General features: G+C 63.5%; 80 protein-coding genes, 4 pseudogenes and 1 riboswitch. Of the genes and pseudogenes, 49 read left to right on the top strand and 35 right to left on the bottom strand.

Annotated features, from left to right (window positions below):
• Positions 1 to 395: pseudogene (locus tag C3418_RS02855) on the top strand (L-methionine/branched-chain amino acid transporter); the annotation flags it as partial.
• A 43-nt stretch (positions 396 to 438) separates the two neighbouring features.
• Here the strand turns inward: C3418_RS02855 and C3418_RS02850 are convergent.
• The 4 genes from C3418_RS02850 to C3418_RS02835 all read right to left on the bottom strand — a co-directional run bounded on the left by C3418_RS02850 (position 439) and on the right by C3418_RS02835 (position 5706).
• Positions 439 to 975 carry a GNAT family N-acetyltransferase gene (locus C3418_RS02850; protein WP_103857911.1) on the bottom strand — a complete coding sequence of 179 codons (537 nt, stop codon included), beginning with the start codon at positions 973 to 975 and terminating at the stop codon, positions 439 to 441.
• A gap of 72 nt (positions 976 to 1047) precedes the next feature.
• Positions 1048 to 2775, bottom strand: a complete 1728-nt coding sequence (locus C3418_RS02845) for an ABC-F family ATP-binding cassette domain-containing protein (protein WP_103857910.1) — start codon at positions 2773 to 2775, stop codon at positions 1048 to 1050.
• Positions 2776 to 3125: 350 nt separating this feature from the next.
• Positions 3126 to 3563 (bottom strand): PliI family lysozyme inhibitor of I-type lysozyme, encoded by a 438-nt coding sequence (locus C3418_RS02840; protein WP_042883192.1) that lies wholly within the window; start codon positions 3561 to 3563, stop codon positions 3126 to 3128.
• A gap of 112 nt (positions 3564 to 3675) precedes the next feature.
• Positions 3676 to 5706, bottom strand: a complete 2031-nt coding sequence (locus C3418_RS02835; RefSeq protein ID WP_103857909.1) for a M13 family metallopeptidase — start codon at positions 5704 to 5706, stop codon at positions 3676 to 3678.
• 129 nt (positions 5707 to 5835) lie between these two features.
• On the opposite strand from C3418_RS02835, the gene tilS reads away from it, so the two are divergent.
• Positions 5836 to 7170 (top strand): tRNA lysidine(34) synthetase TilS, encoded by a 1335-nt coding sequence (gene tilS, locus C3418_RS02830; protein WP_103857908.1) that lies wholly within the window; start codon positions 5836 to 5838, stop codon positions 7168 to 7170.
• Positions 7171 to 7212: 42 nt separating this feature from the next.
• Here the strand turns inward: tilS and C3418_RS02825 are convergent, their stop codons facing one another.
• Positions 7213 to 8139, bottom strand: a complete 927-nt coding sequence (locus tag C3418_RS02825) for a GGDEF domain-containing protein (RefSeq protein WP_039039444.1) — start codon at positions 8137 to 8139, stop codon at positions 7213 to 7215.
• Between the two features lie 187 nt (positions 8140 to 8326).
• Between C3418_RS02825 and C3418_RS02820 the strand changes: the two genes are divergently transcribed.
• A complete protein-coding gene (locus tag C3418_RS02820) occupies positions 8327 to 10279 on the top strand; it encodes a monovalent cation:proton antiporter family protein (RefSeq protein ID WP_181023054.1) in 1953 nt (650 codons plus the stop codon).
• 27 nt (positions 10280 to 10306) lie between these two features.
• On the opposite strand, the gene C3418_RS02815 is transcribed toward C3418_RS02820, so the two are convergent.
• The 4 genes from C3418_RS02815 to C3418_RS02800 form a co-directional block, all read right to left on the bottom strand.
• On the bottom strand, positions 10307 to 11467 hold the full coding sequence (locus C3418_RS02815) for a patatin-like phospholipase family protein (RefSeq protein WP_048208164.1): 1161 nt from the start codon (positions 11465 to 11467) through the stop codon (positions 10307 to 10309).
• Positions 11468 to 11584: 117 nt separating this feature from the next.
• Positions 11585 to 12442 carry an alpha/beta hydrolase gene (locus C3418_RS02810; RefSeq protein WP_103857912.1) on the bottom strand — a complete coding sequence of 286 codons (858 nt, stop codon included), beginning with the start codon at positions 12440 to 12442 and terminating at the stop codon, positions 11585 to 11587.
• A gap of 72 nt (positions 12443 to 12514) precedes the next feature.
• A complete protein-coding gene (locus C3418_RS02805) occupies positions 12515 to 13096 on the bottom strand; it encodes a TetR/AcrR family transcriptional regulator (protein WP_103857907.1) in 582 nt (193 codons plus the stop codon).
• Positions 13097 to 13253: 157 nt separating this feature from the next.
• On the bottom strand, positions 13254 to 13898 hold the full coding sequence (locus tag C3418_RS02800; RefSeq protein ID WP_103857906.1) for a response regulator transcription factor: 645 nt from the start codon (positions 13896 to 13898) through the stop codon (positions 13254 to 13256).
• A gap of 158 nt (positions 13899 to 14056) precedes the next feature.
• Here C3418_RS02800 and C3418_RS02795 point away from each other — a divergent pair, with 158 nt between their 5' ends.
• Positions 14057 to 14683 (top strand): glutathione S-transferase, encoded by a 627-nt coding sequence (locus C3418_RS02795; RefSeq protein ID WP_010673436.1) that lies wholly within the window; start codon positions 14057 to 14059, stop codon positions 14681 to 14683.
• Between the two features lie 63 nt (positions 14684 to 14746).
• Here C3418_RS02795 and C3418_RS02790 read toward each other — a convergent pair whose 3' ends face one another.
• The 5 genes from C3418_RS02790 to C3418_RS02770 form a co-directional block, all read right to left on the bottom strand.
• Entirely contained in the window at positions 14747 to 16870 is a 2124-nt protein-coding gene (locus C3418_RS02790; RefSeq protein ID WP_042864249.1) for an alpha-amylase, read from the bottom strand.
• Between the two features lie 207 nt (positions 16871 to 17077).
• On the bottom strand, positions 17078 to 18244 hold the full coding sequence (locus C3418_RS02785; protein WP_029313951.1) for a membrane protein: 1167 nt from the start codon (positions 18242 to 18244) through the stop codon (positions 17078 to 17080).
• On the bottom strand, positions 18244 to 18615 hold the full coding sequence (locus C3418_RS02780; RefSeq protein WP_010673439.1) for a GtrA family protein: 372 nt from the start codon (positions 18613 to 18615) through the stop codon (positions 18244 to 18246). Before C3418_RS02780 ends, C3418_RS02785 begins: the two co-directional genes overlap by 1 nt.
• On the bottom strand, positions 18612 to 19670 hold the full coding sequence (locus C3418_RS02775) for a glycosyltransferase family 2 protein (RefSeq protein ID WP_010673440.1): 1059 nt from the start codon (positions 19668 to 19670) through the stop codon (positions 18612 to 18614). Before C3418_RS02775 ends, C3418_RS02780 begins: the two co-directional genes overlap by 4 nt.
• Before the next feature lie 57 nt (positions 19671 to 19727).
• A complete protein-coding gene (locus C3418_RS02770; RefSeq protein WP_010673441.1) occupies positions 19728 to 20273 on the bottom strand; it encodes a hypothetical protein in 546 nt (181 codons plus the stop codon).
• 309 nt (positions 20274 to 20582) lie between these two features.
• Here C3418_RS02770 and C3418_RS02765 point away from each other — a divergent pair, with 309 nt between their 5' ends.
• From C3418_RS02765 to C3418_RS02750, 4 genes are all read left to right on the top strand, one after another.
• Positions 20583 to 21350 carry an ABC transporter substrate-binding protein gene (locus tag C3418_RS02765; RefSeq protein WP_069651724.1) on the top strand — a complete coding sequence of 256 codons (768 nt, stop codon included), beginning with the start codon at positions 20583 to 20585 and terminating at the stop codon, positions 21348 to 21350.
• 91 nt (positions 21351 to 21441) lie between these two features.
• Positions 21442 to 22923, top strand: coding sequence for a murein L,D-transpeptidase (locus tag C3418_RS02760; protein WP_103857905.1), 1482 nt, complete (start codon positions 21442 to 21444; stop codon positions 22921 to 22923).
• A gap of 148 nt (positions 22924 to 23071) precedes the next feature.
• Positions 23072 to 23617, top strand: coding sequence for a DUF882 domain-containing protein (locus C3418_RS02755; RefSeq protein WP_039039271.1), 546 nt, complete (start codon positions 23072 to 23074; stop codon positions 23615 to 23617).
• A gap of 103 nt (positions 23618 to 23720) precedes the next feature.
• Positions 23721 to 23972: a DUF3862 domain-containing protein gene (locus tag C3418_RS02750; RefSeq protein WP_103857904.1), complete on the top strand. Its 252-nt coding sequence runs from the start codon at positions 23721 to 23723 to the stop codon at positions 23970 to 23972.
• Positions 23973 to 24066: 94 nt separating this feature from the next.
• Here C3418_RS02750 and C3418_RS02745 read toward each other — a convergent pair whose 3' ends face one another.
• Positions 24067 to 24681 (bottom strand): trimeric intracellular cation channel family protein, encoded by a 615-nt coding sequence (locus C3418_RS02745; protein ID WP_103857903.1) that lies wholly within the window; start codon positions 24679 to 24681, stop codon positions 24067 to 24069.
• 134 nt (positions 24682 to 24815) lie between these two features.
• Entirely contained in the window at positions 24816 to 25580 is a 765-nt protein-coding gene (gene cysZ, locus C3418_RS02740; RefSeq protein WP_010673447.1) for a sulfate transporter CysZ, read from the bottom strand.
• Positions 25581 to 25690: 110 nt separating this feature from the next.
• Between cysZ and C3418_RS02735 the strand changes: the two genes are divergently transcribed.
• The 3 genes from C3418_RS02735 to ligA all read left to right on the top strand — a co-directional run bounded on the left by C3418_RS02735 (position 25691) and on the right by ligA (position 32317).
• On the top strand, positions 25691 to 29065 hold the full coding sequence (locus tag C3418_RS02735) for an AAA family ATPase (protein WP_103857902.1): 3375 nt from the start codon (positions 25691 to 25693) through the stop codon (positions 29063 to 29065).
• Between the two features lie 15 nt (positions 29066 to 29080).
• Entirely contained in the window at positions 29081 to 30211 is a 1131-nt protein-coding gene (gene zipA / locus C3418_RS02730; RefSeq protein ID WP_039039273.1) for a cell division protein ZipA, read from the top strand.
• A 99-nt stretch (positions 30212 to 30310) separates the two neighbouring features.
• Complete coding sequence (gene ligA / locus C3418_RS02725) at positions 30311 to 32317, top strand: NAD-dependent DNA ligase LigA (RefSeq protein ID WP_103857901.1); 2007 nt, start codon at positions 30311 to 30313, stop codon at positions 32315 to 32317.
• Positions 32318 to 32374: 57 nt separating this feature from the next.
• Here ligA and C3418_RS02720 read toward each other — a convergent pair whose 3' ends face one another.
• On the bottom strand, positions 32375 to 33343 hold the full coding sequence (locus C3418_RS02720; RefSeq protein ID WP_103857900.1) for an ABC transporter substrate-binding protein: 969 nt from the start codon (positions 33341 to 33343) through the stop codon (positions 32375 to 32377).
• 439 nt (positions 33344 to 33782) lie between these two features.
• Between C3418_RS02720 and nrdD the strand changes: the two genes are divergently transcribed.
• From nrdD to C3418_RS02700, 4 genes are all read left to right on the top strand, one after another.
• On the top strand, positions 33783 to 35900 hold the full coding sequence (nrdD, locus tag C3418_RS02715) for an anaerobic ribonucleoside-triphosphate reductase (RefSeq protein ID WP_103857899.1): 2118 nt from the start codon (positions 33783 to 33785) through the stop codon (positions 35898 to 35900).
• A gap of 113 nt (positions 35901 to 36013) precedes the next feature.
• The gene (gene nrdG, locus C3418_RS02710) at positions 36014 to 36523 is read left to right on the top strand and encodes an anaerobic ribonucleoside-triphosphate reductase-activating protein (protein WP_010673453.1); all 510 of its coding nucleotides are present in this window, start codon (positions 36014 to 36016) and stop codon (positions 36521 to 36523) included.
• 57 nt (positions 36524 to 36580) lie between these two features.
• Positions 36581 to 36751 carry a YqaE/Pmp3 family membrane protein gene (locus tag C3418_RS02705; RefSeq protein WP_010673454.1) on the top strand — a complete coding sequence of 57 codons (171 nt, stop codon included), beginning with the start codon at positions 36581 to 36583 and terminating at the stop codon, positions 36749 to 36751.
• A 133-nt stretch (positions 36752 to 36884) separates the two neighbouring features.
• The gene (locus C3418_RS02700; protein ID WP_103857898.1) at positions 36885 to 37277 is read left to right on the top strand and encodes an energy transducer TonB; all 393 of its coding nucleotides are present in this window, start codon (positions 36885 to 36887) and stop codon (positions 37275 to 37277) included.
• A 58-nt stretch (positions 37278 to 37335) separates the two neighbouring features.
• Here the strand turns inward: C3418_RS02700 and C3418_RS02695 are convergent, their stop codons facing one another.
• From C3418_RS02695 to slyA, 4 genes are all read right to left on the bottom strand, one after another.
• Positions 37336 to 37695, bottom strand: coding sequence for an MliC family protein (locus tag C3418_RS02695; protein WP_010673456.1), 360 nt, complete (start codon positions 37693 to 37695; stop codon positions 37336 to 37338).
• Between the two features lie 183 nt (positions 37696 to 37878).
• Positions 37879 to 38907, bottom strand: a complete 1029-nt coding sequence (locus C3418_RS02690) for a DUF2955 domain-containing protein (protein ID WP_010673457.1) — start codon at positions 38905 to 38907, stop codon at positions 37879 to 37881.
• Positions 38908 to 38917: 10 nt separating this feature from the next.
• Positions 38918 to 39973, bottom strand: coding sequence for an HlyD family secretion protein (locus C3418_RS02685; RefSeq protein ID WP_103857897.1), 1056 nt, complete (start codon positions 39971 to 39973; stop codon positions 38918 to 38920).
• 1 nt (position 39974) lies between these two features.
• Positions 39975 to 40448, bottom strand: coding sequence for a transcriptional regulator SlyA (gene slyA / locus C3418_RS02680; protein WP_103857896.1), 474 nt, complete (start codon positions 40446 to 40448; stop codon positions 39975 to 39977).
• 258 nt (positions 40449 to 40706) lie between these two features.
• Between slyA and C3418_RS02675 the strand changes: the two genes are divergently transcribed.
• Together C3418_RS02675 and C3418_RS02670 are read left to right on the top strand one after the other, a co-directional pair.
• Positions 40707 to 42272 (top strand): sensor histidine kinase, encoded by a 1566-nt coding sequence (locus C3418_RS02675; protein WP_103857895.1) that lies wholly within the window; start codon positions 40707 to 40709, stop codon positions 42270 to 42272.
• Positions 42273 to 42275: 3 nt separating this feature from the next.
• Entirely contained in the window at positions 42276 to 42968 is a 693-nt protein-coding gene (locus C3418_RS02670; RefSeq protein WP_039039279.1) for a response regulator, read from the top strand.
• A 105-nt stretch (positions 42969 to 43073) separates the two neighbouring features.
• Here the strand turns inward: C3418_RS02670 and C3418_RS02665 are convergent, their stop codons facing one another.
• A complete protein-coding gene (locus C3418_RS02665; protein ID WP_103857894.1) occupies positions 43074 to 43982 on the bottom strand; it encodes a LysR family transcriptional regulator in 909 nt (302 codons plus the stop codon).
• Between the two features lie 99 nt (positions 43983 to 44081).
• On the opposite strand from C3418_RS02665, the gene C3418_RS02660 reads away from it, so the two are divergent.
• Positions 44082 to 45065, top strand: coding sequence for an aldo/keto reductase (locus C3418_RS02660; protein WP_103857893.1), 984 nt, complete (start codon positions 44082 to 44084; stop codon positions 45063 to 45065).
• Positions 45062 to 45466, top strand: coding sequence for a carboxymuconolactone decarboxylase family protein (locus C3418_RS02655; RefSeq protein ID WP_010673464.1), 405 nt, complete (start codon positions 45062 to 45064; stop codon positions 45464 to 45466). The genes C3418_RS02660 and C3418_RS02655 overlap by 4 nt, the downstream gene beginning before the upstream one ends.
• Positions 45467 to 45561: 95 nt before the next feature.
• Here C3418_RS02655 and C3418_RS02650 read toward each other — a convergent pair whose 3' ends face one another.
• Positions 45562 to 46449 (bottom strand): DMT family transporter, encoded by an 888-nt coding sequence (locus C3418_RS02650; protein ID WP_103857892.1) that lies wholly within the window; start codon positions 46447 to 46449, stop codon positions 45562 to 45564.
• 96 nt (positions 46450 to 46545) lie between these two features.
• Here C3418_RS02650 and C3418_RS02645 point away from each other — a divergent pair, with 96 nt between their 5' ends.
• Entirely contained in the window at positions 46546 to 47340 is a 795-nt protein-coding gene (locus C3418_RS02645; protein ID WP_103244450.1) for a helix-turn-helix transcriptional regulator, read from the top strand.
• A 51-nt stretch (positions 47341 to 47391) separates the two neighbouring features.
• Here C3418_RS02645 and C3418_RS02640 read toward each other — a convergent pair whose 3' ends face one another.
• The gene (locus C3418_RS02640; RefSeq protein WP_041213364.1) at positions 47392 to 48909 is read right to left on the bottom strand and encodes an aldehyde dehydrogenase family protein; all 1518 of its coding nucleotides are present in this window, start codon (positions 48907 to 48909) and stop codon (positions 47392 to 47394) included.
• A gap of 288 nt (positions 48910 to 49197) precedes the next feature.
• Here C3418_RS02640 and C3418_RS02635 point away from each other — a divergent pair, with 288 nt between their 5' ends.
• The 21 genes and pseudogenes from C3418_RS02635 (at position 49198) to C3418_RS02540 (ending at position 67613) form a co-directional block, all read left to right on the top strand.
• The gene (locus tag C3418_RS02635; protein WP_103857891.1) at positions 49198 to 50874 is read left to right on the top strand and encodes a sigma-54-dependent Fis family transcriptional regulator; all 1677 of its coding nucleotides are present in this window, start codon (positions 49198 to 49200) and stop codon (positions 50872 to 50874) included.
• 283 nt (positions 50875 to 51157) lie between these two features.
• Entirely contained in the window at positions 51158 to 51700 is a 543-nt protein-coding gene (locus tag C3418_RS24645) for a hypothetical protein (RefSeq protein ID WP_258039753.1), read from the top strand.
• A gap of 27 nt (positions 51701 to 51727) precedes the next feature.
• Positions 51728 to 52429 carry a GGDEF domain-containing protein gene (locus C3418_RS24640; protein ID WP_233759712.1) on the top strand — a complete coding sequence of 234 codons (702 nt, stop codon included), beginning with the start codon at positions 51728 to 51730 and terminating at the stop codon, positions 52427 to 52429.
• 68 nt (positions 52430 to 52497) lie between these two features.
• Entirely contained in the window at positions 52498 to 52908 is a 411-nt protein-coding gene (locus tag C3418_RS02625) for a VOC family protein (protein WP_181023053.1), read from the top strand.
• Between the two features lie 102 nt (positions 52909 to 53010).
• Entirely contained in the window at positions 53011 to 53700 is a 690-nt protein-coding gene (phoB, locus tag C3418_RS02620) for a phosphate regulon transcriptional regulator PhoB (RefSeq protein ID WP_010673471.1), read from the top strand.
• A 72-nt stretch (positions 53701 to 53772) separates the two neighbouring features.
• A complete protein-coding gene (gene phoR, locus C3418_RS02615; RefSeq protein WP_010673472.1) occupies positions 53773 to 55068 on the top strand; it encodes a phosphate regulon sensor histidine kinase PhoR in 1296 nt (431 codons plus the stop codon).
• A gap of 273 nt (positions 55069 to 55341) precedes the next feature.
• On the top strand, positions 55342 to 56316 hold the full coding sequence (locus C3418_RS02610; protein ID WP_039039286.1) for a PstS family phosphate ABC transporter substrate-binding protein: 975 nt from the start codon (positions 55342 to 55344) through the stop codon (positions 56314 to 56316).
• A 152-nt stretch (positions 56317 to 56468) separates the two neighbouring features.
• The gene (locus C3418_RS02605) at positions 56469 to 57284 is read left to right on the top strand and encodes a M48 family metallopeptidase (RefSeq protein WP_010673474.1); all 816 of its coding nucleotides are present in this window, start codon (positions 56469 to 56471) and stop codon (positions 57282 to 57284) included.
• On the top strand, positions 57272 to 57778 hold the full coding sequence (locus tag C3418_RS02600) for a GNAT family N-acetyltransferase (RefSeq protein ID WP_103857889.1): 507 nt from the start codon (positions 57272 to 57274) through the stop codon (positions 57776 to 57778). The genes C3418_RS02605 and C3418_RS02600 overlap by 13 nt, the downstream gene beginning before the upstream one ends.
• 109 nt (positions 57779 to 57887) lie before the next feature.
• A complete protein-coding gene (locus tag C3418_RS02595; RefSeq protein WP_010673476.1) occupies positions 57888 to 58790 on the top strand; it encodes an ROK family protein in 903 nt (300 codons plus the stop codon).
• A 41-nt stretch (positions 58791 to 58831) separates the two neighbouring features.
• Positions 58832 to 59557 (top strand): copper homeostasis protein CutC, encoded by a 726-nt coding sequence (locus C3418_RS02590; protein WP_052816142.1) that lies wholly within the window; start codon positions 58832 to 58834, stop codon positions 59555 to 59557.
• Between the two features lie 38 nt (positions 59558 to 59595).
• Positions 59596 to 59685 (top strand): annotated as a pseudogene (locus C3418_RS02585) (copper homeostasis protein CutC); the annotation flags it as partial.
• A gap of 8 nt (positions 59686 to 59693) precedes the next feature.
• On the top strand, positions 59694 to 59813 hold the full coding sequence (locus C3418_RS02580) for a copper homeostasis protein CutC (protein WP_080990052.1): 120 nt from the start codon (positions 59694 to 59696) through the stop codon (positions 59811 to 59813).
• Positions 59814 to 60004: 191 nt separating this feature from the next.
• Complete coding sequence (locus C3418_RS02575) at positions 60005 to 60616, top strand: FKBP-type peptidyl-prolyl cis-trans isomerase (protein ID WP_010673478.1); 612 nt, start codon at positions 60005 to 60007, stop codon at positions 60614 to 60616.
• 137 nt (positions 60617 to 60753) lie between these two features.
• Positions 60754 to 61633 (top strand): annotated as a pseudogene (locus C3418_RS02570) (ABC transporter ATP-binding protein).
• A 79-nt stretch (positions 61634 to 61712) separates the two neighbouring features.
• A complete protein-coding gene (locus tag C3418_RS02565) occupies positions 61713 to 62726 on the top strand; it encodes an ABC transporter permease (protein ID WP_103857888.1) in 1014 nt (337 codons plus the stop codon).
• On the top strand, positions 62711 to 63022 hold the full coding sequence (locus C3418_RS02560; RefSeq protein ID WP_161469726.1) for a DUF2845 domain-containing protein: 312 nt from the start codon (positions 62711 to 62713) through the stop codon (positions 63020 to 63022). The genes C3418_RS02565 and C3418_RS02560 overlap by 16 nt, the downstream gene beginning before the upstream one ends.
• Positions 63023 to 63482: 460 nt before the next feature.
• A complete protein-coding gene (locus tag C3418_RS02555) occupies positions 63483 to 64502 on the top strand; it encodes an amino acid ABC transporter substrate-binding protein (RefSeq protein WP_010673482.1) in 1020 nt (339 codons plus the stop codon).
• Between the two features lie 62 nt (positions 64503 to 64564).
• A complete protein-coding gene (locus C3418_RS02550; RefSeq protein ID WP_223937699.1) occupies positions 64565 to 65752 on the top strand; it encodes an amino acid ABC transporter permease in 1188 nt (395 codons plus the stop codon).
• A 9-nt stretch (positions 65753 to 65761) separates the two neighbouring features.
• Positions 65762 to 66856, top strand: a complete 1095-nt coding sequence (locus C3418_RS02545) for an amino acid ABC transporter permease (protein ID WP_103857885.1) — start codon at positions 65762 to 65764, stop codon at positions 66854 to 66856.
• 13 nt (positions 66857 to 66869) lie between these two features.
• Positions 66870 to 67613, top strand: coding sequence for an amino acid ABC transporter ATP-binding protein (locus C3418_RS02540; RefSeq protein WP_010673485.1), 744 nt, complete (start codon positions 66870 to 66872; stop codon positions 67611 to 67613).
• Positions 67614 to 67708: 95 nt separating this feature from the next.
• Here the strand turns inward: C3418_RS02540 and C3418_RS02535 are convergent, their stop codons facing one another.
• Positions 67709 to 67924: a DUF1107 family protein gene (locus C3418_RS02535; protein WP_010673486.1), complete on the bottom strand. Its 216-nt coding sequence runs from the start codon at positions 67922 to 67924 to the stop codon at positions 67709 to 67711.
• Positions 67925 to 68101: 177 nt separating this feature from the next.
• Between C3418_RS02535 and yfcD the strand changes: the two genes are divergently transcribed.
• From yfcD to C3418_RS02520, 3 genes are all read left to right on the top strand, one after another.
• The gene (yfcD, locus tag C3418_RS02530) at positions 68102 to 68632 is read left to right on the top strand and encodes an NUDIX hydrolase YfcD (RefSeq protein ID WP_080990053.1); all 531 of its coding nucleotides are present in this window, start codon (positions 68102 to 68104) and stop codon (positions 68630 to 68632) included.
• 112 nt (positions 68633 to 68744) lie between these two features.
• Positions 68745 to 69215, top strand: a complete 471-nt coding sequence (locus C3418_RS02525; protein ID WP_052816154.1) for a peroxiredoxin — start codon at positions 68745 to 68747, stop codon at positions 69213 to 69215.
• 124 nt (positions 69216 to 69339) lie between these two features.
• On the top strand, positions 69340 to 70308 hold the full coding sequence (locus C3418_RS02520; RefSeq protein WP_010673489.1) for a calcium/sodium antiporter: 969 nt from the start codon (positions 69340 to 69342) through the stop codon (positions 70306 to 70308).
• 65 nt (positions 70309 to 70373) lie between these two features.
• Here the strand turns inward: C3418_RS02520 and C3418_RS02515 are convergent, their stop codons facing one another.
• Complete coding sequence (locus C3418_RS02515) at positions 70374 to 71522, bottom strand: type III PLP-dependent enzyme (protein WP_010673490.1); 1149 nt, start codon at positions 71520 to 71522, stop codon at positions 70374 to 70376.
• A gap of 506 nt (positions 71523 to 72028) precedes the next feature.
• Positions 72029 to 72139: riboswitch (glycine riboswitch) on the top strand.
• A gap of 264 nt (positions 72140 to 72403) precedes the next feature.
• On the opposite strand from C3418_RS02515, the gene C3418_RS02510 reads away from it, so the two are divergent.
• Positions 72404 to 73780 (top strand): sodium:alanine symporter family protein, encoded by a 1377-nt coding sequence (locus C3418_RS02510; protein ID WP_052816155.1) that lies wholly within the window; start codon positions 72404 to 72406, stop codon positions 73778 to 73780.
• 195 nt (positions 73781 to 73975) lie between these two features.
• Here the strand turns inward: C3418_RS02510 and C3418_RS02505 are convergent, their stop codons facing one another.
• Together C3418_RS02505 and C3418_RS02500 are read right to left on the bottom strand one after the other, a co-directional pair.
• A complete protein-coding gene (locus C3418_RS02505) occupies positions 73976 to 74689 on the bottom strand; it encodes a protein ligase (RefSeq protein WP_052816157.1) in 714 nt (237 codons plus the stop codon).
• Between the two features lie 100 nt (positions 74690 to 74789).
• Positions 74790 to 76186: pseudogene (locus tag C3418_RS02500) on the bottom strand (nucleobase:cation symporter-2 family protein).
• A gap of 243 nt (positions 76187 to 76429) precedes the next feature.
• On the opposite strand from C3418_RS02500, the gene C3418_RS02495 reads away from it, so the two are divergent.
• Entirely contained in the window at positions 76430 to 77569 is a 1140-nt protein-coding gene (locus C3418_RS02495; protein ID WP_010673494.1) for a diguanylate cyclase, read from the top strand.
• 30 nt (positions 77570 to 77599) lie between these two features.
• Here C3418_RS02495 and C3418_RS02490 read toward each other — a convergent pair whose 3' ends face one another.
• Both C3418_RS02490 and C3418_RS02485 read right to left on the bottom strand, forming a co-directional pair.
• Positions 77600 to 77848 carry a YciN family protein gene (locus tag C3418_RS02490; protein WP_010673495.1) on the bottom strand — a complete coding sequence of 83 codons (249 nt, stop codon included), beginning with the start codon at positions 77846 to 77848 and terminating at the stop codon, positions 77600 to 77602.
• Positions 77849 to 77999: 151 nt separating this feature from the next.
• The gene (locus tag C3418_RS02485) at positions 78000 to 79379 is read right to left on the bottom strand and encodes an MATE family efflux transporter (protein WP_052815705.1); all 1380 of its coding nucleotides are present in this window, start codon (positions 79377 to 79379) and stop codon (positions 78000 to 78002) included.
• Between the two features lie 120 nt (positions 79380 to 79499).
• On the opposite strand from C3418_RS02485, the gene C3418_RS02480 reads away from it, so the two are divergent.
• Both C3418_RS02480 and C3418_RS02475 read left to right on the top strand, forming a co-directional pair.
• Positions 79500 to 80357, top strand: coding sequence for an AraC family transcriptional regulator (locus tag C3418_RS02480; RefSeq protein WP_010673497.1), 858 nt, complete (start codon positions 79500 to 79502; stop codon positions 80355 to 80357).
• A 55-nt stretch (positions 80358 to 80412) separates the two neighbouring features.
• Positions 80413 to 82107, top strand: coding sequence for an NAD-dependent malic enzyme (locus C3418_RS02475; protein ID WP_039039301.1), 1695 nt, complete (start codon positions 80413 to 80415; stop codon positions 82105 to 82107).
• 74 nt (positions 82108 to 82181) lie between these two features.
• Here the strand turns inward: C3418_RS02475 and C3418_RS02470 are convergent, their stop codons facing one another.
• The 4 genes from C3418_RS02470 to C3418_RS02455 all read right to left on the bottom strand — a co-directional run bounded on the left by C3418_RS02470 (position 82182) and on the right by C3418_RS02455 (position 86763).
• On the bottom strand, positions 82182 to 83240 hold the full coding sequence (locus C3418_RS02470) for an OmpA family protein (RefSeq protein WP_052815704.1): 1059 nt from the start codon (positions 83238 to 83240) through the stop codon (positions 82182 to 82184).
• Between the two features lie 219 nt (positions 83241 to 83459).
• A complete protein-coding gene (gene ompA / locus C3418_RS02465; protein WP_052815703.1) occupies positions 83460 to 84461 on the bottom strand; it encodes a porin OmpA in 1002 nt (333 codons plus the stop codon).
• Positions 84462 to 84873: 412 nt separating this feature from the next.
• Positions 84874 to 85893, bottom strand: a complete 1020-nt coding sequence (gene ompA, locus C3418_RS02460) for a porin OmpA (protein ID WP_010673501.1) — start codon at positions 85891 to 85893, stop codon at positions 84874 to 84876.
• 282 nt (positions 85894 to 86175) lie between these two features.
• Positions 86176 to 86763, bottom strand: coding sequence for a hypothetical protein (locus C3418_RS02455; RefSeq protein WP_043152400.1), 588 nt, complete (start codon positions 86761 to 86763; stop codon positions 86176 to 86178).
• A 258-nt stretch (positions 86764 to 87021) separates the two neighbouring features.
• On the opposite strand from C3418_RS02455, the gene C3418_RS02450 reads away from it, so the two are divergent.
• A complete protein-coding gene (locus C3418_RS02450) occupies positions 87022 to 87288 on the top strand; it encodes a DNA-binding transcriptional regulator (RefSeq protein WP_010673503.1) in 267 nt (88 codons plus the stop codon).
• A gap of 179 nt (positions 87289 to 87467) precedes the next feature.
• On the opposite strand, the gene C3418_RS02445 is transcribed toward C3418_RS02450, so the two are convergent.
• Positions 87468 to 88555 (bottom strand): IS3-like element ISAs22 family transposase gene (locus tag C3418_RS02445; protein ID WP_088821966.1). Its coding sequence is split into 2 segments (ribosomal slippage): positions 87468 to 88303 and positions 88303 to 88555, totalling 1089 coding nucleotides; the frame shifts between segments, so codons are not numbered across the junction.
• Between the last annotated feature and the right edge of the window lie 296 nt (positions 88556 to 88851).

The raw sequence follows: 88851 nt of genomic DNA, 5'->3' as shown, positions 1-88851 counted from the left end.
GCATGGCGCGGGAGGGCAAACTGCCGGTCTCCCTCTCTCGCCTCTCGGCCCGGGGCGCTCCCCTGCATGCCCTTGCCTGGGTGCTCGCCATCTGTTTCGTCTCCATCACCCTGATCCTCTGGCTGCGCCTGCCCCTCGATGCGCTGATCCGCTACGCCAATGGCAACTTCGTGCTGGTCTATCTGCTCTGCATGGCGGCGGGCTGGCGCTTGTTGTCGGGGACCGGCAAGGGGCTGGCGGGCCTCAGCGTGCTGCTCTGCACCCTGGTGCTGCTGGCCCTCGCTACCCAGGTGCTCTATGCCGTCGTGCTGAGCCTGGGGTATGGCGGCTTCTCCCTGTGGCGGCGCAGACGCCGCCGCTCGGCGTCCGATGAGGGTGTCTGCGCCATCAAGTAACTCCCGAAAAAAAGCCCCGCAGTGCGGGGCTTGTTGTTGCGGGTCACAGGCTGGCGGGCAGGTCGCTGCGCAAGATGGCGTAGTGGTGCAGGGAGATGAAGCCATCCCCCTTGCGCTCGCACTCCCGCGCCGTGCCCTCGTAGTAAAATCCGGCCCGCTCCAGCAGGCGGGCGGAGGGAAGGTTGGGCTCCTCCACCACCGCCATAAGCCGGTGCAGGTCGGTGGTGCGGTAAGTGAGCGGCAGCCAGAGTTGCAGCGCCCCGCTCATCACCCCCTTGCCCCAGTGTTCGGGATAGAGCCAGTAGCCCAGCTCGGCACACCGGTGAGTCGGGTCGGCATCGTTGTAGCCGATGGCCCCCAGCGGTTCGCCCGTGTGCCGGTCGCGAATGAGGTGCCAGGCGCCACGGCCGGTGCGGGTCAGCTCGGCATACCAATCCATCTGTGCCCGGCATGCCGCCAGGCTGTCGTAGCTGACGCCGTAGTAGGCGACGACCCGGGGATCGGAGAGGCCGCGATAGATGTGAGGCAGGTCGGTGTCGGTGACGGGATCCAGCCTGATGTGGGGTGGTGCTGATGTCATGATGACTCCTTGCGGCCAGCCGTGGCTGGCCGCGTGTGTTGCGTAACAAGAGATGGATGATCCGGGCTGGCGTCAGGCAAAGTCGAGGCGCTCGGCAAGGCGCGCCAGCTCGTCACGCCACTGCTGCTGCAGGCGCGGGGTCTGGTGCCTGGGCTTGCGGGCCAGATCGGCGGCGAGCAGGGCATCGAGCTCATACCAGCGCGCCAGCAGCGCCTCTTCGTCATCCCCCGTGGCGGCCGCGGTCTGCGGGTCACCTGATCGAGCCGGGCTGCCCGCCTGCGGCAAGGGGGCATCGCCCAGCAGCTCGGCATAGACCCGCTCGGCACTGTGAGCCTCCTGGATGCGCCCGTCCTGTATCAGCCAGAAGCGGTTGCAACTGCGCTCGATCAGCTCCCGGTCGTGGGAGACCAGCAGCACGCCGCCCGGGAAGGCGGCAATCGCCTCGGCCAGCTCCTCCTTGCCCGCCAGATCCAGGTGGTTGGTGGGTTCGTCGAGCCAGAGCATGTGGTGGCTGCCGAGGGACAGGGCGAGGAACAGCAACCGTGCCCGCTCGCCCCCGCTCAGGGTGTGCACCTGCTGGCCGTGGCGGGCATAGGGGAAGCCCGCCCGGATCAGCGCCTGTCGCCGCGTCACCTCAGGCAGAGGGGCCAGGGGGTAGAGGGCGTCGCTCAGGGTGGCGTCGTCAAAGAGCTGCTGCAGGGACTGATCGTAGTAGGCGATGCTCGCGCCGGGGTGGCAGTACCAGCCCGCCTGCGGACTCTGCATGGTCAGTTCGCGCCAGCACTGGCGCAGCAGGGAGGACTTGCCGGTGCCGTTGGCACCGAGCAGGGCGACCCTGTCCCCCGCTCGCAGCCAGAGCCCCTCGGCACGCAGCAGCGGCGGCAGTACCGGTGCCGGCGATACGTCGAGGGCCTCCAGTCGTAGCAGGGTGTCGGCGGGCAGGCTCACTCCGCGCAGCTCGAGCCGCCAGGGGGCCAGCGCCGCCACCTGGCTCTGCTCCTCCTGCAGGCGGGCGATGCGTTTTTCCATGGACTTGGCCTGGCGCACCAGCTTCTCGTTGTCATGCTCCCGCCCCCAGATGGCGAGGCGCTTGCTGCTGGCGCTCAGGCGGTCTATCTCCTTTTGCTCATCCGCCCGGCGCAGGCGGGTCTGCTCATCCTCGGCAGCCAGCGCCGCCCTGGCCTGGCTGCAGGGCAGGGCGAAGCGGTGCAACTGGCCGTCTCGCAGGATCAGGGTCTGCTCCGTGACGCTGTCCAGCAGGCGAGCGTCGTGGGAGACCAGCACGAAGGCGCCGCGCCAGCCCAGCAGAAACTGCTCGAGCCAGAGCAGGGCGGGCAAGTCCAGGTGGTTGCTGGGCTCATCGAGCAGCAGCAGGTTGGGTTGGCGCAGCAGGGCGCGGCCTATCTGCAGCCGGCTGTGCTGGCCACCGCTCAGTGCACTGACCGGCAACGTGGCCTGGGCCTCCAGCTGCAGTTCGGCCAGCAGCTTGTCCACCTGCCATTCGGCGGCGGGGTCGTTGCCGAGCGCATCCAGCAGCACGGCGCGGGTGCTGAGGGTGGAAAGCCCGGCGGGCAGTTGCTGGGCCACGAACTCGCAGCGGCAGGCGGCGGCCTGCACGACCCGGCCGGCCTGGGGCGTGCGTTCGCCCGCCAGCAGCGCGAGCAATGTGCTCTTGCCGCAGCCGTTGGCGCCGATCAGGCCGAGTCGGTCGCCTGCGCGAATGCCGAGTTCGAGATGGTCAAATAAGGGAAGGTGCCCCGCACTCATCTGCAGGGAATGGGTACTCATCAGGGTTGTCATGCTCTTGCTCTCTTAAATCGCGGGATAGGATATCCCTGTCATCAGGAGCGCTGGCGACAACGGCAGAGTCGAGAAAGGTCTCGGTATGGAAGGGAGTCGGCTTTGCTCGAACCCGCTATCGCAGCGCGATGGTATGCAGGCAAGAGCACTTGAATGTGCCGAACAGGCGAGCCGAGAACATCGGACACGCTTGGATAACCATTTTTTACCTCCTTGTGTTTCGTTATGGCACTGTGCGGCGATTATAGGCACAGAAAAAAACAGTCGTCCATCCGCCCTGTGGGGGGCCGTGGGCACCGCATCGATAGGTGCGGGGTAAAAAAACGCCCCGTGATACGGGGCGTGGGGGGTCAGTCGCGGGGAGTCTTGAGGGCCTCAATCACATCGTCACTGGGGGCCAGTCCCTCCACGTGGTTGAAGCTCTCCAGCCCCTCCTGGGGATTGATGGTGAGGGCGTCGGCGCTCAGGTAGCTGCCGCTGCCGGCGCTCTCCACCACGACGATGACTTCAGGCTGCTTGTCGCCGTTGAGATCCAGCAACTTGAGCTCCTTGATGCTGCCATCGCGCGGCAGCACCTTGCCGTCGATGAACTGATCCAGCGGAAACTGGGGGTTGGCACCGGAGTAGAGGCGCACGTCGTAGCTGCCGGTGGAGGCGGGCTCGCCGCGCCCTTCGCTGACGGTCACCACCTGGCCGGAGGGGAGCGTCAGCTGTTTGAAGAAGCCGTCCGCCGCCTGGCTGGCGAGGGGCAGGGTGAGCAGGCCGAGAGTAAGGAATAAGGCTTTCATGGAGAGGACCCTTGTTGCTGCTTGTGTGTCTGTGACGGGCAGGGGACGCTTCCCTGCCACGTCGGAAGCGGGCAGGGGGCCGCTGGTCGGCCGCCCCCTGCCCGGGTTGTCATCACCATATCTTGACCCGTTTGGCCGGGTCCAGATAGAGCTTGTCGCCGGGCTGGATCTTGAACGCCTCGTAGAAGGCGGGGATGTTCGGTACCACGCCGTTGACCCGGTATTCCGGCGGCGAGTGGGGATCCGAGGCGAGCAGCATCTGCATCAGCTCGGGGCGATACATGCCCTTCCACACCTGGGCCCAGCCGAGGAAGAAGCGCTGCTCGCCGGTAAAACCGTCCAGCACCGGGGCCTCCTTGCCATCCAGGGAGAGCAGGTAGGCCTTGTGGGCGATGGTGAGGCCGCCGAGATCGCCGATGTTCTCCCCCAGGGTAAACTGGCCGTTGACGTACTGGCCCTTGATGGGCTCGAAGCGGTTGTACTGGGCCACCAGCCGGCTGGTGCGAAAGCGAAACTCCTTGAGATCCGCCGGCGTCCACCAGTCGCGCATCACGCCGTCACCGTCGGATTTGGCCCCCTGATCATCAAAACCGTGGCCCATCTCGTGGCCGATCACCCCGCCGATGGCGCCGTAGTTGACTGCATCGTCCGCCGTCATGTCGAAGAAGGGGGGTTGCAAGATGGCGGCCGGGAAGACGATCTCGTTGTTGCTCGGGTTGTAGTAGGCGTTCACCGTCTGGGGCGACATGTGCCACTCGTCCCGATCGACCGGCTTGCCGAGGCGAGCCTGGTTGTCGGCGTATTCGAAGGCGCGGGCCCGCTGCAGGTTGCCCACCAGATCGTCGGGGCGAATGGTGATGGCGCTGTAGTCCTTCCACTTGTCCGGGTAGCCGATCTTGGGTCTGAACTTGGCGAGCTTCTCGAGGGCCTGGGTCTTGGTGGCCGGGGACATCCAGTCCAGCTCCTGGATGCTCTGGCCGTAGGCGGTGCGCAGGTTCTCCACCAGCTGCTCCATACGGGCCTTGGCCGCTGGCGGGAAGTAGCGCTCGACATAGAGCTTGCCCACCGCCTCCCCCAGGTTGTTGTCCAGTACCCCGAGGGCCCGCTCCCAGGGGGCGCGCTGCTTGGGCGTGCCGCTCAGGGCGGTGCCGAAGAAGGCAAAATTCTGGGCATCGGTCTGGCTGTCGAGGTAGGGGGCGTAATCGGTGATGAGCTGCCACTTGAGGTAGGCCTGCCAGTCAGCGACCGGGGTCTGCTGCATCACCTCGTTCAGGGCCGAGAGGTAGGTGGGCTGGCCGATGACCAGGCTCTGCTGTCCCGCAAGGCCGGCCTGGGCCAGGTAGGCGTCCCAGTCGATGGCGGGGGCGAGGCGCCCCAGCTCGCTCACCGGCCCCTTGTTGTAGTTCTTCTCTCTGTCTCGCAGGGCCACGTTGTCCCACTGGATCTGGGCGAGCCTGGTCTCGAGGGCCAGGATGCGTTTCGCCTTGGCCTGGGCATCCGTCTCACCGAAGCGGGCCAGCATGGCGGCGATGTGCTGCTCGTACTTGTGCAGCAGCGCCTGGCTGTTGGGGTCGCGCTTGAGGTAGTAGTCCCGATCCGGCAGGCCGAGGCCGGCCTGGTAGAGGTAGACGGCATAGCTGTCAGGGGATTTGGCGTCGGCGTCTATCCAGAAACCGAAGGGGGAGCCGCCACCGGTGCGGGCGCTCTGGGCGAAGGCGCGGGCGAGATCCTGCGGCGTGCTGATCTGCTCTATCTCGCTCAGCATCGGCAGCAGGGGCGTGGTGCCCTTGGCGTTGCGGGCGGCCTGATCCAGATAGCTCTGGTAGAGGTCGTGGATCTGCTGGGCCGGGGTGCCGGTGGCGGCTTTGCCATCCAGCCCCTCCACCAGCACTCGCACGTCCGCCAGGGATTTGTCCCGCAGCAGGTAGAAGGCGCCATCGGCGGGCCTGTCATCGGGGATCTTGGCCGTGGCGAGCCAGTGGCCGTTCACGTAGCGGAAGAAGTCGTCACCAGGCTTGACGCTGGTGTCCATGTTGGCCAGCGCAAGGCCGGAGTGTTTGTCCGGTTGGCTCGGTGCCTGACTGCAACCGGCCAGCAGGGCCAGCCCGACGAGGGTGGCCAGGATGTGTTTCTTGTTGTTCATTATGGTTTTATTCCAATTCGGGTTATATGGCTTCCTTGCCCACGCAGGGAGCGATTCACTCTAGCAGCCGGGTTAGCGCTTGATAAGCCCGACTCTGCTAAGATCGGCCTGGTCGTATTGGGGAAGCCTATGATTTCTCGTATTTATTCTCGTTTTTGTCAGACTCTGCCTGCGCCGGAAGGTTCCCGCGGTCTGCTGGTGGCTTTCAGCGGCGGGCTCGACTCCACCGTCTTGCTGGTGCTGGCGGCCCGTTTTGCCCGCGCCCACGGCCTCGCCCTGAACGCCCTGCACGTTCATCACGGCCTGAGCCCGCATGCCGACGACTGGGTGACTCACTGCGAAGGGGTGTGCCAGCAACTGGCGGTGCCCCTCATCGTGGAGCGGGTGCAGCTCTGTCGAGGCAACGGGGAGAGCCTGGAGGCCCAGGCGCGGGCGGCGCGTTATGAGCGACTCGCCGCCCACCTGGGGGAAGGGGAGTGGCTGCTCACCGCTCACCATCAGGATGATCAGCTGGAGACCCTGCTGCTGGCGCTCAAGCGGGGTGCCGGTCTGCGCGGACTGGCGGGCATGGTGGCGAGCCAGCCTTTTGCCGCAGGCCATCTGTTGCGCCCCTTGCTCGACATGAGCCGGGCCGAGCTGGCGGAAGCCGCGCAGTCACTTCCTTATGGCTGGGTTGAGGATGAGAGCAACGAGGACCCGAGCTATGACCGCAACTTCCTGCGCCAGCAGATCATCCCCCTGCTCAAGGACCGCTGGCCCGCCATGGCCCGGACGACGGCGCGCACCATGGCCCTGTGCGCCGAGCAGGAGGCGCTCATCGGCGAGCTGGCCGAGGCGGACTGGCAGGCGGTGGGTGAGGGAGAAGGGCTGCGCATTGACGGACTCCTCTCCCTCTCCCCCGTGCGGCGCAACAACCTGCTGCGCCACTGGATCCGCCGTCAGGGGGGAGAGATGCCCTCCCGCGAGCTGCTGGGCCTGCTGTGGCAGGAGGTGGCGCTGGCGCGCGATGACGCCAATCCCAGGCTGAGCCTGCAAGGGTTGGCGTGCCGCCGCTATCAGGGGCGCTTGTACCTGGTGGCGCCGGATCTCGCCCCCCGCGAGGAGGTGCTGCCCATCCGGATGGAAGAGACGCTCACTCTGCCGGACGGGCTTGGGCAGTTCAGGCTCTGGAGAACGGATGGCGAAGGGTTGCGGACACCGAGGGGGGACGAGCCGCTCTCGGTGCGTTTTCAGGTCGCCCCGGGCGTCATGCTGAAACCGGTGGGGCGGGTGGGCAGCCGGCGGCTCAAGAAGCTGCTGCAAGAGTACGGGGTGCCCTCCTGGCAGCGGGGGCGCATTCCCATCCTCTACTACGGTGAACAGGTGGCACTGGTGGCCGGGCTCTTTGTCTGCGACGGATTTCTGGCGCCAGAAAAGGGGGTGGCGTGGGAGTGGCGGCCCCCCGTCACCCCGGATGCGGATTGACATCGCAGAGTGACAGGGGGCCGGGAGGGGAAGGGTGATGCCCTATTCGGGCAGGCCGGAGCCCCCGGCTTTCTTGCGGGCGTAAAGATGAGTATCGGCCGTCTCGTAGAGGCGCTGCACATCCATGCCCGACTGCCAGCTGGCGGCTCCCAGGCTGCACCCCACCGAGAAGGCGCTGAGCTCCTTGTGGCTGTGGAGCACATGTTGCAACCGCAGCCAGACCGGGCGCCAGGCCTCGGGGTCCGCGGGTTGCAGCAGCAGGGCAAACTCGTCCCCGCCGAGGCGAAACGCCTGATCCGTCCCGCGAATGCACCCCTGCAGCAACTGGGCGAAGCGGCTTAGCACCAGGTCGCCCACCGGGTGGCCCCAGGTGTCGTTCACCTGCTTGAATCTGTCGAGATCCAGCAGCACCAGCACCAGGCCGTGGGGTTCCCGGCTGTGTTGCTCCACCGCCCGGCCGATGGCCTCGTCGAAGTAGGCGCGATTGCCAAGCCCGGTCAGGTGGTCGAGCCGCACCTGCTGCTCCAGCCGATCCAGCCGCAGATAGAGGGGCAGGGGGAGGCTGAACAGCTGATGATATTGCTCAAGCAACCGCCTCTGGCCGTCGCTCAGGGGGTGCTCCAGCTCGTAGTGCAACTGGCCGAGCAACTGCTCGTGTCGTCCCCGCAGCTCGAAGCGATAGGCATGCAGGGTCAGCCTGGCCTGGGGCGGGTGCGAGATGAGGGGATGGGGCTGGCCACAGTCGAACTGGAGCGAGTGGATCCGGACAATGTTTGCCACCCGCTCGGCAAAGATTGCCAGCAGGGCGTCAAGATCCCGTTGCCCCAGCAACTGCTCGATCTGCTGATAGCGGTCCTGCCCGGTCAAGGGCGCAAGCCGCTCCATCTGCTGTACCCACTGCTCTATGCCATGTCCGAAGCCGTTCAATGACGATGTGTTTTCCACGTTACAGCCCTTACACCTCTCCATTCATTGCGCAGGCTCTTGCAAGCCCTGTGCCTAAAATATGTCCGATGAAAAACAAGGGGGCTGGCTAGGCTTAACGGGATGAAACGGGAGGGGAAATCCCTGCCGCTGAGCGAGTGGCGTGCCATATGGGGAGCGGGCGCTGTGCTTGCAGGGAAGAGGGTGCCGGGCAGATGAAGGAGAGGGATGGGTGTACACCGATGTGTTGATCCTGCTGATCTTCGCCGTTGTGCTGGTGGCCATTTTCCGGCGCCTCGGCCAGCCGGTGATCCTTGCCTATCTGTTTGCCGGCATGCTGCTCGGCCCCCACGGCGTGGCCATCGTCACGGGTCAGGCCATGATGCAGACCATAGGGGAGCTTGGCATCGTGTTCCTGATGTTCTCCCTCGGGCTCGAGTTCTCCCTGCCGCGTCTGCTCGCCATGCGCAAGCTGGTGCTGGGGGTCGGCAGCCTGCAGGTGCTGCTCACCTCACTGCTGTTTTTCGGGCTCGGCTGGTGGTGGGGGCTGAGCCTGGCCCAGGCGCTGGTGGTGTCAGGCACCCTGGCGCTCTCCTCCACCGCCGTGGTGATCAAGCAGCTCGGCGAGCTCAAGCAGCTCCATACCCGGCGAGCCCAGCTCGGGGTGAGCGTGCTGCTGTTCCAGGATCTTGCCGTGGTGCCCCTGCTGGTGATGATCCCCATACTGGCCCAGCCCGAGGTGCAGGGCAGCGCCCTGCTGGCGGAGGTCGCCTGGGCCTCCCTCAAGGGGTTGTTTGCGCTCTCCGTGCTGCTGGCGGTGGGGAAGTGGCTGCTGCCCATGCTGTTTTTCGAGGTGGCGCGCGCACGTTCAGATGAACTCTTCGTACTGAGTGCCCTGCTGGTGGCATTGCTGGCGGCCTCCCTGACCCAGTGGATGGGGCTCTCCATGGCGCTCGGTGCCTTTCTGGCGGGCATGATGCTGGGGGAGTCCCACTATCGTCATCAGCTCGAAGTGGACATCAAGCCGTTTCGCGACGTGTTGATGGGGCTCTTCTTCATTACCATCGGCATGACCATGGACTGGGCGCTGGTGGCGGGCGCCTGGTGGCAGGTGTTGGCCTGTGTGACGGGGCTCATCCTGTGCAAGTCGCTGCTCATATTGCTGGCGGGCCGCCTGATGGGGGAGCGCAAGCGCGACGCCATGGCCGCCGGCATCATGTTGAGCCAGGTCGGGGAGTTCGGTTTTGTGCTGCTGGCGCTGGCGAGTCATCACGGCTTGCTGGATCACCAGCTGGTCTCTCTGCTGATCGGCATCGGTGTCATCTCCATCGCCCTCACCCCCTGGCTGGTGTTGCGGGCGCTGGGGCTTGCCCACTCCCTCACCGACAGTGCCCTGCTCTCTCGCGCCGAGGCGGCCCAGTCGGGCCTGAGCAAACACCAGCACGTCATCATCGCCGGGTTCGGACGCACCGGCCAAACCTGTGCCCGCTTTCTCAAGCTCGAAGAGATCCCCTTCCTGGCCCTGGATCTCGATCCCGAGCGGGTGAGCGAGGCCAAGCTGGCGGGGGAGCAGGTGGCGTTCGGCGATGCCAGCCGGCGCGACATCCTGCTGGCGGCCGGTCTGTTGCGGGCGCGGCTGGTGATCATCACCTTCGACGATCGCAAGCGGGTTGATGCCATGCTGACGCTGATCCGGGAGCTGGCGGGGGAGATCAAGGTGCTGGTGCGTACCCGGGATGACAGCTTCCTTGAACACTACAAGCAGGCCGGCGCCTTCGAGGTGATCCCCGAATCCCAGGAGGGAGCCCTGATGCTGGTCTCCCACCTGCTGCTCAACTGCGACATTCCCATCGGCCGGGTGATCCGGCGCATGGAGCACGAGCGCAGCAGCCAGTATCGCTTTCTGCACGGTTTCTACTGGGGCGGCAAGAGTGCGGGCAATCTGGAGACGGATCAACTGCTCGAGCGGCTGCATCCCGTGCTGCTGCACGACCAGGCCTGGGCGGTGGGACACAGGGTACGGGATCTCGCCCTGGGAGAGGTGCGCATCAAGGCGATTCATCGCGGGGAGCGCAGCCTGGATCCCAGGCGCGAGCTGGTACTGGCGGCGGGAGATACCCTGGTGCTCTTCGGCACGGCCGTGGCCATGGAACAGGCGGAGCAGCGCCTGCTGGAGGGACGCTAGGATCTCCTTGCCATGGGATAAGGCCCCTCAGGCCTCTTCGCGAAACTGCTCCTGCCTCCCGCTGCCCGGCAGGTCGAGGAAGGCCTCGATGCGCTGGCGGTGATCCAGCGCGTCCTGGTATCCCAGCTTGATGAGCCGCTGGCAATAGCCGGGGTCAAACATCAGGAAGCTGGCCAGGCTGCTGCTCTCTTCGCCGTTGACACCGAGCACCCGCAGCAGACGGCGCAGCTGGGTCGGCAACCGTGGGAGGTATTCGAGGGCGATGAGGTCGAGATCCTGGCTGGGGCGGATCACGCAGGTCTCCACCTGGCGCAGTTTCAGCCGACTGCGCTCCCGTGCCGGAATGAGGGAAAGGGTCTGGTTGATGCGCCCGAGCCGCTCCAGATCCGAATTGAGGGTGTCGGAGAAGACGGTGTTGAGCAGATGGCTCGCGATGTTGGAGCTGGTCAGGTGCCCCTGGCGGGGCGTCGGGTTCTCCCTGTGAGGGGAGTCCAGGGTCACCAGCAGGATCCGCTCCGCCCCCAGGTGGATGGCCGGGCTGAGCGGGCTCAGCTGGTGGATGGAGCCATCTCCGTAGACGCGATCGCCGATGGGGGTGGCGGGAAAGACAAAGGGCAGCGCCGACGAGGCCAGCAGGTGATCCGAGGTGAGCAGGGTTCGCAGGCCACGTCGTCTGGCGCGCTCCCAGGGCTGATGTTCGGCCCGCCCCTGGAAGAAGGTAGTGGAGAGGCCGTCATCGTAGTCGGAGGCCGTGATGGCGATGGCCTCCAGGCTGCCGTAGAGGATGTTGTCATCGATGCGGTGATAGTCGATGAGCTGATCCAGCAGACGGCGCAGGGGGGCGTTGTCAAACAGGTGAAAGGCGCGGTTGCTCTGGGGGGTGATGAGGCCGGCCGAGCCCTGATAGAGGGTGCGCCACAGCAGTTGGCAGGGGTGGAAGTCGAAGATGTGGTGGGTCTCGAAACGTCGCCAGACCCACTCCAGCTTGCGCACCCCCAGATGGAAACAGGAGGCGTAGCACGCCAGCGCCGTGATGTTGAGAGCCCCCGCCGAGGTGCCGCACAAAATGGGGAAGGGGATGCCGATGTTGCGGGGGTAGAGTTCGGCCACCGCCTTGAGTACGCCGACCTGATAGGCGGCGCGGGCACCACCACCAGTCAGCAGAAGAGCAGTATTGGGTCTGGCCATGAGGGTGCGCCTTATCGTGATCGCCAGGGCGGGTTGCCACCGCGCAATTCAACTATAAGACGTTGTATACCGGATAAAAATGGGCCGCACGCTCAATTTTTGCGGCCCGTTTCATTTTCAGTTTGCCAAGGGCGTCTGGCTCAGTTGATCGAAGGCGGCGAAGGCTGGAGGGCTTGCCAGAATACGGCCATGGCCGAGCCCCCGGGTGCTGACCAGTCGGGTTCTGCCATCCTGGGCCGCGCGCAGGGAGTCCCGGTGGGGGGCGAAGCGGTCTTCCTCATCGTGAACGATGAGGGCGGCGCCGCTGCGCCGGGCGAGCCGGCCAATGGGGTCAACCGTGCTGAGCGGGTGCTGGTATTCGTGTTCTATCTCCTTGACCACCGCATCGAACAGCCGGATGGAGTAGCCGGAGCGCGCCACCATGCCGTAGAGCTGGGGCACGTAGTCGAGCACCGGGGAGATGAGCAGCAGCGGCAGCGCATCGATTGCCGGGTGACGGCTGCTGAGGGTGACGGCGCCCCCCATGCTGTGGGTGATGACGCCCTGGACGGGGCCGACCCGCTCGAGGATCTCGTCGAAAGCGCGCACGAAGCGGGGCAGATGACCCCTGTTCCCTTCGCTCCGGCCGTGGGCGGGGTGATCGTAGGCGAGCGCCGTATAGCCCTGGGCGGCGATATGGCTCATCAGCGGATAGAACTGGCTGGCACTGCCTGACCAGCCGTGCATCAGCAGCCAGACCGGCCCCTGCCCGAGCCGGTAGCTCATCAGGGTCCCTTCACTGGTGTGGATGGCCTGCTCGACCAGGCCAGCCGGGGCTGCGACGCCCCGGGTCGCCCGCTGCGGGGTGAGCAGCAGCTTGCTGGCGGTGCGCTTTGCGTGGGTGGGCGCGAGCACGTGATGCAGGCGGGTGCCGAGGCCCAGCAGCAACTTGCTCGGGCTGAAGCGGCGTGTGTTGAAGTAGATCTTGCTGCTCATGGTCATCCTGTGTCTTTTGTGTGCGAACGGTCGTGCTTTTTTGCGGGTTTTTAAAAAGAAGAGCCCGTCGGGTCAGCGCCAGCTGGCCAGCAATTGTTCCACCTCGGGCCAGAAGTGGCGGGCCGGATCCTCGCTGAGCCCCAGGGCATGGAACACCTGATCCCCGAGATAGAGGCCATAAAGGCGATAGACGGCGCGCCAGGGGTCGAGATCGCTGCGCCACTCCCCTCTGGCCTGCCCCTGCACTACCTGGCGTGCCAGGTAGTCGAGCCAGAAACGGACCAGCTCGCGTGCCGCCTGCTGGACCTCACCCTCCTGGGCGGAGGTCCAGGCATCGAGGAACATGCAGCGGCCGGCAAAACTCTGGTTCCAGGCCAGCCAGGCCTGCAACAGGGCGAGCAGTTTCTCCTGCTGGGTGGCGTACCCCTGTTGGCGCACCGGCTGGATCACCCGCTCCCGAAATACCTCGGCGGAATGGGTGAGCACGGCGATTTGAAGGTTGTCGCGGGACTGGAAGTGGGCGAACAGACCGCTTTTTGACATCTCGCAGGCCGTTGCGAGGGAGCCTATGGTGAGGCTCTCAAGCCCCTGCTGGCTCGCCTGCTCGAATGCAGTCTGCAAAATGGTGTCGCGGGTCAGACGTCCCTTGCTCATCCGGCTCTCCTCTCTCTGGGCTGGCAGCATAAAGTACGACCGTGCTAATTGTCGAGCCGCAAATGGTGCAGGGAGGCCGTTTCCGGCTGCTGCGGGGGCCAGAGAGTCTGCTGGGGGCGGTTGTGGCTGGCTTGTTACGAGCCAGCGGGGGACGAGCTCAGTCGTCCTTGATGCCCATTTGCTGGAGGGCGATGACTGCCTGGGTGCGGTTCTTGACCCCGAGTTTGCGGAAAATCGCGGTGATATGGGCCTTGATGGTCGCTTCGGAGACGTTGAGCTCCCAGGCGATCTGTTTGTTGAGGCTGCCATCCCGCAACATGATGAGCACCTTGTATTGCTGGGGGGTGAGGCTGGCCAGCTTGGTGGCGAAATCGGGCCCTTCGCTGGGCTCGGGATGGAGGAAGATGCCTTCCGGCACCCAGTTGTCCCCCCCGATCACCGTATTGAGGGCGCTGACCAGCTCTTTCATGGGGACGGACTTGGGAATGAAGCCGAGCGCGCCCAGGCGCAGCACCTGCTGGATGATGGCGGGATCCTCGGAGGCCGAGACCACGACGATGGGGAGATCCGGGTGATGTCCGCGCAGATAGGCCAGCCCCTCGAAGCCGTTGGCCCCCGGCATCTTGAGATCCAGCAGCAGCAGGTCGACGTCGGGATGTTCATCGAGCAGGTGGCTCAGGCTGTCGATGGAGTCAGCCTCCAGCAATCTGGCGTCGTCGATGGCCATGTGCACCGCTTGATAGAGGGCGCCCCGAAACAGGGGGTGGTCATCTGCGATGACGATGGTAAATTGGCTGTCCATAGCTCACATTGTTGCTAACCGATTGTTTTGAAAAATCAAACTAGCACTGCTACCCAAGTGGGTCAAACCCGCCAGTACGCAAATGTGAGGTGGTCATCGGATGTCGTGCCACGGGGCCGGCGGGATGGCCAGTAAACAACCCATGCAGGAGGCAATCGATGGGATCCCTGGTTTTGACGGTGGGCACGGGCTCCACCTGGGCAATGAGAACGGCGCTGGTGCTGGCCATGAGCGGGCTCAAGTGGCAGGAGCAGGTCTTCGATCTGGAAGATGCCAAGGAGCTGCAACGGCTCAAGCGCACGGCCCCCGCCGGCCTGGTGCCCTGGCTCGACGACGGTGAGCTGCGTATTCACGACTCTCTGGCCATCGCCGAATATCTCCACGAGTGTTGCCCGGAGCGCCACCTTTATCCGGTGGACAAGGCCGAACGGGCCCTGGCCCGCAGCCTGTGCGCCGAGCTGCACGCCGGTTTTCGTCAGATCCGCACCCTGCTGCCCTTCTTCCTGGGGGCGCCCACCCAGAGTGAACCGCCGGTGGAGGTCATCGACGAGCTGGCCCGGTTGCAGACTCTCTGGTCCCAGGCGCGGGGGCCCTTCTATTTCGACGAGGCGAGCATTCTGGATGCCTTCTATGCGGTGATGGCCTATCGACTGGCAAGCTATGGCATTTCGCTGCCCGGTCAGGCTGGCGCCTATCAGCAGGCCTTGCTGGCCTGGCCCCTGTGGCAGGAAACCCTGCTCAGGGCGAGGTTGCAGTGGCCAAAGGCGGCCCGCCAGTCTGATTGATGTGGGCGTCGGCAAGACAAAAAAGGGGAGCCATCGGCTCCCCTTTTTATTCAGGCCAGGTCGCTATTTCTGCCGACCCGCGAAGACCACGACCACTTTGTCTTCTCCTTTCTCCCGCACGAAGCCATAGGGGACATCGGAAATCTTCTTGTGGCTGCCCGCCGCGATGGCAGGGTGGGCGGCACGGAACTGGCCGAGCCGTTGCCAGTGCTTGACCAGCTCCGCCTTCTCGCCACTCGCCAGCTCCTGCCAGTTCATGTCCGAGCGCACGCTCTGATCGAACACGCCGCCATCCTTGGCCAGTCCCCGGCCGGACTCGTCGCCATAGTAGATCTGGATGCCCCCCGGCAGCAGCATGAAGCTGTTGGCCACCCGCCGTTGCAGCGCCACGTCCTGATAGTCGCCGAAGAAGAGCTTGGTGTCGTGGGAGCTGATGTAGCTCAGCACGTTGAACTCGGGATCCTGGTTGATGCGGCTGGCGTAGCTCGCATAGGTGGGCTCTGCCCCCGCCATGCACTGGGCCTGGGGCAGGGCGAATTCACGCTGGTAGTCGAAGTTGATCAGGGAATCGAAGCCGTGCTGGTACCAGAAGTCCTTGGCGACCCCGTGATCCCACACCTCGCCCACCATGTAGAAGGGAAGGTCATCGAGGGCCTTGCCCGGGTTGGCGGCCTTCCACTCCTTGAGCGCGTCGGTGCCCGCCTGCTTGAGCCTGGCCCAGACCGCGGGCTCCAGGTGCTTGACGGTGTCGGCACGGAAGCCGTCGATGCCGAAGCGGCGCACCCAGTCGGTGTGCCAGGCAATGAGGTAATCGGTCACGGTGGCGTTGGGCAGGGCCTTGGCCCTGGTGTCTTTTTTGGCAGCGAGCAGCGGTGGCAGCCCCACCGATCTGGTGGATTCGGTCAGGAAGTCCGGCAATCCGGCCACCGAGCCGGTGACGTCGTCGGTGCCGGGTTGTGGGTAGCCGGGCAGACCTGCGCGCACCCAGTCAGGGCCCCACCACTTGTCCCAGTGGGATGACTGGTAGTCGATGAACTGGTTGTAGCCATGCCAGTTGAGGCCGCCGCTCGGGCGCCATTCGTTCCAGCGACTCGGCAGCTTGCCGGTGTTCTGGGTGAGATCGGTGAGCCCCAGATCCTGCAAGTCGGCGAGGGTGGCGTAGCCTGCGTGGTTCATCACCACGTCGAGGATGATCCGCATGCCGCGCTTGTGGGCCTCGTCCACCAGAGTTTTCAGGCTCTCTTCGTCGCCGTAGTTGGGGTCGATTTTGGTGAAGTCGAGCGCCCAGTAGCCGTGGTAGGCGTAGAAGGGGAAGTTCCCCTGTTCGCCACCGCCGATGAAGCCGTGGACCTGTTCCACCATGGGGGTGATCCAGATGGCGTTGATGCCGAGTTGCTTGATGTAGTCGAGCTTCTCGGTCAGCCCCTTGAAGTCACCGCCATGCCAGGTGGCCACTTCGTCCTGACCATCCTTCTGACGACCGAAGCTGTGATCATTGGCGGGATCGCCGTTGTGGAAGCGGTCGGTCAGCAGAAAATAGACGCTCGCCTGATCCCAGCTGAAGGGAGCAGGCTTGGCGGCCTTGACCGGTTCGAGCAGCAGCAGGCCGCCGCTCTCCTTGCTCGGTGTCAGGGTGATTTTGCCGCCTTTGACCACGGCTTCCTGTCCCGAGTAGGCATCCCGCAACCGGGTGCCGTCGGGCCAGACTCCCTTGAGTGATGTCGTGACCGGGCCGCCATCCCAGCTGATGCAGGGCTCTTCCGGAGGCTGGCGTTTGAACTCGCTCTTTTTGGTTGCCCGCAACACCTTGAGGCTGGGGGTATCGGGGTTGAAGGTGAACTCGTAGTCCCCCGCCAGCATCACCCTCAGATTGAAGTCTGTCCCCTTGCTGCACTTGTCCATGGGCTGGGCGGTGCCGAAGGGAAGGGGCCTGGCCTCGGTTGGCCCGAAGCTGGTGCCGCAGCTGTTGCCCGCATCGCTGATGCGGATCTGGTGGCTCCCCTTGTCCAGTCTGTGGGTCAGGGTGACGGTGCCCTTGTCCAGCGTCAGCGCCTCGGCCACCGGTTTGCCATCCACATGGAGATAGACCTCGGGGGCCGCCATCGCCTGACCGATGAACAGCGGTGTGGCGAGCACGGCCAGCCACAGGGGTGATGGGCGAAGAGCGGGGCGCGAAGAGAGACGCATAAGCCATTCCTTGAGCAGAGTGTGAGGAGCAGGGTCCGTTGAGGCACTCATTCTAGGGCGCGCTGGGGCAGGCTTGGACCGGTAAAATACCGATTTGTGACGTCAGTTCAAATGGTTACGTTTTCAAGAATGGAAAAGTGTGAACTGGGTGTCGCGGCCATGAAAAAAGCCGGTCAGTTGACCGGCTTGTAGGCATTCGGGGTGGCGTCACACGGTGAAGAACTTGAAGTTGACGAAGGCCACCGCAATGAAGGAGGCAACCATGCCGCTGATGCAGAGCACCGCAGGGCGGATGGCAGGCCAGCGATGGGCCAGCAGCACGATGGCCAGCAGGGTCGGATAGAGGCCGAACATGTAGCGGGGCATGGCGTTGAGGCCGGTCATCAGGGGGATGGTGCAGCAGATGAACATCAGGGTCGCTTCGGCCCAGCGTTTCTGGCTGAACAGGTAGCCATTCAGGCACCAGCCGAAGATCACCATGATGGAGAGATAGGCCTTGCGCCCCCCCAGCTCGAAGCCGCTCAGCCACCAGTCCAGGGGGCTGTCCATATAGCGGCCCCAGGCCACCTGGATGTGCTTGAAGGCCAGGGCATCCCCGGTGAGGTGATAGAGATAGACCATGTAGGAGAAGAGGCCGAGGGGAATGAGCCAGAGGGTGAACACCACCTTGAAGGCCCGCTCGGTGAAGCGGAAGAACTCGCGCCAGCCGTAGGCCTGCAGGGCCAGGATCAACACCGGGAATACCATCATCACCCCCAGGTTGCGGGTGGCGGAGATGAAGATGCCGAGGAAGGCGACCATGAGCCACTGTTCGCGGTAGGCGAACAGGAACATTCCCAGCATCAAGGCCATGAACATGGGCTCGGTATAGCCAGAGACGAAATAGGCGGAGAAGGGGGAGAAGGCCAGCAGCCAGACCCCGAAGCGGGCGGTGTCGTCCCCCAGCTTGAGCTGGCGCAGCACCAGCAGCATCAGGGGCAGGCTGATGAAGAAGGCGATGTTGGCCACCAGCATCAGACCGATGAGGCTCTCCATGTCAAACAGGCTGGAGAGACCGCCGGCCAGCATGGGATAGAGGGGCATGAAGGCCCAGTTCGCCGCATTGCCCTTGCTCAACCAGCGTGGATAGAGGTCGTAGCCATTCTCGATGATGCGCTGGAACCAGACGCAGTCGAACTGGCAGTAGGCTTGCAGCGGCCCGATGTCGGTGGCGCCATAGAGCTGGACGCCGAAATAGCCCATGCCATAGAGCGCCACCCGGCTCAGTACGAAGGCGGCGACGATCATCAGCCAGTCGCGGCCGCTGATGCGCAGTGACGGGCGATAGGGGAGTGCAGCCCCGGTTGACGGGGCGGTATTGGTCATATCATTCATCAGGCAAAAACCCAGATACGGGAGAGAACGTAGGTGAGCACGGTGACGGTCAGGGTGGCGATCACCACCGGCAACAGGCCGGAGAGTCCGGCAAACAGCAAACCGCTCAGGATGAGGTTACGCACCGCCAGAGAGAAGAGGGCAACCAGCAGGAACTTGCTGGCGGCACCTTGTTTCTGGAAGGTGATGTAGCGATGGCCGAAGAACGAGAACCAGAACGCCACGGCAAAGGCCAGGGTCGTGACCAGGTGCTCGGAGATGGCCGGCCAGGTATGAAACAGGGCGATGGAGGTACCCAGATCGACGAGGGTGGCCCCCCCGCCGACAAAACCGAAGCGAACCAGCCGCCAGAATTCCTCGCGGGAGATCATTGAGACGCCTGCTCCTGCTGATCATCAGCGGCTTTCGCGGCGGCCTTCTTGCCAGCGCTCTTCTTGCTGGTGGTGGGCACTTCCTGCTTCTGCTCTTCATCCTGCTTGGCGTACTGGCCGTAGACCCCTTCGATGAGGTAGACGGGGCGCTGTTTCACCTCGACGAACATGCGGCCGATGTACTCGCCGATGATGCCCAGCGACAGCAGCTGGATGCCGCCGAGGAACAGCATGACCGACATCAGGGAGGCGTAACCGGGCACGTCGATGCCGAAGAAGAGCACCTGGGTGATGATCTTGAGGATATAGAGGAAGGCGATGAAGGAGACACCGACCCCGATGTAGCTCCACACCCGCAGCGGCCAGCTGGAGAAGCTCATCAGGCCGTCAAGGGCGAAGTTCCACAGCTTCCAGTAGTTGAACTTGGTTTCGCCGGCATGGCGGGCCGGGCGCTCGTAGGGAACGCCGACGGCGCGAAAACCGGCCCAGGCGAACAGCCCCTTCATGAAGCGGTTGCGCTCCGGCAACTGCTTGATGGCCTCGACCACCTTGCGATCGATGAGGCGGAAGTCACCGGCGTTCTCCGGCAGCTTGGTGCTGGTGGAGAGGGCGTTGAAGAAGCGGTAGAAGCCACCGGCGGTGAGGCGTTTCATCGGGGTGTCGGCGCTGCGATCCACCCGGATGCCGTAGACGGTGTCATAGTCGCCGGTCTGCCACAGCTTGACGAACTCCAGAATGAGAGAGGGGGGATCCTGCAGGTCCACGTCCATGGGGACGATGGCGTCGCCCTTGGCCTGGTGCAGGCCGGCGGTCATGGCCGCTTCCTTGCCGAAGTTGCGGGCCAGGTTGACCAGGGTCACACGGGGATCCCGGGCGATGGCCTGCTCGACCACCTCACGGGTGCGGTCACGGCTGCCATCGTTGACGAACACGATTTCAAGCTGGTCTTTGAGCGGGGCCAATTCGGTATCTATCGCGCTGATGAAGGCGTCTATGCTCTCTTCCTCGTTGTAAACGGGAACGACCAGAGAGAGTCGAAAATCGGCACGGGACATGGGAACTTCCTTATTGAAAGAATTATTTTACGGAACAGATACTTGGGGCATTCCGCTTCACTGAGCCACGGTCAGTCGCACGGACTGGACGTTGAGCGGTGTCGGGGCGGAGAGCGCCAGGAAGTTGGGACGCTTGGGATCGGCGGTCAGGGAGTCGCCCGGCAGGCTGAGACGGATCTCGTTGATGCCCGCCTTGGCCAGCTTGACCGTGGTGGTGAAATCATGGCCCAGCGCCACCTTGAGCAGGGCGCCAGCCTGGGGGCTGTTGATCCTGGCCTGGATGGTGAGCTGCTCCGGCTGGGCCTGCTGCTTGGGCAGCACGAAATAGAGACCGCCCTGACCGCTCAGCTCGGTGCCTTGCTCGCTGGGCTTCTTGGCCCAGCCTTCGCTTGAGAGGAAGCGGCTCGGCTTGGTCAGGTTGAGTTCGTTGCCGGGCTGGTAGGTCATGCTGGAGTTGTGCTCCCAGAAACGGGTCTTGCCTTCCAGGTAATAGAGCTTGTAAGCCAGGCTCACGTTGGGGTGAGCGGCCAGATAGAGGGTATAAAGGTAGAAACCGCTCAGTGCCAGGATGGCAGCCAGAAAACCGAACTTTTTGTAGGTCATATTACTCACTCGACGCCCGACAGATTGATAGGCAGATTTCGCGCATATGCTAATCCAATTGCAAAAAAAGCATAGTGGATCACAAAAATATATTTGCTCACATATTAACCCTCAATCACCCTGCTTACCAAGGGGCTTTGGGGTCGTTTGCTTCCTCTTCTTGATTGTGGCTTTTTCGGCGCCAGCCTGTCTGCCGCCACCTGAGGCGCATCAGGCAAACGGCTGATATTGTGCTTTGTTGTGGCAGGATCTGTCGCCATTTCACCCGGGCAGAATTAAGATGGCCTGTCACGTCGTCAAGGATGACCCATGAGACTCTTCTCTCTCTGTGTGCTCTGCTGTCTGCCCCTCCAACCGTTGTGGGCGCAATCGTTCTGCTCCTCCCCCCTTCGCGTCGGTTTCGATGACTGGCCCCCATACCACTATTACCAGCAAGAGGGAGCACGTCGGGAACTGCGTGGATTTGCGGTCGACTACCTCAATGCCGTGTCGAATCGGCTGGGTTGTCGTCTGGTCTATGTGGAGCGTCCCTGGAAGCGGGGGTTGCACGATCTTGAGCGGGGTCGGCTGGACATCGTGATGGAGGCGTATTTTGCTGATGAGAGGGCGCGTTATGCCTGGTTCTCCATCCCCTACAACCCGGGCCGGACATCGCTCTGGGTACGCAAATCCGGTACCGGTGAGGAGTCGGATCTGGCGAGCTGGTTGGCCCACGGGCATCGCCTCGGTGTGACCAGGGACTACTATTACGGCCCGGAAATCACCAAGGTTCTGCAGCGATACCGCAACCAGGTGAGCGAGGTCAACGATGTGCAAAACTATCGCAAGCTGCTGCTTGGGCGGATAGACGGTTTTCTCGGGGATAGTCTTGCCACGCCCTGGGGTCTGAAGAGAGAGGGGCTGTCGGACGCGGTCGTCCCCCACACCATGGCGATCCATGAGACGCCCACCTTTTTCATGTTGAGCAAGAAGACCCTGTCCGGGGAATTCGTAGCGCGGTTCAACGAGGCGATAGTGGCCGTCGGCGACAGCGGGGAGCAGGAACTCATCTGGCGTCGTTACACCTCCGTCCGCTAGCAAAGTCGCCAGCATTCACGCATCATGGGGACCTGACCGTCGCGCCTGACAGGCCGAAATGAACCGATTTGAGGCAAGCGTGGTAAGAAGCATGGGTAAGAAGTATTGGTTGGCATTGGCGAATCTCATCTGGCTGGGCTGCTGGCCGGCCAGCATGGTTCATGCCAGCACGGAACAGGCGGTAGTGGCCAGTCCCAGCATCCAGCATGACTGGTATCAGAACGAGGTGGCCGAGCAGGCTCGTCATGAGCTTGAACAGCAGTTGCAGGAAGCGGTGCTGGCCCAGCTGCATCCGGATTTCTACCGCCTCTGGCAGCAGTTGCAAAAGACCCCGGCGGATCGACGCGGTGCCCTCTACGATGAGGCCTTTGGCAAGCTGGCCCGGTTCCAGCAGGCCTGGCGAGGGATGGATCTGGTCGCGCGCGAACAGATGCAGACCCTCAAGCTGGATCTGAACCGCCCCCTGGCCCATGCCCCCCAGGGAGACAATCTGCTGGAGCAGGTCAGGCAACTCAGGCCACAGGTGGCGGAATACGACGCCGTGCGCGACGAAGTGCGCAAGCTGCTGGCCATGCCCATGGCCAAGCACTGGCCCACCCTCTCCATGCCGACCCTGCGGGCCGGGGAGAGCTCGACAGAGCTCGGCCAGATCCGCTCCATCCTGAACGAACTGGGGGACAGTGCCCCGACTCACCAGGACAGCCTCTACGATCTCGAGACCGAACAGGCCATCAAGCAGTTCCAGCGCCGCCACGGTCTGACGGCCGACGGCATCATCGGCCGTCAGACCCGCAGCTGGCTCAATACCGGCCCCGAGGTGCGCGCCAGCCTGCTGGTACGCAACCTGTGGCGCCGTGATCTGGTGGATCACCTTGCCGGTCGCTATGTGCTGGTCAACATTCCGGACTACCGCCTGAGCGTGGTGGAGTCTGGCAGCGAGGTCTTCACCAGTCGGGTCATCGTCGGCAAGGAGCAGCGAGCCACCCCCATCCTGGCCAGCGAGATCCGCTCCATCGTGCTGAACCCGGCCTGGCACGTGCCGCGCTCCATCCTGAGCAAGGACATTCTGCCCAAGCTCGGGCGCGATCCTGCCTACCTGGATCGCGAACAGTTCGAGGTGATCGACGGCGAGGGCAATCCGGTGCAGTTCAGCGAAGATGGCTGGCACCATGCGCTGGCCTCCGGTTTCCCTTACCGGTTGCGGCAAAAGCCGGGGGATCACAATGCCCTGGGTCGCTACAAGTTCTATCTGCCCAACAACGATGCCATCTATCTCCATTCCACCCCGCGCAAGGCGCTGTTCGAGCAGGGGGCCCGTGCCTTCAGCTCGGGTTGCATCCGGGTGGAACACGCCGACGATCTGGCAGAGTTGCTGCTGGCGGACTCCCGCTATCAGCCGGACAAGGTGGCCAGCATCCTGAAAGAGACCCAGACCAAGTGGCTGCCCCTGAGCAACCCTATCCCGGTATTTACCGTCTACTGGAGCAGCTGGATTGATGAAGAGGGACGTCAGCAACTGCGCAACGATATCTACGGATTCGACAGAGTCAGCTATCAAAGCCGCTTGCTGTGATCCTCGCCACAGAGTGAAAAGCCCGGCCCGTGCCGGGCTTTTTCATGGGTGAATGGGGTTTGACAGCGCTTTTTCTGGCAGGTAGTTTCGGCCCTTGTATCAAATTCATTCACCTGTGTGACTTCACCATGAGATGGACGGACAACGGATGCTGGGACAAGAGATAAGCCGACGCCGTCTGCTGCTGGGGGCGGGTTGCTTGATGGGGACCAGCCTGCTGTCGTTCCCTGCGCTGGCGAGCCGCAGCACTTCGGGACGGGAACTGAGTTTCTTCAACCTCAATACCGGCGAGCGGGTACGCGCCAGTTATTGGGAAGATGGCCACTATCTGAGCGACGGGCTGGCGGAGCTCAACCATATTTTCCGTGACTACCGTCGCAACGAAGTGTTCAACATCGACAGAAAGCTGTTCGATCAGCTCTTTCTGCTACAACACAAGCTGGGACGCCACGGCGAAATCCAGCTCATCTCGGGTTATCGCTCCCCGGCCACCAATCAGCAGAAGCGGCGCAAGAGTCGCGGTGTTGCCAAGCACAGCTACCACACCCTGGGGCAGGCGGTTGACGTGCGCATCCCCGGCGTGCAGCTGGCGCACCTGCGCAAGGCCGCCCTGAACCTCAAGGTGGGCGGTGTGGGTTATTACCCTTCCGACAACTTCGTGCACCTGGACACTGGCCCCGTTCGCAGCTGGTGAGTCGGGATTTCCTCAAGGGTTGAGTGCCGATTGTGTCTTTTTGCCGCTGGCATTGAGGGGGACCAAGCTGCTAGGCTCTGGACTCCAGCCAGAGGAGAGAAAGATGAAGCAGATTATGATCGGGGGGCTCATCGCCCTGTTGTTGACTGGTTGCGGCAAGCTCAACCGCGAGAGCTACGACAAGCTGAAAGTCGGGATGAGCTATGCCGAAGCGAGCGCCATCCTCGGCAAGGCCGAGCGTTGCGACGATGCTCTCGGCACCACGAGCTGTGTCTGGGGAGGGGAAGGCAAGAACATCAAGGTGCGTTTCATCGCCGACAAGGCGACCTTCTTCAGCTCGGAAGGGATCAACTGACCCTTTCCTCTCTTGCCGATGCCCAACAAAAAAGCGCCGTATGGCGCTTTTTTGTTGCTCGTTATCCGTGCGATATGGCCAGGAACTGGCGTGTTCAATGGGTGGCGTACTGATAGTTGAAGGTGGGCAGTCCCCACTTGAAGCGTACCGCCAGGAGGCGCAGCACGAAGCCGATGCCGATGGCACCGAAAGCGGCCCAGTCGTTGGGCAGCCCATGGTGCAGCGCAAAGCAGTAGAGTGCGGCGGTGATCAGCGAGACGGCGGCATAGAGCTCGCGCTTGAACACCAGCGGGATACGCTGGCACAGCAAGTCCCGCAGCACCCCCCCGAACACGCCGGTCACCACGGCCATGATGCAGGCGATGCCGGCCCCGTGGCCCATCTCGAGCGCCCGGGCAGCCCCGAAGATGGAGAAGACCACGAGCCCCAGGGCATCAAGCGCCAGGAACAGCTTGCCAAGGTAGCGCATCAGCGGGGCCGAGATGACCCCGGTCATGGCGGCGCCCGCCACCAGCAGCACGTATTCGGGGTGTTCGACCCAGAGCAGGGGATAGTGGCCCAGCAGCACATCCCGAATGGTACCGCCACCGATGGCCGTCGCCGAGGCGATGATCACGACGCCAAACAGATCCATCCGTCGCCGACCCGCTGCCAGCGCGCCAGTCATCCCTTCGGCCACCAGGCCGAGCAAGAAGAGTGCATGTAACATGAGATATCCCAGGGTGCGAGAAAGCCCCGCATCCTAACAACCCTGCGCTGGGGCGACAAGCTATCTTGGTTATGCATTAGATTAAGTAATGAAAAGGGGGCTTTCGCCCCCTCTTTTGATCATGATGATGCGGTTCAGCGTCCAAGTTGCTCGCTGCGGTATTGGTCCACCCACATGGCGGTGGCGCCACAGATGGCCACCGGCATCACGAAGAGATTCACCACCGGGATGGCGGAGAAGAGGGTCACCAGGGCGCCGAAGCTCAGGCACTTTCCACGACGTTGCTTGAGGGCGTCGCGCATGGTGATGAAGCCGATCTTGTGGTTGTCGAACGGATAATCGACATACTGGATCGCCATCATCCAGGCGCTGAGCAGGAACCAGAGCACGGGTGCCAGGGTCTGGCCCACTACCGGGATCAGGAAGAGGATCAGGCAGCCGATGGCCTTGGGCAGATAGTATTTCAGCTTGGTCCATTCGCGGCCGAAAGTACGGGGCACATCTTTCACCACATCCAGCATGCCGGTGTCATTCATGGCTTCACCGGTGAGGATCTGTTCCACCTTCTCTGCCAGCAGGCCGTTGAAAGGGGCAGCTATCCAGTTGGCCACCGAGCTGAAGATGAAGGAGAAGACCACCAGTATGGTGATGAGGGCGATGGGCCAGAGCAGGTAATCAAGCCAGGAGAGCCAGCTCGGGATCTGCTGGTGCAGCCAGGCGAACAGGCCGTCCAGTTGTAGCAACAGGGCGTAGAAGGCACCGGCAAAGAGCACGAAGTTGACCAGCAGGGGGATCAGCACGAAGGTGCGGATGCCAGGCTGGCGGATGAGCGAGAAGCCGCGCAGGAAGTAGTCTGCACCGCTGACCGAATCTTTGACCATGTGGGGTGATTGGCTCATGTGAGCTCCATCAATGAATGGGGAAAGTGCCAGCATATTACAAACAAGCCTTTGATTTGGTAAAGTCGCCTGCCCGCCTCCTCTTTATTTCGTTACCCACATAGGCCGCCATGCGTCTGAAATTGATCAAACTCGCCGGTTTCAAGTCGTTTGTCGAGCCGACCCGCATCGAACTCAACGCCGACATGACCGCCGTGGTGGGCCCCAACGGCTGCGGCAAATCCAACGTCATCGACGCCGTGCGCTGGGTGCTGGGGGAGAGCTCCGCCCGCCATCTGCGCGGCGAGAACATGACCGACGTCATCTTCAACGGCTCCATCAACCGCAGCGCCCATGGCCGCGCCTCGGTGGAGCTGGTGTTCGACAATCCCCACAACCGGGTACCCGGCGAGTTCGGCCGCTTTACCGAGATCTCGGTGCGCCGCGAAGTGCTGCGCGACGGCTCCAATCACTACCAGATCAACGGCCAGAAGTGCCGCCGCAAGGATGTGACCGACCTCTTCCTCGGCACCGGCCTTGGGCCCCGCAGTTACGCCATCATCGAACAGGGCACCGTCAGCCGGCTGGTGGAGTCTCGCCCCGCCGATCTCAAGCTGTTCATGGAAGAGGCCGCCGGGGTCTCCCGCTACAAGGAGCGGCGCCGGGAGACCGAGCAGCGCATCCGCCATACCCAGGAGAACCTGGAACGCCTTGGCGACATCCGCGGCGAACTGGGCTCACGCCTCGAGCACCTCAAGGCCCAGGCCGAGACCGCCGAGCGCTACAAGCAGCTCAAGAGTCGCAGTCGCGCGGCCCGCAGCGAACTGATCGGCTCGGAACTGTGGGCGCTGGAGACGCGTCTTGGCGAAGCCAAGACCGAACTGGCCCAGACTGAACAGGCGCTGGCGGCCCTCGATGCCAAGCGCACCGCAGACGAAGGGCGCCACGTCACCCTGTCGGTGGCCCGCCAGGAGGCGCAGGCCGAGCAGGCGAGCCGCCAGCAGCAGATTTTCCTCGGCGGGCAAGCCATCGCCCGCCTCGAGCAGCAGCAATTGCACCAGAGCGAGCTTGGCCGCGACTGGCAGACGAGGCGGCAGTCCCTCGGCGAGCGTATCGACGGTCTCAAGGCCCAGTTGGCCGGCCAGCTGGAGCAACTGGGCGACAGCACGTTGCAGGGGGAGGTGGCGTCGGCGCGCCTCGAGCAGTGTGAGCAGTTGCTCACCGACCAGCAGAGCGCGCGTGCGGTAGCGGGCGATCGGCTCGAGCAGGCGCGCCAGCGTCAGCAGCAGTGGCAGCAGCAGCTGGGCCAGTTGCAGGGGCGGCTCAACCAGACCCGCGCCGAGGTGAATGGCCTGCAGGAGCTGCAGGCCAAGACCCGGCTTGCCCGCCTCAAGCTGGAAGACGAACAGGCCGGGCCCCTTGGCGGGGAGGGGGAGAACCTGCAACCGGCCCTCGATGCCCTGGCGGCGGAACTCTCGCTCTCCCGCGCCCGCCATGAGGAAGCCGATGCAGCGTGGCAGGCCGGTGTGTCGCGCCATGAAGAGCTCAAGGCAGAGCAGGGTCGCCAGCAGGGCCTGCTGCGCGAGCTGGAGGCGCGCCTCGCCACCCTGGATCAGATCCTGGGGGAGCAGATGGCGGGTGCGACCCTGGCGGATCGGTTGCAGGTTCCCCCCGAGTGGGCCCGGGGGCTGGACAAGGTGCTCGGCCGCTGGCTCACCGCAATCCCGGCGGACGAGTGCAACCTGGCGCAACCCGGACTCTGGATTGGCCCGGCCCAGCCAGCCAGGGCCGGTACCCTGGCGGCGCAACTGGGGGGCGAGCACATTCCGGCTTTCCTCAATGCCATCTGGCTGGCAGAGAGCAGGGAGGAGGCGCTGTCCCGCCTGCACAGCCTCTCTGCCGGTGAGTCGCTGCTCACTCCCGCCGGCGACTGGTTCGGCCCCAACTGGGCGGATCTGGGGGAGGGCATGGCCCTCGGTACGCTGGCGCTGCTCGGTGAGCGTGAGCGGCTGCACACCGAGCTGGCCGCGGGTCGGGAGGCGCTGCACAGACTCGACGAGCAGCTTGCCGCCGCCGATGCAGCGCGGGCCCAGCTGCACAGTGCCCATGAGCTGGCTCAGCACACCCTGCGCGAGCAGGAGCTGCGGTGGCAGCAACTGCGCGAAGCCTGGAGTCTGCGCGAGGGGCAGCGCCAGGAGCGCTTGCAGCGCCTGGGCCAGCTGGGGGAAGAGCTGGCCCGGCTCGACAAGGAGCAGGCTGAGGAGGCGCAGCGGCTGGCGTCGGCCGGGGAGCGGCTTGAGCAGGATGAAGCGGCCCTTGGCGAGCTGCAGGAGCAGGGGGAGGTACTCGCCGAGGCGCTGCTGCTCGCCCAGGAGCAGGTGAACGGGGCGGAGCGGGCGCTGGAAGAGGTGCGCCTTCGCCGGGAGCAGCAGCAGGCGGCCTGCCAGCGGTTGCAACTGGAGCAGCAGAACCAGCGCCAGCTCATCACGCTGCGCGAGCAGGAGCTGGCCCGTCTCGGCCTGGAGCTGGCGGAACTCAAGGAGCCAGGGGCCGCTCCGAGTCAGGATCTGTCGCCCCTGCTGGTCGAACAGCGCAATCTTGAGGCGCAGCAACTGGCCTGTCACCAGCGGCTCGCGGAGCTGGAGCGTCAGCTGACCGAGCTGGAGCAGGCCAGAAGCGCCGATCACAAGCAGCTGGTGAAAATTCAAGAGAAGCTGGCGACTCTGCGGCTCGAGCGCGAGCGCAACCTGACGCGCCGGCAGGGACTGCACGAGCAGTTCGAAGAGCTGGGCGTGCGCCTGGTGGACCTCGATCAGGCGGTGCTGATTGCCGCTGATCGCGGCAAGCTGCGCCAGGAGATCCAGACGCTGGAGGCGCAGGTGGAGGCGCTTGGCGCCATCAACCTGGCGGCACTGGAAGAGTATGAGGAGGCGAAAACCCGTTCAAGCTACCTGGAAAATCAGTGCCAGGATCTGGAGCAGGCCCTCGATACCTTGAGCCAAGCCATTAAAAGAATTGATAAAGAAACACAAATACGCTTCCGCGACACTTTCGATAAGGTCAATGAAGATTTAAAATCCCTGTTCCCAAAAGTGTTCGGGGGGGGCAGTGCCTGGCTTGAGCTGACCTCGGATGATCTTTTGGAGGCCGGAGTGAGCATCATGGCAAGACCTCCGGGCAAGAAGAATGCTACCATTGCCCTGCTTTCCGGGGGGGAGAAGGCGCTAACCGCCCTTGCGCTGGTTTTTGCCATCTTCAGACTCAATCCAGCACCATTTTGTCTGCTGGATGAGGTGGATGCACCGCTCGATGAAGTGAACGTCGGTCGCTTCTGTTCTCTTGTCAAAGAGATGTCGAGCACAGTACAGTTCGTTTACATCAGTCATAATAAGGTCTCCATGGAGATGGCCGAGCAGCTGGTTGGCGTCACGATGCAAGAGCCCGGGGTTTCGCGCATAGTGTCGGTCGATATCGGTGAAGCCGTCGCTTTGGCTGAGCAAAACTAGAAAGAGAAGCAGCTAATGCAGGAATTGCGTTACATCTTGGTTGCCCTGGGCGGTATTGCCATCGCGGCATTGCTCATTCACGGGTTGTGGAGCAACAGAAAGAATCGTCAGGCACCGATCAAGGAGAAACCCCTGGGTCGGATGGAGTCCAAGTCCCGTGAGCGTGACAACGACGCCTTCGACAGCGATGGCATCGGTCAGGTGCGTGTGGTGAGCGGTGGCCGTCGTGCCGAGCCCAAACTGCGCAGCGACGAGGCCCGTCAGCCCGAACCCCGCCGTGTCGCCCCCGTTCCCGCCTTCGATGATGAAGATGACGACGCCGATCTGCCGCCTCCCGTGGTGCGCAAGCCTGCCGCTCGCCCTGTCCCCCCTCAGCCTGTGTATGAGGAAGAAGAGGACTATGACGAGCCGGTTGCCGCCCCTGTTGAAGAGGCCCCTGCCGCGCCGGTGCGCAAACCTGCCCAGGTGATCCGCCGTACCCCGGTACACCGTTCCCGTCCGCAGCGCGAGCCCATGATGCAGCCGCTGGACGAAGAGCCGCTGGTGGAGCCGGCCTATGCTCAGGCGCCGACCTTCGGTGCACGCGAGCCGGCACCGGTTGCCCAGCAGGCTCCCCGCTACGCCCAGCCGGCTTATGAAGAGCCCGCTTACGATGACGAGCCAGCCTATGAAGAGCCGGTTCACGCAGCCGAGCCAGAACCCGCTCCGGCCCCGGTCGAGAAGATCTGGCAGGATGTCTATGTCATCAACCTGATGGCCCGTCCCGGCCACGATCTGCAAGGTGCGACTCTGCTCTCTTCCCTGCTGGCGCTGGGCTTCAAGTTTGGCGAGATGGACATCTTCCACCGTCACGAAGATCTGGGCGGCAAGGGGGAGGTGCTCTTCTCCATGATCAACATGGTCAAGCCGGGTACCTTCAACCCCTATCGCATGGAGCAGTTCAGCACCCCGGGTGTGTCCCTCTTCATGCAACTGCCCCTTCGCAGCAATGCCGCCTTCGCCTTCGAGCACATGTTGCAGGCCGCGGATCAGCTGGCGAGCGATCTCGATGCCATGCTGACCGACGCCTCGCGCAGTCCCCTCAGCGACGACGACATCGCCCGCTACCGTCACGAGCTGGCGGCCTACGAGGCCAGCCGCGACTGATGCGCCATGGGGCTTGAACAATGAAAAGTGCGGTACCCCGGTGCCGCATTTTTGTTTCTGCCCCAGACTGAATGTTCCATCACACTTCGAGACTTTTTCATGAGCGATATCCTCTCCCGCCACCGTCAACTGTGTGAGCTGCTGACCGAGTACGGCCATCAGTACTATGTGCTGGACAACCCCACGGTGCCGGACGCCGAATACGATCGCCTGATGCGCGAGCTGATTGCGCTGGAGGCCGAGCATCCCGAGTTGAAAACCCCGGCCTCGCCGAGCGTGCGGGTGGGAGGCCAGCCGCTGACCGCCTTCAAGCAGGTACGCCACGAGATCCCCATGCTGAGTCTGGACAACGTCTTCAGCAGCGAGGAGTTGCAGGCGTTCGAGCAACGCATGAGTGATCGCCTCAAGCGGGAGGTGACTTTCACCTTCTGTTGCGAACCCAAGCTCGACGGTCTGGCGGTGAGCCTGCTCTACGTGGATGGCCAGCTGGTGCAGGCCGCCACTCGCGGGGACGGCACCACGGGGGAGGAGATCACCGAGAACGTGCGCACCATCAAGGCCATTCCCCTGACCCTGCGCGGCCAGGGGTGGCCTGCGCGGCTGGAGGTGCGTGGGGAGGTCTTCATGCCCAAGGCGGGGTTCGAGGCGATGAACCGCGATGCGCTGGCGGCGGGGGAGAAGGTGTTCGTCAACCCGCGCAACGCCGCTGCCGGCAGCCTGCGCCAGCTCGATTCACGCATCACCGCCAGCCGCCCCCTCAGCTTCTATGCCTACGGCGTGGGAGTCGGTGGCGACGAGCTGGGGGAGTCCCACTTCGGTCGCCTCAATCAGCTCAAGGCCTGGGGTCTGCCGCTCAGCCCGGAAGTGAAGCTCAAAGAGGGTGCCGCCGGCTGCCAGGCGTTTCACGATGATATCCTGGCGCGTCGCGGGGATCTCCCCTACGAGATCGACGGCGTGGTCTACAAGGTGGATGACATCGCCCTGCAAGGGGAGCTCGGTTTCGTGGCCCGCGCGCCGCGCTGGGCCACTGCCCACAAGTTCCCGGCCGAAGAGGAGATGACGGCGCTTGAGAACGTCGAGTTCCAGGTGGGCCGCACCGGTGCCATCACCCCGGTAGCCAAGCTCAAGCCGGTGTTTGTCGGCGGCGTCACCGTTTCCAACGCTACCCTGCACAATGCGGACGAGATCGCGCGCCTTGGCGTCATGATCGGCGACACCGTGATCGTGCGCCGGGCCGGGGACGTGATCCCCCAGGTCGTGGCTGTGGTGGAGGCGCAGCGCCCGGCGGATGCCCGCGCGATCCTCTTCCCGACCGAGTGCCCGGTGTGCGGCTCGGCGGTGGAGCGGCTGGAAGGGGAGGCCGTGGCCCGCTGTTCCGGCGGTCTCTTCTGCGAGGCCCAGCGGGCGGCCGCCATCAAGCACTTCGCGGCGCGTCGCGCCATGGATGTGGATGGCCTTGGCGACAAGATAGTGGAGCAACTGGTGGACAAGGGGCTGGTGAAGACCCCGGCGGACCTGTTCAGTCTCAACGCCATCCAGCTGGCCGGTCTCGAGCGGATGGGGCAAAAATCGGCCCTCAATCTGGTGGCGGCCATCGATGCCGCCCGCAGCACCACGCTGCCCCGCTTCCTGTTTGCCCTGGGGATCCGCGAAGTAGGGGAGGCGACCGCCTTGAACCTCGCCAACCACTTCCTTACCCTGGATGCCCTGCGCGCCGCCTCGGTGGAGCAGTTGCTGGAAGTGGCCGACGTGGGGGACATAGTGGCCAAGCACGTCTACTACTTCCTGCGTCAGCCCCACAACATCGAGGTGCTCGACGCCCTGTTGGCCGCCGGGATCCACTGGCCGGCCATCGAGAAGAAGGAGGCAAGCGATCAACCTTTTGCCGGCAAGACCTTCGTGCTGACTGGTACCCTCACCGCTTTGTCCCGCAACGACGCCAAGGCGGCGCTGCAGGCCCTGGGGGCCAAGGTGGCGGGCTCGGTGTCGGCCAAGACAGACGTGCTGGTAGCGGGGGAGGCGGCAGGCTCCAAGCTCGCCAAGGCCCAGGAGCTGGGGATCACCATCTGGACCGAGGCCGAGTTGCAGGCGGCCATTCAGCCCTGAGAATGCACGTTTGAGCAGACAAACCCGGCCCACTGGCCGGGTTTGTCGTTGGTGGGCTCACTCGACGTAGCTCACCTTGTCCTGCCAGGCATCGGGAGCCGTCAGGTGCCAGCGTGCCAGTTCGCTCTTGCTGAACAGGTATTCCCCGCGGGATGCGGCGCGGGGGGAGAGGGCGCCGGGCGCCGTGCCCGAGAGGATGGCATTGGCCAGTTCGGCGGCTCTCTCTCCCTGACTGTGTCCGTCGAGCACCAGGCCGCCGATGGCGGCTCCCCTGCCCACCGCAAAGGCCCAGAAGCAGAACAGTGGCACCGGGCTGTTGGCGCTGGTCCATGCCAGCACCTGTTGCTCGCTTACATGCTGGCCCTGAGCGTCGGTGAGAGTGTGGTAGAGGCCGAGGAAGAGCGTCTGATAGCCATTTTCCCGGCTGGCGAGCACTGCCTCCTGCCAGCGTCCGTAGTCGGTGAACTGGCGGCTGCTGACCCGGGTCTGGCCGATCGTCAGCTCGCCTCGCCCCTTAAACTCGTGGGCGACGGCGGTGCGGGACACCTCGCTTTCGTCAAACAGCACCAGGGCGCGCTCCAGTCCTCCCATCAACTGACTCATCTCGCTGATGCTGCGCTTGAGCAGGGGGCGTTCCAGTACGCCGGTGATCAGGGGGTGGCCGACCAGCCCCTTGGGGCGCGGATTCTCGTTCATCCCGAGAAACACCACGGGCGTTCCCCGGGCGGCGATGGGTCGGTCGAGGGCGTTGATGGCGTTGTCATCCCCCAGGATCACCAGCGCCGGCTGGTGGGTCCGGTAGGCGGCCATTCCCTTGGCGAGCAGTTCGTCACGGGTCTGGCCGGGCCGGCGCTTGGTGTCCAGATAGAGATAGCCGAGGTGATGCGCCTGCTCGAGGTGCTGCTCGAGGCCGGCACTGTAGCTCTGATCCCACTGGTTGCTCTGGTGATAGCTGCTGATCACCAGGATCTCGGCGGCCAGCAGCGGGAGGGAGAAGAGGGAGAGCAGGAGCAAGACCTTGGTCACGTGTGTTTTCCGCAAGGGACAGACTGTTCCCCAGTATGTGCTCTCCCGCTCTCTGGCGCTTCGGTCAATTGTTGTCGGAAGGCGTGCCCCTCTCTTTTTATCCCTTGCCGGGCGGGAGCCCGCATCCCGTCTGGGGTGAGCAAAAAGAGCGTCTTTTGGCGCTGGTCGTGAACTGCCCCACTCCTTCCAAAACCTGTTCTGGATCAAGAAACAGGGTACCGCTTTGGTGCCTAATAGACCCCACATATAGGGGTAAGCATAAAAAAAACACCCATATATAGTGTCATAAAGCTGTGCATAAGTGGTCACCCTCTCAGTGTCAGCCCAGGTGTTTCAAGCCTTGGCTGACCTTGTTTGCGCCGGGGACGGGCGTGGAGAAGGGGACTCAACGAGGGTGAGCCGAGGGTGGCCACCAGGTCTTTCAATACGGGGAAAATCGATGAAACCGGTAGTGATCAAACGCGATGGATGTCGTGCACCATTCAATGGCCAACTGATCCGCGATGCGGTCAGCCGAGCGGCGGCAGCGGTCAATCAGGCCAGTCCGGCGCTGGCAGAGCGCATTGCCGCCGCTGTCAGCCAGGAGCTGGAGGGGCGAGGGGAGGTAGACATCCACGAGATCCAGAACCGGGTCGAGAACCACCTGATGGCCTCCGACGACAAGGCCATCGCCCGTGCCTACATCGAATACCGTCACGACCGTGATCAGGCTCGCGAGGCCCGGGGTCGCCTGGCCCAGGAGATCCGCGGCCTGGTGGAGCAGACTAACGCGGCTCTGCTCAACGAGAACGCCAACAAGGACTCCAAGGTGATCCCGACCCAGCGTGACCTGCTGGCGGGCATCGTCGCCAAGCATTACGCCATCAGTCACATGCTGCCCCGTGACGTGGTGCAGGCCCACGAGAGCGGCGACCTGCACTTCCACGATCTCGACTACTCCCCCTTCTTCCCCATGTTCAACTGCATGCTGATCGATCTGCAGGGGATGCTGACCCACGGCTTCAAGATGGGCAACGCGGAGATAGACACTCCCAAATCCATCAGCACCGCCACTGCGGTGACCGCCCAGATCATCGCCCAGGTGGCGAGCCATATCTATGGCGGCACCACCATCAACCGTATCGACGAAGTGCTGGCACCCTATGTGACCATCAGCTGGCACAAGCACCGGGAGGTGGCCGAGGAGTGGGGGATCAGGGACGTGGATGCCTATGCCATGGCCCGCACCGAGAAGGAGTGCCACGACGCCTTCCAGTCACTCGAATACGAGGTCAATACCCTGCACACCGCCAACGGTCAGACGCCGTTCGTCACCTTCGGCTTTGGCCTGGGGGACAGCTGGGAATCGCGCCTCATCCAGCGCGCCATCCTAGGCAACCGCATCGCCGGCCTTGGCAAGAACAGGAAGACCGCCGTCTTCCCGAAACTGGTGTTCGCCATCAAGGATGGCCTCAACCACAAGCAGGGGGATCCCAACTACGACATCAAGCAGCTGGCGCTGGAATGCGCCTCCAAGCGGATGTACCCGGACATCCTCAACCACGACCAGGTGGTCAAGGTCACAGGCTCCTTCAAGACCCCCATGGGGTGCCGTTCCTTCCTCGGTGCCTACGAGGAGAATGGCGAGCTGGTCCACGAGGGGCGCAACAACTTGGGGGTCGTGAGCCTCAACCTGCCGCGCATTGCCCTGAAATCCCGCGATGAAGCGGACTTCTGGGACAAGCTGGACGCCGCCCTGCGGGTGGCCAAGACAGCGCTCATGTACCGCATCAAGCGCCTCGACGGGGTCAAGGCCCGGGTCGCCCCCATCCTCTACATGGAGGGGGCCTGCGGGGTGCGCCTCAAGGCCGATGACAACATCTGCGAGATCTTCAAACATGGCCGCGCCTCCATTTCGCTGGGTTACATCGGGGTACACGAGACCATCAACGCCCTCTATGGCACAGACGTCCACCTGTTCGACAGCGAGACCCTGCGCCAGAAGGCCATCGCCATCATCGCGCGGCTCAAGGCGGCCACCGACGAGTGGAAGGAGGAGACCGGCTACGGCTTCAGCCTCTATTCCACCCCGAGCGAGAACCTCTGCACCCGTTTCTGCCGCATCGACGCCAAGGAGTTTGGCGTGGTGGCCGGGGTGACCGACAAGGGCTACTACACCAACAGCTTCCACCTGGACGTGGAGAAGCAGGTGAACCCCTACGACAAGCTGGACTTCGAGGCGCCCTATCCGCCCATCGCCAGCGGCGGCTTCATCTGCTACGGCGAGTACCCCAACATCCAGCACAACCTGGAGGCGTTGGAGAACGTCTGGGACTACAGCTATGACAAGGTGCCCTACTACGGCACCAACACCCCCATCGACGAGTGCTACGACTGCGGCTTCACCGGCGAGTTCGAGTGCACCTCCAAGGGCTTCACCTGCCCGCGCTGCGGCAACCACGACCCGGCCAAGGTGTCGGTGACCCGCCGGGTGTGCGGCTATCTCGGCAGCCCGGATGCGCGCCCCTTCAACGCGGGCAAGCAGGAAGAGGTCAAACGCCGGGTCAAGCATATGTAAGCGAGCAGACCCCACCCCAGCCCTCCCCTTGGCAGGGAAGGGGGCAAAGAAGCTCCTCTCCCTTTCGAAGGGGGAGGTTGGGAGGGGGTTGGCCGTTAACCCAGAGAACTCGAATGCACTACCACCAGTACTACCCGGTCGATGTGATCAACGGCCCAGGCACCCGCGCCACCTTGTTCGTGTCGGGTTGCGAGCACCAGTGCCCCGGTTGCTACAACCAGAGCACCTGGCGGCTCGATGGGGGCAAGCCGTTCGATGAGGCGATGAGCGATCGCATCATTCACGATCTCAACGACAGCCGCATCAAGCGGCGCGGACTGTCGCTCTCCGGCGGCGATCCGCTCCACCCCGCCAACGTGCCGCATGTGCTGGCGCTGGTGAAGCGGGTGCGGGCCGAGTGCCCCGGCAAGGACATCTGGTGCTGGACCGGCTATCTGCTGGCCGATCTCAGCCCGGCCCAGCGGGAGCTGGTGGCCTTGCTGGACGTGCTGGTGGATGGCAGGTTCGAGAAGGCCCTGGCGGATCCCGGTCTGCTCTGGCGCGGCAGCAGCAACCAGATGGTTCACGACCTCAACGCCTGGCGGAAAGGAGGAGAGCGGATCCCCTGTCTGGTTTGCAGTTGAGGCCTTGGGTGTTTATGGTTAGGCCAACCCCAAGCGCTGTTTACACGAGGAATCCCGATGAACAATCTGCTCAAGATCCTGCTGGCCATCTTTCTCCCCCCGGTCTGCGCCTTTATCCAGGTGGGCTTCAGCCTCCATTTCCTCATCAACATAGTGCTGACCCTGCTGGGCGGTCTGCCCGGCATGGTCCATGCCCTCTGGCTGGTGGTAAGCGACAAGCGCGCCTGAGCCGTGAGAGATCACAAGGCCAGCCCTCCGGGGTTGGCTTTTTTTTGCCTGCCAGATGGGGGCTTCCCGGATGAGCCCCTTTGCCTGACACTGGCGCGTCGCTCATGGAATCGAGCGATACAACGAAGAGGGAATGTCAGTGCGTGTGAAAGGGTTGTTTCTGTGGGCCGCCCTGGCCCTGCTCGGGGGCTGTGCCAGCCCCACCGCCAAGCTGAATCAGCCTCCGGTGGATGTCACCTGGGAAACGCTGCCCGAATACTGGGTGCTGGTGGGGGATGCCATCAGTTTTAACCCGGTCGGGGGGCTGCCGGCGAAGAGGCCGGTCAAGGGGTATGTGACCCTTCGCTACCTCATCGATTCCAATGGCACGCTGTTCAGCCCAGAGGTACTGGAGTCCCAGCCTCCCGGCGTGCTGGATCTCATCGCCATCTCCGGGCTGGCGCAGCTGCGCTACCGGCCATCGGATCAGAATCTGCAAGCCATTCCGGCTCGGGTTGTGGCCCGATTCGAAGTGGAAGTGAAATGACAAACACCCCGGCCAGGCCGGGGTGTTTCGTGTGGGCTGTGTGCCATGACGGCGCGGATCACTGCTCCTTGCAGTCGTTGTAGCGGCTCTGCCACTCCCCGGCGTCATCGCGCATCTCGACGAACCCCTCCTTGCCCTTGTTCCACCAGACCACCTCGTGATCGTCGGTATAGCGGGCGCCGGAGGCGGAAACCGCCTGGGGCAGGGTGTAATCCTTGCCATCGGGGAGGGAGAGCTTGACGAAGTTCAGGCTCTCGTCCGAGAGGGAGAAGTAGCGAACCTGCACTTTCTGGTTCTGTTCACACAGATAGGTGACGGGATCGCCGCCGGTCACTCCCAGCTTGCCGCTGCCCAGATCGCAGCCGCCGAGCAGGGTGATGGCGCCCGCCCCCAGTAGAAAGAGCTTGGCGTGTTTCATGTTTGATCCTCACAACGGTGTCATATGGCCTTGAGCCTAACAGGATGAGGCACAACTGCAACCTCGTGGCAGGAGCCCTGCGTCGGGATGCGTCCGTCTCCCTCTGGTCCGTGGGGCAGGCAAAAAAACGCCCCGGCAGGCAAGCGGGGCGAAAGGGAGCCATCCAATGGCTGCAGAAAAGGGTCAGTGGCCGAACCGTGTCGCCTCGAAGCGATTGAGCAGCCGGTGGATGAGGTAGCAGGCGAGCAGGGTGACCACGATGGCAAAGAGGATGCTGCTCACCCGATAGAGGGCGCTGAAGACCAGGTCGTTGCCCGGGGTCAGGTACTGGCCGAACAGGATGCCGAGGGTGGTGAGGGCACCGAAGCCGACTCCGGAGCCGCTCGCCTCCTTTACATGGGCATAGCTGAACAGCATGGCACCGAGCCAGAGCACCGGGGTCACCAGCAGCAGCAAGCCGGACCAGTCATAGAGCACCAGTTGCCCCAGGATGCCGAAACTCACCCCCAGCAGGGTGCCCATGGCCCGCTTGCGGGCATAGTCCAGGGCGCCGTTCCAGTGCATGGGGAAGAGCAGCAGCAGGGTGGTGGCCTGGGCGGACATGGAGTCGCGCAGATCGAAGATCTGGAACACCAGGAACGAGAGGGTCGCGATGGATGCCCCCAGCAGGGCTTCGTGGCGCATCCGGTGCGGCGCCTTGGGGGAGGGGGCCGGCCTGGGGCGCTCCTCCACGTCCGGAATGAGGGCCGTCATCAGATAGGCGATGAGCACCGACAGGACGCTGGCCCAGAGGTTGCTGAAGATGAGGTCGTTCAGATCAATCCCGGGGTAGCTGGCAAAGTGCAGCATGATGCTGAGGCTGAGTACCCCGTTGGCACCGAACAGGAACAGGCTGCCCCGGGACATGGCGGCGAAACGGTAGAGGAAGAGCAAAAAGACCAGGGGGGTCATGAGCCCCGGGTGGCCGCCGAACAGGCCGCCGAGCAGCCCCACTTCCAGACCGCACATGGCGGCGGAGGCGATGAGCTGGCGGGCGGCGTGACCGTTCATCACCGGCACCAGGCCGAGCAGCAGCACCGGGGTGACGGTGAAGAAGACCCCGTTGCTCCAGCCGAAGATCTTGCACAGCACAAACCCCAGGGTACAGCCAAAGGCGATGCGCAGACACTGGCGCAGTTCGTTGGGGGTGAGGGGTCTGTGCCACAGGTTCATGGTCGTCATCTCAATAGATGTAGTGCAGCAGGCTGAGCAGACGGATCTGGCCGCGGGCCAGCAGCCCGGTCAGGGTGTTGTCCGGCAGCAGCTGCACCGTGGCGCGGGCCCCGGCCGGCAGGTGAGTGGGCAGTTGCTCCAGGGTCAGGTGCAGGCGCAGGCGCTGGGCATCCCGCACCCAGCGATCGGACTCGACAGGGTTCGCAAGCTGGCCGTTTGCGTCAAACTGGCCGGCGCTGACCCCGGCATCCAGGCTGGCGACGCGGGCCGGATAGAGACGACCGGGCTCGCCGTCGAAGGCGACGAGGGCCTGACTGCCGGCGCTGACATGGCGCAGGCTCTTCTCGCGAAAATCGGCGATCACGTCCACCTGCTCGGAGACCAGGGCCAGCAGGGGGGAGCCCGCATTGGCCACGCTGCCAGGCTTGAGCTGCAAATTGGTGATGATGCCGTCCTGGCTCGCATGAACCCGGCTGTAGGCGAGGTTGAGCTCGGCCTGGGCGAGGCGGTTGCGGGCCTGGCGCAGCAGCAGGTTGTCTTCCCCTGGCAAGCCGCGGTTAACGCGGGCCTGCTCTACCCGGGCCTGGCTGCCGAGCAGGTTGGCACGGGCGGTGCGGGCGGCGCTGTCGGCGTCATCTTTCTGTTGTTCAGAGACCATGTGACGGCGGTAGAGGGCGTCGATGCGCGCCGCTTCCCGCTGTTTCTGGTCGGCCTGGGTGCGCAGCGAGCTGTACTCCGCCTCATAGGCGGTCAGGGTCGCGTCCAGCTGGCGGTTCTGCTGCCTGGCCTGATCCAGGGCGAGCCTGGCCTGATCCACGGCGAGCTGGAAGGGTTCCGGGTCGAGGGCGAACAGCAGATCCCCCTGCTTGACGTGCTGGTTGTTGGCGACGGCGACTTCGACCACCTTGCCGCTGACCTGGGGGGCCATCCGGGTGACGACCCGGGTGGCCATGGCCTGGGGGGTCAGGGGCATCTTGATGTCGGCCAGCAGAAAGTAGCCAAACACCAGGACGAAGCAGACGATTGCCCACTTTATCCAGCGCTTGAATTGTTGATCCGGTGTCATCTTATTCTCTCTCTTCATGCTGTGCGGCTATCTTGCCGAGGGCGTTGGCGGAGATGCGGTGCACAATGTCTTCAAACTGGGCCAGCTCCTGCTGGCTGATGCCGGTGAGCAGTTCCCGGCGCACGGCGATGATGCGGCCCTCGATCTGATCGAGCAGCGCCTTGCCCGTCGGGGTCAGGGTGACGATGCGGGCCCGCTTGTCCTGGCTGCAACAATGGCGCTCGATCAGCCCCTGCTCCTCGAGCTGACCCAGGGTCCGCATCAGGGAGGGGAGCTCTATCTCCAGGGCCTCGGCCAGGGTCTTCTGGCTGAGGTGGCCGCCGAGGCGGCTGAGTTTCCACAGGGCGGTCCAGCGGGGATGGGTGAGCCCCAGAGGTGCCAGCTCGAGATCGGCCACGGTGCGCCAGAGCCGGTGCAATCGCCCCAGCTGCTCGGCGAGGGAGAGTTCTCGCAACATATCCAGATCCTTTTTCATGACGGGCACCTCAATTACTTAGCTTGCGAAGCATTATATTTATTTCGCAGGCTAAGTAAATAGTGTGATACAGCTCACGTTCAGGTTTTTTGCCCGGGCCGTGGTGTTTAAGTTTTTATATGGCTTTGCGGGCCAGCTAACCGACAACGGCCGGAGGAGGCGTTAGAGTGGCCACCTTTGAGGTGCGCCAGGCTGGCCATTGACCCGGCCGGGGGACACCCTCACCCTGGGCTTTCCCGTCCGCTGCAAGGTTGAACGATGAAACTGCGCCACCAGCTAGTCACCCTCTCGCTTGGCTTGTCACTGCTGCTGATCCTGATCCTGGGCTGTCTGCTCGCCCTCTTCATGCGCCACCTGCTGGAGAACAACCTGAAGGAGAAGGGGAGCGATCTGGCCCGGGTGCTGGCGGCGGACAGCCGGGTGGTCCGGGCCATGGAGAAGGGGAGCGATCCCGGGCTGCGGGATTATGTGCAGGGGATCTGCAGCCGCACCGACGCCGCCTACATGGTGGTGACCGACGAACATGCCAGGCGCCTGAGCCACCCCTCCCCCGAGCTGGTGGGCCAGACCTTCCGGGGGGAGGACATCTGGCCTGCGCTCCAGTCGCGCGAGAGCTACTGCTCCCGGGACGTGGGCACCCTGGGCCCCGCCATCCGCTGCTTCGCTCCCGTGGTGGGGCCCGATGGCCAGGCCATCGGCGCGGTGGCGGTGGGTTATCTGATGCGCACCGTGGAGGGCACCTATCAGGAGCGGATCGCCCTGCTGGTCGGCGCCATCGCAGCGGTGCTGGGGTGCGGCCTGCTGCTGGCGCTCTGGGTGCAGCACCTGCTGCGCCGCACCCTGCTGGATCTGGAACCGGAGACCATTGCCAATCGCTTCGCCCAGCAGGATCTGGTGCTGGAGGGGATCTCGGAGGGGATAGTGGCCCTGGACAACCAGCACAGGATCACCATGCTCAACAGCGCCGCCTTCTATCAGTTGCGACTGTCCGGCACCGGGCGCCACGCCCTGCTGGGCCGCTCCCTGGCGGAGCTGGCCCCCGGCCTCGTGCCCACGTTGCAGCAAGGGGGAGCGGTCAGGTTCACCGTGCAGGGGGATGACTTCGTCGGCCACTGGCAGGAGCTCAGCGGTCGCGAGCCGGGGCGCATGCTCATCTTCAGCCGGCCAGACGGCACCGGCAGCCTGGGCATGCAGGTGACCCACCTGCGCCAGTACGGCGAGATGCTGCGCATCCAGACCCATGAATTCGCCAACAAGCTCAGCAGCCTCTCCGGTCTGCTCCAGCTCGGCCACGTGGATCAGGCGGTAGACCTCATCCAGCAGGAGAACGAAGCCTGCCAGAACATGTTGCAGGATCTGCTGCGGGTCATCGAGAACAAGCCGGTGGCCGGGCTCATCCTCGGCAAGTTCAGCCGGGCGCGGGAGCTGGGGGTAGAGCTGGTGCTGGATGCGGGGTCGGCCCTCGGGGAGTATCCGGCCGAGGTGTCGGCGGATCTCATCACCTGCATCGGCAACCTGCTGGACAACGGCATTCGCGCCGCCTGGGGGAACCGCGAGCACGCCGCGCCCAGGGTGCTGCTCTCCCTCGATGATCTGGGGCGGCGGCTGGTGATCGAGGTGGAGGACAGTGGCGAGGGGGTGGACGAGGCGCTGGCGGATCACCTGTTCGACTACGGTGTCAGCCGCCAGACCGGGGATCACGGGGTCGGCCTCTTCCTGGTCAAGAAGACGGTGGCCAGGCGGGGGGGCGTGATAGAATGGCGCCGCACCGCCGAGCAGACGACCCTGTTCGGTATCTATTTGAATAAAAACCAATTGGTGTAAGTCATGAAGCCAATCTTCACGCTGATTATCGAGGATGACGAGCGGATAGGCGCCATGTTGGGGGAGCTGGTCTCCTCCACGGCCGGGTTCTCCCTGATGGGGCGGGCCGGCACCCTGGCCGAGGCGGATCGCCTGATGGCAGGGAGCGAGCCCCGCTTGCTGATGGTCGACATCTCCCTGCCCGATGGCTCGGGCCTGGAGTGGGTGAGCCGGCTGCGCAGCCACAACCGGGAGGTGATGGTGATGATGGTGACCGCCTCCTGCGACGTGGAGACCATACAGCAGGCCCTCAACCTGGGAGTCCAGGACTACGTCATCAAGCCGCTGCGGCTGTTTCGCATCCAGCAGAGCCTGGAGGAGATCCTGGTCCTGCATCGCCGCCTGTGCGAGCCGGGGGAGCTGGCCCAGAGCGACCTGGACCGCCTGATGGGCAAGGCGCGCAACCAGGGGCGGGAGGCGCGGGAAACCCCCAAGGGGATCGACGCCATCACCCTGCGCCAGGTGCTGGATCTGCTGGCGGGGGAGCCGGACAACACCTTCTCCACCGACACCGTGGCCCTGCGCCTCTCCCTGAGTCGCACCACGGCCCGCCGCTACCTGGAGTTTCTGGAGTCAGAAGATCGGCTGGACGTGGAGCTCAACTACGGCCAGCGTGGCCGCCCGGAGCGGCGCTACCACTGGCGCCGGGAGTCGTGACCCCGCCGCGGGCACAACGCCGAAGAGGCCGCGCACACCATACTGCGCAGATAAAAGGGAGCCTTTGAGCTCCCTTTTGTTTTGCCCCGATGCGAGCCGGCCCCTCTATCTGGGGTCGCCCGAGAAGGGGTGCAGGGCGGTACGGGCGCGCTCGAACAGGGCGATGAGGTGATCCGCCACGGCCCGCACCCGCCGGGAGTGGGCGAGATCGCTGTGGAGCACCAGCCAGATGGGCTGATCCACCCCGAGCTCCGGCAGCAGGCAGACCAGATCCGTCTGGCGGGCCAGGTAGTGGGGCAGCACCGCGAGCCCGAGGCCGGCTTTGGCGGCGGCGAGCTGGGCCGCCAGGGTGCCGGTCTCCACCCGGCAGGGGCGGCCGCGCAGCATGCGGGTCATCCATCTGGCGGCGGGCAGGTGGCTCTGGGTTTCGTTCCAGCCGATGAAGTCATCCTGATCGAAGCTGGCGGCATCCACCCCGGGGCTGCGGGTATCCAGGTAGGCGCCGGTCCCGTAGAGGCCAAAGCCCAGGGTGCCCAGACGCAGCAGGGTGAGGTGGCCGGCATCGGGCTTGACCATGCGCACCGCGAGATCGGCATCGCGCCGGTGCAGGTTCACCGTCTGCACCCCGGTGACCAGCTCCACCCTCAGCTCGGGGTGCTGGGCAAAGAGCGTCGGCAGGGAGGGGATGATGAGGGGATTGGCCAGGTTTTCGGCGGTGGCGAGGCGCACTGTGCCGGCCACCTGTCCCTGCAACTGTCCCGCCTCGCCAAAGGCCAGCCCCGCATGTTCCAGCGCTTCGGCTCGCTCAAGCAGGGCCTCCCCGTCGTCGGTCAGGCGATAGCCCTGCTGGTGGCGGCTGAACAGGGGCAGGCCGAGGGCCGACTCCAGCCGGTCCAGGCGCCGGGAGACGGTGGCCACCCCCATGCGAAGGGCGTGGGCGGCACCGCTCAGGGTGCCGCTGCGGGCGATGGCCAGGAAGACGCGGGCGTCGTCCCAGAGCAGGGGATCGTGCATAGTGTTTCCATAATCGGAAAATAGGTTGCCAGTTATCTCTATATCTCATTCATTTTCGGAAGGCCATACTCCCCTGCAACTTGTCAGGGAGAAAATGCGATGCAACGACGAACACTGGGAGCCAACCTGCAGGTCTCTGCCCTGGGGCTGGGCTGCATGGGGATGAGCGAATTCTACGGGCCGCGGGACGATGAGATGTCCTTGCGAGTGCTGGCGGAGGCGGTGGAGCGGGGCATCGACCTGCTCGACACCGCCGACATGTACGGCCCCCACCACAACGAGGCGCTGATCGGGCGTTTTCTCGCGACCCGGCGGGGGCAGGTGAAGGTCGCCACCAAGTTTGGCATCGTGCGCCAGCACGGGGAGTACAGGCGTACTCTCGACAACAGCGCCCGCTATGCGCGCCAGAGCTGCGAGGGCTCCCTGCGCCGCCTCGGCATCGAGCAGATCGATCTCTACTATGTGCACCGCCTCGATCCGGCCCATCCCGTCGAGGAGACCATGGCCGGGCTGGCGCAGCTGGTGCAGGAGGGCAAGATAGCCCGCATCGGTCTGTGCGAGGTGAGCGAGGCCACCCTGAGGCGCGCCCATGCCGTGCACCCGGTGGCGGCGGTGCAGACCGAATACTCCCTCTGGACGCGGGAGGTGGAGGCGGCGGTGCTGCCCGCCTGCCGGGAGTTGGGGATTGGTCTGGTGGCCTACTCCCCCCTGGGGCGCGGGTTTCTGACCGGGCGCTACCAGCAGGAGGCGGTGTTCGAGGAGGGGGATTTTCGGGCCGGTCTGCCGCGGTTTCAGGAGGACAACCTCGCCACCAACCGCACCCTGGTGCAGGCGGTCATGGCCCTGGCGCAGCAGAAGGGATGCTCGGCGGCGCAGATAGCCCTGGCCTGGCTGCTGGCGCAGTGGGAGGGGATAGTGCCCATCCCCGGCACCCGGCGCCTGACCCACCTTGAGGATAACCTCGGCGCCCTCTCGGTGCGCCTCTCCCCAGCGGAGCTCGGGGCCCTGGGACAGGCCATCCGGACCCTGCCGGTGGCGGGGGAGCGCTATACCGCCGAGGGGATGAAGGGGGTGAACGCATGAGCGGCTCGCACACGGATCGCCGTGAACGGGCGTTCGCGCTGCTGGCCCGGCTCGATCCCCTGGCGCCCACGCGGGTCGCCGCCAGCCTGGATGCCCTGTCACCCGAGCTTGCCGAGCTGGTGCTGGGGTTTGCCTTTGCCGATGTGCTCGCCCGTCCCGGCATCGATCTCTGCACCCGCGAGATGCTCACGGTGGCGACCCTGATGGGAATGGGCACGGCGCCCGGACAGCTCGAGTTCCATATCCGGGCCGCCCTCAATGTGGGGGTCAGCCGGGAGACCATCATCGAGATCCTGCTCCAGGTCGCCGTCTATGCCGGAGTGCCCGCCTGCATGAATGGCATCAGTGCGGCCCGCAGCGCCTTCGCCGCCCATGACAAGGGGCGGGGGGGCAGGGATTAAGGAGGAGACGCCACCCTGACGAAAAGGTCAGGTGTGCCCTGACGAGGGCAGCAAGAAGGGAGCCGAGGCTCCCTTCTTTCATGGTGCTGGCCGGCTCAAGCACCTTCCGGCAGAGGACGGCGTACCCTCGGCTTGAGCTGGGAGAGCATGACCCCGGTCAGGATGAGGCCGTCCCCCAGCAGGTGATAGCCGTGAATGGGCTCCCCCAGGGTGATGACGGCGATGAGGGCCGTGCACAGGGGCATCAGGTTCATGAAGACCGAAGTGCGCTCCGCCCCCAGGGTGGCGAGGCCGCGCATCCAGCAGTAGGCGGCGAAGATGGAGGAGGCGAGGCCGGCGAACAGCACCATGCTCCAGCCCTGGGCGGGAATGGCCAGGGAGTCGGCAGAGAGGGTCACCGGGATGAGCAGCAGCACCGCCAGCAGGATCTGCAGGTAGAGGTTGAGCCAGGGGCCGAACGGCAGTTGCCAGCGGCGGATCAGCAGGCCATAGAGGGCATAGCTGGCCGCCCCCAGCAGCATCATGCCGTCGCCGGGGTTGATGCCGCTGTGCAGCAGTGCCAGGGGGTTGCCCTGACCCAGCAGCCAGAGCACCCCGAACAGGGAGAGGCTCATGCCGAGCAGCGCCTGCTTGCCCGGCTTCTGGCCAAAGCAGCAGGCCCCGATGAGCAGGGTGAGCAGGGGCAGCAGGGAGCCGATGACCCCCATGTTGGTGGCCGAGGTGCTGTGGGCGGCGTAGTAGGCGAGGCACTGGTAGAGCACCATGCCGAGCAGGGAGAGCACCAGCAGCTTGCCGAGCCAGGGGCGGATGTCGGCCCGGCGGCGCCAGAGCTGCGGCAGGCAGAAGGGGGAGAGCGCGAGGGCGGCGATCACCCAGCGATAGAAGGAGATGGCGGCGGGATCCAGCACGCCGGCGGCGGCCTTGGAGACCACGGTATTGGCGGCCCAGATCAGGATGGCGAGCAGGGGGAAGAGAAAAGGCATAGGCACTCCTTGGTACGATGGGGAGAGTCTAGCCTTGTCTTGAACGAGGTAAGTAGCGTAAATAAGACATGTCATAACCGCTTTGGGACAATCTGCATGGGCACCCTCACCCTTGCCGAGCAGGATCGCCTGCTGGCCGACCCCGACCCCCTCTACTTTCGCTACAGCCAGATCCAGGGGGGCAACGCCTGCGCCGAGCACGCCCACCCCTGGGGTCAGCTCAGCCTCATCAGCCTGGGGGTCATGGTGGTGGAGGTGGGGGGAGAGCGGCTGGTGGCGCCCCCGGACTACCTCATCTGGGTGCCGGCGGACCTTCCCCACACCGCCTTCAACGAGCAGACCCTGGATTACACCTCCATCTACGTGAGCCACGCCCTGGCCCCGCGCCTGCCACGGGAACCCCAGCTGCTGGCGCTCACCCCCTTGCTGCGGGCCCTGCTGGAGGACTTCACCCAGCGCCGGGTCGGGCACATGGAGGATGAGTGGGATGCCCGTCAAGGTGAACTCTTCATCGAGAAGCTGGCCCGCACCCGTTGCCAGCCGAGCTACCTGCCCCAGAGCCGGGATCGCCTGCTGGCCCCCTTGCTGGCGGCATTGCAGGCGGCGCCGGAGGACAACCGCACGCTGGTGGAGTGGGCCAGGGCGCTGCACACCACGGAGCGCACCCTGGCGCGGCGCTGCCAGAAGGAGCTTGGCATGAGCCTCGGCCAGTGGCGCACCCGGCTGCGGCTGGTGAAGGCGCTGGACTGGCTGCGGGGCGAGATGCCGGTGCAGGAGATCGCCTGGCGCCTCGGTTACGCTTCCACCTCGGCTTTCATCGCCATGTTCCAGCGCGAACAGGGCTGCGCCCCCCAGCGCTATCGCCAGCAACTGGGCCAACCCGTGGCCTGAACCGCATGAAAAAGGGCGCCCGCAGGCGCCCTTGTGGATCATGGGATGGGCTTAGAAGAAGCCGAGGGGGTTGATGTCGTGGCTCACCAGCAGGTTCTTGGTGTTCTGGTAGTGGTCCAGCATCATCTTGTGGGTCTCTCGACCGATCCCCGACTTCTTGTAGCCGCCAAAGGCCGCGTGGGCCGGGTAGGCGTGGTAGCAGTTGACCCAGACCCGGCCGGCCTGGATGCCGCGCCCCATGCGCCAGGCCAGGTTGCTGTCCCGCGTCCACAGGCCCGCCCCGAGCCCGTACTGGGTGTCGTTGGCAATGGCCAGGGCATCCGCCTCGTCCTTGAAGGTGGTGACCCCGAGCGCCGGCCCGAAGATCTCCTCCTGGAACACCCGCATCTTGTTCAGGCCCGAGAAGATGGTGGGCTGGATGTAGAAGCCCCCCTCCAGCCCGCTCACCTTGGCCGGGCCGCCGCCCAGCAGCATCTTGGCCCCTTCGCCGCGGCCGATCTCCATGTAGCTCAGGATCTTGTCGAACTGCTCGCGGGACGCCTGGGCCCCCACCTGGGTCGTGGTGTCGAGGGGGTTGCCCTGCACTATGGTGCGGGCGCGGGCCAGCACCCGGTCCATGAAGTCGTCATAGATGCTGGCCTGCACCAGGGCGCGGGAGGGGCAGGTACATACCTCTCCCTGGTTGAAGAAGGTCATCAGCATCCCTTCCACCGCCTTGTCGATGTAGCTGCTCTCGTGCTGCATCACGTCGGCGAAGTAGATGTTGGGGGACTTGCCACCGAGCTCCACGGTGGAAGGGATCAGCTTGTCGGCGGCGCAGCGCAGGATATGGGCGCCCACCTCGGTGGAGCCGGTAAACGCCAGCTTCTGGATCCGGTTGCTGGTGGCGAGCGCCTGGCCCGCCTCGGCGCCGAAGCCGTTGACTACGTTGACCACGCCGGGGGGCAGGATGTCCTTGATGAGATCCATCATCAGCATGATGGTGACCGGGGTCTGCTCGGCGGGCTTGAGCACGCTGCAGCAGCCGGCCGCCAGTACCGGGGCCAGCTTCCAGGCGGCCATCAGCAGGGGGAAGTTCCACGGGATGATCTGGCCGACCACGCCGATGGGCTCCTTGAAGTGGTAGCTGACGGTGTTCTGGTCCAGCTCGGCGGCGGAGCCCTCCTGGGCGCGGATGCAGCCGGCGAAGTAGCGGAAGTGATCCACCACCAGGGGCAGGTCGGCGGCCAGGGTCTCGCGCACCGCCTTGCCGTTCTCCCAGGTCTCGGCGACGGCGAGCCGCTCAATGTTCTGTTCGATGCGATCGGCGATGCGCAGCAGCAGGTTGCTGCGCTCGGTGACGCTGGTCTTGCTCCAGCTGGCGAACGCCTTGTGGGCCGCGTCCAGGGCGAGCTCGATGTCGGCGGCGTCGGAGCGGGCCACCTCGCAGAACACCCGGCCATCCACCGGCGAGATGTTCTCGAAATAGCGGCCGGCGCGCGGCGCCACCCAGTCGCCACCGATGAAGTTGTCATAACGGGATTTGAAGCTGACCAGGGCACCTGCCTGACCGGGAGCGGTATAAATCATCTCATCATCCTTATGTGTGTGGTCCTGACCGGCCTGGCGGGCAGTCCGGTTGCTTCCTGTCATCGCAAGGGGCGTGCCAGCGGGCGGCGCTCTACACAAAAAGGTTGCAAAAACGTTATCAAACGGGGTGCCAAGGGGTATCTTGGTTAACCAGTGCCCCCTAGGGCGGTCCCCGAACTGTGCCGTTTCTGAACATCGGGTGTGACACTGTGCCGTTTGTGAACAGGAGACGTGATGAAGGCGCTCCCCCAAGGCGGCCCTATTCGCGAGTGTGTAGAAGGAGGTGTGATGAGCGAGTTGCCTCAATCCGGTGCCAGCCCAATCCAGCGCTCCTGGGAGCGCTGCCTGCATCAGGGGCTGAGCCGCCAGCAGAGCGCCGAGCTGGACTTGCTGCCCCAGGGGGAGCTGTCGGCTCGCCAGGAGCAGCACAGGACGCTCATCGCCTGCTTCCAGCGCTTCGTGCTGCCGCTCTTTGGCCAGTTGCTGGCAGGCAGACCCTGTCGTCTGCTGTTGTGTGACGGCGAGGGGGCCATCCTCGCGGTGAACGGAGACGACCGGTTTGCCCGCCATGCCGAGCGCATTTTTTTGCGCAGCGGCGCCCGCTGGGGGGAGGCGAGCAAGGGCACCAACGCCATCGGCACCGCGCTGGCCGAGCAGAGCGAGGTGCAGGTGCTGGGGGCGCAGCACTTCTTCGCCCAGCACAGCTTTCTCAGTTGCAGCGCCTGCCCCCTGCTCGGGCCGGACGGGCAACTGCTCGGCGTGCTCGACATCTCCACCGATGCGGCCCACCACGGGGGCGACATGCTGGGCACCGTGCGCCTCCTGGCCATGACCCTGGAAAACGCCCTGCTGGCCCGCCAGCCGGGCTGGCTGGTGGATCTCGATCCCCAGAGTCTCTGGTCTGCCCGCCTGCTGCTGGGGGAGGGGGGCGAGCTGCTCGGGGCCAACCGGGCCGGTCGGCTCTGGCTCGGCCAGCACCCCTTCGACGGTCAGCAGTTGCTGCGCGAGCGCCGCGGCCTGCGGCTGGTGCCGGAGGCGGGGGAGCGCGCCGCCAGGCTTCCCCTGCCGAGCGCGGTTGAGGAGGGGGGATCGCAGGCGCAGCAGGTGCCGCTCAAGATGCTGGAGCGGGGCATCTCATTGCTCATCGAGGGGGAGACCGGCAGCGGCAAGGAGCACCTGGTGCGCACCCTGCACGCCAGATCGAGCCGTCGGGCGCGGCCTCTGGTGTGCGTCAACTGCGGCGCCCTGCCGGCGGAGCTGGTGGAGGCCGAGCTGTTTGGCTACGTGGGGGGGGCCTTCAGCGGTGCCCGCAGCCAGGGCAGCCAGGGCTATCTGCGCGCCGCCCACGGCGGCATCCTGATGCTGGATGAAATTGGCGAGCTGCCGCTCCAGGCCCAGACCCGGCTGCTGCGGGTGTTGCAGGAGCGCGTCGTCACCCCGGTAGGCAGCCACAGACCCGAGGCGGTGGATTTCTGGCTGGTCAGCGCCAGCCATCGGGATCTGGCGGCCATGGTGGCGGCCGGCACCTTTCGCGAAGATCTCTACTACCGCATCTGCGGCTGGCGCCAGCAACTGGCACCCCTGCGGGCCTGGTCGGTGCCCGAGCGTCAGGGGCTGATCCTGAACCTGCTCGCCCAGATGGACCCGGCGCTACAACTGAGCCGGGAGGCGGAGCAGCGGTTGCTGGCTCACCCACTGCCCGGCAACGTGCGCCAGCTCAAACAGGCGCTGGAGGTGGCCTGTGTACTGGCAGAGGGGCAGGGCTGGATTGAACCTGCCCATCTGCATCTGCCCGCCGTGGCGGGGGGAGCGAGCTCACCTTTGGGAGGGAATACCCTGCGCGAGCAGAGCCGGCAGCGGGTGCAGCAGACCCTGGCAGAGTGCGGCGGCAACGTAAGCGAGGCGGCGCGCCGTCTTGGCATCAGTCGCACCACCCTCTATCGGGCGCTGCGGGAGGAGGGGTGAAGGGTGTCGCGCCGTCCAGCGCCTGTGTAGACTGCGGTGGCAAGGACGTTTTTTCGTTGTGTTTCCATCGCAGGGAGTGCTCAATGATCCATCTTACGACCGACGAGGCTCCCCGCCTCTCTCCCGGCTGCTGGCCGATGCCGCTTGCGCCCCATGGGGCCCGTGCCGGCTAGTCGGCACTCGTCTGCGCCCGGTGCGGCGCGTGTAATAACCTTGGATCTGGATCAGCGCGGTCCGGCGCTTCAAGGTGTAGGGTAAAAGCCCTTTTTCAGGTGTGATACCGATGATCCCTTCCTATTCCCGCATGACGACGCTGTTGTTCTGGTGCCTGCTGGCCATGGTGTTATTCGAATTCGGACCCGAGCGGCGGCTCGACATCCTGAGCCAGGCCGGTTTGTCCGTGCGTGCCCAGGATGACAGGGCCCACAAGGGCTCCTCCGTCGCCACCCTGAGTCAGGGGGGCGACAGACCCGCCATCCAGTGCACCCTGCGAAGCCAATATGCCTATCCTTTCTGCGAGCTGGTTCTGACCCTGACCGACCCCGAGCGGGGGCTGGATCTCTCCGGCTTCACCGGGGTGCGGGTGAGGCTGGATGTAGAAGGGCAGGGGGGACAGGCCTGGCGCCTTTATCTGCGCAACTACGATCCCGTCTACTCGACGCGGGAAGACGAGAGTTCCCACAAGTTCAACGAAGTGCTCTTCACCGCCAGGGATTTTGGTCGTGAGCAGGATGTCCCCCTGAATGTCTTTGCCCCCAGCTCCTGGTGGGTGCAGCAGTACGATATTCCGCTGGTCCAGCAGGGGCCGGATCTGCACCATGTTTAGGCCATCGAGATCGCCTCCGATGACAAGATGCTGCCGGGGGAGTACCGGTTGCGGCTCGAGCGGCTGGAGTTCTATGGCCGCTGGTGCAAGCCGGGGGACTTCTATCGCTATCTGCTGCTGGGGTGGCTTGTCTACGGCGTGCTGCTCTTCCTGGTCCAGAACCTGATGTTCGGGGATCGGCTGCGCAAGGCCAGGGAGGCGCGCCTCGCGGCTGAAGCCCTGAGTGCGAGCCTGTGCGAGCAGAACCGGCGCACCGAGGAGGAGGCCCGCTACGATCCCCTGACCGGGGCCCTCAACCGGCTCGGTGGCGAAAAGCTGCTCGGGGAGCTCGGCGAGATGCCGCTCTCCTTCATCTATATCGACATCGATCACTTCAAGGGGGTCAACGACGGTCACGGCCACCCGGTGGGGGACGAGGTGCTCAAGCACATGGTGAGCGAGCTGCTGCGCCATTGTGACAGCCTGTGCCGACTGGTGCGCTGGGGTGGGGAGGAGTTCGTGCTGGTATGCCTCCATTACGACGAGGGACGGGCTGCCGCCCTGGCGGAGCGGCTGAGAGGGGCACTGGAGGGGTACAGGCACTGGCCGCTGGGGCTCGGGATCACCGCCTCCTTCGGGGTGGCCGAGCGGCGCAAGGATAGCCTGGAGCAGGCGCTCAAGCGGGCCGACGAGGCGCTCTATCAGGCCAAGCAGAATGGTCGCAACCGGGTGGAGGTGGCGCCCGACTGATCCGGCGCTGGAGCCCATGGCCGGGCGGGGCTATCATGCGCCCCATCATTTATCCGAGGAGAGATGCCATGGCACAACACATTGGCGCCCTGACGCTGCTGGTGGCGGATTACGACGAGGCCATCGCCTTCTTCACCCGGGGAATGGGCTTCGAGCTACTGGAAGACACCCCCCTCGACGAGCCGGGCAAACCGGGCAAACGCTGGGTGCGGGTCGCTCCCAAGGGGGCTCCCGGCTCCGCCCTGCTGCTGGCCCGCGCGGCCAACGAGGAGCAGCGCGCCGCCATCTGTCGCCAGGGGGGCGGTCGGGTCTTCCTGTTTCTCGAGACCGACGACTTCTGGGGCGATTACGAGCGGATGCAGGCCTATGGCGTTCGTTTTTGTGAACAGCCGCGCCTCGAACCTTACGGCACCGTGGTGGTGTTCGAGGACATCAGTGGCAATCGCTGGGACCTGCTGCAACTCGCTGCTGCCAACTGAATCTGAAAACGTTTATCATCCCGCCCGTCATAAAGTCATAAAAGTGTCACAGAAAGTTCTAATAATTGGCGCACCCATCTTCACAGAGGAGAGAGAAGGGATATGGCTAAGCGAATTCTGGTGGTCGAGGACGAGGCACCGATCCGCGAAATGCTCTGCTTCGTGCTTGAGCAGAAGGGATATGAAACAGTAGAAGCAGAAGATTACGCCGATGGACTGGCAAAGGTGCGCGAACCCTACCCCGAACTCATCGTGCTGGACTGGATGATGCCAGGCGGCAGCGGTATCCAGTTCCTCAAGCAGCTCAAGCAGGATGAGATGACTCGCCAGATCCCGGTGGTGATGCTGACCGCCCGGGGCGAGGAAGAGGACAAGGTGCGCGGGCTCGAGGCCGGTGCCGACGACTACATCACCAAACCCTTCTCCCCCAAGGAGCTCACCGCCCGCCTGCACGCCGTGATGCGCCGTGTCTCTCCCACCTCGGTGGACGAGGTGATCGAGGTGCAGGGGCTCAAGCTGGATCCCGTTTCCCACCGGGTCAGTGCCGAGGAGAAGGCTCTCGACATGGGGCCGACCGAATTCAAGCTGCTGCACTTCTTCATGACCCACCCCGAGCGGGTCTACAGCCGCGAACAGTTGCTCAACAACGTCTGGGGTACCAATGTGTATGTCGAGGACAGGACGGTGGACGTACACATTCGCCGCCTGCGCAAGGCCATCGAAGAGACGGGGCACGACAGATTGATCCAGACGGTGCGCGGGGCCGGCTACCGCTTCTCGACCCGTCTCTAGGTCAGGGCCAGTGCCGCCAGCCCCTGCTGGCGGGCATTGGACCCGGCTCTTTGCTGTCTCTAGGAGATCTTAATGTTGCAACCTTACGCCTGGCGGCGACAGTTGTGGCGAATGGCGTTCTTCTACAGCCCCTTCGTCTTGGTAGGTTGGTTAATCGATCATCTCGTTCTTTGCCTGCTGGTGGCCACTGTGGTGCACCTGGTCTGGCACTACCGCTTCCAGAAGCGGCTGTCGGACTGGCTGTGGCACGATCGCAGCCTGGTGCCGCCCCACGGCAGCGGCAGTTGGGAGCACATCTTCAACGGCATCTACAAGTTGCAGCAGCGTCACCGGGCCCGGCGCCGGGAGCTGGCGGGCCTCATCCGCCGTTTTCGGGAAGGGGCGGAGGCGCTGCCCGATGCGGCCGTGGTGTTTCGCACCGACGGCAGCATCCTCTGGTGCAACCGGCTGGCGGAGCAACTGCTCGGCTTTCGCTGGCCCGAGGATGCCGGCCAGCACATCGGCAACCTGATCCGTCACCCCGCCTTCGTCGCCTATCTGGGCAAGGGGCAGTATGACGAGCCGTTCGAGATGCACTCCCCCATCAACGAGGAGAAGTTCCTCGAATTTCGCATCATGCCCTATGCGGAGGACCAGGCCATGCTGGTGGTGCGGGACGTGACCCGGCTGCGCAGCTTGGAGAAGACGCGCAAGCACTTCGTCTCCAACGTCTCTCACGAGCTGCGCACCCCCCTCACCGTGCTCAAGGGGTATCTGGAGATGACCGAGGAGCCGCCCCCCCCCGCCATGTGGGCCAAGGCGCACAAGGTGATGATGGAGCAGACCATCCGCATGGACAATCTGGTCAACCAGCTGCTCACCCTGTCGCGCATCGAGGCGGCGCCCACCGTGGATCTCTCCCATCTGGTGGACATGCCCGCCATGTTGGGGCTGCTGGAGCAGGAGGCGCGGGCGCTCTCCGGCGAGCGGGCCCACGAGATCGTCTTCATGGTTCAGCCCAATCTGCTGGTGCGCGGGGATCAGGATCAGCTGCGCAGCGCCGTCTCCAACCTGGTCTACAACGCCATCCACTACACCCCGGCGGGGCGCAAGATCACTGTGGAGTGGCGCAAGCAGGGGAGCATGGCGCTGTTTGCGGTGCAGGATGAGGGGGAGGGGATCCCCCCCGAGCATCTGGCGCGGCTCACCGAGCGGTTCTATCGGGTCGACAAGGCCCGCTCGCGCCACACCGGAGGGTCCGGGCTCGGCCTTGCCATCGTCAAGCACGCCCTGAGTCATCACGATGCCCATCTCGATATCGAGAGCCGGGTCGGTGCGGGCAGCCGCTTCAGCTTTCTCATTCCCGCCCGCATGGTGCTGGTGAAATAATATTTTGTGTCAATGTGTTAGCAACGAGAGAAGGGCTGCATCGCAGCCCTTTTTTCATCCGGGCCACTCTCGGCCCATGTCATCAAAGTGTCATATAAATTCCATAAATTTGTCACTGCCAGGCCAGATACTGGCGCCGTCTTAAAGAACGGACCTTCTGTAACACTGGAGAAGGAGTGGTGCTGGCCCACGGATCATTGCGATCGGGTGTCAACCACGTTTAGACGTCAACCTGACGATTGCCTTCTGCAACCTTGGACTTGGAGAGATTGGATGAAACTCAACAAACTGGCTGGTGTCATCGGATTCACCGCAGCAACCCTGTTTTCTGTCAGCGCTCTGGCTGCCGGTGTGGATAAAGACCTGCCGGAATACACACCGACCAGCGGCATCTCGGGCAACCTGTCCTCTGTCGGCTCGGACACCCTGGCCAACATGATGACCCTGTGGGCCGAAGAATTTAAGCGCATGTATCCCAACGTCAACGTGCAGATCCAGGCCGCCGGTTCTTCCACCGCACCGACTGCCCTGACCGAGGGCGTCGCCCAGTTTGGCCCCATGAGCCGTGCCATGAAGGCCGGTGAAGAGGAGGCATTCGAGAAGCGCTACGGCTACAAGCCGACCGCCATCCGCGTCGCCGTCGATGCCCTGGCCGTGTTCGTCAACAAGGACAACCCCATCAAGGGGCTGACCATGTCGCAGATCGACGCCATCTTCTCCAGCACCCTCAAGTGCGGCGAAGCCAAGGCGGCCACCAAGTGGTCTGATCTGGGTCTGGACGGCAGCTGGTCCGGCAAGGATCTGCAACTGTTCGGTCGCAACTCCGTGTCCGGTACCTACGGTTACTTCAAGGAACACGCCCTGTGCAACGGTGACTTCAAGAGCGGCGTGAACGAGCAGCCGGGCTCCGCCTCCGTGGTACAGTCCGTCTCCTCCTCCCTGAACGGCATCGGCTACTCCGGTATCGGCTACGTCACCTCCGGCGTGCGCGCCGTTCCGCTCTCCAAGGATGGCAAGACCTTCATCGAGGCGAGCTCCGACAACGCCATCACCGGCAAGTACCCGCTGTCGCGCTTCCTGTACGTCTACGTGAACAAGCATCCGAACAAGCCGCTCTCCCCGATGGAGCAGGAGTTTGTGAAGATGATGCTCTCCAAGGCGGGCCAGACCATCGTTGCCAAGGACGGCTATGTGCCGGTCCCGGCCAAGGTGGTTCAGGCCGACCTGAAGAAGCTGGGCATCATGTAACAGAACATGCCCTTGCAGAAAAACGAGCCCCATGCGGGCTCGTTTTCATTGGTGCGCCCCAGGATCTTTTTGGTCGCAGGGCGCAGCGCCCGGCTTGCGCCGGGCGGCGGCATTTCCGAGAATAGGGCAACTTCACGGCAAAGGACCCTCTCATGCGCGCATCTTCCCTCTCCAGACTGGCCCTGACGGCCTTGTGCAGCGCCCTGCTGGCCGGCTGCGCCCAGTCGCCGACCGGTCGCAACCAGATGCTGCTTTTCTCCCCCCAGCAGATGAACCAGCTGGGCGCCGACTCCTTCACCCAGATGAAGCAGCAGGAGAAGGTGAGCACGGATGCCAGGATGAATGCCTATGTGGGCTGCGTGGCCAAGGCGGTGACCGCCCAGGTGCCTGCCAGCTATGGCATCACCAGCTGGGAGGTGGTGGTGTTCGACTCCAAGGAGATCAACGCCTTCGCCCTGCCCGGCGGCAAGATAGGCGTTTACAGCGGCCTGCTGAAAGTCGCCAAGAATCAGGACCAGCTCGCCACCGTCATCGGTCACGAGCTGACCCACGTGCTGGCCCAGCACTCCAACGAGCGCCTCTCCCGGGATCAGCTGACCGGTATCGGGCTGGCGGTGGCGGACGCCGCCATCGGCAGCAGCGACAGCCTCGGGGGCGCTGCCACCATGGCCGCCCTGGGCCTCGGGGTCCAGGTGGGGATAGCCCTGCCTTATGGCAGAACCCAGGAGAGCGAAGCGGACCGGCTCGGTCTCGAGCTGATGGCCCGCGCCGGGTTCAACCCGGCCGAAGCCGTCACCCTGTGGCAGAACATGAGCGCCGCCTCCGGTGGCAAGGCACCGCCCCAGCTGCTCTCCACCCACCCCAGCGACCAGAGCCGGATCGCCAACCTGCAGGCCCAGCAGGCCGAGGTGCAGCCCCTGTACCAGCAGGCGAAAGCATCAGGGCTGGTTCCCCAGTGCAAGGCGTAAGCCTGCGCCTGGCGCGTCCCGCCGATGCCGCCGCCATGACGGTGATGCAGCGGGCGAGCTGGCTGGCGGCCTACGGGGAGGTGCTGGGGGCCGACATGCTGGCCCAGCTGGCGGTGACCGACCACCTGCAGATCTGGCGACACCGGCTCGCCGAGCCCGGCCCCGTTCCCATGCTGGTCTGCCAGGACTACGTGGTCATCGGCCTGCTCTACTGGCAGTCCTCTTTGGAGGAAGGCTTGATGACGGCGCGGATCCGGGCGCTCTACCTTCATCCCGATCATTGGCGTCAGGGTCATGGCAAACGGCTGTGGCAGGCGGTGGCGGTGCAGATGCGCCGGGCCGGTTGCGAGTGTGTCAGGCTCTGGCTGCTGGATGGCAATCACATCGGCGAGGGATTCTACCTGCGCCGCGGCTTCATGTTCGACGGTCAGGAGCGCACCCTGATGAGCCTCGGACACCCTTGCCAACAACGACAAATGTTCCGTTTGCTTTGAGCTGGCTCCCGTTTTTCGCCCCTGGTCACTTTATTTTTTTTGCGAATTAATACAATGTGCCCCATCTGGACAGACCGAGGTGGCCGGGTCCACCGCAAGGGAGTGTGGCATGTACTACGGATTTGATATTGGCGGCACCAAGATTGCCTTCGCGGTGTATGACGACGCCCTGACCCTCTGCCATGAAGAGCGGGTGAGCACGCCGGGCAACGACTACCCGGCGCTGCAGCAGCTTGTGCGCGAGCGGGTCGAGGCGGCGGATGCGCGCTTCGGGGTGAAAGGGGCCGTCGGCATCGGGTTTCCGGGGATCCTCAATCGCCTCGACGGGAGCATAGTGGCGGCCAACCTGCCCGCCATCCATGGCCGCCATCTGGGGGCGGATCTGGCCGAACTGCTGGGCCGACCGGTCAAGGTCGACAATGACGCCAACTGTTTCCTCTGGTCGGAAGTGCATCAGGGGGCCGCAGACGGTGCTGGCAGCGCCCTCGGCGTCACCATAGGTACCGGCATCGGCGGCGCCGTCTACCTGGCGGGCAAGCTCATCCAGGGGCGCAACTGGCTGGCGGGGGAGATAGGTCACTACCCGCTGCCCGCCACCATCCTGATGAAATACCCGGATTTGCCCCGTCCCCGCTGTGGCTGCGGGCGCCTGGTCTGTTTCGAAACCTATGCGTCGGGCACGGGCCTGGAGCGGCTATACCACCATGTTCATGGAGAACGGGTGAGCGGCCACCAGATCGTCGCCCGTGCCGATGCCCGTGAGGCGGCGGCCCTCTCGACCATCGACTGCTGGCTCGAGATCATCGCCGCTGGCCTCGCCACCGCCATCTCGGTGATTGATCCCGATGTGGTGGTGCTGGGGGGCGGCCTGAGCGCCCTGCCAGCCCTCTATGAGGAGTTGCCCAAACGTCTGCCCGGCCACCTGCTGCCCGGTGTCGCCCTGCCGGCGATCCGCGAGGCCCGCTTCGGTGGAGCCGGCGGTGTGCGCGGTGCAGCCCTGCTCAATCTGTGAGATCGGACAGAGGGTCTGATCTCCCCGAACAAGGAGTCATCATGACCCGTCTTGAAATCTGTATCGACAACCTCGAATCCCTGTTCACCGCCCAGGCGGCCGGCGCCGATCGCATCGAGCTCTGCTCTGCGCTGGGGCTGGGCGGTCTCACTCCCTCCTATGGTTTCATGCAGCAGGTGGCGCGCCACGCCACCGTCCCCGTCTACGCCATGATCCGTCCACGCGCCGGAGATTTTTGCTTCAACGACGGCGAGTTCGAGATGATGCTCTTGGATATCGCGGCCGCTCGTGCTGCGGGCCTGCAAGGGGTGGTGGTCGGTCTGCTGGATGAAGATGGACGGGTACCCGAAGGCAAGCTCCGGCAACTGGTCGAGGCGGCGGGGCCGCTCGGCGTCACCTTCCACCGGGCCATCGATCTCTCCTCCGACTGGCGGCTGGATCTCGAGACGATCGTCGCGGCAGGTTGCGAGCGCATTCTGAGCTCCGGCCATGCGCCGACCGCGCTGGCGGGGCTCGAAACCCTGCAGGCCATGCACCAGGCGCTGGCGGGTCGCGCCAGCCTGATGCCCGGGGCCGGGGTCAACGCCGACAACGTGCGCACCATCATCGAATTCACCGGCGTCAATGAAGTGCACATGTCCGGCATGGGCTGGCGCGGCGGCATGGTGCCCCATGGTGTGAACATGGGCACTTCGGACGATGGCCGGGTCAACATCACCGACGGCGCCAAGGTCGCAGCGGTGAGGGCACTGCTGGACAGGGCCTGATACAGACCGTGCGGCGCCATGGTGCCTCTATCTGTGACGTCAACATGGGCACCTCGGACGACGGCCGGGTCAACATCACCGACGGCGCCAAGGTCGCGGCGGTGCGGGCTCTGCTGGACAGGGCCTGATACAGACTGTGCGGCGCCATGGTGCCTCTCTCTGTGACGTCAACATGGGCACCTCGGACGATGGCCGGGTCAACATCACCGATGGGGCCAAGGTCGCGGCGGTGAGGGCGTTGCTGGACAGGGCCTGATACAGACTGTGCGGCGGCATGGTGCCCTGTTTTGCTCCCTTCTCCCCTTGCGGGAGAAGGGGCGGGGATGAGGGGGCCGATGTGAGGCGTCTCCCACCGGCGGGCAATTGAGGGGCGTCTTGGCAGCACGGTGCAAAAAAGTCTGTTATCATCCCGTCTCTTTTACCATCAGGACCCGGAGCAACCTCTCAATGTCCCAATACGACTCTATCGAACAGAAGGCCAGCTACGGCATCGGCCGCAACATGGGCGACCAACTGGCTCAGCAAGCCTTCGCCGGTCTGGATATCCCGGCCCTGCAACAAGGTCTGGCTGATGCCCTGAACGGTCTGGAGTTCGCGGTCAGCCGTGACGATATCAACGATGCCTTCCAGGTCATCACCGCCCGTATGCAGGAAGAGCAGGAAGCTGCCGCCAAGGCCGCTGCCGCCGAAGGCGAAGCCTTCCTGGCCGACAACGCCAAGCGCGCCGAAGTGAAGACCACCGACTCTGGTCTGCAATATGAAGTCATGGTCGAAGGCAATGGTGCCGTGCCGGTTGCCGGTCAGTCCGTGCGCGTGCACTACCACGGTACCTTCACCCACGGTGGTGTGTTCGACAGCTCCGTTGCGCGCGGCCAACCGGCCGAGTTCCCAGTGACCGGCGTGATCGCCGGTTGGGTGGAAGCGCTGCAGATGATGCCGGTTGGCTCCAAGTGGAAGCTCTACATTCCGCAGGATCTGGCCTACGGTGCCCGTGGCGCCGGCTCCATCCCGCCGTACTCCGCTCTGGTATTCGAAGTGGAGCTGCTGGACATCCTGTGATCCGGCTGGCGTGATGCAAACGGCGACCCTGAGGTCGCCGTTTGTTTTTGGACCGCCCAAACGGGCCATGTGCCTACGGCGGGGATTTGGATATAGTCAGAGCGTCGTCCATTCCGGCCATGTGAGGGAGACACGCCATGGCAGCCATCATCGAGGTCGTCGATCTCGTCAAGCACTTCCCCGGCGTCAAGGCGGTGGACGGGCTCAGTTTTGCCATTCCCGCCGGCAGCTGCTTCGGCCTGCTCGGCCCGAACGGGGCGGGCAAGACCACGACCATAGAATTGCTGGAGGGGCTCCTCACCCCGGACAGCGGCCAGATCCTGTTTCACGGCGCCCCGCGCGGCCCGGATTATCGCTCCCGCATCGGCATCCAGTTCCAGCACACGGCGCTGCAGGATTTCCTGACGGTGCGCGATACCCTGCGCCTGTTCGCCAGCCTCTACCCCAATCCCTTGCCACGGGAGCTGCTCATCGATCTGTGCGCCTTGGGCGAGTTCATCGACAGGGACAGTCGCAAGCTCTCGGGGGGCCAGCGTCAGCGCCTGCTGCTGGCTCTGGCCCTGCTCGGGGATCCCGAACTGCTGTTTCTGGATGAGCCCACCACAGGACTGGATCCCCGCGCGCCACCACTTCTGGCAGCGAATAGAGGCGATCAAGGCCCAGGGCAAGACGGTGGTGCTCACCACCCACTACATGGACGAAGCGCAGCAGCTGTGCGATCTGATTGCCATCGTCGATCACGGCCACCTGCTCAGTCTGGATACGCCGGCTGCCTTGCTGGCGCAACACTTCGACGGCGTGCTGGTGCGCCTTGGGGGGCACCCGGCCCTGGCTGGGCTCGGCTATCCCCTGCGTCCGGTCGGCGATCAGGTGGAGCTCTGTTGCCCCGACGTGGCGACCCTGTTGCCAGCCTTGCTGGATCTTGGTGTGCCGCTCACCGGCATGCAGGTGCGCTCCCCCAATCTGGAAGATCTCTTCCTGAACCTGACCGGCCACAGCCTGCGGAGCGGCGCATGAGAGGGATGACCGAGTTCTGTCTGACCGTGGCCTCCGGGCTGTGGTACGCCTTGCCGACATGCAATCCCGGGAGTGGACGATGAAGGGATCCCTCAAGCGCATCGGGGCGCTCTTCTATGCCCGCACCCTCGAGTTCGTGCGCGATCGCGCGGCCCTGGTGTGGAACCTGCTTTTCCCGCTCCTGCTGGTCATCGGCTTCTCCCTCATCTTCTCCGGCCCGCCCAAACCGCTGGTGCAGATCGGGGTGGTGGGGGCACTGCCCGCAACCTATGCCCCGCTGCGCGCCGTGCCGCTGCTCAAGATCATCCCCTATGACGAGGCGTCGAGAGGCCAGCTCAAGGTCCGTCACCATCAGCTGGACCTGCTGCTCTCACCCGCCGGGGGGCGTTACTGGATAAATCCGGACGCCCCTCAGGGGGCCATGGCCGAGTATCTGCTGCGCCAGGCGGTGCAGGGGCCCTTGCAAAGAGAGACCCTGAGCGGGCGCGCCATTCGCTACGGCGACTGGCTGCTGCCCGGGGTGATCGGCATGAACCTGATGTTCTCCGGCCTGTTCGGGGTCGGGTTTGTCATCGTGCGTTATCGCAAGAACGGGGTGCTGAAACGGCTGCGAGCCACGCCGCTCGGCGCGCTGGAGTTTCTCTTCGCCCAGTTGCTGTCACGGGTGCTGATCACCCTGGTGGTGAGCCTGCTGGTCTTCTGCGCGGCCTACTGGTTGCTGGATGTGCCCCTCATCGGGTCGGGGTGGCTGCTGCTGGTGATCGCCCTGGCGGGAGGAACGGCCATGGCCTCCCTTGGCCTGCTCATCGCCGCTCGCCTGCAGAACGAGGAGCTGGCGAGCGGTTTGCTCAATCTCATCAGCTTGCCCATGATGTTTTTATCCGGTGTCTGGTTCTCGCTAGAAGGCGCGCCCGCCTGGCTGCAGCAGCTTGCGGCCAGGCTGCCCCTCAGCCAGATCATCGAAGCAGCCCGCGCCGTGATGCTGGAAGGGGCGGGATGGCAGGAGGTGGCAGGCCCTCTGGGCCAGGTCATGGTGTTCGCCCTGGTGTGCATCTCGCTGGGAACCATGCTGTTCAAATGGAGTGCAAAATGAAACCTGTTCTGTGGTTGTTGCTGGTGGCGGCCTTGCCTGTGCAGGCAGGTACCCTGCGTTGCAAGAACGCCTTGCTGACCGAGGGAGACACCACGGCAGAGCTGCTGGTTCGCTGCGGCCAGCCGATGCTCAAGGAAGATCTCACCCGCTTCGAGGAGAACGGCTTCGGGGCGAGAGTGACGGTCAAGTATGCCGAGCGCTGGACCTACAACTTCGGCAAGCGGGAATTCATGCAGTTTGTCACCGTCGAAAACGGCGTCATCACCGACATTGTGGATGGCCCACGGGGAGGATGACCTCCTGGTTTTCTGAAGCCCAGCCTGCGGGAGATAAGGTCGCCACTTCCCCGCCTTTTACCTCTTTTTCTGTTGCTTTCCCCTGCCTGTTATCGCCATTTTTCCATATGGGGTCATGCTGCCTCACTCTGGTGCTTTTGGCATAAAACCGAATCTGATGAGTCAGTTGTCAGCAGAAATGGCTGCCCCAATGCGGTGCAGCCGATTTATTTTCGAAAAATAATCCTCATGCCAAGAAGGGTTTTAAGCAGCAGGCTATTTGGCAAATAAGGGTCTACTTTTGATTCTGAGAGTGCATATTCCCCCGTTTAGATATTTTGTTCTGTTGCACCATGGTTGGGCCGGATTGCACCGATTGACAGGTTTTTCTGCGGCTGGATAAGCTGCCAAAAAGCAGGGAAACGATGGCATCTCGCTAGATTTTGATGCCTGTTCGAATCAAACCACAGGGAAGAGTGACATGAAGCAGATACACAAGGCTGGTATGGTGATGGCGCTGTCGCTGATGGCAGCCAATGCGTGGGCGGACGGTACGCTGGATGCCGTCAAGAAGAAGGGATTCGTGCAGTGCGGGGTCGGTGACGGCCTGCCCGGGTTCTCCAACCCGGATGCCAAGGGAACCTGGACCGGGCTCGACGTGGACGTGTGCCGCGCCGTGGCCGCCGCGGTACTGGGGGACGCCAGCAAGGTCAAGTATGTCTCCCTCACCGCCAAGGAGCGCTTTACCGCCCTGCAGTCCGGGGAAGTGGATCTGCTCTCGCGCAACACCACCTGGACCCTGACCCGGGATGGGTCGCTGGGCCTCACGTTCGCCGGGGTGAACTACTACGACGGGCAGGGGTTCCTGGTCAAGCAGTCCCTCGGGGTCAAGAGCGCCAAGGAGCTTGACGGTGCCGCCGTCTGTATCCAGTCCGGTACCACCACCGAGCTCAACCTGGCCGACTATTTCCGCGCCAATGGCGGCATGAAGTACACCCCAGTGGTGTTCGATACCTCGGATCAGACCGTCAAGGGCTTCGAAGCCGGCCGCTGTGACGTGCTGACCTCGGATCAGTCCCAGCTCTATGCCCTCAAGATCAAGCTCACCAAGCCAGAGGAAGCCGTGGTGCTGCCGGAGGTCATCTCCAAGGAGCCGCTGGGCCCAGCCGTGCGTCAGGGTGACGATCAGTGGTTCAAGGTGGTGCGCTGGAGCCTCAACGCCATGCTCAATGCCGAGGAGGCCGGGGTCACCAGTGCCAACGTGGACGAGATGCTCAAGTCCACCAACCCTGACATCCGTCGCCTGCTGGGGCTGGAAGAGCCCAAAGGGACTGTGCTGGGGCTGGATGACAAATGGGCCTACAACATCGTCAAACAGGTCGGCAACTACGGTGAATCCTTCGATCGCAACGTCGGTGCCGGCTCCCCCCTCAAGATTGATCGCGGCATCAATGCCCTCTGGAACAAGGGCGGTCTGATGTACGCGCCACCCATCCGCTGAGTCGACAGTCACCGGGGGGCCTGGCCCCCCATGTTTTCCCTGGCTTTGTCGGAGTCATCCTCATGGCGTTACACGCATCAAACCATAGGAAAGAACAGGGCCGCTGGTGGTATGACGCCAAGGTGCGGGCGCTGCTCTTCCAGTGCCTGGCCATCGCGGCGGTTATCGGGTTTCTGTTCTACATCGTCAACAATGCCCTGACCAATCTGGCCACCCGTGGCATCACCACAGGCTTTGATTTTCTGGGCAACACGGCCGGTTTCGGCATCTTGCAGAGCCTCATCCCCTACGACGAGACCTACACCTTCGGTCGCACCTTTGTGGTGGGCCTGCTCAACACCCTGCTGGTCTCCGTGCTCGGCATTCTGTTTGCCACCCTGCTCGGGTTCGCACTCGGGGTCGCGCGCCTGTCGCGCAACTGGCTGGTGGCCAAGATAGCGGCCGTCTACATAGAGACGTTTCGCAACATCCCGCTGCTGCTGCAGATCTTCTTCTGGTACTTCTCGGTGCTGCGTACCCTGCCTTCCCCGCGTCAGAGCGTGGATATAGGCGGGCTCGCCTTCCTCAACGTGCGGGGTTTCTATCTGCCCAAGCCCCTGTTCGAAGAGGGATTCGGCTACGTGCTCTGTGCACTGGTGCTCGCGGTGCTGCTGAGCTGGGGGCTGGGCCGCTGGGCTCGCCGCCGTCAGGCCCTGACAGGCAGGATCTTCCCGTTCTGGCGCTGTGTGGCCGCCCTGGTCATGCTGCTCCCGGGCATCACCTTCCTGCTGGCGGGCAGCCCGCTCAGCTGGAGCGTGCCTGCGCTGCAGGGGTTCAACTTCCGGGGCGGGCTGACGGTGCTGCCGGAGCTCGCGGCCCTCTTGCTGGCGCTCACCATCTATACGGCGGCCTTCATCGCCGAGATAGTGCGATCCGGCATCCTGGCCATCAGCAAGGGGCAGACGGAGGCGGCTTCCGCCCTCGGGCTCTCGCCCACCAAGACGCTGCGGCTGGTGATCATTCCCCAGGCCATGCGGGTCATCATTCCTCCCTTGACCAGCCAGTATCTGAACCTCACCAAGAACTCCTCCCTGGCGACCGCCATCGGCTACCCGGATCTGGTCTCGGTGTTCATGGGGACGACTCTCAACCAGACAGGGCAGGCCATCGAGGTCATCGCCATGACCATGGGGGTCTATCTCGTCATCAGTATCACCACCTCGGTGCTGATGAACATCTACAACCGCAGAATGACGCTGGTTGAGCGCTAGGGAGCTGTCATGTTCGTGAATGAATTGCAGGAGGCGCTGCCGCCTCCCAACCACCGTCGGGGGCCGCTCGCCTGGATCAGGCAGAACCTTTTCCCCAACTGGTGGAACGGCCTGCTGACCCTGGTGCTGGCCTATCTGTTGCTGCCACTCATCTGGTCTGCACTGGACTGGGCGCTGTTCTCGGCCACCTGGCAGGGGAGCAGCCGCGAGGCCTGCGTCCAGGGCGGTGCCTGCTGGATCTTCATCGAGAGCCGGCTGGGGCAGTATCTCTATGGCTTCTACCCGGCTGATCAGTACTGGCGCATCAACCTGACCTTCGCCGGTCTGGCGGCGCTGCTGGCCCTGCTCATCTGGCCAAAGACCCCGCGCAAGGGGTGGCTGGCGCTCTTCACCCTGCTGGTGTTCCCTGTCATCGCCTTCTTCCTCATCCATGGGGGAGCGGGGCTGGAGGTGGTGGAAACGAACCGCTGGGGCGGGCTGATGCTCACCCTGGTGCTGGCGGTGGTGGGCATAGTCGTAGCACTGCCGTTCGGCATCCTGCTGGCACTGGGGCGCCGCTCCCACATGCCGGTCATCTCCAGCCTCTGTACCGTCTACATCGAGTTCTGGCGGGCGGTGCCGCTCATTACTGTGCTCTTCATGGCGTCCGTCATGCTGCCACTGTTCATGAGTACCGAGGTGGAGCTCGACAAGCTGCTGCGGGCGCTCATCGGCATCATCCTGTTCCAGGCGGCCTATGTGGCCGAGGTGGTGAGAGGGGGGCTGCAGGCGATCCCCAAGGGGCAATATGAGGCGGGGGATGCCCTCGGGCTCTCCTACTGGAAGGTGATGGGCTTCATCATCATGCCCCAGGCCCTCAAGATCACCATTCCTTCCCTGGTGAACACCTTTATTTCCCTGTTCAAGGACACCAGCCTGGTGCTGATCATCGGGCTGTTCGATCTGCTGGCCATCTCCAAGGTGGCCCTGGCGGATCCGGCCTGGCTGGGGTATTCCACCGAAGCTTATGTCTTTATCGCCATGATCTTCTGGATGTTCTGTTTTGGCATGTCCCGCTACTCCATCTATCTGGAGCGCAAACTCAACACGGGCCACAAGCATTAGGAGTCGTTCTGATATGAAAACGGACGCAGTTGTCGAACTGAAAGAGGTCAACAAGTGGTACGGTGAGTTTCACGTGCTGCGCAACATCAACCTGCAGGTGGGCAGAGGGGAGAAGATCGTCATCTGTGGACCATCGGGGTCGGGCAAGTCCACCATGATCCGCTGCATCAACCGGCTGGAAGAGCACCAGAGCGGAGACATCCTGGTCAAGGGCACGGCCCTGACCTCCGATCTCAAGAACATCGAGACGGTGCGCCGGGAGGTGGGCATGGTGTTCCAGCACTTCAACCTCTTCCCCCATCTGACCGTGCTGGAGAACTGTTGCCTGGCGCCCATCTGGGTCAAGCAGTTGCCGCGCAAGGAGGCCGAGGAGATCGCCATGAACTTCCTGCGCCGGGTGCGGATCCCCGAGCAGGCGCTCAAGTATCCGGGGCAGCTCTCCGGTGGCCAGCAGCAGCGGGTCGCCATCGCCCGCAGTCTGTGCATGAATCCCCAGGTCATGCTGTTTGACGAGCCGACGTCAGCGCTGGATCCCGAGATGGTGCGGGAGGTGCTGGATGTGATGGTGGAGCTGGCCCACGAGGGGATGACCATGCTCTGCGTCACCCACGAGATGGGGTTTGCCAAGCAGGTGGCGGACAGGGTGATCTTCATGGACCGGGGGCAAATCATCGAAGAGAACGTGCCGGATCAGTTCTTTGACAACCCCCAGTCCGATCGGACCAAGCTCTTCCTCTCCCAGATCCTGCAGCACTGAGGCAGGGCACAACCTTCAGAAAAACAGCCCGCACGCTCGAATGAGCGGCGGGCAAATGTGTACATGGAAGTCGACGACAGACAGAAAGGAGTATGTCAGCCCGGCAACAGGGTGGTGGTGCGCAGATCGCGCACGGCCAGGTTGATCTGCCGGGCCAGGCTCAGCGCCTGATGACAGCTCAACGGCTTCACATCGATGATCCCCCCTTGAAACTCAAACCGCCCCAGTGCTTCAACCATGAAACTTCCATGATGGAAGCTCTTGATATATCGAGCAATTCGACGGGGAGACCACTGCTTGAACACCTTCATGGCAAGAGACCCTGTTGTTTGGACAGGGCACACTATGCCGACGGACCGTGACACTGATGTGACACTTGATAAAGATTTGTATGAATCTGTCTTGTGATCGGCTGGCGTGCAGCCCCGGCGTTGAAAAAGTAGTGAGAGTCCGGGTCCGGGGCCCGATATACTGCGGCCATTGCAGACATGACAAAGGTGCCGCACGTGGAGTGGGTGGACATAGTAGACGAGCAGGACAGGGTGATCGGGGTGGCCGAGCGCGCCAGGGTGCGTCAGGAAAACCTGCGCCATCGTGCCAGCTACATCCTGGTGCTGGATGAGGCTGAGCGCATCCTGGTGCAGCGGCGCACCCCGAGCAAGGATTTTTGCCCCGGCATGCTGGATGCCTGCGCCGGTGGCGTGGTGACCACGGGGGAGGCCATGGCCCTTTCCGCCCGGCGAGAGCTGGCCGAGGAGCTGGGGATCCGCGACGTGCCCCTGCAGGATTACGGCACCTTCTATGCCGAAGGGGAGGCGAGCTGCAGCCGCTACCGGGTCTGGGGCGGCCTGTTCAGTTGTCACTATCAGGGGCCGCTGCAACTGCAGGCCGAAGAGGTGAGCGAGGTGCACTGGATGAGCCTGGGCGAGATAGCCGATCGGGCGGACGAGTTCACGCCTGACTCCCTGCTCGCCATCGCCACCTGGCAGGCAAGGCGCCTGCCATCAGGCCAGAAATAGGGGCGACAGGCGTTCGCTCCCCGATCGCTTGGTTGCTGCTCGATGGACCCCTTCGCCTTCTGGTGGAATGGGGTAGACTGGGCCTCTTTGAACCACAGAAGGATGCGTCATCATGATCACGGTCGGTCAATCCCTGCCCGCAGGGGAATTTACCTTTATCACCGCCGAGGGCAAGCAGGTGAAGGATACCCAGGCCCTGTTTGCCGACAAGCGGGTGGTGCTCTTTGCGGTGCCCGGCGCCTTCACCCCCACCTGCTCCAACGCTCACCTGCCGGGCTACGTGGTGCTGGCCGATCAGTTCAAGGCCAAGGGGGTGGAACTGTGCTGTCTGTCGGTCAACGACGCCTTCGTGATGAAGGCGTGGCAAGAGGCCCAGAACGCCTCTGCCATCACCATGATGGCGGACGGTGACGGCAGCTGGACCCGGGCACTGGGTCTGGCCAAGGAGACCGGCGCCTTCGGCGGCGTGCGGGCCCAGCGTTTTGCCCTCATCGCCAACGACGGTGTGGTGGAGCGGCTCTTCGTGGAGGCGCCAGGCAAGTTCGAGGTGTCGGATGCCCAGAGCCTGCTGGCGGCGCTGTGAAAGATTAATCGGCGTTTGATTACACCTTGAAATAGCAAGCGACCCCGTTACACTGAGGCCGCGTTTGGATGGAGCCAGGCAACTTGCCTGGCTCTCGTGTTTGCCGTGGATGAGATAGAACAATATGACCCTGGCTTTTGTTGCCCTGATTGCCGGACTGGCGTTGCTGGTCTGGAGTGCCGACAAGTTCGTGGACGGCGCCGCCGCCACCGCCCGTTACGCCGGTATGCCGCCGCTGCTGATCGGCATGGTGATCATCGGTTTTGGTACCTCGGCCCCCGAGATGGTGGTCTCCGCGCTGGCGGCCTCCCAGGGCAATCCCGGGCTCGCGCTCGGCAATGCCTATGGCTCCAACATCACCAATATTGCCCTGATCCTGGGTCTGACCGCCCTGATCAGCCCCATTGCCGTCGCCTCCCAGGTGGTGCGCAAGGAGATCCCCATCCTGCTCGGCATCACCCTGCTCTCCGGCGCCCTGCTCATCGATGGCAATCTGGGCCGGATGGATGCCGCCATTCTGGGGGCTGTGTTCGCAGTGCTGATGGGCTGGTCCATCTGGGCCGGCATGAACGGCAAGGGGGATGCGCTGGATACTGATACTGAGGAGGACATCGTCTCCGAGGGCATGTCTCTCAAGAGCGCCATCCTCTGGCTCATCGTCGGCCTGGTGCTGCTGATCGGGGCTTCCCGTCTGCTGGTGTGGGGGGCGGTGACCATCGCCCAGGGCTTTGGCATCAGCGATCTGGTGATTGGCCTGACCATAGTTGCGGTGGGGACCTCCCTGCCGGAGCTGGCATCGTCCCTCATCGCCATTCGCAAGAACGAGCACGATCTGGCCCTTGGCAACGTGCTGGGTTCCAACCTGTTCAACACCCTGGCCGTGGTGGGCATCGCCGCCGGCATCCACCCGCTCGAGGTGGCGCCCGAAGTGCTTTCCCGCGACTGGAGCATCATGATGGGGCTGACCCTGTTGCTGCTGGTGATGTGTCTGGGCCGCAAGGGGCAGGGGCGCATCAACCGGCTGGAGGGGGGCGTGCTGCTCGCCTGCTTCGTCGCCTACACCGGCTGGCTGCTGACGAGCCAGTTCATCTAGTCTGGTGATGAAATGAAAGAGGGGACGCCGCGGCGTCCCCTCTTTTTTGTGCGCGGGTCCTGGTCTCAGGCCACGGCAACCAGCTTCTGCTTCTGGGCGCTGTCCAGGATCAGGATGCTCGCCTTGGGGAAGAAGTTGAAGGTGGAGGCGGAGGCCCAGGTGTAGGCCCCCATCACCCGACCCACCACCAGCTCGCCGATCTCGAGATCCGGCAGCATGATGCTGTCGCGGATGACGTCCACGCTGTCGCAGGTGGGGCCGGAGAGCACCGCATTGTGCAGTTCGCCGTGGGCATAGGGCGTGCTCACCGGGTAGGTAACGTGGTCGTAGAGCTGGCCGTTGTAGCTGCCGTAGAGACCGTCATCCAGGTAGTACCAGATCTTGTCGCCGCGGTGGGCCTTGCCCATCACGCTGGAAACCGAGGTCATGGCCGGCGCGCTGATGAAGCGGCCCGGCTCGGCAATCTTCTGCACCGTGGCGGGCAGCTTGGCCAGGGCCTCGCGGATCGGGGCGCAGAAACCGTCGATGTCGAACTCGCCGCCGTCATAGTCCACCGGAAAGCCGCCGCCGATGTCCAGCACCCAGGGCTTGAGCCCTAGCTCCCAGGCCTGCTCCATGATCTCGCGGCAGGCGTCGATGGCCTGCACGTGGCGACGGGCATGGGGCACCTGGGAGCCGACGTGGAATGACAGCCCCATCACCTTGATCCCCTTGGCCTGGGCCAGTTGCAGCAACGGCAGTGCCTGCTCCGGGGTGCAGCCGAACTTCTTGGAAAGATCGACCTTGGTCTCGGGGTTCGGGAAGCTGACCCGCAGCAGCAGTTTCACCTCGTCCTTGTAGGGCAGGAATTTCTCCAGCTCCAGCGGGTTGTCATAGACAAACACGGTGCAGCCGAATTCCAGGGCATAACGGATGTCGCTGTCGCGCTTGATGGGATGGGTATGGATGCAGCGCCCCGGGCGAACCCCTTGGCTGCGCACCAGATCCACTTCGCCATTGGTGGCCAGATCGAAACAGGCCCCCTCTTCCTTCAAGACAGAGACCACCGCCTCGTGGGGCAGGGGCTTGAGTGCATAATGCAAGCGCACATCGGGCAGGGCGGCCGCCAGGGCCCGATACTGTTTGCGGACGGCTGCCTTGTCGAGCAGCAGCAGGGGGGAGCCGAATTGTTCAACCAACTGACGGTAATCTTGTGCGACCAGGGTCTCGTTCATTCTCTTTTGAAAATCCTTAGGGGGCGTGATATGCCCAAGCCATATGCGATTGAACCGGCGACGGCCGGCTCAGGCGAGCGGTCCGGAGGGACCAACCAGGCACATTGCATAACTCCCTTGCGAAGTGCTTAGTTATGCGCGGGATTATCGGCTTATTGAGTTTGTGTGCAAGCATTTTGATTGGATATGTTGGCAAGTTTTTCTGGTCGAGACGAAACAGGCTCTTGATACGGGGAGCGTTCAGGGCCGTGATGGGGATCGCCCCCGAAGGGAGCTTGATAAGCTGTTGATAGTTAACGAACTAATAACATCAGGCCTGGGTGTTGCGGCCATGTAAAAAGGGGGCGCCGGGGCCAGGGAGTGCGAGACAGCTCACAGTTTTTGGATTACCATGCCCGCTTCCTAATCCAAACTAGTTCGGATGAAGGTAGCAGGAGAGCGATGGGCAACCATCCACCGAAGAAGTGAATCTTTCAGGTACCGGGCAACCGGTGTGGACTGCTACTGGACGATACTCTGGAGAGACCCGTTAGATCGGGCGCCGAAGGAGCAAGGCACCACGATTGCATCGCAATCTGGCGCCGGAAACTCTCAGGCAAAAGGACAGAGGGGATGGGATGGTTGTACCTGAGCTTGGAACTGTTCACAATCTGTCACGAGAGGTCGTCAGCAAGGTAAAGCGCCGCGCAGGAACCGGGGTGTATGTGAGTACATGAGCCTCTCGGTCCCACATAAGCGAGCTGCGCATGAGCCTTGATCACGGCCTCGCAGTAAGAGTGTGAACACATTCTTGGCCCGCATCCGATCGCCTCTGGCCGATCGCGACACCTATGGGAAGATCATCCTTCTCCTCCTTAATCGTTGTTTTTTAAGGAGGATGCATGTCATCAATTCAATCGGCGCTCGCCGCCATCGATAGCTTTATCTGGGGTCCCCCCCTGCTGATCCTGCTGGTCGGGACCGGTATCTATCTCACCCTGCGTCTGGGTCTGCTTCAGATCGTGCGTTTGCCGCTGGCCCTCAAGCTGGTCTTTGGCCGCGATCAGGGTCAGGGCAAGCAGGGGGATGTCTCCAGCTTCGGCGCCCTGTGCACCGCCCTCTCCGCCACCATCGGCACCGGCAACATCGTCGGGGTCGCCACCGCCATCAAGCTGGGCGGCCCCGGCGCCCTGTTCTGGATGTGGATGGCCGCCCTGTTCGGCATGGCCACCAAGTATGCCGAGTGCCTGCTGGCGGTGAAATATCGCCAGCAGGACGCCAACGGCCAGATGGCGGGTGGCCCCATGTACTATCTGGAGAAGGGGCTCGGCTCCAGGCCGCTCGCCAAGCTGTTTGCCCTGTTCGGCATCGGCGTCGCCTTCTTCGGCATCGGTACCTTCCCCCAGGTCAATGCCATCAGTGATGCCATGAGCCTCTCCTTCTCGGTACCTCGTGAAGTGACCGCCGTGGTGCTGACCCTGATCGTGGCGCTGGTGACCCTGGGGGGTATTCAGTCCATCTCCAGTGTGTCGAGCAAGGTGGTGCCCTTCATGGCCATCTTTTACATCGTCGCCTGTGCCGGGGTGCTGGTGAACAATGCAGGCGCCCTGCCCGATGCGGTCATGCTGGTGATCGGGAGCGCCTTCACCGGCCATGCGGCCACCGGCGGCTTCGTCGGCGCCGGCATCATGCTGGCGATCCAGTCCGGGGTGGCGCGCGGGGTCTTCTCCAACGAGTCGGGCCTGGGCTCGGCCCCCATCGCGGCGGCGGCGGCCAAGACCGATTCCTGCGTGGAGCAGGGGCTGGTCTCCATGACCGGTACCTTCATCGACACCATCATCATCTGCACCATGACCGGCCTGACGCTGGTGGTGACCGGGGTGTGGAGCGGCGATGTGAGCGGTGCGGCCATGACCAGTCTGGCCTTTGCCCAGGGGCTGGATGCCCATGTGGGCCAGTATCTGGTGAGCATCGGCCTCTTGTTCTTCGCCTTTACCACCATCCTTGGCTGGAACTACTACGGCGAGCGCTGCACCGAGTACCTGTTCGGGGTGAAGGCGATCAAACCCTACCGCCTCATCTATCTGGTGCTGGTGGCGAGCGGTGCCTTCCTCCATCTGGACCTGATCTGGCTCTTGGCCGACATCGTCAACGGCCTGATGGCGGTGCCCAACCTCATCGGCCTCATCGGCCTGCGCCACGTGGTGATTGCCGAGACCCGCGCCTACTTCAGCCGGGACCGGGATACGGAGTCCGAGCCCGAGCCGCAGACGGCCTGATGAGAAGCGGGCCTGCGGGAAGTCCTGTCACCGGGCTCCTGTCCATGGTGTCAACCGGGATCCGGGCTGGGATGGCAAAACCCGGATCCCGGCTCTTCTGACAATATCTGTGCGAAATACGCAAAAGCCACGACTCTCATCGTGGCTTTTTTGCATTTTACGCAATGAATGGCAGCGCTTGTTGCCCCCAGGGGGTCAGGGGGAGGGAATATCTCCGGTGAGCCGCTGCGCCAGCGCCCTGCTCACCCGGCTCACCAGGGCCGCCTCATCCCCCTGCCAGCCAATGGCGTGGGACAGGGTGGTGGAGGTGCCCGGAGCAAAGCGCAGCTCGCCCCCGGCCAGTTCGTAGAAGCGGCTCGCCATCCGGGTGCCCTGGTCCACATCCCCCGCCACCAGCAGCATGGCCTGAGCCAGCACGGCGCCGTCGTGCTCCCGGCCCGGCGCCAGCCAGCGCTGGGCGGTGCCGGTCACCTTGCGCCCTCCGATCACCAGGTTGTACTGGCCGTCGCAAAACGAGCCGGGCACGAAGTCGTAGCTGCCCGCAAGACCGTGTTCCTCCAGCAGGGCGAGCAGGGGCGCCCCCAGCAGCCGGTAGTAGTGGGCCAGATCCGTGGTGATGCGGGGCAGCATGAGGGAGAGGTTGAGGATGCCGGCGCCGTGGGGCACGGCGGTGCCGCCGCTGTCGCGCACGAACACCGGCCAGCCCTCGGCGGCAAGCTGTTCGCAGGCGGCCTGGTAGCGGGGCAAACGGGTATCCTTGCGGGTGACGATGAGGCATTGGGGGCCCTGCCAGAGGAGGGCCCTGGGCTCGCCGTCACCGGCGCACTCCCGCAGCCAGCGCTGCTCCTCGGCCAGGATCTGGTCGGGTGTCTGGTGGGCGGGCGGCGGGGGCAGCAGGGTATAAGGCATGAAAGGCATCCTTTGGCAGAGGCTGCCAAGCACAGTACGCGCGGGGGCAAACAAGGTAAAGCCCCGCATGGCGGGGCTTTGGTGCAAGGATGGCGGAGTGTCAGGCCTGTGCGGCGGCGCGCCTGGGCAGCAGCAGATTGAGCAGGATGGCGGTGAGGCCGCCGGTGGCGACGCCGTAGGAGAGCACGCTCCTGGCCAGCTCCGGCAGGTGTTGCAGCACCTCGGGCACCTGGGCCACTCCGAGACCCATGGCGAGCGACACCGCCAGGATCATCAGGGCGCGGCGGTCGAGCTCCTCCCGGGAGATGATGCGCACCCCGGCGGCGGCGATGGTACCGAACATGACGATGGTGGCGCCGCCGAGCACGGGTTCAGGTATTTGTTGCACCAGGCTCGCCACCGCCGGGAACAGGCCGAGCAGGGCCAGCATGGCGGCGATGAAGAGGCCGACATGGCGGCTGGCCACCCCGGTCAGCTGGATGACGCCGTTGTTCTGGGCGAAGGTGGACATGGGGAAGGTGGAGAAGACCGCCGCCAGCATGGAGTTGGCGCCATCGGCCAGCACGCCCCCCTTGATCCGCGCCATGTAGACCGGCCCTTCCAGCGGCTCGCCGGAGATGTCGGAGGTGGCGGTCATGTCGCCGATGGCTTCCAGCGCCGTCACCACGAAGATGATGGCGAGCGGCACGAACAGCTGCCAGTCAAAGCCGAGCCCGTAGTGCAGCGGAACAGGCACCATCAGCAGGGGGCCGTCGAAGGTGGGGGCAGCCACCTTGCCCAGCAGCAGTGCCACTGCATAGCCCGCCAGCATGGCGATCATGATGGCGGAGAGGCGCAACCAGGGGTTGCGACTGCGCTGCATCAGCACGATGAGGCCGAGCACCAGCAGGGAGAGAAAGAGGTTGGTGTGGCTGGCGAAGCTGCCGTCCGCCAGCGCGCCATAGCCGCCCCCCATGCTGATGAGCCCTACCTTGATGAGGGTCAGGCCGATGAGCAATACCACGATGCCGGTCACCAGCGGGGTGATGATCCGTTTGACCAGGTGCAGGAAGCGGCTCATGACGACGATGGTGAGGGCCGCTGCCAGCATGGTGCCGAACAGGGTGCCCAGCAGATCGTCGGTGGGCATGGCCGCCTGCTTGAGGGCGAGGCCGGAGGCGATGATGGGACCGAGGAAGTTGAAGCTGGTGCCCTGTACCGAGAGCAGGCCGGAACCGAGGGGGCCGAAACGGCGGGTCTGGATGAAGGAGGCGATGCCGGACATGACCAGGGACATGGAGACGATGTAGCGGGTGTCGTCGGCGGGGAGGCCGAGGGCGTTGGCGATGATGAGGGGCGGGGTGATGATGGCGACAAACATGGCGAGCATATGCTGCAGGGCGGCGAACAGGGTCTGGGGCAGAGGGGGACATCCTCGATGCCGTAGACCAGTTCGCTGTGGGCTCGCCTGGGGGGATGGGCCTCTCGGATGGCGCTTGGGGCGGCAGCCTGTTCCATAAATACCTCGAATGTGTGGGGGGATGGGAGAAAATTGGGCGCTATTTTAGTGATTGGTATCGCGCTTTCCAGCGCTAATTGAGCGCAAACTCGTTTATTTCTCGATGGGTTGAAACGTTTTCCTGTGGCGATTAAGATCCGCCGGTTTGTGTGAGACCGATCCCTCACAAAGGGGAGGGAGGCTGATGCATCAGAATGGGGACGGTGTAGAATGAGCCCTCGGTTCGAAGATGGAGACTCTGGATGCTGAAGCTGTCGGAGTTCTGGAGTGCCCGCGCCCACTCCGAAGATTTTACCCTGACCCGGATGGGCTTCATGACGGTGCGGCTGCGGCTGCTCACCTGTCTGCTGATGGCGGGGCTCCCGAGCTGGGCCCTGGTGGACTGGCTGACCCTGCCAGCCATCCAGTTCGAGGCGCTGTTCCAGGTCAGGATCTTCTGCCTGCTGGCCCTCTCGCCCCTCATCCCCCTCTCCTATCTCATCCACTTCAAGCGCGAGCGCATGAAGCTGGCGCTGGGCTACCTGATGGCGGTGATGATGCTCTTCTCCCTCATCTGCCTGCACAGCTTCGGCGCGGATCAGGAGATGCAGGCGGGCTACATGGCCTTCCCCTATCTGCTCATCAGCCTGTTCGCCATCTTCCCCATTCCCCTCTCCCTCAGCCTGCAACTGGCGGGGGGCATTCTGGCCACCATGCTGGCGGGCAACTGGTTGCTGGTGGGCCAGCCTCTTTGGAGCGTGCAGACCCTCAACCAGGTCTGGCTGCTGGGGCTCTTTGCCATCGCCAGCGCCTGGGTGCAGTGCGGCCAGCTCAACATGCTGCTGCAACTCTATCGGGAATCCACCACGGACGAGCTGACCGGCATGATGAACCGCCGCCTGCTGATGAAGCAGCTCGAGAAGGCGAGGGCCGCCATGATCCGCAAACAGGCTCCCTTCGCGGTGCTGCTGCTGGATCTGGACCGCTTCAAGCGCATCAACGACACCTTCGGCCATCTGGCGGGGGATGCGGTGCTCAAGGAGGTGGCGGCCACCCTGTCGGAACAACTGGAGCCCGGCATGGTGCTCGGGCGTTACGGCGGGGAGGAGTTTGCCATCCTGTTGCCCGGTTGCACGGATCTGGCACAAGCCAAGCGGGTGGCGGAGCGGCTGCGGGTCGCGGTGGAGGCGAGGTTGGTGAAAAGCCCCACCTCCGACGAGCTGCTGGAGGTGACGGTGAGCATCGGTCTGACCCTGGCCCAGCGTGGCGAGGGGGTGGAGGATCTGCTCAACCGGGCGGACGAGTGCCTCTACATGGCCAAGATGGCGGGTCGCAACTGCGTGGTGGCCGAGGCCGGCAAACCCGCGGGCGATGCAGGGCGCACAAAAACGGATGCCGCCTGAGGGCGGCATCCGGTGATGACGGGGCTGGCGTCAGGCCAGGGTGTATTTGCCGGAGAGCTGCTGGGCCAGCAGCTTGAACATGTTGAACACCGCCATGGTCTTGCCGGTCGGGGTGCCGTCCTCAGCCAGGAAGAACTCCCCCTTGAACACCAGAATGTCCCCCTTCTGCTCCACCGAGTCGGCGCGCATGCCGTGGATGAAGTCCTCGTGTTCACGAATGATCTTGTTGGCCATCTCCAGCAGGGCAGTCTCGGTGATCCGCTCTTTTTGTGGTTGCATGCTCGTCTCCTTAAACGACTACTGGGCAGGGGCACAAGGGTCGGCATGGCCGGCGCACCCCGCCTCTGATTGAAGAGGGGGCCAGCATACTGCAAAGCGGGATTTTCTGTCATTGATATGACCCCGCATTTTCCCGCTTTGCGCTCTTCCCTTATCCCAGCACCAGATTGCGCAGCCAGCGCCGCTGGCGAATGCGGCGCTGCACCAGCAGCACCTTGGAGAGCTCCTCCAGCAGGACCACGGCCACCACCCAGGAGAGGGGCCAGCCCAGCAGGCTGACCGCCACCCAGGCCAGCGGCAGGCCGATGCACCACATGCCGACGATGTCGATGAAGATGCTGTAGTTGACGTCCCCCCCCGAGCGCAGCACCCCGACGATCCCCACCATGTTGAATACCTTGAGCAGCATGCCCAGACACATGATGGCGAGCACCTGGCCGGCCTCAGTCATCAGCTCGCCCGGCAGGTTGCCGACCCATTGCAGCAGGCTGCCCTGCATCAGCCAGACGGCGGTCCCCACCAGCAGGGCGCCGACGGGGGCCAGCAGCAGGAAGAGCTGGGAGTGCTGCCAGGCCTCGTCATACTCCTCGGCCCCGAGCCGGTGACCGAGCAGGGTGGAGCAGGCCACCGCCAGCCCGAAGAAGAGGGAGATGAGGATGCTCTCCAGCGTGCCGAGGGTGGTCATGATGGCCAGGGCGTCGGTGCCGAGGTGCGCGTAGAGGAAGCCGTAGAGCAGCATGCCGAAGGCCCAGAGCCCGTCGTGCAGCAACAGCGGCAGGGCGATCAGGGTGAAGCGCACCACCTCCTTGCGCTTGAAGGCGGCGAGCCAGTCTTGCTTGCGCGGGATGAGACGGGGCTCGGCACGCCACACATAGGCAAGCAGCAGCGCGGTCTGCAGCAGGCGCGACAGGGTGGTGCCCCAGGCGGAACCGGCTACTCCCATGGCCTCGGCGCCGAAATGGCCGAAGATGAGGGCATAGTTGAGGATGACGTTGGCGATGATGGCGATGATGCCGATACGGGTCGGCGCCGCGGCATTGCCCACCGAGCGCAGGGCCGACTCCAGGGGCACCACCACGGCGGTGCAGAGGATGGTGGCGCCGGTGATCATCAGGAACTCGTCGGCCAGCTCGCGCAGCGCGGGCTCCTGGCTGGCAAACCCGAGCACGCTGCCCGGTGAGAGCACATAGACGAGGGCAAAGGGCAGGCTTACCGTCAGGGCGCCCACCAGGGCCAGGGCCAGGGAGCGGCGCACCCCGGCCATCTCGCCACGGCCGAAATATTGTGCCGCCAACACCGAGACCCCGCCCGAGAGCCCCGCTATCACCAGCAGATTGAAGAAGAAGACCCGGTTGCCCAAGCCGACCGCCGCCACAGCCGTGGTGCCGAGCTGGCTCACCATCATGATGTCGATGAGGCCGAGCAGGGAGAACATCATGGATTGCAGCGAAACCGGCAGGGCCAGTCGCCACAGTCGCGTCATGAACTCGCGATCGGTGGTTTGTTTTAAAATCGCTTGCCAATAATTCATTTATGTTAACCGGGTTGGTAAAAATCAGGTTTTGTCGTGGGTATGATAGGGGTGATATCGGGAGGCTTCACTGTGAGCCTCTCTCGGCTTTCTTGTGCAAAACTATCCTGTTGAGGTGCTATGCCATTTATCAGCGAGTGTCTGGAAATCGCCCCGGCCTGCGAAGAGCGGATGCTGGGACGCGAAGGGCTGCCCCTGCTTGGGGAGGCGGGCGTCTTCCTGACCGGCCTCTCGACGATACGGGAGCACTACCTTATCCGCCGCAACCGACCGGAGTTTCACATCCTGATGGTGAGCCATGACGAGGGGGGCGCCCTGCTCACCGATGGCGGGGAGCAGCCCATCCCGGCGGGAGCCCTGGTCTTTCTCCCGGCCGCCGTGCCGGGGGGCCTCAGGCTGGTGGGGGAAGTCTGGCATACCAGCTGGATCCTGCTGGACGACGTGCCGCGCTGGCAGCATCTGCACCGGCTTGGCCATCGCATCTGGCAGGGGGAGGAGGGGGAGCAGCTCTACCACCTGCTCAGCCTGATGCAGGGGGAGGGAATACGTTCGCCGCTCCAGCCCCAGCTGCTGAGCCTGCTGCTGGCGCTCTTGGAGCGGACCCTGCAGGGGGAGGTGCGCGGCACGCCGGAGCTGCGGCTGCAGGCGCTGTTTCGGCGGGTGGAGGCACGTCTGGACGAGCCCTGGAGCGTGGCCCTGCTGGCCGACCAGATGGCCTGCTCGGTACCCCATCTGCACCGGCTCTGCCAGCAGGTGTTCGGCATGGGCCCCATGGCCTGGCTCACCGGACTTCGCATGAACAAGGCGCGCCAGTTGCTGCTCTACACCAACTGGCCGCTGGCCGAGCTGGCGGCCCGGGTCGGATACAGCGACGGCGCCAACTTTGCCAACCGTTTTCGGCGTCTGACGGGTCAGACTCCGGGGGCCTTTCGTCGACTGGGTCGCAAACCTTTCGCAAGGGAGGTGCAAACCCTTTGAAATTGTTGGCTCAAGCCCATAGGATCGACGGGCCACACAGTCAAGGTACAGATCCATGTTTGAAGATAATAATCAGAAACGTCCCCTCTACATTCCCTACGCAGGTCCAGCCCTGCTGGAGACGCCGCTGCTCAACAAGGGCAGCGCCTTCACCAGCGAAGAACGCAGCAGCTTCAACCTGGAAGGTCTGCTGCCCCAGAACATCGAAACCATCGAAGAGCAGGCAGAGCGTGCCTATCGCCAGTTCATGGCGTTTGGCAACGACATGGACAAGCACATCTATTTGCGCAACATCCAGGATACCAACGAAACGCTCTTCTACCGCCTGCTGAACAACCACCTCACCGAAATGCTGCCGGTCATCTACACCCCGACGGTCGGCAAGGCGTGCGAGGAGTTCTCCAACATCTATCGCCGCGCCCGCGGCCTCTTCATCTCCTATCCGGACAAGGACAGGATCGATGACATGCTGCAAAACGCCACCAAGCAGAACGTCAAGGTGATCGTGGTCACCGATGGCGAACGCATCCTGGGCCTCGGGGATCAGGGCATCGGCGGCATGGGCATTCCCATCGGCAAGCTCTCCCTCTACACCGCCTGTGGCGGCATCTCCCCTGCCTACTGCCTGCCGGTGGTGCTGGACGTGGGCACCAACAACCAGCAGTTGCTGAACGACCCCTTCTACATGGGGTGGCGCCATCCGCGCATCTCCGGCGAAGAGTACGACGAGTTCGTCGATGCCTTCATCCAGGCGGTCAAGCGCCGCTGGCCGGATATCCTGCTGCAGTTCGAGGATTTCGCCCAGGGCAATGCCACCCCGCTGCTCAACCGCTACAAGGATGAGCTGTGCTGCTTCAACGATGACATTCAGGGGACCGCCGCGGTGACCCTGGGCAGCCTCATCGCCGCCTGCAAGGCCTCCGGTGCCAAGCTCTCCGAGAAGCGGGTCGCCTTCCTCGGGGCGGGCAGTGCCGGGTGCGGCATCGCCGAGCAGATCGTGGCGCAGATGAAGGCCGAAGGGCTGACCGACGCCGAGGCGCGGGGCCGGGTCTTCATGGTGGATCGATTCGGTCTCATCACCGACAAGATCCCCAACCAGCTCGACTTCCAGCGCAAGCTCTCCCAGCCGGTCGAACGGATCAAGGAGTGGCCGGTGGGGGACAACATCTCCCTGCTGGAGGTGATGGAGCACGGTCGCCCGGACATCCTGATCGGGGTCTCCGGCCAGCCGGGCCTCTTCACCGAAGAGGTGGTCAAGACCATGCACAAGCACTGTGCCCGTCCCATCATCTTCCCGCTCTCCAACCCCACTTCCCGGGTGGAAGCCACCCCGGCGGATCTCATTCGCTGGACCGACGGCCAGGTGCTGGTCGCCACCGGCAGCCCGTTCGCACCGGTGGAGTACAAGGGCAAGCGCTACGTCATCGCCCAGTGCAACAACTCCTTCATCTTCCCGGGTATCGGCCTTGGGGTGATCGCCTCCGGTGCCAACCGGGTGACCGATGCCATGCTGATGTCGGCCAGCCGTGCCCTGGCGGATTGTTCACCCCTGGTGAAGGGGGAAGAGGGCTCCTTGCTGCCGGATCTGGCGGACATCCATCAGGTCTCCCGCTACATCGCCAAGATGGTGGCCAAGACCGCCATGTTGCAGGGCAAGGCGGTGCAGACCCCCGATGATGTGATCGATCAGGCCATCGAGGCGAACTTCTGGCGCCCCGAGTACCGCCGCTATCGTCGTACTTCCTTCTGATCCCAAGGGGACAGACATGCAGAAGGGATGCCTCGGCATCCCTTTTTTGTGCACAGCTGTGAAGGAAGAGGAGGTTATTGTGCCGGTTGCTCGGCGGGGGCGGGCTCGGCGGGATTGCTGACACCGGTGACCCGGATTTCGACCCGGCGATCCGGGGCCAGGCAGTCGATGAGGGCAGCCCTGGCCTTGATGGCATCACACTGGGTGCCGGTGACCGGGTTGCTCTCGCCATTGCCCTGGATGCTCACCTTGTCTGCGGGCAGCCCCTTGCCAATCAGGAAGTTGGCGACCGTGCTTGCACGGGCCTCCGACAGTGCCTGGTTATTGGCATCCGAGCCGATGCGGTCGGTGTAGCCCATCACCATGGCGTTGCCATCCTTGGGTTTGACGTCGACGATCTGCTGGTAGAGGGCGTCGAGTGCCTGCATCCCCTCCGGTTTGAGCTCCGCCTTGCCAAAGGCAAACAGCACATCCGAACTCAGGTTGAAGGTCTGATCCACCGGCTCGGGAGCCGGGGGCGGCGGTGCCACGACCAGAGGCGCGGCCACCGGCACTGCGGCGACGGTGCGATTGGGGTGAAGTACCAGCTCGATGGTGGCGGTACTGATGTCGCTGACCCAGCGTTTGGTACCGCTGCCCACCTTATCGTTGTCAGGATCGTCCCCGACTCGCACCATGTAGCGGTAGCGGGTCTGGATGTCTACCCAGTCGCTCAGTCTGGCGGTCAGGCCCAGACCCGCCAGGGGAGCCAGATTGTCATCTCCCCCGTTGACGGAGTCGACGTGATAGAGATAACCGCCCCCTTCGGCAAAGACAGAGAAGATGTCCCCCAGCGGCAAACGGCCAATGACCGACAGGGTGGCCCCCTTGCTGTTGAAGTCCTGGCCGGCGATATCCCAGTCACCGGTGGAGAGGTAGCCGAGCTCTGCCCCCAGATTCTCGTTGTAGTTGTAGCCGACAAAGGCGTTGATGGCGGTCGCGTCCTTGCCGACGTCCTTGCTGAAATCATCGATGTCATGGGCAAAGGCCCAGCCACCCCCAGCCCCCACATACCAGTCGTGAACAGGTGCCGCCTGGGCGGCACTCGTCGCCAATGCCAATACAATCCACACAGGTTTCAGTCTTATGTTCATCGCGTATCCTCGTCGATGTTGGGTGTTATAGGGCTCCCAGCCCTTTGCTATGTATAGCCAACATTATGTATAGGCGATGTGAGCGCATTAACCATTTAAGTGACGCATCTGTATGGAAAATCGGTGAGACAGGCAGGTGGGCTGCCCGCGCTGGCGGTGCCGTCCGGGCATTAAAAAAGGGGCCGGAATGGCCCCTTTTTTTAACAGGTGGTTGTCCCCTTATTGCTGCACTTCCTGTACGCCGGTGACGCGCACTTCGACGCGGCGATCCGGTGCCAGGCAGGTGATCAGCTGAGCCTTGGCCTTGATGCCGTCACACTGGGTGCCGGTGACCGGGTTGGCTTCACCACGACCTTCGATGGAAACCTTGCCAGCCGGCAGACCCTTGCCAACCAGGAAGTCGGCCACGGTGCGGGCACGGGCTTCAGACAGCTTCAGGTTGTAGGCATCGGAGCCGATGCGGTCGGTGTAACCCACCACCACGGCGCTGCCATCTTTCGGCTGGACGTCGACGATCTGCTGATACAGGGTGTTGAGCGCAGCAGCCCCTTCCGGCTTCAGGGTGGATTTGCCGAAGGCAAACAGCACGTCCGAGCTCAGGGAGAAGTTCTTGTCGACCATGACGGGCTCGGGAACCGGCTCGGGAGCCGGTGCCGGGGCCGGTGCCACATAGGTGGTGCGGTTCGGGTGCATCACCAGTTCCAGGGTGGCGACGCTCATGTCGGTTTTCCAGGTTTTCTGATCGTCACCCAGATCCCACATGTAGCGGTAGCGGGCCTGCAGGTCGATAAGGTCGGAGAGCTTGGCAGTCAGACCCAGACCCGCCAGCGGCGAGGTGCCGTTGTCGCTCTGGCCGTTGCCGTTGACGTGGTTGAAGTAGGCACCCCCTTCGGCGAAGACGGAGAAGATGTCATTCATGGGCAGGCGTGCGATACCGGACAGGGTGGCACCCTGGGTTTTGAAGTCGACGCCATCGACGCCAGCCTTGCCGGCATAGAGATAGCCGAGCTCGGCGGCAAAGTTCTCGGTGAAGTTGTAACCGCCGAACAGGGAGAGCGCGGTGGCGTCCTTGTCAGCATCCTGGCCGAAGGTATCCAGGTCGTGGCCATAGGCCCAACCTGCACCCATACCCGTGTACCAGTCGTCGGCCGCCTGAGCGGTGGTGGTTCCCATGGCTGCAATGGCCAGAGCAATCAGGGTTGGTGCCATTTTCATTTTCATCGTTTTATCCTTGTTGAGTTGCCGTGCTATGGGCGTACTGCGCACTCTTTGTTATACCGGTCGCAGATGACACTTCATGTGCGACACCGTGAGCGGATCACGGACGGCTTGAATAAAAAATGGATGGAAACCTGGATTCTCATGAAGCTGTTTCTCCATGGACAACTAACCGGGCACTGAGCACTTTTAATAGTTCATCCAATGTCTTACAAGCGTTGCTACTGTATTCTTTTGAATCAGCGTGATCAAGTTTCTGCACAGATATGCAGCGCCGACACCGGTGTCGCGGGGCCGCAATACGGGGGTAAAGGGGAGAAAAGGTGAGACAGAGAGTGTCGCTGGGGGGAGGAGAGAGACAGCAAAAGGGGATGCCGTGGCATCCCCTTTTTTACGTTACCTGAGCGAAGTCAGATTACTTTTGAACTTCTTGTACGCCGGATACGCGAACTTCTACGCGACGGTCCGGAGCCAGGCAGGAGATCAGCTGAGCCTTGGCCTTGACGCCGTCACACTTGGTGCCGGTGACCGGGTTGGCTTCGCCGCGACCTTCGATGGCAACCTTGCTGGCAGCCATACCCTTGCTGACCAGGAAGTTGGCAACGGTGCGGGCACGAGCTTCAGACAGCTTCTGGTTGTAAGCGTCGGAACCGATACGGTCGGTGTAACCAACAACAACGGCGTTGCCGTCTTTCGGCTGGAACTCAACGATTTGCTGGTACAGAGCGTTCAGGGCTTGCACACCTTCGGCTTTCAGGCTGTCTTTGCCAAAGGCGAACAGCACGTCGGAGTTCAGGGCGAAGTTCTTCTCAACGATTTGCGGAGCCGGGGCCGGTGCTTCTTCAACAACCGGGGCCGGAGCAGGCGCTACGTAGGAAGTACGGAACGGGTGGTAAACGGCTTCCAAGGTCGCAACGCTCTGGTTGGACTTGTAGCGTACGTTGTCGGCGTGCAGGTCAGCCACGTCCCACATGTAGCGGTAGCGAGCTTGCAGATCCAGCGCGTCATTGACCTTGTAGGTCACACCGGCACCGGCCAGCGGGGATACTTTGGTATCGCTGGTGCCCAGACCGTCGGTGTGGCCCCAGTAGGCGCCAGCTTCACCGAACAGGGAGAAATCGTTGCCCAGCGGCAGACGAGCGATACCGGACAGGGTGGCACCCTGGCTCTCGTAACGGTTGCCGTCGGTGTTGCCACGGCCGGTGTACTGGTAGCCCAGCTCGGAACCGAAGTATTCGTTGAAGTTGTAACCAACGAAGGCATTGGCAGCAGCCGCATCTTCTTCGCCAACGTTCACGCCTTCGATCTTGTTCAGACCGTTGAAGTGAGTTGCACCAACACCGGCGCCGAAGTAGATGTCGTCAGCGGCGTGAGCTGCAGTTGCACCCATGGTGGCCATAGCGATGGCGATCAGGGAAGGAGCCATTTTCATCATAAAATAATCCTCGTTGAGATGGCACGTTGTTCACGTGCTTCGCACTTTGTAATTTATGTAAGCTGCTGGCTCTGTCGACCAACGACGTTGGTGCGAACAGGGATCCTAGATCCATCCAGGAGGCACGTATCTGGGTGCACAAGTGCATACTCCGCCACGAACAGCCGACGTCATTCCGATGACGTGGCGCACTTTATGCCCATTTCAAAACATGATCAAGCTCACAGATAAGGGATGGGGCAAATTGTGTCGTAGGGATAACTGGCTGTTTCTTGGGATTTATTAGTGATCCAAGTAGGCGCGATGCAGTTTCTTCTCAAGCTTCATATAAGCCTCAGCCCAAGCGTGCCGCGGGGTGGCGTCACCCGCCCTGACCGAGAGGACAGCAAGATAGTCCGCCTCGGTTGCTTCGCACAGCAAGGGTGTGAAACTGAGCAAGAAGTGACGGGCGAGGTAGGGATCGAGAGGCCAGATGTTGAGGATGGCCCGCGCCACGGGCTGGACGGCGGTAGAGCAGATGAAGTGCCGATGACCCGCTTCCAGCCATTGGGCCATCTCGGCGAGGCTTTCTTCCGGCACGATGCCGCCATCGCCTTTCTCCTTGGCCAGCGTCATCGTGTGACCATTGCCCAGTGCCAGGGTGCCGTTTTCTGCCACGACGCCGTCGTGGCTGCGCAGGGGAAGCGTCGCCTGGCCTTCAAGATAGAGGCTGCAGCTGTCCGGGAGGGCCGCCAGCACGGTGGTGGCGTCCCCCTGCATGGCCATGGGCAACCAGAACGCCTCGGCCCGGGTCTGCAGACCCTGGGCGAGCTGACGGGGGAGGGAGTCCGGGTCGGAATGAAGACGGGAAATGATGCCGGGAAATGCCATGTTGATGACTCTCTTGGAAATAACCGGCGAATTATACGAGGGATGGCCGGGCAACAAGAAAGGTTTCTTTTCGAGACTGTTTACCTGAGGCGACGCAGCGATTACCATCCCCGAGGTTTGTGAAGGGTTGTCGTCGAAAGACGCTGATTATAGATAGAGGCTCGACCATAACGAGTCCGTTCAAAACTGATACACTTGACTACGAGTCGTCGCGAAAAATAAAGGTGGAGTCAATCCGCCGAACGGAGTATGGAACACATGAATTCAAATATCGTAACTGTTGGCAAGAAGATCCGTCAGATCCGCGAAGCGGTAGGCCTGAGCCGTCCCAAGTTTGCCGATCTGCTGGGCGTCCCCCCAACCACCCTGAAGAACTATGAACTGGGTTACCGTGAAGTCGGAGGCGCCTTCCTGGTTGCACTGGCCCACCACCCCGATCTGCACAAGTTCACCCTCTGGCTGCTGGCTGACAAGAAAGTCGCCGAAATCGGCCAGATCGGTCCGGACGATATTGCCAAGGCTTGATTTAGTTCAACCTTGATAAAAATGCCGCCCTCGAGGCGGCATTTTTTATTTATCAAAATGGATGATTATTTAATTAAATAATGCGTTGTGTGCGGTCAACGGCGATTTTCACTAAATCATCTTGTCGGGCTGGATTAATCGGTAATCCCCCCATTTTTTGGAGCACTCAAAAGTAGAGGTCATGCGGCCTGTGCCAAGCGCTGTTTCGGCGTGTAGCCGCCCAGCGCCATATTGGGCCGCTCATGGTTATAAACCCACAGCCAGTTCGTGGCAAATTCCTGTAACTCATTCAGTGACTCAAACAGGTAATGGCCCAACCAGTCGTAACGCACAGTGCGGTTAAATCGCTCTATGTAGGCATTCTGCTGCGGGTTGCCTGGCTGGATATACCTCAGCGCAATCCTCTTCTGCTGCGCCCATTGCTTGAGCTCTTCGCTGATGTATTCCGGACCATTATCACAGCGGATTGCGGCTGGTTTGCCCCGCCACTCGATGACCTGCTCCAGCACCCGTTTGACTCGCGAGGCAGGCAAGGAAAAATCCACCTCGATGCACAGTGCTTCGCGATTGAAGTCATCGATCACATTAAACAACCGCACCGAACGACCATCGCTGAGCTGGTCATGCATAAAGTCCATCGACCAACAGTGATTCGGTTGGTCAGGGACTGCCAACGGCTCCGGCTTGGCGCGTACTAGCCGCTTTTTGGGTTTTATCCGCAGATTGAGCTCTAGCGCCCGATAGATCCGGTAGACCCGCTTGTGGTTCCAGCCAAAGCCTTTGACGTTACGCAGGTACAGGAAGCACAGTCCGAAACCCCAGTTGCGCTGGTTGGCGGTGAGGCGCAGTAGCCAGTCGGCAATCTCCTGGTTTTCATCAGCCAGCACGGGCTGATAACGGTAGCAACCCTCGCTCACCTTGAACACCTGGCAAGCCAGACGGATAGAAATGGCGTAATGAGCCACAGCCTTGGTCGCCATCTCCCTGCGGGCAGATGGCGTCACCACTTTTTTGCCATCGCCTCGGAGATGATCTCAGCCTTTAGGCGCTCCTCGGCATACATCTTCTTAAGGCGACGATTTTCCTCTTCCAGCTCTTTGAGGCGCGCCATGAGAGAGGCATCCATGCCACCGAATTTGGAGCGCCACTTGTAGAAGGTGGCGGAGCTGATGCCATGCTCACGGCAGAGCTCAGGGACGGGTGAACCAGACTCGGCCTGCTTGAGGATGGCGATGATCTGTGCATCGCTAAAGCGTGATGTTTTCATGTAGAACCTCCTGCGTTCAAGATACGAGAAAATTCTACTTATGAGCACCTCAGTTTTTCGGGGGGATTACCAATCCACGGAACACTCCGACCCTTTTAATTCAGGCGGTGATCCACACAGCGAGACAACGATGAGCCAATCCATTACCAAAGCCAGAGATGGGTTTACCCTTAACCATCCCCTCATATGAGCGAGGCGTGGCGCGGCTTCTGAGGTATGATCGCCATCCTTGACCAGCTAATACCCAACAGACTATCCCCATGTTTAACCACGAACTAATCCTCAACCACATCGAC

Origin of the sequence: Aeromonas sp. ASNIH8 (assembly GCF_002919855.1) — a bacterium.
In the GTDB taxonomy this organism is placed as follows: Bacteria; Pseudomonadota; Gammaproteobacteria; order Enterobacterales; family Aeromonadaceae; genus Aeromonas; species Aeromonas caviae.
Note: the sequence above shows the minus strand (reverse complement) of the source record. Positions and strands in the feature narration are given on the sequence as shown.

Coding starts and splice junctions, on each gene's coding strand:
- C3418_RS02850 (WP_103857911.1), bottom strand. CDS start 975: ATGACATCAGCACCACCCCACATCAGGCTGGATCCCGTCACCGACACC.
- C3418_RS02845 (WP_103857910.1), bottom strand. CDS start 2,775: ATGACAACCCTGATGAGTACCCATTCCCTGCAGATGAGTGCGGGGCAC.
- C3418_RS02840 (WP_042883192.1), bottom strand. CDS start 3,563: ATGAAAGCCTTATTCCTTACTCTCGGCCTGCTCACCCTGCCCCTCGCC.
- C3418_RS02835 (WP_103857909.1), bottom strand. CDS start 5,706: ATGAACAACAAGAAACACATCCTGGCCACCCTCGTCGGGCTGGCCCTG.
- tilS (WP_103857908.1), top strand. CDS start 5,836: ATGATTTCTCGTATTTATTCTCGTTTTTGTCAGACTCTGCCTGCGCCG.
- C3418_RS02825 (WP_039039444.1), bottom strand. CDS start 8,139: ATGGAGAGGTGTAAGGGCTGTAACGTGGAAAACACATCGTCATTGAAC.
- C3418_RS02815 (WP_048208164.1), bottom strand. CDS start 11,467: ATGGCCAGACCCAATACTGCTCTTCTGCTGACTGGTGGTGGTGCCCGC.
- C3418_RS02810 (WP_103857912.1), bottom strand. CDS start 12,442: ATGAGCAGCAAGATCTACTTCAACACACGCCGCTTCAGCCCGAGCAAG.
- C3418_RS02805 (WP_103857907.1), bottom strand. CDS start 13,096: ATGAGCAAGGGACGTCTGACCCGCGACACCATTTTGCAGACTGCATTC.
- C3418_RS02800 (WP_103857906.1), bottom strand. CDS start 13,898: ATGGACAGCCAATTTACCATCGTCATCGCAGATGACCACCCCCTGTTT.
- C3418_RS02795 (WP_010673436.1), top strand. CDS start 14,057: ATGGGATCCCTGGTTTTGACGGTGGGCACGGGCTCCACCTGGGCAATG.
- C3418_RS02790 (WP_042864249.1), bottom strand. CDS start 16,870: ATGCGTCTCTCTTCGCGCCCCGCTCTTCGCCCATCACCCCTGTGGCTG.
- C3418_RS02785 (WP_029313951.1), bottom strand. CDS start 18,244: ATGAATGATATGACCAATACCGCCCCGTCAACCGGGGCTGCACTCCCC.
- C3418_RS02780 (WP_010673439.1), bottom strand. CDS start 18,615: ATGATCTCCCGCGAGGAATTCTGGCGGCTGGTTCGCTTCGGTTTTGTC.
- C3418_RS02775 (WP_010673440.1), bottom strand. CDS start 19,670: ATGTCCCGTGCCGATTTTCGACTCTCTCTGGTCGTTCCCGTTTACAAC.
- C3418_RS02770 (WP_010673441.1), bottom strand. CDS start 20,273: ATGACCTACAAAAAGTTCGGTTTTCTGGCTGCCATCCTGGCACTGAGC.
- C3418_RS02765 (WP_069651724.1), top strand. CDS start 20,583: ATGAGACTCTTCTCTCTCTGTGTGCTCTGCTGTCTGCCCCTCCAACCG.
- C3418_RS02760 (WP_103857905.1), top strand. CDS start 21,442: ATGGGTAAGAAGTATTGGTTGGCATTGGCGAATCTCATCTGGCTGGGC.
- C3418_RS02755 (WP_039039271.1), top strand. CDS start 23,072: ATGCTGGGACAAGAGATAAGCCGACGCCGTCTGCTGCTGGGGGCGGGT.
- C3418_RS02750 (WP_103857904.1), top strand. CDS start 23,721: ATGAAGCAGATTATGATCGGGGGGCTCATCGCCCTGTTGTTGACTGGT.
- C3418_RS02745 (WP_103857903.1), bottom strand. CDS start 24,681: ATGTTACATGCACTCTTCTTGCTCGGCCTGGTGGCCGAAGGGATGACT.
- cysZ (WP_010673447.1), bottom strand. CDS start 25,580: ATGAGCCAATCACCCCACATGGTCAAAGATTCGGTCAGCGGTGCAGAC.
- C3418_RS02735 (WP_103857902.1), top strand. CDS start 25,691: ATGCGTCTGAAATTGATCAAACTCGCCGGTTTCAAGTCGTTTGTCGAG.
- zipA (WP_039039273.1), top strand. CDS start 29,081: ATGCAGGAATTGCGTTACATCTTGGTTGCCCTGGGCGGTATTGCCATC.
- ligA (WP_103857901.1), top strand. CDS start 30,311: ATGAGCGATATCCTCTCCCGCCACCGTCAACTGTGTGAGCTGCTGACC.
- nrdD (WP_103857899.1), top strand. CDS start 33,783: ATGAAACCGGTAGTGATCAAACGCGATGGATGTCGTGCACCATTCAAT.
- nrdG (WP_010673453.1), top strand. CDS start 36,014: ATGCACTACCACCAGTACTACCCGGTCGATGTGATCAACGGCCCAGGC.
- C3418_RS02705 (WP_010673454.1), top strand. CDS start 36,581: ATGAACAATCTGCTCAAGATCCTGCTGGCCATCTTTCTCCCCCCGGTC.
- C3418_RS02700 (WP_103857898.1), top strand. CDS start 36,885: ATGTCAGTGCGTGTGAAAGGGTTGTTTCTGTGGGCCGCCCTGGCCCTG.
- C3418_RS02695 (WP_010673456.1), bottom strand. CDS start 37,695: ATGAAACACGCCAAGCTCTTTCTACTGGGGGCGGGCGCCATCACCCTG.
- C3418_RS02690 (WP_010673457.1), bottom strand. CDS start 38,907: ATGAACCTGTGGCACAGACCCCTCACCCCCAACGAACTGCGCCAGTGT.
- C3418_RS02685 (WP_103857897.1), bottom strand. CDS start 39,973: ATGACACCGGATCAACAATTCAAGCGCTGGATAAAGTGGGCAATCGTC.
- slyA (WP_103857896.1), bottom strand. CDS start 40,448: ATGAAAAAGGATCTGGATATGTTGCGAGAACTCTCCCTCGCCGAGCAG.
- C3418_RS02675 (WP_103857895.1), top strand. CDS start 40,707: ATGAAACTGCGCCACCAGCTAGTCACCCTCTCGCTTGGCTTGTCACTG.
- C3418_RS02670 (WP_039039279.1), top strand. CDS start 42,276: ATGAAGCCAATCTTCACGCTGATTATCGAGGATGACGAGCGGATAGGC.
- C3418_RS02665 (WP_103857894.1), bottom strand. CDS start 43,982: ATGCACGATCCCCTGCTCTGGGACGACGCCCGCGTCTTCCTGGCCATC.
- C3418_RS02660 (WP_103857893.1), top strand. CDS start 44,082: ATGCAACGACGAACACTGGGAGCCAACCTGCAGGTCTCTGCCCTGGGG.
- C3418_RS02655 (WP_010673464.1), top strand. CDS start 45,062: ATGAGCGGCTCGCACACGGATCGCCGTGAACGGGCGTTCGCGCTGCTG.
- C3418_RS02650 (WP_103857892.1), bottom strand. CDS start 46,449: ATGCCTTTTCTCTTCCCCCTGCTCGCCATCCTGATCTGGGCCGCCAAT.
- C3418_RS02645 (WP_103244450.1), top strand. CDS start 46,546: ATGGGCACCCTCACCCTTGCCGAGCAGGATCGCCTGCTGGCCGACCCC.
- C3418_RS02640 (WP_041213364.1), bottom strand. CDS start 48,909: ATGATTTATACCGCTCCCGGTCAGGCAGGTGCCCTGGTCAGCTTCAAA.
- C3418_RS02635 (WP_103857891.1), top strand. CDS start 49,198: ATGAGCGAGTTGCCTCAATCCGGTGCCAGCCCAATCCAGCGCTCCTGG.
- C3418_RS24645 (WP_258039753.1), top strand. CDS start 51,158: ATGATCCCTTCCTATTCCCGCATGACGACGCTGTTGTTCTGGTGCCTG.
- C3418_RS24640 (WP_233759712.1), top strand. CDS start 51,728: ATGCTGCCGGGGGAGTACCGGTTGCGGCTCGAGCGGCTGGAGTTCTAT.
- C3418_RS02625 (WP_181023053.1), top strand. CDS start 52,498: ATGGCACAACACATTGGCGCCCTGACGCTGCTGGTGGCGGATTACGAC.
- phoB (WP_010673471.1), top strand. CDS start 53,011: ATGGCTAAGCGAATTCTGGTGGTCGAGGACGAGGCACCGATCCGCGAA.
- phoR (WP_010673472.1), top strand. CDS start 53,773: ATGTTGCAACCTTACGCCTGGCGGCGACAGTTGTGGCGAATGGCGTTC.
- C3418_RS02610 (WP_039039286.1), top strand. CDS start 55,342: ATGAAACTCAACAAACTGGCTGGTGTCATCGGATTCACCGCAGCAACC.
- C3418_RS02605 (WP_010673474.1), top strand. CDS start 56,469: ATGCGCGCATCTTCCCTCTCCAGACTGGCCCTGACGGCCTTGTGCAGC.
- C3418_RS02595 (WP_010673476.1), top strand. CDS start 57,888: ATGTACTACGGATTTGATATTGGCGGCACCAAGATTGCCTTCGCGGTG.
- C3418_RS02590 (WP_052816142.1), top strand. CDS start 58,832: ATGACCCGTCTTGAAATCTGTATCGACAACCTCGAATCCCTGTTCACC.
- C3418_RS02575 (WP_010673478.1), top strand. CDS start 60,005: ATGTCCCAATACGACTCTATCGAACAGAAGGCCAGCTACGGCATCGGC.
- C3418_RS02565 (WP_103857888.1), top strand. CDS start 61,713: ATGAAGGGATCCCTCAAGCGCATCGGGGCGCTCTTCTATGCCCGCACC.
- C3418_RS02560 (WP_161469726.1), top strand. CDS start 62,711: ATGGAGTGCAAAATGAAACCTGTTCTGTGGTTGTTGCTGGTGGCGGCC.
- C3418_RS02555 (WP_010673482.1), top strand. CDS start 63,483: ATGAAGCAGATACACAAGGCTGGTATGGTGATGGCGCTGTCGCTGATG.
- C3418_RS02550 (WP_223937699.1), top strand. CDS start 64,565: ATGGCGTTACACGCATCAAACCATAGGAAAGAACAGGGCCGCTGGTGG.
- C3418_RS02545 (WP_103857885.1), top strand. CDS start 65,762: ATGTTCGTGAATGAATTGCAGGAGGCGCTGCCGCCTCCCAACCACCGT.
- C3418_RS02540 (WP_010673485.1), top strand. CDS start 66,870: ATGAAAACGGACGCAGTTGTCGAACTGAAAGAGGTCAACAAGTGGTAC.
- C3418_RS02535 (WP_010673486.1), bottom strand. CDS start 67,924: ATGAAGGTGTTCAAGCAGTGGTCTCCCCGTCGAATTGCTCGATATATC.
- yfcD (WP_080990053.1), top strand. CDS start 68,102: ATGACAAAGGTGCCGCACGTGGAGTGGGTGGACATAGTAGACGAGCAG.
- C3418_RS02525 (WP_052816154.1), top strand. CDS start 68,745: ATGATCACGGTCGGTCAATCCCTGCCCGCAGGGGAATTTACCTTTATC.
- C3418_RS02520 (WP_010673489.1), top strand. CDS start 69,340: ATGACCCTGGCTTTTGTTGCCCTGATTGCCGGACTGGCGTTGCTGGTC.
- C3418_RS02515 (WP_010673490.1), bottom strand. CDS start 71,522: ATGAACGAGACCCTGGTCGCACAAGATTACCGTCAGTTGGTTGAACAA.
- C3418_RS02510 (WP_052816155.1), top strand. CDS start 72,404: ATGTCATCAATTCAATCGGCGCTCGCCGCCATCGATAGCTTTATCTGG.
- C3418_RS02505 (WP_052816157.1), bottom strand. CDS start 74,689: ATGCCTTATACCCTGCTGCCCCCGCCGCCCGCCCACCAGACACCCGAC.
- C3418_RS02495 (WP_010673494.1), top strand. CDS start 76,430: ATGCTGAAGCTGTCGGAGTTCTGGAGTGCCCGCGCCCACTCCGAAGAT.
- C3418_RS02490 (WP_010673495.1), bottom strand. CDS start 77,848: ATGCAACCACAAAAAGAGCGGATCACCGAGACTGCCCTGCTGGAGATG.
- C3418_RS02485 (WP_052815705.1), bottom strand. CDS start 79,379: ATGAATTATTGGCAAGCGATTTTAAAACAAACCACCGATCGCGAGTTC.
- C3418_RS02480 (WP_010673497.1), top strand. CDS start 79,500: ATGCCATTTATCAGCGAGTGTCTGGAAATCGCCCCGGCCTGCGAAGAG.
- C3418_RS02475 (WP_039039301.1), top strand. CDS start 80,413: ATGTTTGAAGATAATAATCAGAAACGTCCCCTCTACATTCCCTACGCA.
- C3418_RS02470 (WP_052815704.1), bottom strand. CDS start 83,240: ATGAACATAAGACTGAAACCTGTGTGGATTGTATTGGCATTGGCGACG.
- ompA (WP_052815703.1), bottom strand. CDS start 84,461: ATGAAAATGAAAATGGCACCAACCCTGATTGCTCTGGCCATTGCAGCC.
- ompA (WP_010673501.1), bottom strand. CDS start 85,893: ATGATGAAAATGGCTCCTTCCCTGATCGCCATCGCTATGGCCACCATG.
- C3418_RS02455 (WP_043152400.1), bottom strand. CDS start 86,763: ATGGCATTTCCCGGCATCATTTCCCGTCTTCATTCCGACCCGGACTCC.
- C3418_RS02450 (WP_010673503.1), top strand. CDS start 87,022: ATGAATTCAAATATCGTAACTGTTGGCAAGAAGATCCGTCAGATCCGC.